107 protein-coding genes (2 of these 107 cut by a window edge) are annotated in these 111,081 nt (G+C 64.0%); 48 read left to right on the forward strand and 59 right to left on the reverse strand.

Features of this window, described 5'->3' with window-relative positions:
• Nucleotides 1-242, reverse strand: the 5' portion of a protein-coding gene (locus tag ACN9MY_RS29690) for a LysR substrate-binding domain-containing protein (RefSeq protein WP_426319517.1). Its footprint begins 658 nt before the window's first position; only the first 242 of its 900 coding nucleotides appear in the window; the start codon lies at nt 240-242; its stop codon lies beyond the left edge, outside the window.
• Between the two features lie 102 nt (nt 243-344).
• On the opposite strand from ACN9MY_RS29690, the gene ACN9MY_RS29695 reads away from it, so the two are divergent.
• Both ACN9MY_RS29695 and ACN9MY_RS29700 read left to right on the forward strand, forming a co-directional pair.
• Nucleotides 345-782 carry a carboxymuconolactone decarboxylase family protein gene (locus tag ACN9MY_RS29695; RefSeq protein ID WP_426319518.1) on the forward strand — a complete coding sequence of 146 codons (438 nt, stop codon included), beginning with the start codon at nt 345-347 and terminating at the stop codon, nt 780-782.
• Between the two features lie 116 nt (nt 783-898).
• Nucleotides 899-2,494, forward strand: coding sequence for a methyl-accepting chemotaxis protein (locus tag ACN9MY_RS29700; protein WP_426319519.1), 1,596 nt, complete (start codon nt 899-901; stop codon nt 2,492-2,494).
• An 11-nt stretch (nt 2,495-2,505) separates the two neighbouring features.
• On the opposite strand, the gene ACN9MY_RS29705 is transcribed toward ACN9MY_RS29700, so the two are convergent.
• The 4 genes from ACN9MY_RS29705 to ACN9MY_RS29720 form a co-directional block, all read right to left on the reverse strand.
• On the reverse strand, nt 2,506-3,492 hold the full coding sequence (locus tag ACN9MY_RS29705; protein ID WP_426165708.1) for a TraB/GumN family protein: 987 nt from the start codon (nt 3,490-3,492) through the stop codon (nt 2,506-2,508).
• 53 nt (nt 3,493-3,545) lie between these two features.
• Entirely contained in the window at nt 3,546-4,910 is a 1,365-nt protein-coding gene (locus ACN9MY_RS29710) for a Gfo/Idh/MocA family protein (protein ID WP_426336545.1), read from the reverse strand.
• A 31-nt stretch (nt 4,911-4,941) separates the two neighbouring features.
• Nucleotides 4,942-7,917: a TonB-dependent receptor plug domain-containing protein gene (locus ACN9MY_RS29715; RefSeq protein WP_426319520.1), complete on the reverse strand. Its 2,976-nt coding sequence runs from the start codon at nt 7,915-7,917 to the stop codon at nt 4,942-4,944.
• 74 nt (nt 7,918-7,991) lie between these two features.
• Nucleotides 7,992-11,312, reverse strand: coding sequence for a TIM-barrel domain-containing protein (locus tag ACN9MY_RS29720; RefSeq protein ID WP_426336546.1), 3,321 nt, complete (start codon nt 11,310-11,312; stop codon nt 7,992-7,994).
• A gap of 315 nt (nt 11,313-11,627) precedes the next feature.
• Between ACN9MY_RS29720 and ACN9MY_RS29725 the strand changes: the two genes are divergently transcribed.
• The 8 genes from ACN9MY_RS29725 to infA all read left to right on the forward strand — a co-directional run bounded on the left by ACN9MY_RS29725 (nt 11,628) and on the right by infA (nt 20,292).
• Entirely contained in the window at nt 11,628-12,764 is a 1,137-nt protein-coding gene (locus tag ACN9MY_RS29725; RefSeq protein WP_426319522.1) for an SIS domain-containing protein, read from the forward strand.
• Nucleotides 12,751-13,701 carry an ROK family protein gene (locus tag ACN9MY_RS29730; protein ID WP_426319523.1) on the forward strand — a complete coding sequence of 317 codons (951 nt, stop codon included), beginning with the start codon at nt 12,751-12,753 and terminating at the stop codon, nt 13,699-13,701. Before ACN9MY_RS29725 ends, ACN9MY_RS29730 begins: the two co-directional genes overlap by 14 nt.
• A 7-nt stretch (nt 13,702-13,708) precedes the next feature.
• Complete coding sequence (locus tag ACN9MY_RS29735; RefSeq protein WP_426336547.1) at nt 13,709-15,037, forward strand: D-tagatose-bisphosphate aldolase, class II, non-catalytic subunit; 1,329 nt, start codon at nt 13,709-13,711, stop codon at nt 15,035-15,037.
• 32 nt (nt 15,038-15,069) lie between these two features.
• Nucleotides 15,070-15,837, forward strand: coding sequence for a DeoR family transcriptional regulator (locus ACN9MY_RS29740; RefSeq protein ID WP_426165722.1), 768 nt, complete (start codon nt 15,070-15,072; stop codon nt 15,835-15,837).
• 2 nt (nt 15,838-15,839) lie between these two features.
• Nucleotides 15,840-16,925, forward strand: a complete 1,086-nt coding sequence (locus tag ACN9MY_RS29745) for an N-acetylglucosamine-6-phosphate deacetylase (RefSeq protein ID WP_426165724.1) — start codon at nt 15,840-15,842, stop codon at nt 16,923-16,925.
• A gap of 16 nt (nt 16,926-16,941) precedes the next feature.
• On the forward strand, nt 16,942-18,786 hold the full coding sequence (locus ACN9MY_RS29750; RefSeq protein WP_426336548.1) for an MFS transporter: 1,845 nt from the start codon (nt 16,942-16,944) through the stop codon (nt 18,784-18,786).
• Between the two features lie 129 nt (nt 18,787-18,915).
• Entirely contained in the window at nt 18,916-19,761 is an 846-nt protein-coding gene (locus ACN9MY_RS29755) for a TolB family protein (RefSeq protein ID WP_426336549.1), read from the forward strand.
• A gap of 267 nt (nt 19,762-20,028) precedes the next feature.
• A complete protein-coding gene (infA, locus tag ACN9MY_RS29760) occupies nt 20,029-20,292 on the forward strand; it encodes a translation initiation factor IF-1 (protein ID WP_426336550.1) in 264 nt (87 codons plus the stop codon).
• On the opposite strand, the gene ACN9MY_RS29765 is transcribed toward infA, so the two are convergent.
• The 10 genes from ACN9MY_RS29765 to leuS all read right to left on the reverse strand — a co-directional run bounded on the left by ACN9MY_RS29765 (nt 20,293) and on the right by leuS (nt 35,194).
• Complete coding sequence (locus ACN9MY_RS29765; protein ID WP_426319527.1) at nt 20,293-21,900, reverse strand: SEL1-like repeat protein; 1,608 nt, start codon at nt 21,898-21,900, stop codon at nt 20,293-20,295.
• 6 nt (nt 21,901-21,906) lie between these two features.
• Nucleotides 21,907-24,120 (reverse strand): putative bifunctional diguanylate cyclase/phosphodiesterase, encoded by a 2,214-nt coding sequence (locus ACN9MY_RS29770; RefSeq protein WP_426165734.1) that lies wholly within the window; start codon nt 24,118-24,120, stop codon nt 21,907-21,909.
• Between the two features lie 7 nt (nt 24,121-24,127).
• Nucleotides 24,128-26,290, reverse strand: coding sequence for an HDOD domain-containing protein (locus ACN9MY_RS29775; RefSeq protein WP_426336551.1), 2,163 nt, complete (start codon nt 26,288-26,290; stop codon nt 24,128-24,130).
• Nucleotides 26,291-26,450: 160 nt separating this feature from the next.
• A complete protein-coding gene (locus ACN9MY_RS29780) occupies nt 26,451-27,674 on the reverse strand; it encodes a multidrug effflux MFS transporter (RefSeq protein WP_426172338.1) in 1,224 nt (407 codons plus the stop codon).
• Between the two features lie 181 nt (nt 27,675-27,855).
• The gene (locus ACN9MY_RS29785; RefSeq protein ID WP_426165738.1) at nt 27,856-29,046 is read right to left on the reverse strand and encodes a THUMP domain-containing class I SAM-dependent RNA methyltransferase; all 1,191 of its coding nucleotides are present in this window, start codon (nt 29,044-29,046) and stop codon (nt 27,856-27,858) included.
• A gap of 133 nt (nt 29,047-29,179) precedes the next feature.
• Entirely contained in the window at nt 29,180-29,596 is a 417-nt protein-coding gene (locus tag ACN9MY_RS29790) for a CopD family protein (RefSeq protein ID WP_426165740.1), read from the reverse strand.
• A gap of 2 nt (nt 29,597-29,598) precedes the next feature.
• Nucleotides 29,599-30,870, reverse strand: a complete 1,272-nt coding sequence (locus ACN9MY_RS29795; RefSeq protein ID WP_426336552.1) for a glutamate-5-semialdehyde dehydrogenase — start codon at nt 30,868-30,870, stop codon at nt 29,599-29,601.
• Between the two features lie 18 nt (nt 30,871-30,888).
• A complete protein-coding gene (holA, locus tag ACN9MY_RS29800; RefSeq protein WP_426336553.1) occupies nt 30,889-31,905 on the reverse strand; it encodes a DNA polymerase III subunit delta in 1,017 nt (338 codons plus the stop codon).
• A 9-nt stretch (nt 31,906-31,914) separates the two neighbouring features.
• Entirely contained in the window at nt 31,915-32,556 is a 642-nt protein-coding gene (lptE, locus tag ACN9MY_RS29805) for an LPS assembly lipoprotein LptE (RefSeq protein ID WP_426336554.1), read from the reverse strand.
• 7 nt (nt 32,557-32,563) lie between these two features.
• Nucleotides 32,564-35,194 (reverse strand): leucine--tRNA ligase, encoded by a 2,631-nt coding sequence (gene leuS / locus ACN9MY_RS29810; protein WP_426336555.1) that lies wholly within the window; start codon nt 35,192-35,194, stop codon nt 32,564-32,566.
• Nucleotides 35,195-35,263: 69 nt separating this feature from the next.
• Between leuS and ACN9MY_RS29815 the strand changes: the two genes are divergently transcribed.
• The 4 genes from ACN9MY_RS29815 to map all read left to right on the forward strand — a co-directional run bounded on the left by ACN9MY_RS29815 (nt 35,264) and on the right by map (nt 38,009).
• Complete coding sequence (locus ACN9MY_RS29815; protein WP_426319531.1) at nt 35,264-36,091, forward strand: AraC family transcriptional regulator; 828 nt, start codon at nt 35,264-35,266, stop codon at nt 36,089-36,091.
• 196 nt (nt 36,092-36,287) lie between these two features.
• Nucleotides 36,288-36,761: a hypothetical protein gene (locus ACN9MY_RS29820; RefSeq protein WP_426319532.1), complete on the forward strand. Its 474-nt coding sequence runs from the start codon at nt 36,288-36,290 to the stop codon at nt 36,759-36,761.
• 75 nt (nt 36,762-36,836) lie between these two features.
• Entirely contained in the window at nt 36,837-37,202 is a 366-nt protein-coding gene (locus tag ACN9MY_RS29825) for a VOC family protein (protein ID WP_426319533.1), read from the forward strand.
• A 15-nt stretch (nt 37,203-37,217) separates the two neighbouring features.
• The gene (gene map, locus ACN9MY_RS29830; RefSeq protein WP_426319534.1) at nt 37,218-38,009 is read left to right on the forward strand and encodes a type I methionyl aminopeptidase; all 792 of its coding nucleotides are present in this window, start codon (nt 37,218-37,220) and stop codon (nt 38,007-38,009) included.
• A 92-nt stretch (nt 38,010-38,101) separates the two neighbouring features.
• Here map and ACN9MY_RS29835 read toward each other — a convergent pair whose 3' ends face one another.
• The 5 genes from ACN9MY_RS29835 to ACN9MY_RS29855 are packed head-to-tail and all read right to left on the reverse strand — an operon-like array spanning nt 38,102 to nt 40,863.
• A complete protein-coding gene (locus ACN9MY_RS29835; RefSeq protein ID WP_426336556.1) occupies nt 38,102-38,419 on the reverse strand; it encodes a barstar family protein in 318 nt (105 codons plus the stop codon).
• Nucleotides 38,419-38,841, reverse strand: a complete 423-nt coding sequence (locus ACN9MY_RS29840) for an ExbD/TolR family protein (protein ID WP_426165760.1) — start codon at nt 38,839-38,841, stop codon at nt 38,419-38,421. Before ACN9MY_RS29840 ends, ACN9MY_RS29835 begins: the two co-directional genes overlap by 1 nt.
• Before the next feature lie 4 nt (nt 38,842-38,845).
• Nucleotides 38,846-39,502: a MotA/TolQ/ExbB proton channel family protein gene (locus ACN9MY_RS29845; RefSeq protein WP_426165762.1), complete on the reverse strand. Its 657-nt coding sequence runs from the start codon at nt 39,500-39,502 to the stop codon at nt 38,846-38,848.
• Between the two features lie 7 nt (nt 39,503-39,509).
• Nucleotides 39,510-40,319, reverse strand: a complete 810-nt coding sequence (gene dapB, locus ACN9MY_RS29850) for a 4-hydroxy-tetrahydrodipicolinate reductase (RefSeq protein WP_426165764.1) — start codon at nt 40,317-40,319, stop codon at nt 39,510-39,512.
• A gap of 16 nt (nt 40,320-40,335) precedes the next feature.
• Nucleotides 40,336-40,863, reverse strand: a complete 528-nt coding sequence (locus ACN9MY_RS29855) for an outer membrane protein assembly factor BamE (RefSeq protein WP_426165766.1) — start codon at nt 40,861-40,863, stop codon at nt 40,336-40,338.
• A gap of 106 nt (nt 40,864-40,969) precedes the next feature.
• On the opposite strand from ACN9MY_RS29855, the gene fur reads away from it, so the two are divergent.
• Entirely contained in the window at nt 40,970-41,398 is a 429-nt protein-coding gene (gene fur, locus ACN9MY_RS29860; protein ID WP_090439976.1) for a ferric iron uptake transcriptional regulator, read from the forward strand.
• Nucleotides 41,399-41,402: 4 nt separating this feature from the next.
• Here the strand turns inward: fur and hrcA are convergent, their stop codons facing one another.
• Both hrcA and ACN9MY_RS29870 read right to left on the reverse strand, forming a co-directional pair.
• Nucleotides 41,403-42,416: a heat-inducible transcriptional repressor HrcA gene (gene hrcA, locus ACN9MY_RS29865; protein ID WP_426165769.1), complete on the reverse strand. Its 1,014-nt coding sequence runs from the start codon at nt 42,414-42,416 to the stop codon at nt 41,403-41,405.
• A gap of 4 nt (nt 42,417-42,420) precedes the next feature.
• Nucleotides 42,421-43,116, reverse strand: a complete 696-nt coding sequence (locus ACN9MY_RS29870) for an HAD family hydrolase (RefSeq protein ID WP_426165771.1) — start codon at nt 43,114-43,116, stop codon at nt 42,421-42,423.
• A gap of 136 nt (nt 43,117-43,252) precedes the next feature.
• Here ACN9MY_RS29870 and ACN9MY_RS29875 point away from each other — a divergent pair, with 136 nt between their 5' ends.
• From ACN9MY_RS29875 to ACN9MY_RS29885, 3 genes are all read left to right on the forward strand, one after another.
• A complete protein-coding gene (locus ACN9MY_RS29875) occupies nt 43,253-43,864 on the forward strand; it encodes a hypothetical protein (RefSeq protein WP_426165773.1) in 612 nt (203 codons plus the stop codon).
• A 12-nt stretch (nt 43,865-43,876) separates the two neighbouring features.
• Nucleotides 43,877-44,452: a hypothetical protein gene (locus ACN9MY_RS29880; RefSeq protein WP_426165775.1), complete on the forward strand. Its 576-nt coding sequence runs from the start codon at nt 43,877-43,879 to the stop codon at nt 44,450-44,452.
• Nucleotides 44,453-44,697: 245 nt separating this feature from the next.
• Complete coding sequence (locus tag ACN9MY_RS29885; RefSeq protein WP_426336557.1) at nt 44,698-45,789, forward strand: glycosyltransferase family 4 protein; 1,092 nt, start codon at nt 44,698-44,700, stop codon at nt 45,787-45,789.
• A gap of 85 nt (nt 45,790-45,874) precedes the next feature.
• On the opposite strand, the gene rsmA is transcribed toward ACN9MY_RS29885, so the two are convergent.
• From rsmA to ACN9MY_RS29905, 4 genes are read right to left on the reverse strand one after another with little or no spacing between them, the layout of a single operon-like run.
• Entirely contained in the window at nt 45,875-46,645 is a 771-nt protein-coding gene (rsmA, locus tag ACN9MY_RS29890; protein WP_426165779.1) for a 16S rRNA (adenine(1518)-N(6)/adenine(1519)-N(6))-dimethyltransferase RsmA, read from the reverse strand.
• Between the two features lie 15 nt (nt 46,646-46,660).
• Nucleotides 46,661-47,743: a 4-hydroxythreonine-4-phosphate dehydrogenase PdxA gene (gene pdxA / locus ACN9MY_RS29895; protein ID WP_426336558.1), complete on the reverse strand. Its 1,083-nt coding sequence runs from the start codon at nt 47,741-47,743 to the stop codon at nt 46,661-46,663.
• Nucleotides 47,744-47,759: 16 nt separating this feature from the next.
• Nucleotides 47,760-49,169, reverse strand: coding sequence for a peptidylprolyl isomerase (locus tag ACN9MY_RS29900; RefSeq protein ID WP_426319539.1), 1,410 nt, complete (start codon nt 49,167-49,169; stop codon nt 47,760-47,762).
• Between the two features lie 26 nt (nt 49,170-49,195).
• On the reverse strand, nt 49,196-51,430 hold the full coding sequence (locus tag ACN9MY_RS29905; RefSeq protein ID WP_426319540.1) for an LPS-assembly protein LptD: 2,235 nt from the start codon (nt 51,428-51,430) through the stop codon (nt 49,196-49,198).
• Nucleotides 51,431-51,528: 98 nt separating this feature from the next.
• On the opposite strand from ACN9MY_RS29905, the gene ACN9MY_RS29910 reads away from it, so the two are divergent.
• Genes ACN9MY_RS29910 through ACN9MY_RS29930 form a run of 5 tightly spaced genes read left to right on the forward strand, consistent with a single transcriptional unit; the run spans nt 51,529 to nt 56,604 of the window.
• Nucleotides 51,529-52,581: an aminoglycoside phosphotransferase family protein gene (locus ACN9MY_RS29910; RefSeq protein ID WP_426319541.1), complete on the forward strand. Its 1,053-nt coding sequence runs from the start codon at nt 51,529-51,531 to the stop codon at nt 52,579-52,581.
• Between the two features lie 10 nt (nt 52,582-52,591).
• Nucleotides 52,592-53,287, forward strand: a complete 696-nt coding sequence (gene murU / locus ACN9MY_RS29915; protein ID WP_426319542.1) for an N-acetylmuramate alpha-1-phosphate uridylyltransferase MurU — start codon at nt 52,592-52,594, stop codon at nt 53,285-53,287.
• Nucleotides 53,284-54,600, forward strand: a complete 1,317-nt coding sequence (pepP, locus tag ACN9MY_RS29920; RefSeq protein WP_426319543.1) for a Xaa-Pro aminopeptidase — start codon at nt 53,284-53,286, stop codon at nt 54,598-54,600. The genes murU and pepP overlap by 4 nt, the downstream gene beginning before the upstream one ends.
• Entirely contained in the window at nt 54,597-55,733 is a 1,137-nt protein-coding gene (locus ACN9MY_RS29925; RefSeq protein WP_426319544.1) for a UbiH/UbiF/VisC/COQ6 family ubiquinone biosynthesis hydroxylase, read from the forward strand. Before pepP ends, ACN9MY_RS29925 begins: the two co-directional genes overlap by 4 nt.
• A 10-nt stretch (nt 55,734-55,743) precedes the next feature.
• Nucleotides 55,744-56,604, forward strand: coding sequence for a TIGR02285 family protein (locus ACN9MY_RS29930; RefSeq protein WP_426319545.1), 861 nt, complete (start codon nt 55,744-55,746; stop codon nt 56,602-56,604).
• Nucleotides 56,605-56,740: 136 nt separating this feature from the next.
• Here ACN9MY_RS29930 and ACN9MY_RS29935 read toward each other — a convergent pair whose 3' ends face one another.
• Genes ACN9MY_RS29935 through ACN9MY_RS29945 form a run of 3 tightly spaced genes read right to left on the reverse strand, consistent with a single transcriptional unit; the run spans nt 56,741 to nt 59,736 of the window.
• A complete protein-coding gene (locus tag ACN9MY_RS29935; protein WP_426336559.1) occupies nt 56,741-58,273 on the reverse strand; it encodes an NAD(P)(+) transhydrogenase (Re/Si-specific) subunit beta in 1,533 nt (510 codons plus the stop codon).
• Nucleotides 58,270-58,614, reverse strand: a complete 345-nt coding sequence (locus ACN9MY_RS29940) for a proton-translocating transhydrogenase family protein (RefSeq protein ID WP_426165799.1) — start codon at nt 58,612-58,614, stop codon at nt 58,270-58,272. The genes ACN9MY_RS29935 and ACN9MY_RS29940 overlap by 4 nt, the downstream gene beginning before the upstream one ends.
• A 9-nt stretch (nt 58,615-58,623) precedes the next feature.
• Nucleotides 58,624-59,736: a Re/Si-specific NAD(P)(+) transhydrogenase subunit alpha gene (locus ACN9MY_RS29945; protein WP_426319548.1), complete on the reverse strand. Its 1,113-nt coding sequence runs from the start codon at nt 59,734-59,736 to the stop codon at nt 58,624-58,626.
• Nucleotides 59,737-59,901: 165 nt separating this feature from the next.
• Between ACN9MY_RS29945 and ACN9MY_RS29950 the strand changes: the two genes are divergently transcribed.
• Both ACN9MY_RS29950 and mnmA read left to right on the forward strand, forming a co-directional pair.
• Nucleotides 59,902-60,384 (forward strand): NUDIX hydrolase, encoded by a 483-nt coding sequence (locus tag ACN9MY_RS29950; RefSeq protein ID WP_426165803.1) that lies wholly within the window; start codon nt 59,902-59,904, stop codon nt 60,382-60,384.
• A gap of 76 nt (nt 60,385-60,460) precedes the next feature.
• Nucleotides 60,461-61,570, forward strand: coding sequence for a tRNA 2-thiouridine(34) synthase MnmA (gene mnmA, locus ACN9MY_RS29955; RefSeq protein ID WP_426165805.1), 1,110 nt, complete (start codon nt 60,461-60,463; stop codon nt 61,568-61,570).
• Here the strand turns inward: mnmA and ACN9MY_RS29960 are convergent.
• Both ACN9MY_RS29960 and ACN9MY_RS29965 read right to left on the reverse strand, forming a co-directional pair.
• The gene (locus tag ACN9MY_RS29960) at nt 61,556-61,987 is read right to left on the reverse strand and encodes a response regulator (protein ID WP_426319549.1); all 432 of its coding nucleotides are present in this window, start codon (nt 61,985-61,987) and stop codon (nt 61,556-61,558) included. The genes mnmA and ACN9MY_RS29960 overlap by 15 nt on opposite strands.
• Before the next feature lie 8 nt (nt 61,988-61,995).
• Nucleotides 61,996-62,775 carry a 5'-3' exonuclease gene (locus ACN9MY_RS29965; RefSeq protein WP_426165809.1) on the reverse strand — a complete coding sequence of 260 codons (780 nt, stop codon included), beginning with the start codon at nt 62,773-62,775 and terminating at the stop codon, nt 61,996-61,998.
• A gap of 193 nt (nt 62,776-62,968) precedes the next feature.
• Here ACN9MY_RS29965 and ACN9MY_RS29970 point away from each other — a divergent pair, with 193 nt between their 5' ends.
• From ACN9MY_RS29970 to ACN9MY_RS29980, 3 genes are read left to right on the forward strand one after another with little or no spacing between them, the layout of a single operon-like run.
• Nucleotides 62,969-63,202: a hypothetical protein gene (locus ACN9MY_RS29970; RefSeq protein WP_426336560.1), complete on the forward strand. Its 234-nt coding sequence runs from the start codon at nt 62,969-62,971 to the stop codon at nt 63,200-63,202.
• Nucleotides 63,199-63,402, forward strand: a complete 204-nt coding sequence (locus tag ACN9MY_RS29975) for a PIN domain-containing protein (RefSeq protein ID WP_426319551.1) — start codon at nt 63,199-63,201, stop codon at nt 63,400-63,402. Before ACN9MY_RS29970 ends, ACN9MY_RS29975 begins: the two co-directional genes overlap by 4 nt.
• Nucleotides 63,386-63,592, forward strand: coding sequence for a PIN domain-containing protein (locus ACN9MY_RS29980; RefSeq protein WP_426319552.1), 207 nt, complete (start codon nt 63,386-63,388; stop codon nt 63,590-63,592). The genes ACN9MY_RS29975 and ACN9MY_RS29980 overlap by 17 nt, the downstream gene beginning before the upstream one ends.
• Nucleotides 63,593-63,626: 34 nt before the next feature.
• Here the strand turns inward: ACN9MY_RS29980 and ACN9MY_RS29985 are convergent, their stop codons facing one another.
• Nucleotides 63,627-64,172, reverse strand: a complete 546-nt coding sequence (locus tag ACN9MY_RS29985; RefSeq protein ID WP_426336561.1) for an NADAR family protein — start codon at nt 64,170-64,172, stop codon at nt 63,627-63,629.
• A gap of 187 nt (nt 64,173-64,359) precedes the next feature.
• On the reverse strand, nt 64,360-65,031 hold the full coding sequence (locus ACN9MY_RS29990; protein WP_426336562.1) for a glutathione S-transferase family protein: 672 nt from the start codon (nt 65,029-65,031) through the stop codon (nt 64,360-64,362).
• Nucleotides 65,032-65,061: 30 nt separating this feature from the next.
• Between ACN9MY_RS29990 and ACN9MY_RS29995 the strand changes: the two genes are divergently transcribed.
• Entirely contained in the window at nt 65,062-65,433 is a 372-nt protein-coding gene (locus ACN9MY_RS29995; RefSeq protein WP_426336563.1) for a group III truncated hemoglobin, read from the forward strand.
• Here ACN9MY_RS29995 and ACN9MY_RS30000 read toward each other — a convergent pair.
• From ACN9MY_RS30000 to ACN9MY_RS30010, 3 genes are all read right to left on the reverse strand, one after another.
• On the reverse strand, nt 65,426-65,989 hold the full coding sequence (locus ACN9MY_RS30000) for a hypothetical protein (RefSeq protein WP_426336564.1): 564 nt from the start codon (nt 65,987-65,989) through the stop codon (nt 65,426-65,428). The genes ACN9MY_RS29995 and ACN9MY_RS30000 overlap by 8 nt on opposite strands.
• Nucleotides 65,979-68,267, reverse strand: coding sequence for a TonB-dependent receptor (locus ACN9MY_RS30005; protein WP_426336565.1), 2,289 nt, complete (start codon nt 68,265-68,267; stop codon nt 65,979-65,981). The genes ACN9MY_RS30000 and ACN9MY_RS30005 overlap by 11 nt, the downstream gene beginning before the upstream one ends.
• Nucleotides 68,268-68,362: 95 nt before the next feature.
• Nucleotides 68,363-68,701 (reverse strand): DUF2946 family protein, encoded by a 339-nt coding sequence (locus ACN9MY_RS30010; protein WP_426336566.1) that lies wholly within the window; start codon nt 68,699-68,701, stop codon nt 68,363-68,365.
• A gap of 151 nt (nt 68,702-68,852) precedes the next feature.
• Between ACN9MY_RS30010 and ACN9MY_RS30015 the strand changes: the two genes are divergently transcribed.
• Nucleotides 68,853-69,125, forward strand: a complete 273-nt coding sequence (locus tag ACN9MY_RS30015; RefSeq protein ID WP_426165827.1) for a hypothetical protein — start codon at nt 68,853-68,855, stop codon at nt 69,123-69,125.
• A 43-nt stretch (nt 69,126-69,168) separates the two neighbouring features.
• Here ACN9MY_RS30015 and ACN9MY_RS30020 read toward each other — a convergent pair whose 3' ends face one another.
• The 3 genes from ACN9MY_RS30020 to ACN9MY_RS30030 are packed head-to-tail and all read right to left on the reverse strand — an operon-like array spanning nt 69,169 to nt 71,615.
• Nucleotides 69,169-69,444: a DUF6587 family protein gene (locus ACN9MY_RS30020; protein ID WP_426165829.1), complete on the reverse strand. Its 276-nt coding sequence runs from the start codon at nt 69,442-69,444 to the stop codon at nt 69,169-69,171.
• A 3-nt stretch (nt 69,445-69,447) separates the two neighbouring features.
• Nucleotides 69,448-71,337: a ferrous iron transporter B gene (gene feoB / locus ACN9MY_RS30025; RefSeq protein ID WP_426165831.1), complete on the reverse strand. Its 1,890-nt coding sequence runs from the start codon at nt 71,335-71,337 to the stop codon at nt 69,448-69,450.
• Nucleotides 71,338-71,342: 5 nt separating this feature from the next.
• Nucleotides 71,343-71,615 carry a FeoA family protein gene (locus tag ACN9MY_RS30030; RefSeq protein ID WP_057261371.1) on the reverse strand — a complete coding sequence of 91 codons (273 nt, stop codon included), beginning with the start codon at nt 71,613-71,615 and terminating at the stop codon, nt 71,343-71,345.
• A 157-nt stretch (nt 71,616-71,772) separates the two neighbouring features.
• Here ACN9MY_RS30030 and ACN9MY_RS30035 point away from each other — a divergent pair, with 157 nt between their 5' ends.
• Together ACN9MY_RS30035 and ACN9MY_RS30040 are read left to right on the forward strand one after the other, a co-directional pair.
• The gene (locus tag ACN9MY_RS30035) at nt 71,773-71,982 is read left to right on the forward strand and encodes a (2Fe-2S)-binding protein (protein WP_057261372.1); all 210 of its coding nucleotides are present in this window, start codon (nt 71,773-71,775) and stop codon (nt 71,980-71,982) included.
• A gap of 10 nt (nt 71,983-71,992) precedes the next feature.
• On the forward strand, nt 71,993-72,673 hold the full coding sequence (locus ACN9MY_RS30040) for an energy transducer TonB (RefSeq protein ID WP_426319560.1): 681 nt from the start codon (nt 71,993-71,995) through the stop codon (nt 72,671-72,673).
• Nucleotides 72,674-72,801: 128 nt separating this feature from the next.
• On the opposite strand, the gene ACN9MY_RS30045 is transcribed toward ACN9MY_RS30040, so the two are convergent.
• Together ACN9MY_RS30045 and ACN9MY_RS30050 are read right to left on the reverse strand one after the other, a co-directional pair.
• The gene (locus ACN9MY_RS30045) at nt 72,802-73,482 is read right to left on the reverse strand and encodes a Fe2+-dependent dioxygenase (RefSeq protein ID WP_426336567.1); all 681 of its coding nucleotides are present in this window, start codon (nt 73,480-73,482) and stop codon (nt 72,802-72,804) included.
• A 2-nt stretch (nt 73,483-73,484) separates the two neighbouring features.
• Nucleotides 73,485-75,779, reverse strand: a complete 2,295-nt coding sequence (locus ACN9MY_RS30050; RefSeq protein ID WP_426319562.1) for a TonB-dependent receptor — start codon at nt 75,777-75,779, stop codon at nt 73,485-73,487.
• A gap of 156 nt (nt 75,780-75,935) precedes the next feature.
• On the opposite strand from ACN9MY_RS30050, the gene bfr reads away from it, so the two are divergent.
• The 3 genes from bfr to ACN9MY_RS30065 are packed head-to-tail and all read left to right on the forward strand — an operon-like array spanning nt 75,936 to nt 77,313.
• Entirely contained in the window at nt 75,936-76,412 is a 477-nt protein-coding gene (gene bfr / locus ACN9MY_RS30055; protein ID WP_057261376.1) for a bacterioferritin, read from the forward strand.
• Nucleotides 76,412-76,894, forward strand: coding sequence for a helix-turn-helix domain-containing protein (locus tag ACN9MY_RS30060; RefSeq protein ID WP_426336568.1), 483 nt, complete (start codon nt 76,412-76,414; stop codon nt 76,892-76,894). Before bfr ends, ACN9MY_RS30060 begins: the two co-directional genes overlap by 1 nt.
• Nucleotides 76,891-77,313, forward strand: a complete 423-nt coding sequence (locus ACN9MY_RS30065) for a VOC family protein (protein WP_426165844.1) — start codon at nt 76,891-76,893, stop codon at nt 77,311-77,313. The genes ACN9MY_RS30060 and ACN9MY_RS30065 overlap by 4 nt, the downstream gene beginning before the upstream one ends.
• Here the strand turns inward: ACN9MY_RS30065 and ACN9MY_RS30070 are convergent.
• From ACN9MY_RS30070 to ACN9MY_RS30100, 7 genes are all read right to left on the reverse strand, one after another.
• Nucleotides 77,310-78,239 carry a PfkB family carbohydrate kinase gene (locus ACN9MY_RS30070; protein ID WP_426336569.1) on the reverse strand — a complete coding sequence of 310 codons (930 nt, stop codon included), beginning with the start codon at nt 78,237-78,239 and terminating at the stop codon, nt 77,310-77,312. The two genes, ACN9MY_RS30065 and ACN9MY_RS30070, sit on opposite strands and share 4 nt — an antisense overlap.
• Nucleotides 78,240-78,269: 30 nt before the next feature.
• A complete protein-coding gene (locus tag ACN9MY_RS30075; RefSeq protein WP_426336570.1) occupies nt 78,270-79,622 on the reverse strand; it encodes an MFS transporter in 1,353 nt (450 codons plus the stop codon).
• Nucleotides 79,619-80,560: a PfkB family carbohydrate kinase gene (locus ACN9MY_RS30080; RefSeq protein WP_426336571.1), complete on the reverse strand. Its 942-nt coding sequence runs from the start codon at nt 80,558-80,560 to the stop codon at nt 79,619-79,621. The genes ACN9MY_RS30075 and ACN9MY_RS30080 overlap by 4 nt, the downstream gene beginning before the upstream one ends.
• Nucleotides 80,561-80,581: 21 nt before the next feature.
• Nucleotides 80,582-82,438 (reverse strand): alpha-amylase family protein, encoded by a 1,857-nt coding sequence (locus tag ACN9MY_RS30085; RefSeq protein WP_426336572.1) that lies wholly within the window; start codon nt 82,436-82,438, stop codon nt 80,582-80,584.
• A 13-nt stretch (nt 82,439-82,451) separates the two neighbouring features.
• Nucleotides 82,452-84,779 (reverse strand): TonB-dependent receptor, encoded by a 2,328-nt coding sequence (locus ACN9MY_RS30090; RefSeq protein ID WP_426336573.1) that lies wholly within the window; start codon nt 84,777-84,779, stop codon nt 82,452-82,454.
• Nucleotides 84,780-84,941: 162 nt separating this feature from the next.
• Entirely contained in the window at nt 84,942-85,967 is a 1,026-nt protein-coding gene (locus ACN9MY_RS30095) for a LacI family DNA-binding transcriptional regulator (RefSeq protein ID WP_426336574.1), read from the reverse strand.
• A 12-nt stretch (nt 85,968-85,979) separates the two neighbouring features.
• A complete protein-coding gene (locus ACN9MY_RS30100; protein ID WP_426165858.1) occupies nt 85,980-86,591 on the reverse strand; it encodes a glutathione S-transferase family protein in 612 nt (203 codons plus the stop codon).
• Nucleotides 86,592-86,724: 133 nt separating this feature from the next.
• On the opposite strand from ACN9MY_RS30100, the gene purB reads away from it, so the two are divergent.
• The 4 genes from purB to ACN9MY_RS30120 all read left to right on the forward strand — a co-directional run bounded on the left by purB (nt 86,725) and on the right by ACN9MY_RS30120 (nt 90,012).
• Nucleotides 86,725-88,098 (forward strand): adenylosuccinate lyase, encoded by a 1,374-nt coding sequence (gene purB, locus ACN9MY_RS30105; protein WP_426165860.1) that lies wholly within the window; start codon nt 86,725-86,727, stop codon nt 88,096-88,098.
• 246 nt (nt 88,099-88,344) lie between these two features.
• Nucleotides 88,345-88,869: a cytochrome b gene (locus ACN9MY_RS30110; protein ID WP_426319571.1), complete on the forward strand. Its 525-nt coding sequence runs from the start codon at nt 88,345-88,347 to the stop codon at nt 88,867-88,869.
• Between the two features lie 15 nt (nt 88,870-88,884).
• The gene (locus ACN9MY_RS30115; RefSeq protein WP_426165862.1) at nt 88,885-89,430 is read left to right on the forward strand and encodes a YceI family protein; all 546 of its coding nucleotides are present in this window, start codon (nt 88,885-88,887) and stop codon (nt 89,428-89,430) included.
• A 15-nt stretch (nt 89,431-89,445) separates the two neighbouring features.
• A complete protein-coding gene (locus ACN9MY_RS30120) occupies nt 89,446-90,012 on the forward strand; it encodes a YceI family protein (RefSeq protein WP_426165864.1) in 567 nt (188 codons plus the stop codon).
• 59 nt (nt 90,013-90,071) lie between these two features.
• On the opposite strand, the gene ACN9MY_RS30125 is transcribed toward ACN9MY_RS30120, so the two are convergent.
• Nucleotides 90,072-91,169, reverse strand: coding sequence for a hypothetical protein (locus ACN9MY_RS30125; protein ID WP_426165866.1), 1,098 nt, complete (start codon nt 91,167-91,169; stop codon nt 90,072-90,074).
• Between the two features lie 132 nt (nt 91,170-91,301).
• On the opposite strand from ACN9MY_RS30125, the gene ACN9MY_RS30130 reads away from it, so the two are divergent.
• The 3 genes from ACN9MY_RS30130 (at nt 91,302) to ACN9MY_RS30140 (ending at nt 94,349) form a co-directional block, all read left to right on the forward strand.
• Nucleotides 91,302-91,571, forward strand: a complete 270-nt coding sequence (locus ACN9MY_RS30130) for a GlsB/YeaQ/YmgE family stress response membrane protein (protein ID WP_130309989.1) — start codon at nt 91,302-91,304, stop codon at nt 91,569-91,571.
• A 214-nt stretch (nt 91,572-91,785) separates the two neighbouring features.
• Nucleotides 91,786-92,037: a hypothetical protein gene (locus ACN9MY_RS30135; protein WP_426165868.1), complete on the forward strand. Its 252-nt coding sequence runs from the start codon at nt 91,786-91,788 to the stop codon at nt 92,035-92,037.
• Nucleotides 92,038-92,186: 149 nt separating this feature from the next.
• Nucleotides 92,187-94,349 carry a S46 family peptidase gene (locus ACN9MY_RS30140; RefSeq protein WP_426165870.1) on the forward strand — a complete coding sequence of 721 codons (2,163 nt, stop codon included), beginning with the start codon at nt 92,187-92,189 and terminating at the stop codon, nt 94,347-94,349.
• A gap of 118 nt (nt 94,350-94,467) precedes the next feature.
• Here the strand turns inward: ACN9MY_RS30140 and ACN9MY_RS30145 are convergent, their stop codons facing one another.
• Nucleotides 94,468-94,791 (reverse strand): DMT family transporter, encoded by a 324-nt coding sequence (locus tag ACN9MY_RS30145; RefSeq protein WP_426165872.1) that lies wholly within the window; start codon nt 94,789-94,791, stop codon nt 94,468-94,470.
• A complete protein-coding gene (locus ACN9MY_RS30150; protein ID WP_426165874.1) occupies nt 94,788-95,402 on the reverse strand; it encodes a glutathione S-transferase family protein in 615 nt (204 codons plus the stop codon). The genes ACN9MY_RS30145 and ACN9MY_RS30150 overlap by 4 nt, the downstream gene beginning before the upstream one ends.
• A gap of 91 nt (nt 95,403-95,493) precedes the next feature.
• Between ACN9MY_RS30150 and ACN9MY_RS30155 the strand changes: the two genes are divergently transcribed.
• From ACN9MY_RS30155 to ACN9MY_RS30180, 6 genes are read left to right on the forward strand one after another with little or no spacing between them, the layout of a single operon-like run.
• A complete protein-coding gene (locus ACN9MY_RS30155; RefSeq protein ID WP_426336575.1) occupies nt 95,494-96,393 on the forward strand; it encodes a LysR family transcriptional regulator in 900 nt (299 codons plus the stop codon).
• A 33-nt stretch (nt 96,394-96,426) separates the two neighbouring features.
• Nucleotides 96,427-96,990: an NADPH-dependent FMN reductase gene (locus tag ACN9MY_RS30160; protein WP_426165878.1), complete on the forward strand. Its 564-nt coding sequence runs from the start codon at nt 96,427-96,429 to the stop codon at nt 96,988-96,990.
• 37 nt (nt 96,991-97,027) lie between these two features.
• Nucleotides 97,028-98,737: a M14 family zinc carboxypeptidase gene (locus ACN9MY_RS30165; RefSeq protein WP_426336576.1), complete on the forward strand. Its 1,710-nt coding sequence runs from the start codon at nt 97,028-97,030 to the stop codon at nt 98,735-98,737.
• Nucleotides 98,738-98,747: 10 nt separating this feature from the next.
• Entirely contained in the window at nt 98,748-100,904 is a 2,157-nt protein-coding gene (locus tag ACN9MY_RS30170; RefSeq protein WP_426165882.1) for an FUSC family membrane protein, read from the forward strand.
• Between the two features lie 8 nt (nt 100,905-100,912).
• Nucleotides 100,913-101,197 (forward strand): YkgJ family cysteine cluster protein, encoded by a 285-nt coding sequence (locus tag ACN9MY_RS30175; RefSeq protein ID WP_426319573.1) that lies wholly within the window; start codon nt 100,913-100,915, stop codon nt 101,195-101,197.
• Nucleotides 101,198-101,204: 7 nt separating this feature from the next.
• Complete coding sequence (locus ACN9MY_RS30180; protein ID WP_426319574.1) at nt 101,205-102,044, forward strand: isocitrate lyase/PEP mutase family protein; 840 nt, start codon at nt 101,205-101,207, stop codon at nt 102,042-102,044.
• Here ACN9MY_RS30180 and ACN9MY_RS30185 read toward each other — a convergent pair.
• The 8 genes from ACN9MY_RS30185 to ACN9MY_RS30220 form a co-directional block, all read right to left on the reverse strand.
• The gene (locus ACN9MY_RS30185; protein ID WP_426165888.1) at nt 102,030-102,338 is read right to left on the reverse strand and encodes a hypothetical protein; all 309 of its coding nucleotides are present in this window, start codon (nt 102,336-102,338) and stop codon (nt 102,030-102,032) included. The genes ACN9MY_RS30180 and ACN9MY_RS30185 overlap by 15 nt on opposite strands.
• Before the next feature lie 11 nt (nt 102,339-102,349).
• Complete coding sequence (locus tag ACN9MY_RS30190) at nt 102,350-103,168, reverse strand: hypothetical protein (protein WP_426165890.1); 819 nt, start codon at nt 103,166-103,168, stop codon at nt 102,350-102,352.
• A gap of 48 nt (nt 103,169-103,216) precedes the next feature.
• A complete protein-coding gene (locus ACN9MY_RS30195; protein ID WP_426336577.1) occupies nt 103,217-104,767 on the reverse strand; it encodes a diguanylate cyclase in 1,551 nt (516 codons plus the stop codon).
• A 7-nt stretch (nt 104,768-104,774) separates the two neighbouring features.
• Nucleotides 104,775-106,724: a prolyl oligopeptidase family serine peptidase gene (locus tag ACN9MY_RS30200; RefSeq protein WP_426336578.1), complete on the reverse strand. Its 1,950-nt coding sequence runs from the start codon at nt 106,722-106,724 to the stop codon at nt 104,775-104,777.
• 3 nt (nt 106,725-106,727) lie between these two features.
• On the reverse strand, nt 106,728-108,203 hold the full coding sequence (locus ACN9MY_RS30205) for an APC family permease (protein WP_426165896.1): 1,476 nt from the start codon (nt 108,201-108,203) through the stop codon (nt 106,728-106,730).
• 117 nt (nt 108,204-108,320) lie between these two features.
• The gene (locus ACN9MY_RS30210) at nt 108,321-109,436 is read right to left on the reverse strand and encodes an NADH:flavin oxidoreductase/NADH oxidase (protein WP_426336579.1); all 1,116 of its coding nucleotides are present in this window, start codon (nt 109,434-109,436) and stop codon (nt 108,321-108,323) included.
• Between the two features lie 215 nt (nt 109,437-109,651).
• Nucleotides 109,652-110,164, reverse strand: a complete 513-nt coding sequence (locus tag ACN9MY_RS30215; protein WP_426336580.1) for a DUF1993 domain-containing protein — start codon at nt 110,162-110,164, stop codon at nt 109,652-109,654.
• A gap of 46 nt (nt 110,165-110,210) precedes the next feature.
• Nucleotides 110,211-111,081, reverse strand: partial view of a succinylglutamate desuccinylase gene (locus tag ACN9MY_RS30220; RefSeq protein WP_426336581.1) — the 3' portion only. Its footprint extends 119 nt past the window's final position; the window shows 871 of its 990 coding nt (coding positions 120-990); its start codon lies beyond the right edge, outside the window — the gene reads right to left on this strand; the stop codon is at nt 110,211-110,213.

Genomic DNA, 111,081 nt, shown 5'->3' on the forward strand with positions numbered 1-111,081 from the left:
AGTTCATCCAGGTCGTCGAGCAGCGCGCGGGCGCCTTCGTAATAGGCCGCGCCGTCGGTGGTGGGCGACACGCGGCGGGTGGTCCGGTGCAGCAGCTTCATGCCCAGGTGCGCCTCCAGGCCCTGGATCTGGCCGGAGATGGTGGTCTTCGGCACGCCCAGTGCTTCGGCCGCGCCGACGAAACTCCCTACCTCGACGATGCGGCAGAAGGCGCGCATGGCCTCAAGACGGTCAAAAGCCATGATTGTTCGACTTTCCGTATATTCAAAACGATAAAGACCAGTTTATCCGCAATCTCGTCCGGACTAAAGTGGATTCATCGCAACCACTTGGAGGAATTCACCATGAAACGCATCAACTACACCGCCGCCGCCCCGACCGCCATGAAGGCCATGATGGGCCTCGAGCGCGCCATCGCCGAATCGCTGCTGCCGCTCTCGCTGCGCGAGCTGGTCAAGATCCGCGCCTCGCAGATCAATGGCTGCGCTTATTGCATCGACATGCACAGCAAGGACGCGCTCAAGCACGGCGAAGACGTGCGCCGCCTGCTGGCGCTGCCGGCCTGGCGCGAAACGCCGTTCTTCGACGAGCGCGAACGCGCCGCGCTGCTGTGGACCGAAACGCTGACCGAACTCTCCAAAAACGGCGCGCCGGACGAGGTGTACAGCGAGGTCGCTGCCCAGTTCAGCGAACAGGAGCTGTCGGAACTGACCTTCGTCATCGGCGCCATCAACGCCTGGAACCGCTTTGGCGTCGGCTTTGCGATGGAATTGCCAGCTTAACTGCGCGACAACTATTTTGGCGGAAAAACCACGAAATGGCCACGCTTTCGGCGCGGCCATTCGTCGATCTGCTAGTATGCTCTGCGATCTTTCCCAACTGAAACAAAGTGTCAAAAATGCGCAGCACACTCACCGCAGCCGAACACGAAACCCTGCTTGAAGACGGCAAGCCCATCGTCATCACCACCGACCTGCAGGGCCGCCTGACCTACACCAATTCGACGTTCATCGCTGTCGGCGACTACGCCGGCGAGGACCTGATCGGACGCCCGCAAAAGGCCTTCTATCACCCGGACATGCCGGCGCAAATCGACGAGGATATGCTGCGCACCACCATGTCGGGCGAACCATGGCGCGGCCTGGTCAAATACCGCTGCAGGAATGGCGGCTACTTCTGGTGCATCGCCAACGTTACCCCCGTGATCGAGAAGAACCGCACGACCGGCTTCATGTCGGTCTGCACCAAGCCGAAGCCGCAGCAGGTCAAGGATGCCGAGGCTTTGTACCGCACCGTCAAGAGCCCGAATCCGGATGGCGTGCGCATCGCGCGCGGCGCCGCTGCACCGCGCGGCCGCAGGAAGATCGCCAATGCGCTGCGCGACATCTCCCTGTCGCAGCGCATGGCGCTGTGCTTCGGCAGCATGGCGCTGCTGGCGCTGGCGATGGCGCTGCATGCCGTGCTGCCCTACTCCGACTCCGCGCTGCACGTGCAGGCGTTGCTGCTGGCGGCGCTGGCGCTGTACGGCTGGTACAACCTGCACCGCGCCATCGTGGCGCCGGTCCAGGCCTGCATCAACGCCACCCGCATCCTGGCCGGCGGCGACCTGACCACGCGCATGGCGGTCGACCGCCACGATGAACTGGGCCAACTGCAGGCCTTCGTGCGCCAGCTGAACCTGAACCTGGCGTCGATACTGGGCGACATCCGCGGCAATTTCGCACTGACCCGCAGCACCACGACGCAGGTGCGCAGCGCCAACGTCGACCTGGCAGCGCGCACCGAAGCGCAGGCGGCCAACCTGGAACAGACCACGGCGCATATTGGGCTGATTACCGGCACCGTGAGCCAGACAGCCGACAACGTGAATACCGCCAATGGCGTGGCGACCGAAGCGACTGCGCTGGCCGAACGCACCGGCGTCGCCGTGGCGCAGGTGGTGACGGCAATGGACGAGATCCGCCAGTCCTCGCACAAGATCGTCGACATCATCGGCCTGATCGACGGCATCGCTTTCCAGACCAATATCCTGGCCCTCAATGCAGCGGTGGAAGCGGCGCGCGCCGGCGAAAGCGGCCGCGGTTTCGCGGTGGTAGCAAGCGAAGTGCGCAACCTGGCGCAGCGCAGCGCGGCGGCGGCCAAGGACATCAAAGTCCTGATCGATGCCTCTGCCGGCAAGATCGAAGGCGGCGCCAACGTGGCCACCGCGGCCGGCAAGGACATGGATGCGGTGATTTCCGCGATCGGCCGCGTGGCCTCCATCATGGGCGATATCCGCGGCGCGACGCGCGAACAGAGCGACGGCGTCAACCAGGTGAAAGACGCCATCGTGCAGCTTGACGAAGTGACGCGCCAGAACAGCCAGATGGTGGAGGAAGCTTCCGCCGCCACCGGCGTGCTGGACCTGCAGGCGCAGGCCGTCGCCAAGGCGCTGGAAGTGTTCAAGCTGCCGCAGCAAGCCGGCGCCGGCGCAATGCGCGCCAGGCCTGCGTGATGCGGGGGCGCTTACTCGGGCGCCTCCACCTTGTAGCCCTTGGCCTGCAGCTCGGCCAAGGGGCCTTTCGGATCGAGCAGGCGCACCAGCGGCAGCACGGCGAAGGTCGAATCATTGGCCGCCAGTGCGCGCTCGGCGTTGGCCAGCCAGTTCTTCTGCATCGTTTCCTTCACCTGCTTCAGCTTCTCGTTCGACTTGAACGCGTCGTTGTTCAGCACTGCGTCGGTGCATGCGGCTTCGCGGTCGGCAAAGCTCAGGGAAGAGATCTTCGACATGTCGCCGACCGCCCATGCATTGGCGCGCGCGCGCATCGCATCGAGATCGGACTCGAGGCGCTCCACGGTCCTGGCAAAGCAAAGCACGTCCGTTCCCGGTGAATTCTTGAATGCGCGCAGGGCCTCGGTCGGGCTTTCGAGTTCGGTCTGGACGTTACTGGACGTGACCTTCACCTTGTACTGCTTCACCAGCTTGTCGAGCTTCGAATAGACGTCGGTGCGCATGGTCAGGCCGTTCTTTTCCAGCCCTTGCTGGTACAGCGTGTCGGCAACGAACATCGGGCGTTCCCGCTCGATGCTGTCGTTCTTGCCGATGTATTTTGTCTTGAGCGCTTGCCAGCGGTCGTAAGTATCGGCTGGCAGCACGTCGATCAGCTTGCCGCCGTCCGGGTTATTCTTGATTCCGATGGCAAATGGCAGCATCTTGATGCCGCCCCACCAGCCGACGGAAATGCCAAACGACGGCTTGGGCAGGTATTCCTGGGACTTGGCGATGATGGCTTCCACTTCGTGGGAGCGCCAGTCCATCTTGATCGGCAGCGGTGCATAATCGCCGAAAACGTACATCACGTGTTCGCCTTTACTGACCTTCCACAGGCCCGGGCCGGGGCGCTGGCCCGTGATCACAATCGTATCGCCTTCTGGCGCCGGGGCCTCTTCCTGCGCCCAGGCGCTTGCCGCCAGCAGGCTCAATGCCACAGCGGTGAGTACTTTCCTTGTCATCCTCTTACGCTTTCTAAAATGGTTAAGAGAACGGCAATATTACCTCAGCGATGTCAGTAGCGATCGTCGAAAGCGAAGATCGGCTTGCGCTTGCTCCACTGGCCTCGTGTGAAGTCAGGGAAGTCCAGCGTCTGGAAGTTCTGCGCAATCGATTGCTCGGACAGTGGCGTGATGGCGCTCCACGTCACCGCGTCGTAGATATCGATCGGCATCGGCGCACGCGCCTTCAGCGCTGCCACGAAAGCGTGGATCACGAAGTAGTCCATGCCGCCGTGCCCCGCGCCCGCTGCGTCGCCTGCGTATTTGCGCCACAACGGGTGGTCGTACTGGTCCTGGTAGGCCTGGAAGTCGTCCCACTGGTGCGGCTTGCTCTTGCCTTCGATGTGGATGGAATGGTTCACGTCCATCCACAAGCCATTGGTGCCCTGCACGCGGAAGCCCAGCGAGTAAGGACGCGGCAGCGAAGTGTCGTGCTGCAGGATGATGGTCTCGCCGTTCTCGCAGGACAGCGTGGTGGTCACCACGTCGCCCAGGCTGAACTTCACCTTGCCGCTCGGATGATCGGCGCCGCCCTGCTTGACGATGTAGTCGTGCAGGCCGCGCGCCTTGGTGGCGAAGGTGTTGATGCGGGTGAAGCGGTTGCCGCGGTTGATATTGGTGTACATCGCGCACGGCCCGATGCCATGGCTTGGATACAGCTCGCCATTGCGCTGCACGGAGTGCTCGGTGCGCCACTTCGCTTCCGACCAGCCCTTGGCGCCGAACTCGATGCCGCTGCCGTATGGCTTGGCCGGGTCGCCGTTGTTGAACTTCACGGCGCGCAGGTCGTGCTGGTAGCCGCCCTGCAGGTGCACCAGTTCGCCGAACAGGCCGGAGCGCACCATCTGCAGCACCGCCATCACGTCGCGGCGGTAGCACACGTTTTCCAGCAGCATATACGGCGTGCCGGTCTTGAGCTGGGTGTCCAGCACGTCCCAGTGATCCTTCAGCGTCACGCCTGCTACTACCTCGCAGCCGACAGGCACTCTGGCTTGCATGGCGTCGATCGCCATTTGCGCATGCCATTCCCAAGGCGTGGCAATGATGACGCCATCGAGCTGTTTCGCGTCCAGCATGCGGCGGTAGGCGTGCTTGTCGCCATCCTCGCCGAAGGTGCGCGGCTTGGCCTTGCCGGCCTTCTCGAACTGCGCCAGGGCCTTGCCCAGCATGATCGGCTCGATATCGCACAGCGCAGCGACTTCCACGTCGTCGCGGCGTATCAGTTCGCGCAGCAGCACCTGGCCGCGCATGCCGGTGCCGATCATGCCGAGCCGGAGCTTTTCGCGGCTGCCCGCCGCAAAGGCGGAAGGCAGCAGCAGGCTGCCCGCCAGCGCGGCGCCAGCGGTGAGGAAGTGTCGTCGATTGAATTGCTTGTCCATCTAGTCGTTACCTCTTTGGTTGGGTCGCAGGTTACCAGAACTTGTAGTTGGCCGAGAGCGAGAAGACGCGGCCGAACAGGTTTTGCTGGTGGTTGTATCCTTCCCATCCGTTCGGGTCGTAGTACGGCCTCTTGTTGGTGACGTTCTTGATGTTCAGGCCCAGGTCCAGGTTCTTGACCGGCTTCCAGTTGAAGCCAAGGTTGACGGTGTAGTACGAAGGCTGGCCGCCGCACAGGTCATCCGGCAATGCGACGCCGCCGGCGGTGCAATTCTCCGGTGCGTTGTCGGTGTCGTATGCGCCAAATGCCCATTTGGCCTTGCCGGTGTAGTTCACGAACAGGCTGGTGACCAGGTTCTGGTAGGTCCAGTCGGCGTTGAAGGTGGCGCGCAGGCGCGGCGAATCGTAGTAACCGACGTAGTTGCCGGAGAAGCCGCTGCCGTCTTCGTAGTTGTAGGTTTCGCGCTTGCGGATGGTGAATGCGGCGCCGGTACCCAGCTTGCCGTATTCGCCCAGCGAGAAGCGGGCACGCGCATCGATGTCTAAGCCGTCCAGCAGGGTGCGGCCGCGGTTCGAGTAGGAATTGATCAGGCCACCCAGGTTGCCCACCGAGTACTTCGGCAGCGGGCCGGTGCAGGCAGCGGCATTGGCGGGATTGGCGCACATGGCGGCCACGGCTGCCATATTGGCGCGGTCGGCATCGGAAAGCTCGTTGCGGATTGCCTTGTCGGTGCCGGCCAGGCTTGGGCCGTACTGGTCGACCAGCGCGGTGAACAGCTGGTTGAAGTCCTGGCGCACGATTTCGTTGCGGCGGTAGACGAACCAGTAGTCCAGCGAAATGCTGACGTCCTTGGCCGGCTGGAGCACCAGGCCAAGGGTCGAGATCTTGGCTTTCTCCGGCGTCAGGTTCGGGTTCGGCGGGGTCAGGCCGCCCACGGTGGTCGAGCAGTTGGAATTGAGCAGGGTCTTGCCCAGGTCGCGGTCGGTCGCGGTGACAGACATCTGCAGCAGCTTGGCGATGGCGTTGGTTTCGTCGCAGCGCACGGTGTCGCGGATGCCGCCCACCTGCGCGAACACGCCGCCGCTGCCCGATTCTGCCAGGTTGGGGGCACGGAAGCCTTCCGAGTAGGTGCCGCGCACCATGATTTCAGGACGCGCGCGCCATTGCACGCCGACCTTCGGCGCAAGGTTGGCGGAGAAGTGCGGGTATTTGTCCAGGCGCGCCGCGGCGTTGACTTCCAGCGTGTCGGTGACCGGAACCACCACTTCGCCGAACAGCGCGCTGACGGTGCGCTTGCCGTCGAACCAGGAACCGCCCTGCTGCGTGATCAGGCCATTGGCGGCATCCGGATTGCCGGGAGTATCGAAGCTTTCGCGCATCAGGTTGGTGCCGAAGGCAGCGCGCACTTCGCGTTCGCCCAGCTTGAACAGCGTGCCTTCCACCTTGGCGTCGAAGGTAATCAGCTTCGTCCAGGACTGGATGTCGAAGGTCGGATACGCTTCGCGGATCAGGGCCGCATTGGCTTCGCTGATTTCGCCGAACTTGTAGGCCGGGTTGTCAGCGATATAGGTGCGGCCGGTGACCGGGTCCTTGGTGAAGGGACCGAAGGCTTTCTCGAAGCCTTTGGTATTCACGTTGATGGTCTGGTACAGGGTGGAATGGCTGCCTGCGACACCCAGTGCGGTTTCGAAGTCCCAGCTGCCGGCCAGGTGCCCCTTCAGGCCGGCCAGCACGCGGTAGTTGTCGTCCAGGTTCTTCTGGCCGAAGTGGCCAGCCGCATCCTGCAGGACGTAGTTCAGGCCCGCCGCGCCGCCCATCTTGGCGGCCATGTCGGCATCGAGCTTGCCTTTCAGGTAGACGTTGTTGGGGCCAAGGTAAGGGTAGCTGAAGGTGTTCAAGGTGGTGCCGGTATTGCGGGAGAACCAGTTGTTGGTGGTGCCGCTGTTGAAGCTGCGCGGGCCGTTCTCGCCGCGCAGCTTGATGTGGGTAAAGGCTGCTTCGGCAAAGAATTCCAGGTCTTCGCCAAGCTTCTTGCGGCCGGACAGGAAGCCGGTTGCGCGGTCGGAAGTCGGGCCGGTATCGATGGAGTACGGCAGGTTGTTCCACACGCAGCGTGTACCGGATGCTTCGGTGATCATGGTGGAACAGCCGGTCACCGCACGCTGGGTGCGGGCATTGTTCCTGGCCGGATCGAATACGAAGAAGGTGCCCGGGTTAGGCTGGCCCGGTTCACTGCCGACGCCGACGCGGAAGTTCGAAATGAAGTTCGGGTTGTTGACGTAGTAGTAGTCCGGGCGCTTGTCGTAGGTATCGGCCAGCGCGATGCGGTCGCGCTTGTACACGTTCAGGGACGCCATGAAGTTGTAGCCGTCGCTGCCGAAGTCGCCCTTCCCGTACACCAGGCTGGCCTGGTGCTCGCCGTAGGCCGACACCTCCTGCGAATGGTCGGTGCTGACCTTCGCTTCCAGTCCCTGGTAGTTCTTCTTGGTGATGACGTTGATCACGCCGGCCACCGCGTCCGAGCCGTACACCGCAGACGCACCATCAGTCAGGATTTCCATGCGCTCGATCGCCGCAGCGGGAATCGAGTCGATATTGACGAACATGGTCTGGAAGCCGGCCGGTGCGCCGTAGAAGGACAGGCGGCGGCCGTTCAGCAGCACCAGGGTTCCTTGCGCGCCGAGGCCTCGCAGGTTCGCTTGCGAGGCGCCGTCGGAGCCGGTGAACATGGAACGGAAGTCTTGCTGGGCCGGGCGCGCGGCTGGCAGGTTGTCCAGCACCTGCATCAGGGTGCGGGCGCCCATGTTTTCGATCTGCTTGGCGTCGATGACCTGCACCGGCGATGCGGTTTCGGCGTTGATGCGCTTCAGGCTCGAGCCGGTCACTTCGACGCGGTGGATCTTCTCGCCTTTCTCGTCCTTCTTGTCATCCGCCCCGTCTGCCAAGGCCCCGCCAGCACATCCAATGGCTGCCAGCGCAGCGATCAATTTCTTCAGTTCCACTTGCATCTCCTTTTTTTAGTTTGCAAAACGCCCTCCCCGGTCCGAAGAGGGGTTCGTTCTTGGTGACGAAAAATGTGCGGTCAGCGCGTCTTGGCGGTGGCGCCTTCTGTGCCCAGCAGTACGGCATTGGCCCAGTTGCCGCAAACCTGGGCTGGCTGGGCGCCGCGCGCACCCAGGGTCCGCAGGCTGAGTTGCCGCAACCCGCGTACATCGATTTCCGGCTTGACGACGGCAGGCGCCGTCACCAGGCCGCTGTCGTACAGCAGGCGCTCGCTGCTCCAGACCTGGAATTGCAGGCCGCCGGCGCTACGGCAGCTGTCGTCCACGCCCAGGTCGGCGCGCAGGAGGTTCCAGCTGCCTTCCAGCTGCAGGTCGATGCGGCTGGCGGGGCCGACGCCCAGTCCCTTGCGGAACCACAGGCCGTTCATGCGCATGTCCTTTCCCTTGCCGGCAGGACGATCGCGTCCGACGCCTTTCGGCAATGGCAGGTCCGACAGGAAGCTTTGCTGCTCCGTGCCTTCCTTCGCACGATGTTCGAGGATGCGGAAGCTGGACAACGCGATCGGCCCCACTTCGGCCGGCTGCATGGCGTTGATTGCCTTGGCCGGCGCCTGGACGGCGGCCGTCACCATCGGGTCGGTGGAAGCCGCGCCTTCCCCTTCCGGGTTCTGCGTGCTGAGCACGCGGAAGCGCAGCAGGCGGCCAGCTGTGGCCGGGAAGTTGATGGTCTGCGTCTCCTTCTGCAGCTTCAGGCGGCCGGTGAAGTTCGGCTTGCCCCATTCGCCGTTCGTGTCGGCGATGTAGATTTCATAGTCCCGCACCTGGCCGTGCTTCCAGTGCTCGTCGTTGCGCGGCGCGATCTCGATGCCGTCAACCAGGCGGCGCTCGGTGAAACCGATGGTCCATTCGTGGGCGCCGGTGCGGATCGACTGGTTGCGGGTGGTGCGGAACCAGGTGGCGTCTTGGTCGTCGAAGGCGTTTTCAAGCGCGTGTCCTGGCTCCTCTGCGGGGCGGTTCACCACCAGCAAGGCGTCCGGCGGCAAGGCGCGGCCCAGTTCAGGAGCTTGCGGGAAGCTTCCGTCCTGTGCGGCCAGTGCTTGCGCGCCCTGGACGCTGATTTGCAGCGGCTGGCGGATGTCCTGCTTCGCGGTCTTTACGTGCAGCGTGCCGGTGCGCTCCTGCGGGTCGTAATACCAGCCTTCCGCGGCAGCGTCATAGGCAGCGCGGTCCGCGCATGCGGGCAGGGTGCGGCTTGCAGAGGCGACCGCCGCCGGGCGCTGTCGCGTCAGCATGCGCAGGACGTAGCTTCGGCGTGCCTCCTGGCCTGCGTAGCTGCCTTCCACCGGGGCGATGTCGACACTCACGGCGCCGCCGGATTCACGCATGCGCAGGACCTGCCGGCTGAATGCACCCTTCTGGTACTGGCGCGTGTTGCCGTCGTCCTCGTACAGCGTGAACGACGATTCGCCGTGCGGATACAGGTCCAGCGTCAGCACGTCCTTCGGTTTTTCGCCGTCGTACAGGACTTCCGGATACATCGGCAGGATGGCGCCGGCGCGAACGAAGATCGGCAGCTTGTCGAGGGTGACCTGCAAGTCGATGTCGCGCCCCGCGGCGCCGGCCGTTGCCTGGCGGCCGTCCCAGTACTCGAACCATGTTCCCTGCGGCAGATGGATCGCCTTGCGCCAGCCTTGCGACACCGCCTGGCTGCGATACACGGGCGCTACCAGCACCTCGCGGCCCAGCAGGAACTGGTACTTGTACGCTTCGGTGAAGGCGGCAGGGTCGGATGGGTAGTCCCACATCAAGCCGCGCACCAGCGGCGCGCCGGTCTGTTCCGCTTCGTGCGCCAGCGTGTACATGTAAGGCGTCAGGCGCAGCTTGAGTTTCAGGTAGCGGCGGTTGATGCTGCGGTAAGGCTCGTCGAACCACCATGGATGCTTGCGCGCATTGGCAGACCAGCCCGACATCCCCATCAGCACCGGCGTGAATGCCTTCCACTGCAGGTCGCGGGAATAGGTTTCGGGGCTGCCGCCAAAGATCGCATCCACGTCGCCGGTCGCATACGCCTGGCCGGACAGGCCGGAGCCCACCAGCGTCGGCACGTGCCAGCGAATGTAGTCCCAGCTTGCACTCTGGTCGCCAGTCCATGCCACCGCATAGCGCTGCGTACCGGCCCATCCCATCACGGTCCAGATGAAAGGGCGGCTGTCGGAATTGTCCAGGATGCCGTCGTAGGCCGACTTGTTGGCATCCAGCGAGAACTGGTAGCCCTTGCCGGTCCAGGCCACGTCCAGCTTCTGCACCCGGCTGCCGGCGGCGCCTACTTCCCACTTGATCTTGTCGACGCCGTTCTCGGTCCACAGGCCGGTGCGAAAGCCGTATTTCGCCAGGCCCTGCACGGTTTCCGGCAGGCTGGTGTAGCCGCAACCGTAGCCGTCGTTGGGCAGGATCCAGCCGCCCGGCATATCGTTCTCACGGTATCTCCGCGCCACCGAATCGACAACGTCCGGCGTCTTGCCGCTTGGGCCATCGCTCCAGCCTTTCGGCACAGTGCCCGGCTTCTTCACGTTGTCGCCGTCGTTGTAGCAATCGGCATCGCCGTATTCCAGCGCCCAGCGCGGCAGCATGCGCGCGCGGCCGGTCCACTCGGTGTAGCGCGCCAGCACGTCGCGCACATCCTTGCCGACGAAGTAGTAGGCATCGAAGCGCGGTTCTGCGTGCTGCAAGGCGACGACGTCCTGCTGGCGCAAATCATAGCTGCCGTCGGACCAGGTGTTGCGCAGCATGCCCCAGCCGCGCGAACTCATGAGAAATGGCGCCGGGCTTGGGCGGTCGCCCTCTTCCCATCCGCCCGAATAGGATACGGCAAGCTGGCGCCCCTTGAACTCGAAGCGGCCATTCTGCTGGCCGCCGCCAAAGAAGCGTTCCGCCTTGTCGCTGGACAGGGTCTGCACGCTGGTCCTGTCCCCCAGCTCCAGCGGCTGTACTTCGCGCCACAGCGGCTGCGTTTCACCAGCGCGGAACAGGCTGAAACGCAAGGGGTTGCGGTCGATGCGCAAGGCCAGTTTCGCAGTGCGCAGCAAAATGTGGTCGGGCTGTTCGCTTACGCTATGCTCAATATGCGCGGCCGGCTTGCCGATCACGATGGCGGCCGCCTTGTCCCCGGCATCGGTCAGTTTGCCTTTGGGGCCAGCCCAGATGCGCAGCACGTCGTCCTGCAGCAGGCTGACGCGCACGATGGCGCCGGATTCGGTCGCGAGGTCCCAGGACAGGCCTTCCGCGGCAGCGGCCGGCGCGGCAGCAATGCTGCGCAGTTTTCCGAGCGGGGCAGCCAGGGCGGCGCCAGTGGCCAGCGCCATCGCGGCAGCGGCAATTGCAGTGCGGGTGAGTCTCTTCATAAGCCTGCCTAAGGTGCAATATTTTTCGTTTTGACGGTCCTACTTTAGGAATAAAAGCAAAAAAGGTCAACAAAAAGAAAGGAAACTGCGCTATCGCACCCATTTTTCACGCAATTTACTTTCGTTTGACCAGCAAATCAGCGCAATATCTTTCGAATAGTAGCTATCACGCAACGTAGCATGCTGAATTATGAACGCTTCACCACCGTTCCGGCACACTGTTCATCCGGCCAGATCTTTCGTTTGTCTTTCGCATTTGACTTTTCGAAATATACTATTTATGCTTTCAGCCAACGAATAACTTTTCTTTTTTCGATGACTACCCTCCTCCAGCGTGACCCGCAATCCTGGCGCGATATCCGCGGCCTCGATACCGCCGAAGAGATTACGCAGCAGCCGGCTCTGTGGCGCGAACTGCGCAGCAGCCTGCAAAGCCGCGCGGCCGACGTTGCCGCTTTCGTCGGCGGCTGCCTGCACGATCCGCAGCAGCGCGTGATCCTGACTGGCGCCGGAAGCTCCTCTTATGTCGGCGAGATCGTTGCCGATGAACTGAACGCGGCCTGGCCAGCGCAGGTGCGCGCCGTGGCCACCACCAGCCTGCTGACCCACCCGGAGCTCTACCTCGACCCGGACGCGCCAACCCTGCTGGTGTCCTTCGCCCGCAGCGGCAGCAGCCCGGAAAGCCTGGCCGCGGTCGACCTGGTGCGCGAGCTGGTAGCCGACGCACGCTTCCTGAACATCACCTGCAATGCGCAAGGCCAGCTGGCACGCAAGGGCGATACCGACGCGCGCGCCTTCAACCTGCTGATGCCTGCCGCCAGCTGCGACCGTGGTTTCGCCATGACCAGCAGCTTCACCTGCATGCTGCTGGCCGCCCTGTGCGTGCTGGGCAAGGGCGAATGGCAGGAGCACCTGGCAGCGCTGGCGCAGGCCGGCGACACCGCATTGCGCGACTGGGCAGCGCCGGTGGCCACGCTGGCCGCGCAGCCGGTACAGCGCGTGGTCTACCTGGGCAGCGGTCCGCTGGAAGCACTTGCCAAGGAATCCGCGCTGAAAATACTGGAACTGACGGGCGGCCGCGTGCTGGCCATGTCGAACACCGCGCTCGGTTTCCGCCACGGCCCGAAGTCGGCGCTGAACAAGCAATCATTGGTTGTGCTGTTCCGCAGCGGCAAAGCGCTGGCGCGCCGGTATGAGGAAGACCTGCTGCAAGAGCTGCGCCGCGAAGGCGTGGCAGGTTCGGTGATCACCGTCGGCAGCGAATCCGACGTCACGGTCGCAGCGCCCGCCTTGCCGGACGCCTGGCTGGCGCCACTGTGGCTGCTGATGGCGCAGCAATACGCCCTGCACCAGTCGGCCACGCTGGGCCTGGCACCCGACAATCCCTTCGCCGACGGCACCGTCAACCGCGTGGTGCAAGGCGTCACCATCTACCGCCATGACCAGTTCTGAGCAAACCGGCTATCACGGCATCGATATCGGCGGCACCAAGATCGAACTGGTGTCGTGGATCGATGCCGGCGGCGAACTGCGGGAAGTGTTCCGCGAGCGCGTCGCGACGCCGGGCACCGACTTCAATGAATTCGTCGCCGCGATCGGCGGCCTGGCGGCGCGCGGCGACGCAGCGCTTGGCCCGCAGGCTCCGGCTGCCGCGGTCGGCATCGGCCTGCCCGGCGTGATCGACAGCGCCACCGGCCGCCAGCTCAGCTCCAACGTGCCGGCCCTGAACGGGCGCCTGGTCGCCGCCGCGCTGCAGGAAGCGCTGGCGCGTCCCGTCGTCATCGGCAACGACTGCCAATGCTTCGCCCTGTCGGAAGCGCAAGGCGGCGCTGCAGCAGGCCTGCCCACCATGTTTGGCGCCATCATCGGCACCGGCGCCGGCGGCGGCTACTGCGTCGACGGCCGCCTGCAACGCGGCTTCAACGCCATTGCCGGCGAGTGGGGCCACTGGACGATTCCCGCGCCGCTGCTGGCCCTCTACAAGCTGCCGGTGCTGGACTGCCCCTGCGGCAAGCAGGGCTGCCTCGAGCGCTACGTCTCCGGTCCCGGCCTGTCGCAGCTGCACGCCCACCTCGGCGGCGACGGCGCACAGCCGCTGGCGATCGTGGGCCGCGCCAACAACGGCGACGCCCTGGCCGCGCAAGCGCTGGCGATCCACCTCGACCTGCTGGGCCACGCCATGGCCGGCCTGGTGCTGGCCTACGACCCGCACGCCATCGTGCTGGGCGGCGGACTATCCAAGCTGTCGCACCTGTACCAGCAACTGCCGGCCGCCATGCGCCGCCACCTGTTCCGCGGCGTGCAAACTCCGCCAGTGCTGGCGCCGCGCTTCGGCGATGCCGGCGGTGCACGCGGCGCCGCCCTGCTGGCGCGCCAACAAACGAACTAAGACGACGATGAAACAGCCTGCCCAGCTTTCCCCAGTCCTGCAAATCGTCGAGGCGCACCGCGCCGGCAACGCCGTCGGCCTGTACAGCGTCTGCTGCAGCCACCCCGCCGTGCTGCGCGCCGCCATGCAGGTGGCCGCGCAATACGGCACGCTGCTGCTGGTGGAAGCCACCTCCAACCAGGTGGACCAGTTCGGCGGCTACACCGGCATGCAGCCGGCGCAATTCCGCGACTATGTGCATCGCCTGGCGCAGGAGCAGGGCTTCCCGGCCGACCGCCTGGTACTGGGCGGCGACCACCTCGGCCCCAACGCCTGGCAGTCGCAGGACGCGGCCAGCGCCATGGCGCATGCCGACGTGCTGATCGACGCCTACGTGTCGGCCGGCTTCCACAAGATCCACCTCGATTGCAGCATGCGCTGCGCCGACGACGAGCCGGTGCTGAGCGACGAAACCGTGGCCGCCCGCGCGGTCCGCCTGGCCGTCATCGCCGAGCAGTCGGCGGCCCGCGCCGGCCTGCCGCCGCCGGTGTATGTGATCGGCACTGAAGTGCCTGTGCCGGGCGGCGAGGCATCGCTGGAACAGGCGCTTGCCGTCACCGCGCCGCAGGCGGCGCAGCGCACGCTCGAGGTGCACCGCCGCGCCTTCGCCAAAGCCGGCCTGCACGCTGCATGGCAGCGCGTGATCGCCATGGTGGTGCAGCCGGGCGTCGATTTCGACCAGGCCAATGTGCAGCACTACGACGCGGTTGCGGCGGCCGGATTGTCCGCCTTCGCCGCCAGCCAGCCCGGCCTGGTGTTCGAAGCGCATTCCACCGACTACCAGCGCGAAGCGGGCCTGCACGAGATGGTGCGCGACCACTACGCCATACTCAAGGTCGGCCCGGCCGCCACCTTCGCCCTGCGCGAAGGCTTCCTGGCGCTGTGCCTGATCGAGGAAGCCTTGCTGGGCAAGGAGCAGGCCTCGCGCCTGATGGACGTGCTGGACGAGGCCATGCTGGCCAAGCCGCAGCACTGGCAAAAGCATTACCTGGGCAGCGCCGAGGAACAGCGCCTGATGCGCCGCTACGGCCTGTCCGACCGCTGCCGCTATTACTGGGGCGAGCCGACAGTGGCCGCCGCCGTCAGCCAGCTCCTGGCCAACCTGGCCGGCCGCAGCATCCCGCTGCCTTTGCTGAGCCAGTACCTACCGGAGCAAGTGCCCGCCGTGCTGCAGGGAAAACTGGCGGCCGCGCCGCAAGCCCTGCTGGAACACAAGGTCGGCCGCGTGCTGGCGCAATATGCGCGCGCCTGCAGCGCCAACGCCGCTGCCGGGCACAGCGCTGCCGCCATCTGTTAAGCTCGACGTTTTGACAGCCAGCGACAGAAGACATGCGAAATACCAGCCAACGCCGCGAAACCATCCTGCAGGCGATCGTACAACATGGTTCGGTCCAGGTCACCGACCTGGTGGACAAGCTAGGCGTCTCCGCCGTCACCATCCGCAGCGACCTCAGTGTGCTGGAATCCCAGGGCCTGGTGCAGCGCAGCCACGGCGGCGCCCTGCTGGCGCGCACGCCGCCGACCGAGCACACCATCCGCCAGAAGGATTCGCTGAACCAGGCGCAGAAAGAGCAAATCGGCCTGCTGGCCGCACGCATGGTGCAGCCGGGCGACAACGTGATCATCGACTCCGGCACCACCACCATCTCGCTGGCGCGCCAGCTGCGCGACGCCAGCGACGTGACGGTGCTGACCAACGGCCTGAACATCGCGTGGGAGCTGGCCGACGCGCCGGGCGTGGACCTGATCCTGACCGGCGGCCGCCTGCGCAAGCAATCGCTGTCGCTGCAGGGCGCCCAGGCCGAAGCCTGCCTGTCGGCCTACAACTTCGACAAGCTGTTCCTCGGCGTCGACGGCTTCGACCTGCAGTTCGGCATCACCACCCACCACGAAGCGGAAGCAAACCTGAACCACAAGATGGTGGAGCGCGCCAAGAAAGTCATCGTGCTGACCGACGCTTCCAAGTTCGGCCGCGTCTCGCTGCACCGCATCGTGCAACTGGACCGCGTGCACACCGTCGTCACCGACGCCAGCATCAGCGCCGAATACCGCGATGGGCTGGAGAAGCGCGGCATCGAAGTGATCGTCGCGGAGTAAAGATGCTGCAAGGTCGCATCCTCACTCCCGACGGCTGGATCAACGGCAGCATCGCCTTCGATCAGCGCATCACCAGCATCACCGAAGGGCCGCCCGGCGCAGGCCTGACCATCCTCCCCGGCTTTGTCGACCTGCACGTGCACGGCGCCGCCGGCGTCGACATCATGGAAGGCGGCGCAGCCGGCAGCGTGGTAGCGCGCAGCCACGCGCGGCACGGCACCACCGCGCTGCTCGGCACCACCCTGACCGCCAGGGAGGATTCGATCCGCCACGCACTGCAAGGCCTGGCCGGCGTCATCGCGCAACGCCCGCAGCACGGCGCGCGCATGCTGGGCGTGCACCTGGAAGGCCCGTTCCTGAACCGCCGCCGCCTCGGCGCCCAGCCGCCCGACGTGGTGACCGGCAGCCGCGCACTGGTGGAGAGCTACCACGCCATCGCGCCGATCCGCGTGCTGACCATGGCGCCCGAAGTGACGGGCCACCTGGAACTGATACCGCACCTGAAGAACATGGGCATCCGCGTCCAGATCGGCCACAGCGCCGGCAGCTACGACGACGGCGTGGCTGCCATGCGCGCCGGCGCCGCCGGCTTCACCCACCTGTTCAACGGCATGACCGGCATGAGCCACAAGGAGCCGGGCATGGTGGACGTGGCCATGGCGCATGCGGAATATGCCGAGATCATTCCCGACCTGCTGCACGTGCATCCGGGCGCCATGCGCGCCGCGCTGCGCGCCATTCCGCGCCTGTACGGCGTGACCGACGCCACCTCCGCCACCGGCATGCCGGACGGCGAGTACGCGCTCGGCACCCAGCGCGTGTTCAAGTGCATGGGCTGCGTGCGCCTTGCCACCGGTTCGCTGGCCGGCTCCGTGCTGACCATGGACCAGGCCTTGCGCAACTTCGTCAGCCTGGGCATGGACGTGGCGGAAGCTTCGCAGCGCCTGTCGCTCTTCCCTGCCGATTACCTGGGCGAGTCGCAGCGCGGCCGCCTGGCGCCGGGGGCCTGGGCCGACATCGTCGTGCTGGACCAGTCCCTACACCCCGTGGCCGTCTTCGTTGAAGGCGAGGCCATCCCGCTCTCATAACCATACAGGAGATCCAATGCAGGCCTTATCCATGCGCTATTTACTGTTTATCGCCGGGATGGGCGGCCTGCTTTACGGGATCGATGTCGGCATCATTGCCGGCGCCCTGCCTTACCTTGAGTCGACCGCCTCCGTCGCGTGGAAGCTGAGCGCCCAGCAACTGAGCTTCATCGTTGCTGCGGTGCTGCTCGGTTCCGTGCTGTCTTCGCTGTTTGCCGGCGCCATTGCCGACGCCATCGGACGCCGCTGGGCGATGGTGCTGGCCGGCGCCCTGTTCACCATCAGCATTCCCCTGATCGCGCTGTCGGACGGCTATACCCCACTGTTGCTGGGGCGCCTGCTGCAAGGGATCAGCGGCGGCTTGATCGGCGTAGTCGTGCCTTTGTACCTGGCCGAATGCCTGCGCGCCGAGCAGCGCGGCCGCGGCGCCGCCCTGTTCCAGCTCCTGCTCACCATCGGCCTGGTGGCGGCAGCCGTGATCGGCCTGGTGCAGGCGCAACATGTCGAAGGCGCGACGCAAGCCGCGCAAGCCTTGGCGGAAACCGCGCGTGCCGCCGCAGTTTTCGACGCCAAGGACCATGCCTGGCGCAGCATCTTCTGGATGTGCCTTGCGCCAGGCCTGGTATTCACTTTCGGCAGCGCCTTGCTGGCTGAATCGCCGCGCTGGCTGGTGCAGCGCGGCCGCAGCGAACAAGCCCGCACCGCCCTGCTGCGCACCCGTGCCGCGGCCGAAGCCGATGCCGAACTGCGCGATATGCAAGCTGCCGCCGGCCTGGCCAGGCGTGGCGCTGCCGCTGCCGGTTCCGGCGAGCCCACCGCGGGCGACATCGCCGCCGCGCGCGGCGTGGTTGCCGGCCGTGGCGGCGCCGCTGCCACGGCCGCCGACGATCCCCTGCTGAGCCGCCGCTACGCCCTGCCTTTCCTGCTGGCCTGCCTGGTGCTGGCCTGCACGCAGGCGACCGGCATCAATTCCGTGCTGGCCTATGTCGTCAACATCCTGAACCAGGCCGGCCTGCCCGGCGCCACCGCCAACATGGCCGACGTCGGCCTCAAGCTGCTGAACGCCGTCATGACCGTGGTGGCCGTGCTGCTGGTCGACCGCAAGGGCCGCAAATTCCTGCTGATGCTGGGCAGCGGCGGCATCGTGGTCGCCTTGCTGGCCGCTGGCCTGCTGTTCCGCAGTGCGGAGAACGAGCGGCGCGACGTGAGCGCCATCGTGGCAGCGCAGGCCAGGGGCGATACGCTGTCGCTGCGCCTCGACGCAAGGACACTGAAGGCGCTTGGCGCCGATGCCGCGCCGCAGTTGCTTACCGTGTCCTACTCCTACGGCCCGTTCACCAACGTGCAGACGCGGCGCAGCGACGACCCGGCACTGGCGCCAATGGTGCTGTCGCGCGACGACACCGTGCAGGCGGACAGCGTGATCGGCGCCTTCTTCCGCCGCCTGCACCTGAATCCTTTTGCCGACCCGGCTGAAGGGCGCAGCGAGCCGCTGAAAATAGAGCAGGCACAGGTCGGCGCCCTGCCTTCGGCGACGCACGGCTGGCAAGTGACGCTGGCAATCTGCCTGTTCGTGGCCAGCTTTGCCGTCGGCCCCGGCGTCTGCGTCTGGCTCGCGCTATCGGAGCTGATGCCAACCCGCATCCGCTCCAACGGCATGAGCATCGCGCTGCTGGTCAACCAGTTCGTCTCCACGACTATTGCGGCCGTGTTCCTGCCGACCGTTGGCCGGCATGGCTACGCGGCGATGTTCTTCTTCTGGGCTGGATGCACGGTGGTGTACTTCCTGGCCGCCGCCTTCCTGCTGCCGGAGACGAAAGGCAAGACGCTGGAAGAGATCGAAGCGCATTTCGCGCGTTGAAAGGCGTTGCACGCCTGGGGCAATTGCGTCACCATGGCGCTGCAATTGAGCCCCCGGCGCTGTCGCTGTCCGGGTCACGCCGCTGTTGCGGTCGCGCGGCGGCAAACTTGATATCCTGGAATCACATTGATGAATATTTCCGCCCTGCTGCTAGCGACTGCGATTGCCGCTTCGCCCAATGATGGCATGTTCGAGCCAGGCCTGGTGTCGGACAACGGCGTATTCGGCTTCACGCTGTCGCCCGATGGCCAGCACGCGCTGTGGGTGCAGTCAGGCGGCGCCCGAACCAGGCTGGTGATCGTGGAATCGCACAAGGTCGATGGCAAGTGGCAGAAGCCGGCACCGGTGCCGTTCTCCGCCACCGATGGCTCGCGCGACATCGATCCGGCCTTTGCTCCCGACGGCAAGTCGATCATCTTCCAGTCCAACCGCCCGGTGCCGGACAAGCCTGCCCGCAATGGCTTCGACATCTACTCGGTGGCGCTGCAGGATGGCCGCTGGGGGCCGCTGGTCCATCTCGGCCACGACATCAACAGCGATGAATCCGAGTCCTCAGGCTCGATTGCCGCCGACGGCACCATCTACTTCATGAAGAATGGCGCCGAAGGCAAATCGGACCTGTGGCGCTCGCGCCGCGTCGAAGGCAGGTACGTCGCGCCGGAGCGCATGCCCGAACCGGTCAATACCGGCCCATGGCGCGAATCGAATCCGTACATTGCCGCCGACCAGAGCTACCTGCTGTACTTCTCCGACGTCCCCGGCGGCGCGGGCGACATGGACCTCTACATCAGCTTCAACGGCAAGGACGGCTGGAGCACGCCGAAAAATATCGGCGCCCCATACAATACGGCGCAGGCCGAATTTACGCCCTTCGCGCACGGCAAGCGCCTGTACCTGGCGCGCCAGGCCAAGGAAGGCGAACGCTTCATCGAAAACATTTACAGCTACCCGTTCGATCCTTCCCGCTATCGCTGACCGGGCCGGCAATGAAATAATTTGTGCACCGCACAAAACCTGTGTTATACTGCGCTCCGCGGTGAAGCACTCGAGAGCTTCACCCTGTAGCACCAAACATTGGTCACAGGCCGGCACCTTGCAGATAGCATTGGCTGACCGCTTCGCACCGTGCAGATAGCACGGGCTGTAGCAGCGATTGAAATATTGGCATTACATTGAAACGAAGCCCGCAACTACGCGGGCTTTTTTTTCGCACCTCGCTCCCCAATCGCAAAGGAAAGCAGCATGGCAAAAGAAGAACTCATCGAAATGAATGGCGTGGTCACCGAGATCCTGCCGGAGCAACGCTTCCGCGTGGACCTGGACAACGGCCACAAGCTGATTGCCTACACCGGCGGCCGCATGAAGAAGAACTTCATCCGTATCATCGCTGGCGACAGGGTAACGCTGGAGTTGTCTCCATATGACCTGAACAAAGGCCGCATCGTCTTCCGTCACATCGAGCAGCGCGGCGCTTCCGGCCCGCGTCCGCCCCAGCGTCGCCGCTAATTACCCTGAAAGGGTTTGGGGAGCGGCGTGCAACGCGCTTAGCTGGTGTGGTGCGAGGCGGGCGGCGGCGCTGGCGAGGTGGCGCGCGGCGGCGGGCTGGCCGTTGCGTTCGGCCAGCGACAGCCAGCGCCAGGCTTGCTCGGCGTCGGTTGGCGTGCCCTGGCCGGCCAGGAACATCAGGCCGGCATTGAGCTGGGCGCGGCCGTGGCCCTGGCGTGCGGCAGCCAGGTACCAGGACAGCGCTTGCGTGAAGTCGCGCGGCAGGCCCTGGCCGTTGTCGTAGCGCAGGCCGAGCGTGAAGCAGGCCAGCGTGTGACCTTGCCCGGCGGCCTTGCGGTACCAGGCATTCGCCTGCGCCAGATCGGGCGCCGGGCCGTCGTCGCGGTCGTGGACCTGGCCCAGCATGAATTGCGCCGCCACGTAATCCTGTTCGGCGGCGCGGCGGAACCAGGCCAGCGCCTGGCGCGCGTCTTGCGGCACGCCCTGCCCCGTTTCATGGCGCAGGCCGAGGTCGAACTGCGCGCGCAGGTGGCCCTGGCCGGCGGCCTTGCGGTACCAGAAGATGGCTTCCTGCTGGTCGCGCGGCACGCCCTGGCCCTGCTCGTACAGCTGCGCAAGATGGTATTGCGCGGCAGGATGGCCGGCTTCGGCCGCCTTGCGGTACCAGTGCGCGGCTGCGCGGTGGTCCTGCGCCACGCCCTGGCCTTGCTCGTAGCGCTGGCCCAGGTTGTTCTGCGCGCCGGCATGCCCCAGTTCCGCGGCGCGGCGGTACCACTTCAGCGCCAGCGCTTCGTCGCGCGGCACGCCGTTGCCGTTGTCGTAGATCAGGCCCAGGTTGAACTGCGAACTGACGTGGTCCTGCTGCGCCGCCAGGGTGTACCACTTGATGGCGCGCGCGGCGTCGGCCGCCACGTCCTGTCCCTTGTCGTAGCGCAGCGCGAGGTTGAACTGGGCGGCGGCGTAGCCTTGCTCGGCGGCCTTGCGGAACCAGCCCAGCGCCTGCTTGCCGTCCTGCGCCACGCCCTGCCCGTTGTCGTAGCGCAGGCCGAGGTTGAACTGGGCGCGGGCGTAGCCCTGGTCGGCAGCCTTGCGGTACCACATGATCGCTTGCGCGAAGTCCTGCGGCACGCCGCGGCCGCTGTCGTACATCATGCCGAGGTTGTTCTGCGCGCCGGGATCGCCCTGGTCGGCGGCCTTGGCGAACCAGTAGCGCGCCTTCTCGGTGTCGTGCGGCACGCCCTGGCCCTTGGCGTACAGCCAGCCCAGGTTGTACTGCGCGGCGGCGTAGCCCTGCTCGGCGGCCAGCTGGTACCAGTGCGCTGCCTCGGCGAAATCGGCGTCCACGCCCTGCCCCTTCTGGAACATCACGCCCAGGTTGTATTGCGCGTGCTCCAGGCCTGCGTTGGCGGCCTGGCGGTACCAGGCCAGCGCCAGCTCGTGGCTTTGCGCCACGCCCTGGCCGTTGAAGTACATGAAGCCCAGGCTATGCTGGGCATTGGCCACGCCGCGTTCGGCCAGCTGGCGCACGCGCAGGAATTCGGCGACGTAATGCGCTTCGCTTGCCGCCGCGCCGGCGCCTCCTGCTTCAATCGTTGCGGGCCGCTGCATGGATGCCTAGGCCTGGCTCGCCAGGCGCAAGCCGGCCGGCAGGGCGATGGCGGGAGCGTCGGCCTGGTTCTGCGCCGCCAGCACTTCCATGAAGGCCGTCAGCGCGATCGGGCGGTAATACAGGTAGCCCTGCATGGTGGCGCAGCCGTTGGCGGCCAGGTAGCGCGCCTGCACTTCGGTCTCCACGCCTTCGGCCACCAGGTGCAGGCCCAGGCCGCGCGCGATCGAGATGATGGCCAGGATCACCGGGTAGTGCCCGTGCTCGTCGTGGATCTCCTTGACGAAGCTCTGGTCGATCTTGATGGTGTGGATCGGAAAGCGGTGCAGGTAGGACAGCGAGGAGTAGCCGGTGCCGAAATCGTCGATGGCCACCGATACGCCGAGCTGGCACAGCTTGTTCAACTGCTCGATGGCGTATTGCGGGTTGCGGATGCAGATGTTCTCGGTGATCTCCACTTCGATCTGCGAGGGCGAGATCTGGTAGCGCAGCAGCGCATTGCGCATCTTTTCGAAGAAGTCGCCGCGGTCGAGGTATTGCGGCGACAGGTTCAGCGACAGGCGGATATTGTCGGCGCCGGCCGCGTTCCACAGCAGCAGGTCGCGGCACAGGGCGCCGATCATCCAGTCCGAAATCGGCAGCATCAAGCCGTTTTCTTCGGCGAACGGCAGGAACTCGCCGGCCGACAGCAGGCCGCGCGTCGGGTGGTTCCAGCGCATCAGGCCTTCGGCGCCGATGATGCGGCCGCTGGCCATGTCGACCTGCGGCTGGTAGTACATTTCCAGCTCGTTGTTCTCGAGCGCCTTGCGCAGCGACTGCTCCAGCGCGATCTTCTGGTGCGACATGTCCTGCATCGAGGCGTGGTAGAAGCTGTGGCCGTTCTTGCCCTGCGCCTTGACTTGGTACATGGCGATGTCGGCGTGGCGCAGCAGCTCTTCGATCGAATCGCCGTCGTTCGGGTAGACCGCGATGCCGATCGAGGCCGAGATGTGCACCACGTGGCCGTCCAGGTCGAACGGCGCCTGCAGCACTTCCTGGAACTTGTCGGCAATGGCCCTGGCGTCGGCGCGGTCGCGCAGCTCGGGCAGCACGATGGTGAATTCGTCGCCGGAATGGCGCGCCAGCGTGTCGCCCTTGCGCAGGCATTCCTTCAGGCGCCGCGCGGCCTGCTGCAGCAGCTCGTCGCCTTTGACGTGGCCCAGCGTGTCGTTGACCAGCTTGAAGCGGTCAAGGTCGATGAACATCACGGCCAGCTCGGTGAGCTTGCGCTTGGCCTGGATCACGGCCAGCCCGAGGCGGTCCTTGAACAGGATGCGGTTGGGCAGGTCGGTCAGGATGTCGTGGTAGGCCTGGTAGGAGATCATCTCCTCGGCCCGCTTGCGGTCGGTGATGTCGCGCGCCACGCCGTAGGTGCCGAAGAACTCGTGCCGCGCCACTTCCTCGCCCGGCACGTGCATGCCGATCGCGTTGAGCGAAATCGTCATCAGGGTGTTGCTGAAGGTGCGGTCGCCGGCGGCGCTGTTGTTGCACTTGAGGCGCAGCTCGACGTTGCGCGAGGCGCGTTCGTCGACGCGGCGCTCGTTGAACACGTAGCGGGCGCGCTCCTGGTCTTCCTCGTGCACCAGCACCGAGTAGTGGCTGCCGATCAGCTCTTCGCGCGAGTAGCCCAGCAACTGGTAGGCGCGGTCGTTGACGAAGGTGAAGCAGCCCTCGTGGTTCAGGGTGTAGATGATGTCGGGCGAGCTGTCCACCAGGTAGCGGTACATCTTTTCCGAGTTTTCCAGGCGCTGGCCGATGCGCGTGTTCTCCACCGCCAGGCGGCGCTTTTGCAGCGCGTTCTCCACCGTCTTGAGCAGCTCGGGCGGGTTGTACGGCTTGCGCAGGTAGTCGTAGGCGCCGCGCTTCAAGGCGCCGATGGCGGCCTCGATGCCGGCCTCGCCGCTCATGACGATCACGTCGCAGTCGATCTCGCGCGCGTTCACGAAGTCCATGATGTCGTGGCCGCTCATGTCGGGCAGGCGCAGGTCCAGCAGCAGCAGGTCGAATTGCTGGCGGCTCAGGTGGGCCAGCGCTTCGGCGCCGGTGCTGGCGGTCACCAGCTGGTAGCTGTCCTGCACGCGCAGCAGCTCGTACAGGGAAGACAGCAGGCGCGGTTCGTCGTCGACCAGCAGCAGGCGTGGCTGGAATTCCGGCGGCGGGGGCGTCGGGATCATCGTGTTCATGCGGGCCTTATACGGAATCCACCGCGCCGCGCGCCTGCACCGGGGCGAGCTGGCTGGTGCTGCCGCGGGCCGGCAGCAGGAGTTCAAACGAGGTGCCGTTGGCGCCGCTGCGGCAACTGATCATGCCGTTCATCTTCTTGACCAGGTTGTGCACGATCGACAGGCCCAGGCCGTGATGCTTGCCTTCCTTGCTGCTCTTCACTGCGGTAAACAGGTTGGCCAGCACGTCCTGCGCCAGGCCCGGGCCGGCGTCGGCCACCACCAGCTCGACGTAGAGGCGGCGTTCGCGGTTGACCAGGCCGCGGTTGGCCAGCTCGATGCGGCCGCCGTTGGGCTGGGCCTCGATCGCGTTCTTGACCAGGTTGACCAGGATCTGCTTGAGCAGGTCGGCGTCGCCGTCGACTTCCTGCGGGCCGTCCTGCATGCGCGTGATCACCTGCACCGAGGCGGGCAGGAAGTCGGTGGCGCGGAACAGGCGCAGCACGTCCTCCACCACGCGCGCCACATTGGCGACGCAGCCGCCATCGGAGGGCTGCAGGTCGGCCAGGCCGTTGATCAGGTGGCCGACGCGGTCGATCTCCTCGTTCAGGATCGACATCTCGGACACCACCGGCTCGCGCCGCGCCAGCTTGGCGTCCAGCACCGACAGGTAGTTCTTGATGATCGACAGCGGGTTGTTCACCTCGTGCACCACGCGCCGCGACGCTTCGCGGTATTCCTCGGCCACGTGCGCCACCTGGCGGCGGACGTGGCCGCGTTCGGACAGGGCGGTTTCCAGCGCATTGGCCGCCTGGCTGCCGAAGGCTTGCAGGAAGCGCTCCTTCTTTTGCAGCAGCGGCAGCTGCCAGGCCGGCAGGCCGCCGACGATCATGCCCAGGCAGCGCTGGCCGGCCACCAGCGGCAGGCACACCAGCGCTTCGCTGCCGATGATGCGGAACAGCTGTTCTTCCGCGATGCCCAGGCCGGCGCCGGCGCCGCTGCCAATACGGGCGGCAAACGCCAGCTGGCGGCCGTTGGCGGCATCGGACAGCAAGCCTGGCTTGTTGAGCGGCACGGCAAACTCGGCCAGGCGCTGCTGCGCTTCGCCGCTGCCGGCGCCCTGCAGCGCGTGGCCGGTCGGGCTTTCCAGCAGCATCACCGTGGTCTCCAGGTCAAACAGGATGCGCGCCGAGCGCGTCATCGCATCCAGCATGCCGGCCTCGCCCTGCTGGCGCGCGAAGCTCTGGCCCATTTCCTGCACCAGCACCATGTTGCGCACTTCTTCCGACAGGCGCACCTGCACCGGGTCGACCGGCGCGGGCGGCGCGGCGGGCGGCGCCGGCACGTCGTCGGCGCCGGCCAGGTCGATGCCCAGCGCTTCGGCGGCGCGCGCCACTTGCCGCGCGGCCGACTTGACGAAGGCGTCCAGCTTGTCTTCCTCGATGCCGCACAGGGCGGCCGCGTCGGCGGCGCCCTGCGGCGCGTCGGCGTGGTAGCACAGCTGGTGCGCCAGGCGCACGATGCGGATCAGGGGATGCGCCGCTTCCAGGCGCAGCACCGGCTCGTGGTGGTACAGCACGGAATCGGCCAGGAAGGAGTCGAGGTTCCAGCGCTCGATCAGCCAGGCGCCGGCTTCGGCGTGGGTGATTTCCAGCGTGCGCAGTTCCACCGCGCACAAGTCCTCGTCATCGCGCGCGGTGAAGTTGTAGGCGTACTCCTTGGGCGCGGTGGCCAGCAGTGCCAGGCGGCCGACATTGTGCAGCAGGCCGGCCAGGTAGGCTTCCTCCACGTGCGGGTAGTCGAGCGCGCGCGCGATATCGCGCGCGATGACGGCCGTGGTCAGCGAGCCTTTCCAGAAGGCGCGCAAGTCGGTGCTGCCGCTGTGCGGGAAACTGTTGAAGGTCTGGAACACCGATTCGGAAATCACCAGCGTCTTGATGGTGTCGGTGCCCAGCGAGACCAGGGCCTGCTCCAGGCCCACCGTGCGCTGGTGGCGCTGGTAGGCCGAGCTGTTGGCCACGGCCAGGATCTTGCTGGCCATCCCGGCATCCTTGGCGATCAGCGCGGCCAGCTCCGGCATGCCGGCATCGTCGGCTTGCAGGAGTTCAATCAGCTTGATCAGGATCTGCGGCATGGCGGGCAGCCGCGCGATCAGCAAGCGATTGCGGATGTCTTGGTCGGGATGTTGCATGGGGGTCTTAGCGGCTGTATTCCGGCTTGCAATCCACTACGCAAATTGGCATAAATATACTATAACTTAACGGCAATACAAATTTCTGACGGCAATAAAATGCATTTGTGTAGCAAGAACTACACTATTGGTAGTAATTTACTTTGTACCAACAATATTTTCAAATAGGCACTATCTTGCGCCGTAGTGAGCGCGCCGTCAACCACAGACCGAGTGCCGTCAGCGTCAGCGCCAGCTGGCCGCCGGCCAGCCACAGGAAGGAATGCGAGGCCAGCGGCGCCAGAACGCCGGCCACCAGCGCCCCCAGCAGGGTGGTGGCGAACGATTGCACCGAGGCCACCGTGCCGCGGATGTGGGGGAACAGGTCGAGCGCCAGCAGGGTGGCGGCCGGCGCCGCCATCGACATGCCAAAGGTGTAGAAGAACAGCGGCAGCACGCTCCACGGCAGCGCCGGCCCGGCCAGCAGGTGGTAGCCGACGTTGACGGTGGCGGCCGTGATCAGGAAGCAGAAGCCCATGCCGATCTGGCGCGCGAAGCTGGTCTTGCCTGCGATACGGTTGGCCGCCAGCGCGCCGAGGAAGATGCCGGATACGGCTGGCACGAACAGCCAGGCAAACTGCTCCGGGCCCAGGTGCAGGTGGGCCGGCAGCGCCACCGGTGCGGCCGTGATGTACAGGAACAGGCCGGCGAAGTTGAACGCCACCACGCCGGTCTTCAAATGGAACAGCGGCGAAGCCAGGATGGACTTGTAGTTGCGCCACAGGTAGCGCGGGTTGAACGGCTGCCGCTTGTCGCGCGGCAGGGTGTCGGGCAGGCGCCGGTAGCAGACGATGAACAGCAGCACCGTGTAGCCGGCCAGCGCCAGGAAGATGGTGCGCCAGTCCGAATACTTGACGATGAAGCCGCCCAGCACCGGCGCCACGGCCGGCGCGATCGAGAAGATCATGGTCACCAGGGACAGCAGGCGCGCGGCGGCGGCATCGGCGTACAGGTCGCGGATGATGGCGCGGCCGACCACCACCCCGGCGCCGGCCGACACGCCCTGCAGCACGCGGAAGAACCACAGGTACTGCACCGAGTGGGCGGCGGCGCAGCCCACGGTGCCGAGCAGGAAGGCCACCAGCGACACCAGGATCACGTTGCGGCGCCCGAACGCGTCCGACAGCGCGCCATGCCACAGCACCATGCCGGCAAAGGCCAGCATGTAAGCCGTCAGCGATTGCTGGACTTCGATCGGCGTCGCATGCAGCGTGGCCTGGATGTTGGGGAAGGCGGGAAGATAGGCGTCAATCGAGAACGGGCCCAGCATCGACAGGCTGGCCAGCACCGCTGCCAGCGCGCCCGGTCCCAGCGGCTTACGCTGCGGCGCCTCCGGCTCGGGAATAAAAGACGTTTCGTCGGTCGGCGGCGTATGCAAGGGGTCAGGTCTGTCAAACGGACATATTGCGGCCCGGGGCTCGGGCCGCCAAGCCCCACACTGTACCCGCAAAATGTTCGTTTGTCAGACCTGACCCCGACTTAAGCAGCCGAGCCCGTGTCCGATTGCCAGACCTGACCCCGACTTTTTACTCGCTAGCCGGCTTGCGGTTGAAGCCGGCCACCATGTCGAAGCGGAACAGGCGGCATTCCAGCGCGCCGTTGAAGAACGGCGTCTTGCGCGATTCTTTCAGGCGCAGCATCTTCGGCAGGCCCAGGTCGGCGGTGAACAGGTAGGCGGTCCAGCCGGAGAAGCGCTGCTTGAGGGTGGTGGAAAACGCGCTGTAGAAGCTTTTCGCCAGCTCGTCTTCTTCCAGGCTGGCGTCGCCGCGCACGCCGATCCGCTCGCCGTACGGCGGGTTGGTCAAGAGGATGCCGGGCTCCTTGGTCGGTGCCTGCACCTGCTGCGCTTCGATCTGCTTGAGCGGCACGTCGAACAGGATGCCGGCGCTCTTCAGGTTGTGGCGCGCCATCGCCACCATGTCGCCGGAAATGTCGGAGCCGAAAATGGTCGGTTCGGCCGGCAGCGGGTTGGGCTTGAAGTCGGTCTTCATCTTCTGCCACGGCTCGGGGTCGAAGTCGTGGAATTTTTCGAAGGCGAAGCGGCGGCGGGCGCCGGGCGGGATCCCTTGCACCATCTGGGCGGCTTCGCACAGGATGGTGCCGGAGCCGCACATCGGGTCGAACAGCGGCACGCCCGGCTTCCAGCCGGACACGCGCAGCAGGCCGGCGGCCAGGTTTTCGCGCAGCGGGGCGTCGCCGGTCTCGGTGCGCCAGCCGCGCTTGAACAGCGCTTCGCCGGAGGTGTCGAGGTAGACCATGAACTGGCGCTGGTCGAGGAAGCCGAAGATGCGCATGTCGGGCTCGCGCGTGTTGACCGAGGGGCGCTTGCCGTACATGTCGCGGAAGCGGTCGCACACGGCGTCCTTGATCTTCAGCGTGGTGAATTCCAGCGACTTCAGGGGCGACTTGATGGCGGTGACGTCGACGCGGATGGTGTGGTGGATGCCGAACCATTCTTCCCACGGCTGGCCCAGCACCAGGTCGTAGATGTCGTTTTCGTTCTGGTAGTGGCACACGCCCATGCGCATCAGGACGCGCGAGGCGATGCGCGAGTGCAGGTTGATGCGGTAGGCGTCGTACAGGTCGCCGGAGGCGTGTACGCCGCCGGGGACCTGGTTGTGGACCTTCATGGTCGGGCTCATGGCCGCGATTTCGGTCAGTTCTTCCGCCAAGGCGGCTTCCAGGCCGCGCGGGCATGGGCAGAAATAGGATGGCATGTTGGGGGACCCTTTATCCGTTGTAAAAATCAAAACCGGTACATCGGTGTCTGACCCGCAGGGTCAGACACCGTTACGCGGCTGTCCCGGGCCTGGTGTCTGACCCTGCGGGTCAGACACCGGTTTGCCGGTTTTAGAAAGGCTTGACGACCACCAGGATGACAATCGCCAAGAGCATCAGCACCGGCACTTCATTGAACCACCGGTAAAACACATGGCCGCGCACATTGGCGCCGCGTTCAAACTTCTTCAGCAGCGCGCCGCAGGCGTGGTGGTAGCCCAGCAGCAGGAACACGAAGAACAACTTGGCGTGCAGCCAGCCCGGCATCTTCGCGCCGTACTGCAGCACCACCAGCCAGATGCCGAACACCACCGCCGGCAGCGCCAGCATGGTGGTGAAGCGGTACAGCTTGCGCGCCATCGTCAGCAGGCGTTCGGATGCCGGGCCCGGCGTTTCCATCGCCAGGTTGACGAAAATGCGCGGCAGGTAGAACAGCCCGGACATCCAGGACACGATGAAGACGATATGCAGCGCTTTGATCCAGAGCATATTTATTTTCTAGTTTCGCCGTGGCCGAACACCACGTATTTGAGGGAAGTCAGGCCTTCCAGGCCGACCGGGCCGCGCGCGTGCAGCTTGTCGTTGGAAATGCCGATCTCGGCGCCCAGGCCGTATTCGAAGCCGTCGGCAAAACGGGTCGAGGCGTTGATCATCACCGACGAGGAATCGACTTCGCGCAGGAAGCGCATCGCGGCCGAGTAGTCCTCGGTGACGATGGCTTCGGTGTGCTTGGAGGACCAGGTGTTGCAATGCTCGATGGCGGCGTCCAGCCCGTCCACCACGCGCACCGCCAGGATCGGCGCCAGGTATTCGGTGGCCCAGTCTTCTTCGCTGGCGTGCGCCAGGCGCGGGTAGCCGGCAGCGGCCAGGATGGCGTGGCTTTCCGCGTCGGCGCGCAGCTCGACCTGCTCGGTGGCGTAGCGCGCGGCCAGCTGCGGCAGCACCTCGGCGGCGATGGGGCGCGCCACCAGCAGCGTTTCCATCGTGTTGCAGGTGCCGTAGCGGTGGCATTTCGCGTTGAAGCCGATGTCGAGCGCCTTGGCCATGTCGGCCCTGGCGTCGATGTAGACGTGGCAGATGCCGTCCAGGTGCTTGATCATCGGCACCGTGGCTTCTTCCATCAGGCGCGCGATCAGGCCCTTGCCGCCGCGCGGCACGATGACGTCGACGTACTGCGGCATGGTGATCAGGGCGCCGACGGCGGCGCGGTCGGTGGTGTCGACCACCTGCACTCCGTCAGCGGGCAGGCCGGCGCCTTGCAGGCCTTCGGCGACCAGCTTGGCCAGGGCGCGGTTGCAGTGGATCGCTTCCGAGCCGCCGCGCAGGATGGTGGCGTTGCCGCTCTTGATGCACAGGCCGGCCGCGTCCACCGTCACGTTGGGACGCGCTTCGTAGATGATGCCGATCACGCCCAGCGGCACGCGCATCTGGCCCACCTGGATGCCGGACGGGCGGATTTTCACGTTCGAGATTTCGCCCACCGGGTCGGGCAGCGAGACGATCTGGCGCAGGCCTTCCACCATGGTGGCAATGGCCTTGTCGCTCAGCGCCAGGCGGTCCAGCATGGCCGGCGCCAGGCCAGCGGCGCGCGCGGCGGCCAGGTCCTGCTCGTTGGCGGCGCGCAGGGCCGGCGCCTCGCGCTCGATGGCCTCGGCGATCAGTTGCAACGCGCGGTTGCGCGTGGCGCTGTCGGCGCGCGCCATGCCGCGCGAGGCGGCGCGGGCGCGGCGCCCGATATCTTGCATGTACTGCTTGATGTCCATCGCATTCATCCTAATTCGTTATCCTCTTGCGACGCGCAAAGCCAATTGCAGCATGGCGTCCCACTGGTCGCCGGCGAACGCCTTGGCGCGCAGGCCCTTGACCATGCGGTCGACCTGGGCGGCCTGCTGCATCGCCGCCTCCAGCGTGGGCAGCGAGATGCGGCGCAGCGCCGGCTCCATCAGCCGTTCGCGCGGGCCCCAGATGCGGTATTCCTTCAGGAGCGCCGGCAGCGGACGGCCCTGGGCCATGCCTGCCTTTAATTTTAGCAGCGTGCGGATTTCTTCGGAGACGGCCCACAACACCAGCGGCAGCGCTTCGCCTTCGCCTTTCAGGCCTTCCAGCATGCGGATCAGGCGCGCGGTGTCGCCGGAGAGCATGGCTTCGGACAGCTTGAACACGTCGTAGCGCGCCACATTGAGCACGGCGTCCTGCACCTGCTCGTGGGCCAGCTTGCCCGGCTCGTGCAGCAAACCGAGTTTCTGGATTTCCTGGTGTGCCGCCAGCAGGTTGCCTTCAACGCGGTCGGCGATGAAGTCCAGGCTGGCGCGCTCCGCGCTCTGCCCTTGTGCGGCAAGGCGGTTCGCAATCCATCCCGGCAGCGCATTGCGCTCGATGTTCGGGATGTCGATGTACACGGCGGCCTGCTGCAAGGCCGCCACCCACGCCGCCTTCTGCGTCTGCCAGTCCAGCTTGGGCAGGGTGATCAGCGTGAGGTTGTCGGGCGACAGGTCTTTCGCGTAAGCCTGCAGGGCGGCGCCGCCGTCCTTGCCCGGCTTGCCGGTCGGGATGCGCAGTTCGATCAGCTTCTTGTCGCCAAACAGGCTCATGGCCTGGTTGGCGGCCAACAGCTCGCCCCACTTGAAATTGCGCTCCACGGTCAGCACGTCGCGCTCGGAATACCCTTGCGCGCGCGCGGCGCGGCGGATCTTGTCGGCCGCTTCCAGCGCCAGCAAGTGCTCGTCGCTGGTGATCACGTACAGCGGGGCCAGCGTCCTGGCGACGTGCTGGTCGAGGGCGTCGGCGCGCAACTGCATGGCGCGCCTTTAGCGGACCGGCGGCGCGGCCGGCGCGGTAGGGGCGGTGACGTCGGGCGCCGACAGCACGCCTGGCAGCACGCCGGACGGGGTGGGCGCCGGCGCCGGGCCGCCGAGCTTGATGGCGGCCATGCGTCGCATCATCTGCTGCACCAGGTCGGCCTGCATGTCCTTGTACAGCAAGGCTTCTTCCTGCTCTTTCGCCAGCAGCTGGGTTTCGCTGAAGGTGATCGGGCGGCCCAGCACGATATTGGTCGGCGCCAGCAGTTCGTTGCCGGCCTTGTCGGTTACGCGGAACAGGATGTTATAGCTGAGCAGGTATTCGCGCACACGGCCATTGCTGTTCAAGGACAGGATCGACTTGGTGCGGGTTTTTTCCGGATTGGTCAGCACTTCGATCACGCCGTCCGCGTCGGCCTTGCTCGACACCACGGTGGTGTGGCCGTTGACGCGGATATTGCGCTTGAGCTCAATCGCCAGCGGCGACGACTCCGGCAAGCCCACATACATGGCGTTGAACGGCAGCGTGTACGTGCCGCCGGCGCCGCGCAGGTGGAAGCCGCAGCCGGTGGCCACGGCAGCCATGCCCAGCGCGGCCAGCGCCAGCATGGAGCGGCGCAGGGCGCCGCGGGAGTTCAGAGTCGTCGTCATCTTTGCCTTACACCACGATATTGACCAATTTGCCCGGTACCACGATGACCTTCTTCGGCGCGCCTTCCAGGAACTTCTGCACGCTTTCCTCGGCCAGCGCGGCGGCTTCGATGGCGGCCTTGTCGGCGGCCTTCGGCACTTTCACGCTGCCGCGCAGCTTGCCGTTCACCTGGATCATCAGCTCGATTTCGGACTGCTCCAGCGCGGCCGGGTCGACCTGCGGCCATTGCGCGTCCAGGATGTCGCCATGGTTTTTACCATAGCCCATTTCCTGCCACAGCACGTGGGTGATGTGCGGCGCCACGGGATTCAGCAGGCGCAGGAAGATGGCGTAGCCTTCGGCCAGCACGGCCGGCTCGACGCCCTTGGCCGATTCCAGGGTATTCAGCATCTTCATGCAGGCCGACACCACGGTGTTGTACTGGATGCGCTTGATGTCGTAGTCGGCCTGCTGCAGCACCTTGTGCACTTCGCGGCGCAGCGCCTTGCCGTCGTCGGTGGCGGCAGCGGCAGCCAGCGGCGAACCGGCGGCGCGGATCGCGTCGCGCTGGGCGAAGCCGAAGTTCCACACGCGCTTCAGGTAGCGGTTGGCGCCTTCCACGCCGGAACCGGACCATTCCAGGGTCTGCTCAGGCGGCGAAGCGAACATGGTGAACAGGCGCGCGGTGTCGGCGCCGTACTGTTCGATCTGTACCTGCGGGTCGATGCCGTTGTTCTTGGACTTGGACATCTTCTCGATGCCGCCCAGGCTGACCGGCTGGCCGTCGGCCTTCAGCACGGCCGATACAGGACGGCCGCGGTCGTCGGTGGTCAGCGTCACGTCATCCGGGTTGAACCAGTGCTTCTTGCCGGAGGCTTCTTCGCGGTAGTAGGTCTCGTTCAGCACCATGCCTTGCGTCAGCAGGTTGGTGAACGGCTCGTCGAACTTGACCAGGCCGAAGTCGCGCATCACCTTGGTCCAGAAGCGCGCGTACAGCAGGTGCAGCACGGCGTGCTCGATGCCGCCGATGTACTGGTCCATCGGCATCCAGTAGTCGTTGCGCGCGTCGATCATGGCCTTGTCGGAACCCGGCGAGGTATAGCGCATGTAGTACCAGCACGAGTCGACGAAGGTGTCCATGGTGTCGGTCTCGCGGCGCGCAGGCTTGCCGCATTTCGGGCAGTCGCACTTGAGGAAGGCTTCATGCTTGTTCAGCGGGTTGCCGGTGCCGTCCGGCACGCAGTCTTCCGGCAGCACCACCGGCAGGTCCTTCTCAGGCACCGGCACCGAGCCGCAGGACTCGCAGTGGATCATCGGGATCGGGGTGCCCCAGTAGCGCTGGCGCGAAATGCCCCAGTCGCGCAGGCGGAAGGTGGTCTTCTTCTCGCCCAGGCCCTTGGCGGCCAGGTCGGCGGCGATGGCTTCCAGCGCTTCGCTGTAGCGCAGGCCGTCGTACTTGCCGGAGTTGGTGACCACGGAGACGGCCTTGTCGCCGTACCATTCCTGCCAGGCGTCGTCGGAATACGACTGGCCTTCAGCGGCGATCACCTGCTTGATTGGCAGATTGTATTTTTTGGCGAAGGCGAAATCGCGCTCGTCGTGCGCCGGCACGCCCATCACGGCGCCGTCGCCGTAGGTCATCAGGACGTAGTTGCCGATCCAGACTTCCACCTGCTCGCCGGTGATCGGGTGGGTCACGAACAGGCCTGTCGGCATGCCCTTCTTCTCCATCGTTGCCATGTCGGCTTCGATCACGGAGCCCATCTTGCATTCGGCGATGAAGGCTTGCAGTTCCGGCTTGTTTTGCGCGGCGTGGGCGGCCAACGGGTGCTCGGCGGCCACGGCGCAGAAGGTCACGCCCATGATGGTGTCAGGGCGGGTGGTGAACACGAACAGCTTGCCGTCGTTGATCAACTGGCCGTCGCCGCCGGCGATGTTGTGCGGGAAGGCGAAGCGCACGCCGGTCGACTTGCCGATCCAGTTCGACTGCATGGTGCGCACGCGCTCAGGCCAGCCTGGCAGCTTGTTGTCGACGTAGTCCAGCAGCTCGTCGGCATAGTCGGTGATGCGCACGTAGTACATCGGGATTTCGCGCTTTTCGATCAGCGCGCCCGAACGCCAGCCCTTGCCGTCGACCACCTGCTCGTTGGCCAGCACGGTCTGGTCGACCGGGTCCCAGTTCACGGTGCCGGTCTTCTGGTAGATGATGCCTTTTTCCAGCATCTTCAGGAACATCCACTGGTTCCACTTGTAGTACTCGGGCTTGCAGGCAGCCATCTCGCGCGACCAGTCGATCGCCAGGCCCATCGACTGCATCTGCTCTTTCATGTGGTCGATATTGGAATAGGTCCACTTGGCTGGCGGCACATTGTTGGCCATGGCCGCATTTTCGGCCGGCATGCCGAAGGCGTCCCAGCCCATCGGCATCAGCACGTTGTAGCCGTTCATCCGCAAGTAGCGGTACATCACGTCATTGATCGTATAGTTGCGCACGTGGCCCATGTGCAGCTTGCCCGATGGGTAAGGCAGCATCGAGCAAGCGTAATACTTGCCTTTTGGGAAACGCGGGTCGTTTTCGACGGCTTTGTAGGCGTCGATCGCCTTCCAGTGCGATTGGGCGGCTTTTTCGACTTCTGCTGGACTATATTTTTCTTGCATGATGGAGCGCACTAAAATTGGTGGATATGAACCCTTCATTATAACAATGCATTGGTGCGGCGCGTCAGAATGAGATATCAGGAATTTCCGCCCCCGCCGGGGCTGGCCGGGCTGGTCGACTGCCTGTGGCTGTCCGAAGCCCCTGCCGCGCCTGCCGACCCGGCGCTTTTGCCCGTCGCGCACCGCGTTTTGCCGGACAATTGCACCGATATCCTGTGGCAGGACAGCGGCAATGCCTTCTTCGTCGGCATGATGAGCACGTGGTTCGATGTGCCGGCGGCGCGCCGCGTGCGCACGGTAGCGGTGCGCTTCCGCCCGGGCGCAGCCAGCCTGTTCGTGGGGCCGGTGCCGCTGGCGAGCCTCATCGACCAGCGCGCCGGCCTGGACCAGCTTTGGGGCCGCTCGGCGGCGGACCGGTTCGGCGACAAGCTTTGGTCGGTCGCGCGCAGCGATGCGGAACGCTTGGCGCTGCTGACGGAAGCGCTTTACGCCCGCCTTTCGCTTGCCCCGGCCGGCGCGCGCGCCGCCAGCGCCCTTGCCTCGCGCGTGGCAGCTGCCGCGCCAGCCGGCCAGTCGCTCGCCCTGCATGCCGTGGCGCAGCTTGAAGCCAGCGGCGGCGCCTTGCGCGTCGAATCGCTGGCAGCGGCGCTGGGCGTTTCGCGCCAGTACCTCGCCAACCAGTTCCGCGACCATGTCGGCCTGTCGCCCAAACTCTTCGCCCGCATCTGCCGCTTCCGGGCCGCCCGCACTGCCGCCCTTGCAGCCGAGCCTGGACGGCATGGCCACGACTGGGCCACCCTGGCCCTCGACAGCGGCTATTTCGACCAATCCCACCTGATCCGCGATTTCCAGGACTTCACCGGCGCCTCGCCAGACGCCCATTTAGGTAATCCGTAGGCCTTCGCGCCCTGTCGCGAGAACCTTAGATTTTCGGGCCAAATTGGTCTGACCAAAGTGAGATTTCGGTAGATTTTTCCGGAACTTTCGGCGTTTCGCTTGTCTAAAGTTTCGCGCTCTCAAAAATCTACCAAAATCTAACTTTGGTCAGACCAATTGAGGGCAAAAATCTAAGGTTCTCGCGAAGGAGACGAACGTGTTACCGACCCTCTGTATAGCGCTTTCCGCGCCCACGCTGCGCGCCTTCCTGGAATACCAGGGCGAACACAGCGAAGTTGCCCCCGCCATCGTCGCCGATCTCGCCATTCGGGACTGGCTGGAACGCCAGCGCGAGTTGGCCAAGCCTGCCTCACAGCGAGGCTATCGCTGGAAATCACTGTTCCTGCCAGAAGGCACGCGGCTAAGGACCTCCAATTACGCTGTGACCCGCTATGCCGTCATCGTCGGTGACGACCTGGTCCACCAAGGCAGGACCATGTCACCCAACCAATTCGTACAAGTGTCGCTGGGCTCAACGCGTAGCGCATGGGATGCCATTTACATCCAGATGCCCGGCTCGCGCGAATGGACGCTGGCCCTGCGCCTGCGCTACGCACAGGAAGCCGAAGCGCGCCGCGCTGCCTATCGTGCGGCAAATGCGCAGAAAGAACAGGCCAACAAGCGCGACTAGTTTCCATTTTTCCAATCGCGGCGGCGGCCGGCATGGCAAGATGCGGCCATCAACCACCCACTGGAGGAGAACACCATGATCAAAGGCCTGCGCACCGCGATTTACCCCACCCCCGACCTGGCAGCCGGCAAAGCCTGGTACAGCAAGGTATTCCAGATGGAGCCCTACTTCGACCAGCCCTTCTACGTCGGCTTTGAAATTGGCGGCTTCGAGCTGGGCCTGCTGCCGGACGGCGAACCCGGCAAGGCCGGCAGCCAGGTCTACTGGGGCGTGGAAGACATTGCCAAAGAAGTCCAGCGCATCCTCGCACTGGGAGCAAGCACTCACTCAGAAATCCAGGAAGTGGGCGAAGGCATCAAGGTGGCCGAGCTGGCCGACCCGTTCGGCAATGTCCTCGGCCTGATTGAGAACCCGCATTTCGACAGGGCCAAGGTCGCGTGATACCATGCACCCCCTATGCGCAAACGCAATAACAAATCCATCCTGATCAAGACGCCCGACCAGGTCGAGCTGGCCCGCGTGGCCGGCCAACTGGCGGCCGACGTGCTGACCTTCATCGCACCGCACGTCAAGCCGGGCGTCTCGACCGCCCAGCTGGACCAGCTGTGCAACGACTACATCGTCAACACCCAGAAAGTCATCCCGGCCAACGTCGGCTACGGCGGCTTCACCGGCACCGTCTGCACCTCGGTCAACGAGGTGGTATGCCACGGCATCCCGACCCCGAAGAAGGTGCTGAAGGATGGCGACATCATCAACATCGACGTGGCCGTCATCAAGGACGAATGGTTCGGCGACACCAGCCGCATGTACTACGTCGGCACGCCGTCAAAAGCGGCGCAGAAGCTGTGCGAAGTGACGTATGACGCGATGTGGGCCGGCATTCGCGCGGTCAAGCCGGGCAACCGCCTGGGCGACGTCGGGCACGCGATCCAGAAGCTGGCCGAAGCGGCCGGCTACAGCGTGGTGCGCGACTATTGCGGCCACGGCATCGGCATGGTGTATCACGAAGACCCGCAGGTGCTGCATTACGGCCGCCCGGGCACCGGCCTGCTGCTGGAGCCGGGCATGGTGTTTACCATCGAGCCGATGATCAATGCAGGCAAGCACGCCACGCGCGCACTGCCGGACGGCTGGACCGTGGTCACGGCCGACAGGTCGCTGTCGGCGCAGTGGGAGCATATGGTGGCGGTGACCGAGACCGGCTTCGACGTGTTGACGCTGGCGCCCGGCGAGCAAAACCGGTAATTCGATGTCTGACCCGCAGGGTCAGACACCTGGCCTGCGGCGGCCGCGTACCGGGTGTCTGACCCTGCGGGTCAGACACCGGTTTACCGGTTCTAGCGCAAAGTCAGTTTCAACGCCGGCTTCTCGCCATAATCCTCATAGCGCTCATTGATCCCGCCGACGCAATAGCTGATCTCTTCCAGCAAATCCCCCGGCATCTTCCTCGCATCGGTAATAACAATCTCCAGCACCTCATTCGGCTTGAGCCGGAAGCGCGTCATATTGTCCTCATCGCGCAGATAAGACAGGCAATCCACCCAGGCATCAATCGTCGCGCCATACCCCGACGGGAACCCGAGTGCCGCCTGGCAGGCAGCATGAAAAGCCGCCTCATCGCCGATTACGGCCCCGTTTAACGTAGCAACAGCCATTATTTCTTTTCCTTCGGATCGGTGACGAAACCAAGACGGGTCAGGCCATGCGACTGCGCCGCCGCCATCACCTGCGCCACCACTTCATAGCGGGTATCCTTGTCCGCCCGCAGCTGCAACTCCGGCTGCTGCGGCAAGCCCGCCGCCTCGGCCAGGCGCTCCTCAAGCTCGCCCGGCTGCAAGGCATCGTTATTCCAGTAAACCGTGCCGGCGGCATCGATGGCCAGGGTCACGGTATCGGCCTCCTGCTGCAGCGCCTTGGCCTGCGCCTTGGGCAGTTCCAGCTGAACTGCATTGGTAAACATCGGCGCGCTGATGATGAAGATCACCAGCAGCACCAGCATCACGTCCACCATCGGCGTGACGTTGATGTCCGCCATGGATTCCTTCTGCCGGTGATGGTTGAAGGAGCCGAATGCCATCAGTTCAATCCCTGGCCAGGTAAGCGTGCAAGTCGTGCGCGAAGGCGTCGAGCTCGGACAGCGTGATGCGGTTGATGCGGTTAAAGCCGTTATACGCCAGCACCGCCGGAATCGCCACGGTCAGGCCGACGCCGGTCATGATCAGCGCCTCGCCCACCGGACCGGCCACCTTGTCGATCTGCACCGTGCCCTGCGCCGACACCGCCGCCAGCGCGTGGTAGATGCCCCACACGGTGCCCAGCAAGCCGACAAACGGCGCGGTCGACGCGATCGACGCCAGCAAGGTCAGGCCCGATTCCAGCCGCGTGGTCGAGACATGGATCGCATCGCGCAGCACGCGCGTGACCTGCTCCGAGCGCCCCATTTCGGCGGCGATGCTGCCGCCCTTGGCGTGCGCCAGCTGGTGCGCCCCGGCCTGCGCCACAGCCGCAAAGATTCGCTCCTGGTCGCGCGCCACCATCAGCGCCACGCCATCGGCCACCGAGGGCGCGTCCCAGAACGCCTGCACCACCGGCGCCGCGCGCCGGATGCGCCACGAGGCCCAGCCCTTCCACAGGATGAAGAACCATGATGCCAGCGACATCGCCAGCAGCAGGTAGGCCACGGCATGGCTGATCGCATCGCCGCGCTGCCAGTAGCTGGCGAAGGTAAAGTGCTCCATCAGCCGATCAGCCGTTCAGGCCCAGCACGTCGTACATATCGTACAAGCCGGTCTTCTTGTCGGCCAGCCATTGCGCCGCGCGCAGCGAGCCGTTGGCGTAGTGCTGGCGCGAAGAGGACTTGTGGCTGATTTCAATGCGCTCGCCCTCGGTGGCAAACATCACGGTATGGTCGCCGATGATGTCGCCGCCGCGCACGGTGGCAAAGCCGATCGAGGACGGATCGCGCGGGCCGGTCACGCCTTCGCGCGCGAACACGCCGCACTCCTTCAGGTCGCGCCCCAGCGCATCGGCAATCACCTCGCCCATTTTCAGCGCGGTGCCGGACGGCGCATCGACCTTGTGGCGGTGGTGCGCCTCGATGATCTCGATGTCGTAGCCCAGGTCGAACTGCTTGGCGGCGAACTCCAGCAGCTTCAGCGTCACGTTGACGCCCACGCTCATGTTCGGCGCGAACACGATCGCGGTCTTTTGCGCCGCCGCCGCGATGGCCGCCTTGCCCGCTTCATCGAAGCCGGTGGTGCCGATCACCATCTTCACGCCATGCTCGGCGCAATAGGCCAGGTGGGCCAGGGTCCCTTCCGGGCGGGTGAAGTCGATCAGCACGTCGGCGCCGGCCAGGCCGGCGGCCAGGTCGGCGGTGATGGCCACGCCGGCCGGCTGGCCGGTAAAGGCAGCGGCGTCGCTGCCCAGGGCCGGCGCGCCTTCGCGGTCCAGCGCGCCGGACAGGCGTGCCTCGGGCGCCTTCTGCACCGCCTCGATCAACATATGGCCCATGCGGCCGCTGGCGCCGGCGATGGCGATATTCAGTTGCGTCATCTCGCTGTTTCCTCGGTTATTGCTTGGTGCCCGATTCCTGGCCGCCCGGCAGCGGCGCCTTGCCCGGCGCCAGGTTGCCCTTGGCATCCTCGGACTTCTTGAATTCCTTGATCGGGCCGGCGATGCGTGCGATGTATTCCTGTTCGGTCGGCAGGTCGCCGCCCTCGAAGCTGGCCACCTTGTCATCCTGGTCGAAGAACACCACCACCGTGCTGGTGGTCAGCTCGCCATTGCCCTTGGCCAGGCGGAACGGGTAGTCCCAGCGCTTGCCGTGGAAGGCATCGGCCATCAGCGGCGTGCCGAGCAGGAACTTGACCTGGTCCTTCGTCATGCCGTTCTTGAGCTGGGCCAGCATCTCCTTCGACACGAAATTGCCCTGCTGGATATCGGGGCGGTAGGGCGAGAAGAACCACAGGAATTTCTGCGTCTTGGTGATCTGGGTGGTCTGGGCCCCCTGCGAGGCTTCCACCGGGGCCACGGTGGCTGGCTTGCTGGCGCAGGCAGCCAACAGGGCGGCAGCCAGCAGCGGAGTGCTACGTTGCAACAAAGACAGCGGGGTCAAACGCATATTATGCATACCTCAATTCCGTGAGCAGAAGTGCCTAAAACGCTATATCATAAAGCACTTCCCGCAACTGACGTTAGCAAACATGAGTAACAGCCCTACCGACCTGAAGGCCTCCGGCCTGAAGGCTACCCTGCCGCGCCTGAAGATCCTCGATATTTTCCAGAGCAGCCCCGTGCGCCACCTGACGGCGGAAGACGTGTACAAGCTGCTGCTGGCCGAAAACATGGACGTCGGCCTGGCCACGGTGTACCGCGTGCTGACCCAGTTCGAACAGGCCGGCTTGCTCAACCGCAACCATTTCGAAAGCGGCAAGGCGATTTTCGAGCTCAACGAAGGCTCGCACCACGACCACCTGGTCTGCCTCGATTGCGGCCGGGTGGAAGAATTCGTCGACGAAGAGATTGAAAAGCGCCAGCAAAGCATCGCCGCCGAGCGCGGCTTCAAGATCGCCGAACACGCGCTGGCCATCTACGGCAGCTGCACCAAGGTCAACTGCCCGCACAAGCATTGATTTTTCAGTGGTTGCTCAGCGCGTTCGACAGCAGCCGCGACGTGATATCGACAATCGGGATCACTCGCTCGTACGCCATGCGGGTCGGCCCGATCACCCCCAGCGTCCCCACGATCTTGCCGTTGGCCTCATAGGGCGCGGTGACCACGCTCATTTCATCCATCGGCACCAGCTGCGATTCGCCGCCGATGAAGATCTGCACGCCGGAGGCCTTGGACGACACGTCCAATAGCTGCATCAGCCCGGTCTTTTGCTCGAACAGGTCGAACATCGCGCGCAGCGAGCTCATGTTCGAGGACAGGTCGGCCACCGACAGCAGGTTGCGCTCGCCGGCGATCACCATGTCTTCCGATTCGGCCATGGCCTCGCTGCCCGCCTCCACCGCCGCCTGCATCAGGCGCCCCATATCGTCGCGCAACTGGCGCAGCTCATGCTGCAGGCGCCCGCGCACGTCCTCGAACGACAGCCCGGAATAGTGCTGGTTGATGAAATTGGCCGACTGCTGCAACTGGGCCGGCGTGTAATCGACGTCGGTCAGCAGGATGCGGTTTTGCACGTCGCCGCCGGGTGAAACAATCACCAGCAGCACCCGCTTTTCGCCCAGGCGCAGGAATTCGATCTGCTGGAACACCGACTCGTGGCGCGGCGCCAGCACCACGCCGGCAAACTGGGTCAGCGACGACAGCATCTGGGCCGCATTGGCAATCAGCTTTTGCGGCTGCGGCGAGGCCGCGCGCAGGCTGGCCTGCACCGCGCTTTCATCGATGTGCTGCACCGTCAGCAGGGTGTCGACAAAGATGCGGTAGCCGCGCGGGGTCGGCACCCGTCCCGCCGAAGTATGCGGGCTGGCGACATAGCCCTGCTCTTCCAGGTCGGCCATGATGTTGCGGATGGTGGCCGGCGACAGCTCCAGCCCGGAAATCTTGGACAGGGCGCGCGAGCCCACCGGCTGGCCGTCGGCGATGTAACGCTCAACCAGGGCTTTGAGCAGGGTTTGGGCACGGATATCGAGATGCATAGGCCTATTCTGCCAACTGTTGTTCCAGCCACGCAAGCAATTCATCGAGCGTGGCGCAAATCGCGTCCGGCTGCGGCGCACCGTCCGGCAGGCCGGCGCCGTGCCGGTTCATCCACACCGCGCGCAAGCCGGCCGCCTGCGCCCCCGCCACGTCCAGCGCCAGGTCGTCGCCCACGTACACCGCATCGTGCGGCGCCACGCCCAGCGCCTGGCAGGCCGCGCGGAAGATGTCCGGCGCCGGCTTGGCCGCGCCGAAACGGGCCGCCGCCAGCGATACCTCGAAATGGTGGGCCAGGCCGATCACTTCCAGGTCGGCATTGCCATTGGAAATCGTGCCCAGCTGCACATGCTGGCGCAGCTTGAGCAAGCCCGGCAGTACATCGTCATACGGCGTGACTGCATTGCGCGCGGCAAAGAAGTGCGCCATCGCGCCCTCGACATGGGCGGCATCCTCGCCGGCCGCGGCAAAGGCCGCGTGCAGGCTGGCGCGGCGCAACTGGCCCAGGTCGATCAGCAGTTCCGGCTGCGCCGCCGCCAGTTCGGCGCGGTGCGCGCGCAAGGCATCGATCGACCATTGCGCCGCCACCCTGGGCGCATGGGCCGCCAGCCAGGCGTGCAGCGTCAGCTCCGCTTCAGCGATGACAGGCGCGATCGGCCACAGGGTATCGTCCAGGTCGAACAGGATGGCTTTCGGCTTCATGGGCGCATTGTACCGCGCCGCGGTTGCAAGCTGTTACAAGGGAAAAGCTGGCCAAATCGGCTATGGATGGTGCAAATGCACTAAAATAGGCGCCGATTTGACCGCGCGACGCGCGCAACCGACTGGAGAAAGTGGAATGAAGAGTAAGTATCTGTCTGCCGCCGCCGCGCTGCTGTGCGTCGCCGGACTGGCCGCCTGCGGCGGCAAGGGCAATGGCAGCATCGCCCTGGTAGTCCAGGTCCTCGGACTGGACCGCGGCGACCTGGTGCTGCAGAACAATGGCGGCGACGACCTGACCATCACCACCGCTGGCAACGGCAGTTATTCCTTCAAGACGCTGATGGCTCCGGACTCCCAGTTCAATGTGAGCATCAAGAGCGTGCCGGCCAACGTCAGCTGCAAGCTGGCCAACAACACCGGCAAGATCAACTACTACACCTACAACCAGACAGTCGTGACCTGCACCCCCGACCCGTACCCGCTGGGCGGCACGGTCAGCGGCCTGGCCGGCAGCGGCCTGGTGCTGGCCAACGGGGCCCAGACCGTGAACGTGGCCGCCAACGGCAGCTGGCAGTTCGCCACCCCGATCGGCAACGGCAGCGTGTATGGGGTCACCGTGCTGAACCAACCGACCAACCCCAGCCAGAAATGCACGGTCGCCGGTGGCACCAACGGCAACGGTACCGGCAAAATCGAGCCAAGTAAGGATATCAATTTCAACTTGATCGTGACTGTTACCTGCAACTAAGAAAGAGTCCAGATGAAAGCAAAATTCCTTGTCGCGGCCCTGCTGGCCGTCGCCCTGGCAGCCTGCGGCGGCAAAGCCAGTTTCACCATTGGCGGCACCATTTCCGGCCTGAACAACAGTGGCCTGAAGCTGAAAACCGCTGCCGGCGACACCGTCGAAGTGCCGGCTGGCGCCACCACCTTCAGCTTCCCCAACAGCATCAGCTACGGCACCGAATACAAGGTCGAGATCGTGCAGCAGCCGGCGCACATGACCTGTGACTTCCTGGGCGGCACCAATGTCGGTTCGGCTGGCCACACCACCTCGATCAACATCCAGATCAGTTGCGTCCAGAACGCCTACGCCGTCACCGGCACCGTGGAACGCTTGACCACTGGCGACTTGACGCTGGTGAACGGTAGTTCGAGCATTGTGGTCGCCAAGGGCGCCACCACCTTCGCCCTGCCCAACCTGCTCCCGGTCGGCACCGCCTACGGCATCAGCGTCCTGACCCAGCCGCCCGGCCTGAAGTGCGAAGTCCTCAACGGTAGCGGCGTAATGGGCGACGAGCCCCGCAACAACGTGCAAGTGGTCTGCAACCCGGCGTGATATAAGCAAGTGGAATGACTGGAATTCCAAAAATAAATTGGAACAATATGCCGCGACGCAGCATAATTACACCTGTCTCCTCCACTTCTTAACAGAAATGGATTCAGCCCGCTCCCTGAGCGGGCTTTTTTTTGTTCCGGCGCCGACCACCTTGCCCTCGCCGGGTCAGCCTTGCTGGCTGCGCCGCTGGTAAGCTATAGTCGGCTACTTTTCGAGAGCGTCCCCAAGTAGAAGGCAAGCACCGCTTGAAACAAGAAAAACTACACCTGCTGTTCATTTGCCCCACCGTTGCCGGCTATATCGGCGGGACCGAAACGGTGGTCAGCCAGTTCTGCCTGCGCCTCAAGCACAAGGCGCAGATCACCCTGCTCAGCGGCGAGCCCGGCGCAGGCCGCAAGCGCCTGGTCGACCTGGAAGGCGTCAAGCTGCTTACCCTGCCGTTCATCGCCCGCGACAGCAAGCTGAACCGAGTGCTCAGCAAGCTGCTCATGACCAGTCCGTTCAAGATCGAGAGCTACAGCTTTTTCCGCTCGCTCGGGCAAAGCGGCATGGACCTGTCGCGCTACGACTACATCGTGACCTTCTACGAAGCCGATGCCTATCTCTTGTCGAAGCGCTACCCGGCGCTGCGCCAGCGTTGCCGCCATTTCCTGCCGGGCGTATCGCTGCGCGGCTTCTTCAAGCGCGTGCCGGCCAAGGACGTGTTTTACCTCGGATACCGCGCAGCGGAAAAGACCCGACGGAAATGGGGCCTGGAGATCCAGTCGCTGCCGCTGGGCGTGGACGGCGCCTTCTTCCCGCCCAGCCCACCGGCCTACCCGGCCGGCAAGCGCCTGCTGTACATCGGCCGCCTGGATGGCAGCAAGAACGTGGACTGGCTGGCGGACTTTTTCATGCAAAGCGGCCTGGCCCGGCAAGGCTACCACCTCGACATCGTCGGCGACGGCCCGCTGCTGGACAGCCTGCTGGCCAAGTACGGCAACGAGCCAAGCATGACTTTCCACGGCAGAAAGCGCCAGGAAGAAGTGATCGGCATCCTGCGCCAGGCCTTCCTGCTGCTGCACCCGACCGACCACGAAAGCTTTGGCCTGACCATCCTGGAAGCGATGGCAGCCGGGATTCCCGTCCTGACCCACGGGCTCGACAGCATCAAGGCCTGGGCCGGGGAACACCCGCGCTACGCCGCCCACCTCGATGCCGCCGCCTGGACCCGGGAAATCCAGAAATTCGAGCAGCCCGCCTACTGGCTCAGCGCCAGCGCCGGCAGCCTCGAGTACGCCAAATCGTTCACCTGGGAGCGCGTGGCAGACCAGGTGCTGGAACTGATCGCCACATGAAAGTCGGGGTCAGGTCTGGCAATCCGCCACAAATTTCGCTATGCGAAATTTGTGGCGGATTGCCAGACCTGACCCCGACTTTCAATCAGACAGGCAGGTTGGCCAGCGCGACGTAGGCTTCCACCGGCACCATTTCCGGGCGGTCTTGCGGGTTGATGCCGGCCGCTTCCAGCTGCTCCGGCGTGAACATGCCAGCCACGCAGTTGCGGATTACTTTCCGGCGCTGCGAGAAGGCTTTCTGCACCACCGCTTCCAGCCGTGCCGGGTCGCAGGCCAGCGGCTGCTCGATCGGGATCATGCGCACGATGGCCGAATCGACTTTCGGCGGCGGGTCGAAGGCGTCCGGCGGCACGATGAACAGCAGGGCCATGCGGTAGCGCCATTGCAGCATCACCGACAGCCGGCTGTAGGCCTTGGTGCCGGGTTCGGCCACCATGCGCTCCACCACTTCCTTTTGCAGCATGAAATGCTGGTCCTGCACGATGGGGGCGAATTCGGCCAGGTGGAACAGCAGCGGCGAAGAGATGTTGTACGGCAGGTTGCCCACCACGCGCAGCTTTTTCCCTTCCGGCACCGGGATGTAGCCAAAGTCGAACTTCAGCGCGTCGCCGGCGTGGATGGTCAGTTTTTCGCGTGGGTAGCGCTTTTCCAGGCGCGCCACCAGGTCGCGGTCCAGTTCCACCACGTGCATGTGCGGCAGGGACTTGAGCAGCAGGTCGGTCATGGCGGCCAGTCCGGGGCCGATTTCCACCATGGTGTCGCCGGCGGCCGGCGCAATGGAATCGATGATGTCGCCGAGGACGCGGTCGTCCTGCAGGAAGTTCTGGCCGAAGCGTTTGCGGGCAATGTGTTTCATGGTTGTTCTTTCTGCTTATTGGCTGGCCTGCGCCATCTGCAGCGCCGCCTCCAGTGCGGCCTGCATGCTGGAGCAGTCGGCGCGGCCCAGGCCTTGCGCGGCCAGGTCGAGCGCAGTGCCGTGGTCGACCGAGGTGCGGATCAGCGGCAGGCCGAGCGTGATGTTGATGCCGTGGCCGAAGGTGGCGTACTTCAGCACCGGCAAGCCCTGGTCGTGGTACATGGCCAGCACGCAGTCGGCGTCTTTCAGATACTTGGGCTGGAACAGGGTGTCGGCCGGGTACGGGCCGCGCGCATCGATGCCGCGCGCGCGCGCAGCGTCCAGCGCCGGGGTGATGGTATCGATCTCCTCGCGCCCCAGGTAGCCGTTTTCGCCGGCATGCGGGTTCAGGCCCGCCACCAGGATGCGCGGCGCGGCGATGCCGAACTTGCCGCGCAGGTCGGCCTGGATGATGTCCAGCGTTTGCGCCAGGCTCTCTTGCGTGAGCGCGGCGCTGACCTCCTTCAGCGGCAAGTGGGTGGTTGCCAGCGCCACGCGCAAGGGCGGTGCATCTTCTGCGCGGGCGGCTGCACGCGGCTGGCCGGCCAGCATCATCACCACGCGCGCGGTGCCGGTCTGCTCGGCAAAGTATTCGGTGTGGCCGGAAAAGGGCACGCCGGCGTCGTTGATGGTGGATTTCTGCACCGGGGCGGTGGCCACGGCTTCGAACCAGCCGGCGCGGATGCCTTCGATGGCGGCGTCCAGCGTGGCCAGCACGTAGCGGCCGTTTTCCTTGTCCAAGACGCCCGGCTGCACATGGGCGCCGAGCGGGATGTCCAGCGCGCACAGGCGGTCCGCGCCGAAGTGCGGCAGGCCGGCATTGCGCGCCGCCATGGTGGTGACGGCGCTGATGCGGATCTCGGGATCGATGGCCGAGGCGGTCATGGCCAGGAAGGCGGCGTCGCCCACCAGCACCGCATTGACCTGGTGCCGCATGGCCCAGGCGGCGCGGATGGCGATTTCCGGCCCGATGCCGGCCGGCTCGCCGGTGGTGATGGCAATCACCGGACGAACCCCGGGGCGCACACCTGGGCGACGTGCTTGCAGGTTGGCGCTCATGGTGTCCCCCGCCTGCTTATTTCAACGATTCGTCGCGGAACTCGACGTAGGCGCGGTCGCGCACCTGGCGCTGCCAGTCTTCCACCGCTTCCACCAGCTTGCGCTCGCGCAGGGCGTTGCGGGCCGCGGCGCGCTGCTTCTCTTTCGAGACGTCGTCGGTCTTGCGCTCCAGCACCTCGATCAGGTGGTAGCCGAAGGACGATTCGACCGGTTCGGACACCTGGCCCAGTTTCAGGCCGTTCATGGCCTGCTCGAATTCGGGCACGGTGTCGCCAGGGTACAGCCAACCGAGGTCGCCGCCCTTGCTGGCGGTGCTGTCGTTGGAGAACAGGCGCGCCAGCTCCTCGAACTTGGCCGCCTTGTTGTCCAGGCGCTCCTTCAGTTCCAGCAGCTTGCGCTTGGCGTCGGCCGCGCTCATGGTCGGCGTGACTTTCAGCAGGATGTGGCGGGCATGGGTCTGCTGCACGGTTTCCTGGGCAGCCGCTTCGGCCATGCTGCGCTTGTCGACCAGCTTCAGGATGTGGAAGCCGGCTGCGCTCTTGATGATCGGGGTGTTCTGGCCCGGCTTCAGCTTGTTCAGCGCCTCGGCGAAGATCGGCGGCAGCGCGCTGCCCGGGCGCCAGCCCACGGCGCCGCCCTGCAGCGCGTCGGACGCGTCGGAATAGGTGGCGGCCATCTTGGCGAAGTCGGCGCCGGTGCGCAGCTGGCGCAGCACTTCTTCGGCGCGCTTCTGGCGCTGGCCCAGCACTTCGGGCGAAGCATTTTCCGGGATGCGCACCATGATCTGCGAGATGTTCAGCTCGAACTGCTCGGACGCCGCCGCTTTCTCGGCAGCGATGAAGCTGTCCACTTCCGCTTCGCCGATGGTGATCTTGTTGTCGACCTCATACTCGCGCAGGCGCTGCATGATGATCTCTTCGCGGATCTCTTCGCGGAAGGAGGCGAAGGTGGTGCCCTCCTTCTCCATCTGGTTGCGCAGCTGCTGCACCGTCATCTTTTGCTGCTCGGCGATGCGGGCAATGGCGCGGTCGAGCATATTGTCGTCCACCCGCACCCCCATTTCCTTGGCCAGCTGCAGCTGGGCGCGCTCCACGATCATGCGCTCGAGCACCTGCTTGCGCAGTTCGGCCTGGTCAGGCACGGCCAGCTTCTGCTGCTGCATGCGCGCCACGATGGTGGCCGCGCGTTCGTTCAGTTCACGCTGGGTGATCACTTCATCGTTGACGATGACGGCGATGGCGTCGATCGGCGCGTTGGCCGACTGGCCCGGCGGCGTGAAGCCCTTCGATGGCGCCGCCTTGGCAGCAGCGGCTGCCGGCACTGCCGGCTTGGCAGGCTTGGCGTCCTGCGCCAGGGCCGGGACGGCAAGGGAAGCACACAGCAGGGCAACAGCTAATTTGATCGGGTGCATATCTGAAACGCTCATGTATCAGTGTGGATGAAATCGAAAACTTAACGGCCTTCATTGACGCGGCGATAGCCAGGAATGCTGTTCTTCAGCACCTCCAGCGGGTTGCCGAAACCGAGCTTGGACAAGCCGTTCAACTCCAGCTGGAAGAAGAACTGGGTCGAGGTCTTCTTGGCCGTGGTGACGAAGCGCTGCGCGCCCATGCGGAATACCCAGCAATCGCAGTTGTATTCCAGCCCCACCACGCTTTCCAGCATCTTGTGCTCGCGCAGCGAGTATGACACGCGGCCGACGCCGAACCACTTGTCCGAGATCGGCCACTGGGTCGACAGGTCGGCATTCTTGAAGCTGTCGCGCACATAGCGGTAGCCGGCGTTGAGCACCTTGTAGGTGCCCGGCTGGTACTGCAGCGACATATTCGAGGTGGTGACCTTGCTGGTGCTCGGGTTGTACTGCACCAGGCTGTCGATGCCCCAGGAATTGGAGATGCGGCCGGTGGCCGCCAGCAGCATGTCGGAACGGGTGCTGTTGACCGGCGTTGAATTGTCGATCTGCACGCGCTGGTCGGCGAAGTAGAAGCGCTGGCCGAACGCCAGGCGCAGGCGCTCGGCGCCGGACGACTCCAGGAAGCGCGACACGACTGCCGCCGTCACCTGGTTGGCGTCGCCGATGCGGTCGGAACCGACAAAGCGGTTCTCGCTGAAGATCTGCGAGAAGTTGAAGGTGGCCGGCGCGGTGTCGAAGTTCGGGTACTGGTCCTGCTTGCGGTACGGCGTGTAGACGTAGAACAGGCGCGGCTCCAGGGTCTGCGTCAGCTTCTTGCCGGCAAACTTGGTATCGCGCTCGAAGATCAGGCCCGAGTCGAGCGAGAAGGTCGGCACCGCGCGCTGCAGCGAGCGCGACGGGTCGCTGCCGAAGGCGTCAAGCTGGTAGGCGCTGGCGTTCAGCATCACTTTCGGCGTCACGAAATAGGAAGCGCCGATGATCGGGTAGCTGAGCTGCGGCACCGCCACCAGGCGGTTGCCCTTGATCATGTCCGGGTGCCAGAAGCGGGTCAGCTCGGAATCGAGCTGCCAGTCGAAGCCGCCGACGTCGTAACGGGCCGCGTGCAGGTTGATGGCCGGCAGGCGGTCGTAGGGACGCGAGACGAACAGCGATGGGTCCGCGGGATAGCCCGGATCCTGCAGCACATGGTATTTCTGCGCGCGCGCTGTCAGGCTCCAGTATTCGCCGCCGTAATCGGTGCGCAGCTCCTTGAGCAGCTGGCGCTCGGACGACGAGGCCACGGTCTTGGAAAAGTCGCTCGGGTAGTTATTGTCCGACGCGGCACGCAGGTTCCAGCCATAGGTCCAGTCCTCGGTCAGGTGCTGCGTGTGCACCGTATGCAGCTGCCAGCGGTCGCGATTGGCTTCCTTGTCGTTCGGCAGGTACTCGAGCAGGGTCCTGCCCTCGTAGTAGTTGCCGGCGTCGGTCTCGCCCATGTAGCGGGCGACGCCGCCCAGTTGCAGGCCGCGGCGCGCGATGTAGCGCGGGTACAGCGTCAGGTCGCGGTTGGGCGCGATATTGAAGTAATACGGCAGCACCAGCTCGGCCCCGCCGCGCGAGGAGTACGACGGCGTCGGCGGCAGCCAGCCGGAGCGGCGCGCGCCCGACAGCGAGAACGACATGGCCGGCGTGCCCAGGATCGGCACGTCCTTGAAGTAGATCAGGGTGGCGCCGGCCGTGCCGACGTCGCGCCCCTGGTCCAGGTTCAGCGAACGCGCCTTCACATACCAGTCCGGGTTCGGGCCCTGGCAGGTGCTGTAGGTGCCATCGACCACCTGGGCTTCGTCGTCGTTCAGGAAGTTGATGCGCTGCGCCTTGCCCTGGGCGTTATTGGCTTCCAGCTGGTAGGTCGGCTGCAGCGCATAGCCGCGCGCCGTTTCCAGGTTCAGTTTCAGTTCATCGGCCGTGTAATAGTCGCCGAAGCGCCACAGGCGCACATTGCCCTTGGCCTCAAGCTCCTGCTCCACCTGCTGGAAGCTGGCCGAGTCGGCGGTCACGCGCGTCTTGTCGTGCACGACTTCCACGTCGCGCATCAGGCGCAAGTCGCGCTCGGGGCGGCCGGCCATGTCTTCGGCGCGTATGGTGGTCGGTGCATTCTTGTCTTCCACATGCGGCGGGCGCTTGGCCGCTGGATGCGACTGCGCATGGGCGGACATCGCCGCGGTGGCGGCGGCAATGGCGGTCAAGGCGAACGCCCAGCGCTTTGGGTTGGGGGGTGCCAGGAACCGGGTCATGGGTGGGACGCGTGAAACACCATAAAGGCGATTTTTTAATGTGAATCCCTTATTATATGGGAATCTTTACCACTCACTGGATTTCGCAGGCTGCTTTAATGTCTTTATTGTCTAATTCACCATCCCCAGCCGCCGATCCACGCCTTGCCGAGCTTACCGAATGGCTGCAAGGCACCGGCCTGGTGGACGCCGCTTCGGCGCGCCCTGCCTCCGAGGATGCCAGCTTCCGCCGCTATTTCCGCGTTGACGTGCTGCCGGCGCACCGCGCCGCGCACGGCGCCACCCTGGTCGCCATGGACGCCCCGCCGCAGCGCGAAAACGTGCCGGCTTACGTGAAGGTCCAGGGATTGCTGGAAGCTGCGGGCGTGTCGGTGCCGAAAATCGCCGCCGAAAACGTCGCGCAGGGCTTCCTGCTGCTGTCCGACCTGGGCACCACCACCTACCTGCAGGCGCTGAACCACGATTCGGCCGCCACCCTGTATGCCGAAGCGCTGTCGTCGCTGGTCAAGATCCAGCAGGCGAGCCAGCCCGGCGTGCTGCCGGAATTCGACCGCGCCTTCATGCTGCGCGAGCTGAATATCTTCCCCGAGTGGTATATCGGCAAGCACCTGGCTGCCACCCTGAGCGAGAAGCAGCAGCAGGAACTGGACAAGGTGTTCGAGGCGATCCTGGCCAACTGCCTGGCCCAGCCCCAGGTCTATATGCACCGCGACTACCATTCGCGTAACCTGATGTGGATGGACGAGGGCAACCCCGGCATCCTCGACTTCCAGGACGCGGTATGGGGCCCGGTCACCTACGATGCCGCCTCGCTGCTGCGCGACGCTTACGTATCGTGGGACGAGGAACTGGTGCTGGACTGGCTGATCCGCTACTGGCAGCACGCGCGCAGCGCCGGCCTGCCGCTGAAGAAGGACTTTGACGAGTTCTACAAGGACTTCGAATACATGGCCTTGCAGCGCCACCTGAAGATCCTCGGCATCTTCTGCCGCCTGAACTACCGCGACGGCAAGCCGCACTACCTGGGCGACCTGCCGACCGTGATGGAATACGTGCGCAAGACCGCCAACCGCTACCGCGAGCTGAAGCCGCTGATCAAGCTGCTCGACTCGCTGGAAGGCACCGCGCCGCAAGTCGGCTACACCTTCTGAGGGGCGACGCATGAAAGCCATGATCCTCGCCGCCGGCCGCGGCGAACGCATGCGGCCCCTGACCGACACCTGCCCCAAGCCGCTGCTGAAAGTGCGCGGCCGGCCGCTGATCATCTGGCACATCCTGAACCTGGTGCGCGCCGGGATCACGGAGATCGTCATCAACCATGCCCACCTCGGCCACATGATCGAGCAGGCGCTGGGCGACGGCTCGCAGTTCGGCGCCCAGATCCAGTACTCGCCGGAAGCGGAAGCGCTGGAAACGGCAGGCGGCATCGCCAATGCCCTGCACCTGCTGGGCGAAGCCCCCTTCCTGGTGCTGTCGGGCGATATCTACTGCCCGCACTTCGATTTTTCCGAAGCGCTGGACGTGCTGAAGGACAAGGACCACCGCGGCGACCCGTACCCCGCCCACGTGCGCGACATCGCCTGGATCTGGCTGACGCCCAACCCGTGGCACAACCCGGAAGGCGACTTCGCCCTGAACCTGTACACCGTTTCCGGCCAGGGCTCGCCGAAGTGGAACTTCGCCAATATCGGCGTGTACCGTCCCGAGATGTTCGCCGGTATCACGCCGGGCCAGAAGGCCGGCCTGGGCAAGCTGCTGTTCGAATACGCCGACCAGGGCCGCATCGGCGGCGAGATCTACCAGGATGAATGGGTCAACGTCGGCACCGTGCGCCAACTGGAAGAACTGAACGCATGAAACCCTACTCCGACCGCCGCGCGCGCCTGCTGGCCCAGATGGAAGCGGGCAGCGTGGCGGTCATCGGCACCGCGCCCGAAGCGACGCGCAATGCCGACACCGAATACCCCTACCGCCACGACAGCTCCTTCTACTACCTGACCGGCTTCACCGAGCCGGAAGCTGTGCTGGTGCTGGTGGCGCCGCGCGGCAACGCCGCCGCGCAATCGATATTGTTCTGCCGCGAAAAGCACCTCGAATCCGAAATCTGGGACGGCTACCGCTACGGCCCCGAGGCCGCACGCGAGGCGTTCGGCTTCGACGCCGCCCACCCGGTCGGCGCGCTGGACGAGCACATGGTGCGACACCTGTCCAACGCCAGCGCCCTGTACGCCTCGCTGGCACGCGGCGGCGAAGAGCAGCAGCGACGCTGGTTCGACGGCGTGCGCAGGCTGTCGCGCAGCGGCACCACCGCGCCGCCCGCGCTGCGCGACCTGCCTTCCCTGGTCGATGAAATGCGGCTGTTCAAGGACGAACACGAGCGTGCCATCATGCTGCGCGCCGGCGAGATCTCGGCAGGCGCCCACGCCCGAGCCATGCGCTTTGCCGGCGCCCATGGCGCTGGCGCCTTCGAATACGAACTGGAAGCCGAACTGCTGCACGAGTTCCGCCGCCATGGCGCCCAGTTCCCCGCTTACACGCCGATCGTGGCCTCCGGTCCCAACGCCTGCGTCCTGCACTACAACGCCAACAACCGCCGCACCCAGGACGGCGACCTGGTGCTGATCGACGCCGGCTGCGAACTCGATGGCTACGCCTCCGACATTACCCGCACCTTTCCGGTCAACGGCCGCTTTAGCCCCGCCCAGCGCGAGCTGTACGAGCTGGTGCTGGCCGCGCAACAAGCCGCCTTCGCCGCCATTAGGCCCGGCCGCAAATACCACGACGCCCACGACGCCGCCGTGCAAGTGCTGGCGCAGGGCATGCTGGACTGCGGCCTGCTGCAAGGCACGCTGGACGAAGTGCTGGCCGAGAAAAAATACACGCAGTTCTACATGCACGGCACCGGCCACTGGATCGGCATGGACGTGCATGACGTCGGCCTGTACCGCGACGTAAGTCGCGAAGACAAGCCTTCGCGCCTGCTGCAAGCCGGCATGGCGATGACGGTGGAACCTGGCATCTACGTGCGCCCGGCCGAAGACGTGCCGGAAAAGTACTGGAACATCGGCATCCGCATCGAAGACGACGTGATCGTCACCGATGGCGGCTTCCAGCTGTTGACGGGCGGCGCGCCCAAGACAGTGGCCGAGATTGAAGCTTTGATGAAATGACTGATTACGATATCGCCATTTGCGGCGCCGGCCCGGCCGGCATGGCCCTGGCAGCAATGCTGGTAAAACGCGGCGTCGACGCCGCCCGCATCGTGCTGGTGGACGCCAAGCCGCTCGAACAAGCCATGCAGGACCCGCGCACCCTGGCCCTGTCCTACGGCAGCCGCCAGATCCTCGAGCAGGTCGGCGCCTGGCCGATCCACGCCACCGCGATTCACGAGATTCACGTTTCGCGGCGCGGCCAGTTCGGCCGCAGCATGATCACGCGCGACGAACACAGGCTGCCCGCGCTGGGCTACGTCACGCGCTATGGCGCCATCGTCGAAGCACTGGGCAACGTCTGCCAGCGCCTCGGCATCGCCGCCTTGCGCCCGGTGCGCGTCAGCGGCAGCGACGAAGCCGCCGACAGCGCCACGCTGCACCTTGAAAGCGAAGGCCAAAGCCCGCGCGTGCTGCGCGCCGCCGTGGTAGTGCAAGCCGAGGGCGGATTGTTCGGCGAGCAGGCCGACAAGGCCGAAACGCGCGACTACCGGCAGACCGCCATCATCGCCCAGGTCAACACCAGCGCCCCGCTGGCGCACCGCGCTTACGAACGCTTTACCAGCGAAGGCCCGCTAGCCCTGCTGCCCCAGGACGACGGCTACTCGCTGGTCTGGTGCGCGCGCCCCGCCAGCGCGCAAGCCATCCTCGCACTGGACGATGGCGCCTTCCTTGCCAAGCTGGGAGAGACCTTCGGCGAGCGCCTGGGCAAGTTCACGCACGCCACGCGCCGCCTGGCCTTCCCGCTCGGCCTGAACGCAGGCGTCACCGGCAGCGCGCGCAGCGTCGCCATCGGCAATGCCGCGCAGACCCTGCACCCGGTAGCCGGCCAGGGCCTCAACCTCGGCCTGCGCGACGCCACCGAACTGGCACGCGCACTGGCACGCGGCGCCACCCCACAGGCATTGGAAGAATACGCCGCCCAGCGCCGCCGCGACCGCAAACTGACTGTGCGCCTGACTGACACGATGGCCCGCGTCTTCGCCAACGAATCGCTGCTGCAGCCCCTGCTCGGCCTCGGCCTGGCCGCCATCGACCTCGCAGCCCCAGCGCGCGCCGTGCTGGCCGAATTGATGATGTACGGCCGCCGCTAAGGGAAACACCATGCGCCGCCCTGCCTTCGCGCTGCTCGCCGCCCTGCTGGTGCCAGGCGTGCAGGCACGCGACAGGATGTCCTGGCTGATGCCCGACGTGCCGCCTGCCTCGATGCCGGTGGACGGCAAGCCCACCACCGGCATCGCCGACCAGATCGCGCTATACATCAGCGCCCGCTGGCCCGAAGCCGAGCACCGCTTCATCTACGCCAATCCCAAACGCACCTGGCTGATGATCGAGCGCGGCGAGCAAGCCTGCGTGGTGGCCGCCTTGCGCAATGCCGAAAGGGACAAGCTGGCCTACTTCGTCAACACCAACCTGGTGCCGCCGCTGCAGCTGGTGGCGCAGGCCAGCACCCTGCCGCGCCTGCCGCTGAACGCCCATGGCGAAGCCGACCTGCAGAAATTATTGTCCGATCCCGTCTTGCGCGGCATCGTGGTGGAACGCCGCAGCTACGGCGCAGCAGTGGACGAATTGCTGGCCGGGCGCCCCGCCAATTCAAGGCTGGAGACCACCTCGGTCGGCGATTACGGCCGCAATGTGCTGAAGCTGGTGGTGCACGGCCGCGCCGACTACACCCTCGACTACGACTACGCGCTGCAATACGCCAGCAAAGCCGAGCCTGAGATCGGCGCGCTGAAAACGGTACCGATCGCGCAAAACAACAAACCCATGCTGGGCGGCATCGCCTGCCCGCGCAACGCCTGGGGCATGGCGGCAGCGAAACGCATCGACCAGATCGTCGGCACCCCCGAAGGCGCCGCCGCCATGATCAAAGCGCAGAACAGCTGGCACACCCCGGCCTCCCAGCAACGCTACGCCGCCCAGATCAGCGAATTCCAGCGCCAGCGCGCCAAACCCACCCACTAAAACAGAAGAGCCCGTGTCACACCTTGGGGTCACACCCCAACTGTGCCACGAGCTCATCCTTGGTAACACTTGAGCCCGTGTCACACTGGGGGTGTGACCCCAGGGTGTGACACGGACTCGGCTGTGAGTGCAGGCCTTATTCGACGGCCTTCACCATGTCTTCCAGCACTTTCTTGGCGTCGCCAAATACCATCATGGTCTTGTCCATGTAGAACAGCTCGTTGTCCAGGCCTGCATAGCCGGACGCCATCGAGCGCTTGTTGACGATGATGGTCTTGGCCTTGTAGGCCTCGAGAATGGGCATGCCGGCAATCGGGGACTTGGGATCTTTCGCCGCCGGATTCACCACGTCGTTCGCGCCCAGCACCAGTACCACGTCTGCCTGCGCGAACTCGCTGTTGATGTCTTCCATCTCGAATACCTGGTCATACGGCACTTCGGCTTCCGCCAGCAGCACGTTCATATGGCCCGGCATGCGGCCGGCGACCGGGTGGATCGCGTACTTCACCGTCACGCCGTGGTGGCCAAGTTTTTCGACCAGTTCCTTCAGTGCGTGCTGGGCGCGTGCCACCGCCAGGCCATAGCCAGGAACGATGATCACGGTTTCAGCGTTCTGCATCAGGAACACGGCATCATCCGACGAACCCGACTTCACATTGCGCTGCGCTTGCGCGCCGCCTGCCGCCCCAGCGGAGGTGTCGCCGCCGAAGCCGCCCAGGATCACGTTGAAGAACGAACGATTCATGGCTTTGCACATGATGTAGGACAGGATCGCGCCCGAGGAACCCACCAGCGAACCGGCGATGATCAGCATCGAGTTGTTGAGCGAGAAGCCAATGCCTGCCGCCGCCCAGCCCGAGTAGGAGTTCAGCATCGACACCACCACCGGCATGTCGGCGCCGCCGATCGGGATGATGATCAGCACGCCCAGCACGAAAGCAATCGCCGTCATGACCAGGAATGGGCCCCAGGCCGGCTCGCTGCCGCCGCTGAACACGAATACCAGGCCCAGGCCAATCATCACCAGCGCCAGCACCAGGTTCAGCATGTGCTGGCCGCTGAATACGACAGGTGCGCCCTGGAACAGGCGGAACTTGTACTTGCCGGCCAGCTTGCCGAAAGCGATCACCGAGCCGCTGAAGGTAATCGCCCCGACAAAGGTGCCGATGAACAGCTCGATGCGGTTACCGACCGGCAGTGCCTGGCCGCGTGCTGCGATGCCGAAGGCATGCGGCTCGGCCACGGCAGCAATGGCGATGCAGACCGCCGCCATGCCGATCAGCGAGTGCATTGCCGCCACTAGCTCGGGCATCTTGGTCATTTCGACGCGCTTGGCCAGGACCGCGCCAATGCCGCCCCCGACTAGCACGCCCAGCGCCACCAGGCCGAGGCCCAGGCTGCCCGACCCGCTACGGGCATGCACGTCCAGACCCATCGAGCGCGCCAGGGCCGCAACCGCCTCCGCGCTTTCCGCTGCCGCAGCAGCGTCGTGCTTGAGGCGCAGGATCAGCGCGATGGTGGTCACGGCGGCAATCGCCATGCCGGCCATGCCGAAGGCATTGCCCTTGCGTGCCGACGCCGGCGACGACAACCCTTTCAGCGCCTGGATGAAGCAGACAGACGCGATCAGGTACATCATCGTGACAAGGTTCATGGTGATGAAGCTCATGCCTTGGCCTCCTTCTCGGCCGCCGCTGCAGCACCGGCCGCAGGCGCCGCTTTCTTCTCCTTCTTCTTGAACATCTCCAGCATGCGCTGGGTGACCAGGAATCCGCCGAACACATTGACCGCGGCCAGCGCCACGGCGATGGTGCCCATGATTTGCCCAACCAGGCCCTCGGTCAGCGCAGCCGCCAGCATGGCGCCCACGATGATGATGGCCGATACTGCATTCGTTACCGCCATCAGCGGCGTATGCAGCGCCGGCGTGACGTTCCAGACCACGTGATAGCCCACGTACACGGCCAGCACGAAGATGATCAGGTTGATGATGGTGTGACTGACTTCCATTCGTCTCTCCTATTTCCGCAACTGCTCGCCGCCATGGCAGACCAGCGTTGCTTTGATGATTTCATCCTCGCGGTCGATGACCAGCTTGTCCTCTTTATCGAAGACCAGCTTGAGGAAGTCCAGCACATTGCGCGCATACAGGGCGGAGGCGTCCGCCGCCACGTGGCAGGCCAGGTTCGGCTCACCCACGATGTACACGCCATGCTTGACCACCGTCTTGCCCAGTTCGGACAAGGGGCAATTGCCGCCCTGCTCCACCGCCAGGTCGACGATGACGGAGCCGGGCTTCATGGCCTTCACGGTTTCTTCGGAGATCAGCACCGGCGCCGGGCGGCCCGGAATCAGTGCCGTGGTAATGACGATGTCAGCCTGCTTGGCGCGTTCATGCACCAGCTCCGCCTGGCGTTTCATCCATTCAGGCGGCATCGGGCGCGCATAGCCGCCTACGCCCTGCGCGATCTCGCGCTCTTCGTCGGTCAGGTAAGGCACGTCGATGAATTTTGCGCCGAGCGACTCCACCTGTTCTTTCACTGGCGGACGCACGTCGGACGCCTCGATCACGGCGCCCAGGCGCTTGGCGGTCGCAATCGCTTGCAGGCCGGCCACGCCGACGCCCATGATCAGCACACGGGCAGCTTTCACGGTACCCGCTGCGGTCATCAGCATGGGCATGAAACGCTGGTAGGTATTCGCGCCAACCATCACGGCCTTGTAGCCCGCGATATTGGCCTGGGAGGACAGCACGTCCATCGACTGCGCGCGCGTGATACGCGGCACAGCTTCCAATGCAAACGCGGACAGGCCGGAAGCCGCCATGGCCGCAATGTTTTCCCCGTCAAAAGGATTCAGCATGCCGACCAGCACGGCGCCCGGTTTCATCAGGCTGCGCTCCTCGGCGTTCGGGGCGCGTACCTTCAGTACCATTTCCGCACCCAGTGCCTCTGCCGCGGTGCCAATGGTGGCGCCGGCAGCGGCATATGCTTCATCCGTCACCGAGGCTGGAATGCCGGCTCCCGCCTGCACGATCACCTGGTGCTTGACTGCTAGTTTCTTGACCGTCTCGGGCGTTGCCGCCACCCTGGTCTCCCCCGGCCTTGACTCGGCCGGTACGCCAATCTTCATAATGCCTCCAAATAGTGGGAAAAACTGACTAAAATCTAACATGAAATGTTCTACGGCCAACATTACCTATGCCGAATTGTTGCAATGCACAAGCATTTCACGCCGTGGTCACAACGAAGAGGCAAGATCAGGCTACAATGTCGGGTCTTCTGAGGATGGACTAACATGCCGCGCACCTGGAAACCGAATGTCACAGTCGCCGCCGTCATCGAGCGCGACGGGAAGTTTCTCCTGATCGAGGAAGAAACCAGTGACGGCATTCGCCTGAACCAGCCCGCCGGCCACCTCGATCCCCTGGAGTCGCTGGAACAGGCTGTCATCCGCGAAACGCTGGAAGAAACCGCTTACGATTTCACCCCGACCGCCCTGGTAGGCATGTATATGTCGCGCTACCGCTCGGCGCGTACCGGCCAGCTGGTGACTTTCCTGCGCTTTGCCTTCTGCGGCGAGGTTGGCGCCTACTATCCGGATCGCCCACTCGATGAGGGCATCCTGCGCACGCATTGGATGACGCGCGATGAAATCGCGGCCTGCCGCGAACGCCACCGCAGCCCCCTGCTGCTGACTTGCGTGGACGAATACCTGGCGGGCAAGCGCGCTCCGCTGGAGATCCTGCACACCCACGTGTCGGTATTCGAAGAAGTCTGAAGGTTTCTTCTAGTTTGGATAATTTGCAACACCCTGCCTGGGGCGCGCCGCTCCCATGGCTCAATTGGACCGCATCATGAGCAAGAAAAAAGTAGTCATCGGCATGTCCGGTGGCGTTGATTCCTCCGTTTCCGCTTGGTTACTGAAAGAACAAGGCTATGAAGTTGTCGGCCTGTTCATGAAGAACTGGGAAGACGACGACGATTCCGAATACTGTTCCTCGCGCCAGGACTGGATCGACGCGGCCAGCGTGGCCGATGTGGTGGGCGTGGACATCGAAGCCGTCAACTTTGCCGCAGAATACAAAGACCGCGTGTTTGCCGAGTTCCTGCGCGAATACCAGGCCGGCCGCACCCCGAACCCGGACGTTTTGTGCAATGCGGAGATCAAGTTCAAGGCCTTCCTCGACCACGCCATGCACCTGGGCGCGGACCTGATCGCCACCGGCCACTATGCGCGCGTGCGCCACAACACCGCCACCGGCCGCCATGAACTGCTGAAAGCCGTCGACCACACCAAGGACCAGAGCTACTTCCTGCACCGCCTGAACCAGGCGCAGTTGTCGAAGACCCTGTTCCCGCTGGGCGAAATCCCGAAAACCGAAGTGCGCAAGATCGCAGAGAAGCTGCAGCTGCCGAACGCAGCCAAGAAGGATTCCACCGGCATCTGCTTCATCGGCGAGCGTCCGTTCCGCGAATTCCTGAACCGCTACCTGTCCTACAAGGCTGGTCCGATCAAGACGCCGGACGGCAAGGTGGTGGGCGAGCACGTCGGCCTGTCCTTCTACACCCTGGGCCAGCGCAAGGGCATCGGCATCGGCGGCGTGAAGACTTACCAGAACGCGGACGGTTCCTCCGACGCCTGGTATGTGGCGCGCAAGGACGTTGAAAACAATACGCTGTGGGTAGTGCAGGGCCATGACCACCCGTGGCTGCTGTCGGAAGCGCTGCATGCCGGCCAGGCAAGCTGGGTTGCCGGCGTGGCGCCGGAGGCAGGCCGCATCAGCGCCAAGACCCGCTACCGCCAGGCCGACGTGCCGTGCGACGTTGCCGCCAACGGCGACAGCGAATTCGCGCTGAAATTCATGGATGCCCAGTGGGCAGTCACCCCGGGCCAGTCGGCCGTGCTGTACGACGGCGACGTCTGCCTGGGCGGCGGCATCATCGACGGCTCAAACTTCGTCTGATCCCCCGGCCGGGTCGGCGCCCTGCGCGTCGGCCTGCGCCTTCTGCTGCCGCTTCACCGTTGCGATGATGGTGTTGCGGATGGTCTTCAATACCGTACCGCCATTGAACGGCTTCACGATATAGCCGTTGATGCCCATTGCATGGGCCTTCTGGATCGTCGCCTGGTCGAATTCCGACGACACCATGAAGATCATGGCTTTCGGCCAATCCTTGCGCATGGCCAGCATGGACGGCTCGTCGGCCTCGATGCAGTCGCGCGAGATGCAGATGATCTGGGGCTGGTGCTTGATCAGCAGCACATTGCCCGCCACGCAGGTGTGCGCCTGGCCGACCACGTCGTAGCCGCCGTCGATCAGCACCGTGTTGAGCAGGCCGCGGGCAATGGCACTGCTGTCGATAAGAACCGCTTTTAACATCAGGAGGTTTAACGGTGGTCCCAGGCCAGCATATTCCAGCTCACGCCGATCCGGACGTCCGTTTTCAGTTGTACCAATTGACGAGAAAGATACAACATCTCGCGCTCTTTTCGTAGGCTTTCGCCGACTTTGTCCTTCAGGATGCCTGCGCCGGCCATGATTGCGTCCAGAGTGCCGTAAGTTCGCAACAGTTTGGCGGCGGTCTTCACGCCCACATTGGAGACGCCGGGGATGGAGTCGGTCTCGTCGCCCATCAGCGCCAGCAGGTCGGGCAGCATGCCGGGCGTGACGCCCCACTTCTGCTCGACCCAGGTGCGGTCGTGCCATTCGGATTTGAAATGGTCCCAGATGCGGGCGCCTTCGGCGATCAGGCAATGCAGGTCCTTATCGGTGGTGGCCACCACCGCCTCGCCGCGGTTCTCGCTGAGCCAGCGCGTGACCACGGTGCCGATCACGTCGTCGGCCTCCACTTCGGGGATGGCGATCGGGCACATGCCGATCCTGGTCAGCTGCATATAGAACTCGGGCAGCGCCTCGCGCAGTACTTCCGGCATCGGCTGGCGGCCTTCCCGGTAGCCCTTGTACAGGCTATGGCGCCAGGTGGGACCGCCGTAATCGAAGGCTGGAAGGATATGGGTCGGTTCGTGGCCGTTGACCAGGCGCTGGAAAGCGTTGAACGCATGGCGCATGGCGATCTCGGCTTTGAGGTCCGAGTCCGGCTCCGGACTTGCCTCATACACACGCCGCACAATATTCAAACCGTCAATGGCCAGCAATCTTCCTGTCATAGCCGGCATTTTACCGCACAGCTACTTGCTGTTCCGTATCGCCGCGTGCAAAGTCAGCACAGCTACAGATCCCTTCAAGCAGACTGATCGACAATGGCGCAACACAGCTCTGACCCTGTTCTGCGTTCCCTCAAATTGCCTCCACCTGCATCAGGATTAAGATGATGAATCAAGATTGCGAATGGAGGCTGAGATGGAGCCAACTGTTTCAATGGAAGAGTTCGCACGTGACCCGATCAAATGGTTGGAACAGGCTCGGGCGAAGGAGGAAAATTTCCTGATTTCAGATCAGGGGGAATTGATTGCGCAGGTCACCCCGTTCCCAGTTCCCGATCCGACCGCAATTGATCGATTGCGTGAAATGACAATGAGTTACGGAGACGTGTTATCGCCCGCCTGGGAAGCTGAGCCAGAGACGAGCAAATGATATTGCTCGATACGCACACGCTAATCTGGTGGTATGAGAGAGATTCGCGTCTTTCGAACCACGCCGCGACGGCAATTGAACTTGGACAGGCGCAAAGCAGAGTGCTGGTTTCTACTATCACTAGCTGGGAAGTTGCACTCTTGCTTTGGAAAGGACGTTTAGCGCTGCATTGCGGAATCACCAATGGATTGCTGGCGTAGCACGCTTGCCAGTTTTTCGCTTTATCCCGTTGACAGCGCGATCGCCATTGACGCAGTTCATTTACCCAACTATTCTCCGCGTGACCCTGCCGATCGCATCATCATTGCAACTGCCCTACGATACGATGCCTCCATCGTGACGGCAGATCGAGAAATGCAAGGTTATCCGAACATCGCCACAATCTGGTAAGAACGCTCCCCTTTAATCAGTTTCACCAGCCGTTTCACTCGCTGAGACGCGATCGCACTTCCATCAAGGCAAACCCGAGCAGATTCATTCCCGTCCATTCGGATGGGTTCTCTGCATACGGCGAATCTGCAGCAAAGCCTGTACCCCAGACGAAATCAACGGGACTTGCTTCCACCAGGACTTGTTCGCCAGTGGCGAGCAGGAAGTCGCGCAACGGGGCGTTCTGCGCGAACTTTGCATAGTTGGCCTGGACCACGATATCCCAACGGTTCGCGGCCCAGATTTCTTCATCGAACCCTTGTACTTCGCGGCCGGCGGCTTTGGCGACTGCCGGGTTGCGAGCCTGCAGGATACGATCCAGCGCAACTGCGTCACTGAACAAGCGGGCCTTTTCCGCCATCATGAAATGTTCGGCTGTCGGGTACCGTGTGCCATCGATAACAAACTCCGCTTCGAACCATTGGCTGAAGCAAGTCTTCGTGATCGAACCATTCTTTGATGGTTGATGCCCCCAGAACAGAACCATCCTGGGTTGCCCATGATTGCGAACATGCTCGCACAGCTCGACGACATTCCTCATCTAGTTTCCTCTCCACTGAACTCCGCTTCAAAGGCGGCAACCGCTGCCCCTTCCGGTCAAGCACCGCAAAGACCACGTGCTCGACCGCATCCCTTTATTGTTATTGGTCTTTTTTGATCAAGCAGGAACATCATAATCTACTTAGTGTTCTTTTGCAACTAAGTTAGAATATTTTTTACACTAAGTGTTAGCGCAACAGCTCGTACGGGCCGCCGCGCTCCAGGGCGCGCTGGTACGCCGGGCGGGCGTGAATGCGCTGCAGGAAGGCCTGCAGGCGCGGGTAGTTGGCGCCAAGGCCGGCGCGCGAGGCGGCCGCTTCAAGGGGGAAGCTCATCTGGATATCGGCAGCGCTGAACTCGTTGCCAGCGAACCAGTCGCGGTTGGTGAGTTCGGACTCCAGGTAGGCCAGGTGGCGGTCGATATTGGGCTGCACGAAGCTCGACATCACCTTCTGCGCGATGGCGCGCTTGATCGGCTTGACGAAGAACGGCGCCGGCGAGGATTCAACCTTGTCGAACACGAGCTTCATCAGCAGCGGCGACATCAGCGAGCCTTCGGCGTAATGCATGAAGTAGCGCCAGCGCAGCTTGTCCGGCGTGCCGGCCGGCGGCACCAGCCGGTCATTGCCGTGCTTCTCCACCAGGTACTCGAGAATGGCGCCCGACTCCGCGACGATATTGCCCTCATGTTCGATGACGGGCGACTTGCCCAGCGGGTGCACCCTGGTCAGCTCCGGCGGTGCCAGCATGGTCTTCGGGTCACGCTGGTAATGCTTGATCTCATAGGCCAGCCCCAGCTCTTCCAGCAACCACAACACGCGCTGGGAACGAGAGTTATTGAGGTGGTGAACGATGATCATGGGCGCGCTCCGCAAGGTTAAAATGGAGCCATGACTTTACCACTGACCCAGGAATCCATCGCGACACTGGTCCACGAGTTCTACGACGGCGTGCGCGCCGATCCGGAACTGGGCCCGGTGTTCAATGCTGCCATCGACGACTGGGAGCCGCACCTGGCGCGCATGGTGGAGTTCTGGAGCACTACCATGCTGGGCACCAAGAGCTTCCATGGCAATGTCTACGGCAAGCACATGGCTCTGCCGGGCGTACAGCCGCAGCACTTCCAGCGCTGGCTTGCGCTGTTCCAGTCGACGGTGGACCGCCTGTTCGAGCCAGCCGTGGCGGAAGAATTCCGCATCGTCGCCAGCCGTATTGCGCAAAGCCTGCAATACGGCTTCTTCGGCCAGGTGCATTTCAGCTGAAGGCGTCGGCGGCGCTCATCACCGAGTAACTGGCTTGCCAGCGGCGCAGTGCAGCCGGCAATACCTGCATCGGCTGCGGCGCCGCAATGAAGTCGCCGGAAGCCTGCGTGCACCCTTCTTCCCGCACTTGCAGCCAGTCCAGCAGGTTGGACACCTCACAGCAGCCTGCATGACCTTCATCGCGCAGTTCGAGCCGGTGTTGCGCAATGCCTGCCTGCAGCATCAGCCCCTGGATATCGGCCGCAAGCGCGATGGCGTCCGGCGTATCCTTGCTGAATGCCAGCGGCGGCAGGCACAACACCATGTCCAGCTTGAAGCCTTCCGCCTCCCACATCCTTAACGCAGCCAGCGCATCGCACACCATGTGCAGCAGGAAGATCCGTTCCAGTCCCGAAGCCGACAACTCGCCGGCAAAATCGCAGTAGTGCAGGACGCCGCTGCCGGGGCGGCGCCAATGTACAGCCGCCAGCACGCTGCCGATGCTGCCGTCACGCGCGGCAACCTGGGGCTGGCACCAGAGTTCAAACTGGCCCAGCTCGAGTGCATTACCAATCAAATTTCACCTCCGCAGAGTAAGAGCGTTGTGGGTAAGGGTGGAAGTTCCAGTACTTGTAGTTGTTGGCGTTGTCGATGCCGAAGGCGGCGCTCCAGTGCTTGTCGATGCGGTAGCGCAGGCGCGCGTCGACCGTGAAGTATTTGCTGGCGCCCTGGTAGGCAAAGCCGTTGATGTCGGTGTTGTCCAGCGTCGAGTATTGCTTGCCGCTGTAGCGGGCTGCCAGCGTGGCGCTCAGCTTGTCGTTCACGCGGTAGGTTGCCACTGCACTGGCACGCCATTCGGGAATGCGCGGCTGCCATTTGCCGACGCTGGCCGGGAACTTCTCGTTGCGCTTGATCTTCGAATCGGTCCAGGTCAGGCTGGCCTGCATGTCGAGTCCTTCGACCAGCACGTTTTCGTTGGACCAGGCAGTCTCCAGGCCATGGGTGCGGATCAGGTCGACGTTCTGCACATTGGTCACGTTCGGCGTCACCAGCACATTGGTTTGCGAATACAGCGCGTCGCGGTTGCGCTCGAAGAAGGCCGTGATGCGCAAGGCGGAATTGCCGACCAGGCGCTCGGCGCTCAGCTCCGTAGTCCAGGAGCGCTCGGCCTTCAGGTCCGGATCGTTGTTGATCAGGGTGCCAGTGTTGTTGATGCCGCCCTGGTACAGCTCGGACACGGTCGGCATGCGGATCGCGCGTCCGGTGGAAGCTTTCAACGTCCAGTCCTCGTTGGCCTGGAAGGCCAGCGCCACCTTGGGCGAGATAAAGTTGTCGCTGCGTTTGGCATGGCGCACCACGGTGGTCGCGTTGGCGGTTTCTCCATCACGGCCCTCCCAATGCTCGAAGCGCGCACCGAGCACGGTCTTCCAGTCTGGCGACAACTTCCAGGTGTCCTGCAAGTACAGGCTGTCGATGCTGGTGCGGCCGGAGAAAGCCTGATTGCGCGCGCCCGGCTCGCCGTTCAGCCAGTCGCTGGTGGCGCGCTCGATTGTCGATAGCTTGTAGGCGGCGCGCTGGAAGCCAAAATCGAAGATGTGGCTGCCGCGCATGCCGTCCGGGCGATACACACCTTTCAGGGACAAGGTATTCCAGCCGGTGCCGCCCTGGTCGACGATGCGGCCGGCGCCGCCGCTTGCGGCAGCCGGGCGCGCCGTGGTCGGTGCGCGCAGGATGTCGCGGCTGTAGTCATACAGGCTGGCCGCCACTTCCCAGTCGAACACGCCTTTGGTATTGCTCTTTACCGTCAAGCCGTGCATCAGGTGGCGCAACTCTTCCTTCGTCGAATTGAAGTCGGAAGCAGCCAGCGTGAAGCTGCGGCCATTGATCGAGACCGGCCCGCTGAACACCGGCTTGCCTGTCGTATCCCGCAGGTAGGTATCGGGCGAGCCGCTCGAATCGTTCTGCCACCAGCCCAGGGAGTAGCTGGCGCGCACGGTCGGCGAGAAATCGTATGCCACTTTGAACTTGGCGTGATCCTGCACCGTGCTGTACTGGGTCGCGGTGCCGAGGATGTAGATGTCGCGGTTGCTGCGGTCCTTGTCCACTACGGCGCCGGTGACCTGAACACCCGTTCCAGCCGCCGTGCCGCTCGCGATCGCACGCGTGGTGTAGGTCTGCGGCTGGCCATCGCTGTCGGTGCGGTTCACGCTGACAAACCAAGACCAGGCGCCGTGGCGGTCGCCAAGCGACATGCTGGACTGGCGTGCAGTCGAAGTCATGTTCGTGTTGTACAGCTCAAACGGCTGGCGCACATAGGCGACGCGCGCATGCGCTTCGAACTGCTTCGGCATGCGCGTCACGTAATCCACCACGGCGCCGACCGAGTTGCCGCCATAGGCTGCCGAGAACGGGCCATACAGTACGTCGACACGTTCGATTTCTTCCGGCGCCACCATGCCCCAGCGCGGCGCGAAGGTGGCGCCGTTGCCCAGGTAATTCGACAGCAGCACGCCATCCGCATACACCGCCGAGCGCGCGCTGTTGCCGGTGCCGGAAGCGCGGGTGGACAGCACGGCATGGTTGTAGTCGCCGATATAGCGCTTGCGCACCAGCAGGCTTGGCAGGTATTTCAGCGCGTCTTCCGCATCGCTGGCGTTGACCTGCTCTTCAATCTGCGCACGGGTGACGCCTTCGATCGTGGTCGGAATCTGGGTCGGCAGAGAAGTCGGATGGCTGCCGGCAATGACGACGGTGCCAACCATCTTCAGCGGCGATTCCCCTTCATGATCGGCAAATGCCGGGGCCGAAAAGACGGCCAGCAGCGCGGCGGCCAGGGGAATGAGGCGGGTGTTCATGATGCTTCCTTTCTTGTTCTTGCGAGCGAAGGCCTTGCGACCGCGCCGCCAAAAGGCGCGTGCAATGCAAAGCCAGGGAGTACTGCTGCGAAGATTCAAGCGGAAGGCGGGGCGCGCGACGGCGGCGCAAGGGCGACTTGCTGCGGCAACGCGGCCGCAGCCTGCAACGCCGGTTCAATGCGCGATGCCGCCACCAGCGCCAAGGCAGGGCCGGCAGGCGGCGGCGGTACGGCGGGCAGGTCGGCCTGCACCATGCAGTAGCCGCATTTCTGGACGACGTGGTGGGCTTTGGGCTGGGCGTGGCAATGCGCGACGCTGTTATCGCCGCAGGCCTCCGCCAGAAAAGTGGACAGCGTTGGCGCGGAGACGGCCATCAGCATCGCAAACAGCGCGATCCTGACAATCCCGGCAATCTGTCTCCTGCTCCAGCCCACGATGGCTCCCACAATGCAACCTCAATAAGTCGCATTGTAGGTACACGTTTGAGGCGGCGATATGCCCTAGATCAAGTTTTCACTTGCCCGCAGCGCGAGGGAACTGCTATCGTAAATCTTTCAGTCCTGGCAACGCGCTATGGATCATCTAGTGGCTCTCGAGTTGGTAGCTCTGTTCGTCGGCCTGTCATGCCTGCCCAACTGGCTCATCGCCCAATGGTATGCCGCTCATGGCTGCCGGCCGGCACTCAAGCGCTCCGCCGCCATCAGCGCCGTGCTGGCGCTCATTGGCATCAGCATTGTCCTCGGTTCAGTTGCGCTGGAATTGCGCCACGCCAAACCCATGCTCACTTACGCATTCGGCTTGCTGGGCATTGCGGGCTTGCTGGTCTCTGCCGCGCTGCACACTTTCGACGAAGATTAAGCCGGCCCTGCGCCCCGGAACGGATCGCAGGACAGATAGTTATTCAGCGCTGGACGTGCAACTTGATCACGCGATGCACCGGCCCGCTGTCGGCAGGAGGGGCTGAAGACGCGGGCGAATCGCCACAACCGCCGCAGGAGCCGCAGCCGCTGCCGCAGCTCGATTCGGTATTGAAGAAGCGCGCCAGCTTTTCCTGCGGCAAGCCACGGCGCGACAGGGCATGGACGATCTGCTGGCGCCAGGCGGACGGCAGGTATTTCCGCGCCGCGTGCAGCGCGGCAGCTGCCACGATGATGCCGACGACGATTTCCTGCCACATGGTTCAGCCTCCCAGCGCCAGGGCGACGCGGTAAGTGATGAATGTGGCGGTGTACGCCAGCACGAACATGTAACCCGCCATCATCAGCGGATACTTCATCGAATTGGTTTCGCGGCGCACCACGGTCAGCGTGGACAGGCATTGCGGCGCAAAGACGTACCAGGCCAACAGCGCCAGCGCGGTCGGCAAGCCCCAGCTGGCCTGGATTACCGGTGCCAGGGAGTTGGCCAGTTCGTCGCCAGTCTGCGACAGGGCATACACGGTGCCCAGCGCGCCAACAGCTACTTCACGCGCCGCCATGCCCGGCACCAGCGCGATGCAGATCTGCCAGTTGAAGCCGATCGGCGCGAAGATGAATTCCAGTGCGCGGCCCAGCATGCCGGCCACGCTGTAGTAGATCGGCGGATGGGTGGCGCCTTCCGGTGCGCCCGGGAAGCTGGACAAGGCCCACAGCAGCACCATCAAGGTCAGGATGGTGGTACCGACGCGCATCAGGAAGATCTTGGCGCGCTCGTACAGGCCGATGGCCAGGTTGCGCATGTGCGGCCAGTGGTAGGCCGGCAGCTCCAGCATGAGCGGCTGGTTGCGCTTGGCTTTCATGGAGCGCTTCATGACCCAGGCCACTGCCATGGCGGAGATGATGCCGGCAAAGTAGAGGCAGAACAGCACCAGGCCTTGCAGGTTGAACATGCCCCACACTTCGCGGTCCGGGATGAAAGCGGCGATCACCAGTGCATACACCGGCAGGCGCGCCGAGCAGGTCATCAGTGGCGCAATCATGATGGTCACGATGCGGTCGCGCGGGTTCTGGATGGTACGCGCTGCCATGATGCCGGGAATGGCGCAGGCAAACGACGACAGCAGCGGGATGAAGGCGCGGCCGGAGAGACCGACGCCACCCATCAGGCGGTCCAGCAGGAAGGCGGCGCGCGGCAGGTAGCCGCAGTCTTCCAGCACCAGGATGAAGAAGAACAGGATCAGGATCTGCGGCAGGAAGACCAGCACGGCGCCAACGCCGCCCAGCACACCGTCCACCAGCAGGGAGCGCAGCACGCCGTCGGCCATATGCGCTTTGACCAGCACGCCGAGGTGCTCGACGCCGCCGCTGATCATGTCCATCGGAACTTCAGCCCAGCTGAACACGGCCTGGAATACGCAGAACATCAGGACCGCCAGGATGATCGGCCCCATGAACGGGTGCAGCACGAAGTGGTCGATCTTTTCGGAGCGGTTGCCGCGGTCGTCGGCATCCTTGACGGCGACCGACAGGATGCGGCGCACTTCGCGCTGGGTTTCCTCAACGCTCACGGCATCGATGGCGGACAGCGGGTTGGCGACGCTTTCATAGAACGGCCACAGGCCGTCCAGTGCATCGACCAGGGCTTTCTCGCCGCCGCTCTTCACGGCCACGGTTTCGACCACCGGCATGCCCAGTTCCTGCGACAGCTTGCCCGCATCGACCACGATGCCGCGTTTCTTCGCGACGTCGACCATGTTCAGGCACAGCACCATCGGCAGGCCGAGGCGCTTGATTTCGAGGACCAGGCGCAGGTTCAGGCGCAGGTTCGTGGCATCGACCACGCACACCACGACGTCGGGCGAACGCTCGCCTTCGCGCAGGCCGGCCACCACGTCGCGCGTGATCATTTCATCAGGAGTATGGGCCGACAGGCTGTAGGCGCCCGGCAGGTCGAGCAGGCGGTACTGGTTGCCGGCACTGGAAGTGAACTGGCCTTCCTTGCGCTCGATGGTCACGCCGGCATAGTTGGCGACCTTCTGGCGCGCGCCGGTCAAACGGTTGAACAGCGCGGTCTTGCCGCAATTCGGGTTGCCCAGCAGGGCGACCATTGGCTGCTGCGCGATGGCTTGCGCGGCCTTTTCTACTGCACCCATTGCATTTATTCCGGTTGGATCGAGATCAGCGCGGCTTCGAAGCGGCGCAGGGCAAACGTGGCATTGCCGACTTTGATGGCGAGGGGTTCGCCGCCTGGCAGGCCACGCTTGAGCATGCGGATGCGCTCACCGGGCACGAAGCCCAGCTCCATCAGGCGGCGCGCCAGGTCAGCGCCGTCCTCGGTATCTTCAGGATTGCCCGGAGCGATATGGATCACCGTTCCGCTCTGCCCCACCGGCAGGGAATCAAGCTTGATCAGGGTAGGAGCAAGGGTCATGGTGAACTTTCCAGGGCGAAATACAACCTCGCCATTATAAATGAGAATGGTTTTCAATTTCGCTTGCATTGTAGCCCTGTTCGGGTAGAATGGGAACCGTAATGATAATGATTCTCAATAACGGAATCGCAATCTTAGCCAGAAGGTAATCTCTGAAATGATCGTTTGTGTCTGCAACAACATCTCTGATCGAGAAATCCGTCAAGCCATAGATATGGGTATCAGCTCCATGGACGAGTTGCGCGAAGCGCTCGGCGTGGCCACCTGCTGCGGCAACTGCCTCAGCTATGCGGTGGAAGTGCTGGACGAACATCTGGGCAGCGGAATACAGGAGACTGTGCTCAAGCGCCCATCACTGACCGTGTAAGGAGCGCTTCATGCAATCGATGACTTTCCCGGCCGGCGGCGATTTCGGCGCCGGCGTTGGCGGCGCCAAGCTGACCAAGATCGCAGCGGTCGTCGCCTTGCATGCAGTCCTCGGTTATGCCTTTATTAACGGCACCATGCATCGCCTGGTGGACCGTATCCCGGAAGTGGTGAATGTCACGTTTGTGGCGCCGCCGCCACCTCCCCCGCCAGCTTCGCAGCCCAAGACCGTAGAAATCGCGCAGAAAGCGCCTTCGATCACCCCACCGCCGCTGCCGATGCTGCCGATCGTGATTGAAAATACCATCACCCCGCCGCCTTCGCAGGCGCGCGTGACCGAGCCTGCACCGGCAACGCCGGTCGTGGTGGCGCCGGTTGCTGCGGCGCCGGCGGCACCTGCCGCACCGGCTGGCCCGCGTGTGATCTCCGCTGTTGAGTATATCCGTGCGCCGCAGCCGGTGTACCCGTCGGTGTCGCGCCGCATGGGCGAACAGGGCGTGGTGACCTTGCGCGTGCTGGTCAATGAGAAGGGTTATGCCGAGCAGGCCTCGGTACAGAAATCGTCCGGCTTCAACAACCTGGACGAGGCTGGCCGCGCTGCTGTCATGCGTGCGCTGTTTAAGCCTTATGTGGAAGATGGCAAGGCGCAGCCGGTGTATGTGGTTGTGCCGATCAATTTCCAGATGTCCTGAAAACCGGTAAACCGATGTCAGACCCGCAGGGTCTGACACCTATGTGCAAACGCCGCGGCTTCTCTCGAAGTCCGCGGCGTTTGTGTTTCAGTGTCTGACCCTGCGGGTCAGACACTGGTTTACCGGTTTTAAAGGTCAGCCCACATCCGCAACAGATTGTGATAATGGCCCGCCAGGCCGACAGTGGCCTCGTCATCGCCATGCGAAGCGCGCAGCTTCTGGATATTCTGGTCCAGCTCGAACAGCATGGCGCGCTTCCAGTCGTCGCGCACCATCGACTGCGTCCACAGGAAAGACGCCACGCGCTCGCCGGCAGTCACCGGATTCACGCGATGCACGCTGCTGGCCGGATAGATGATCGCATCGCCCGCTGGCAGCTTGACCTCGTGTGCACCGTAGCTGTCCATCACAGTCAGCTCGCCGCCTTCATACTCTTCGGGATCGGACAGGAACACGGTAGTGGAAACGTCCGAACGCATCACGTCCGACGAGCCCGCCATATGCCGGATCGCGCCATCGATATGCAGGCCGTAAGTCTCACCGCCCGCATAGCTATTGAAATACGGCGGCAAAATCTTCAGCGGCAGCGCCGCCGAATAGAACAGCGGGTTTTTCGCCAGCGCCTTGATGATGATATCCCCGAGTTCCAGCGCCAGCGGCGTCCCTTCCGCGATCTGGCGGTTGCGCTTGACTTGCGCCCCCTGCGATCCCACGCTGGCGCGGCCGTCGATCCATTCGGCGGCCGCCAGGCGTTGGCGGAAGAGTTTGACTTGCTCCGGCGTCAGCACGCCGGGGATATGCAGCATCATGATCAGTAGCGGAAGTTCGCAGTCAGGATTGCGGTACGGCCCACGCCAACACCGGCATAATGGTTGGAGCCGACCTTGTCGTAATACAGCTTGTCCGTCAGGTTCTGGATGTTCAACTGCAGGCTGATGTTCTTGTTCACATCATAGCTCGCCATCGCGTCGTAGCGGGTGTAGCCCGGCACGAACTTGGTGTTGTTGACGTTGCTCCATACCTTCGACACTGCATTCACGCCGCCGCCAATGACCAGGCCTTGCATGATCGTGTACGAAGTCCACAGCGAAGCGCTCTGCTTTGGCGTTGCCGGGAAGGCGTTGCCGTTGAACGGGGATGCAGCATACACCGGCTTGGCGGTGGTGCCGACGTTAACAAAGCCGTTGTCCTCAACTTCGGAATCGAGCCAGGTGTAGCCGCCGAAGACCTGCCAGTTGCTGGTCAGTGCGCCGCTCACGCCCAACTCAAAGCCCTTGACGGATTTCTTGCCGACGTTCTGGGTGGTGCCATCCACGTTGGTCACGCGGGCGTTGTTCATCTTGCTGGAGAAGATGGCGCCGCTGACGGACAGCTTGCGTGCCAGAATTTCCCACTTGGTGCCCAGTTCGAAGTTCTTGCTGTCCTGCGGCTTCAGGTTCTGTACCGAGGTGGACAGCGCGTCCACGCCATCGCCGCCGTCGTTGCCCGGAGGAGTGGACGAGGTGCCGTACGACACGTAGATGCTGCTGTTGGCTGCTGGCTTGTACACCAGGCCCGCCTGGTAGTTGGCGAAGCTGGACTTGTTTTCCGCGTCAATCGCAGCCACAACCGGGGTGGCGGCGGTGTTGGCGTTGGTGTGCAGGCCGGTGCGGAACTCGTCCCAGCGCACACCTACGTTCAGCAACCACTGCGGGTTGAACTCGATGGTGTCGAAGCCGTAGACCGAGCGGGTGTTGGTGTGCACCTTGGTGTCGTTCGGCGCCACGCTGCGTACCTGGCCGACGGTCCATGGATCGTACGGGTTCGGGTTGGACAAGGTTGTGCAGTTGTACAAGGTTTCCGCGCCTGCGGTAGGGCAGGTGGTGGTCTTGGTCAGCGGGTTGTTGGTGCCCGGGGTGAAGTTATAGGTCGCGCGCTCGGTCACTTCGCGGCTCACTTCCACGCCGGCGGTGAAGCTGTGCTTGACGCCTGCTGCAATCAGGGAGCCGGTCAGGCTGGACGCATTGGCCAGCGACTCGGTTTCCGCATTGCGGCTGTTGTGGCGGCGCCATACGGTGCCATACAGCACCACGTTGCCCTTGGAGTCGTCCGGCAGGGTGTAGACGTATTCATTGCCGGTCTTGCCGTAACGGGTCACGTTGCGGAAGGCCAGGCCGCTGCTGAATTCGTGCTTGATGTCGATGGTGCCGATGTCGGACTTGGTGTCGCGGAAGTCGCGGTCGACCAGGCCGTAAAAGGTCTCGCTTGGCACGTTGACTGGCTTGCCGACGCCGTTCTTGGCCACGTTCGCGCCGGTGGTGAACGGATTGTCGAATGGCACGCCGGCGTCCGGCAGCTCGCTCGACTTGTAATGGTAGTAGCTCAGGTTGACTTTGGTCGGACCGGTCAGGCCGAAGGCCACGCTTGGCGCAAAGCCCCAGCGGTCGCTGTAAATCTCATCGTGATGGCCAGCAACGTGGTTTTCATGGCCCATCAGGTTCAGGCGCACGGCGGCGTTATCGCCGATCATGCGGTTCACGTCGGCGGTCACACGGCGATATTTCGCGGTACCCAGGCCAACGCTGGCGTTACTGAAGGTTTCCGCCTTGGCGGTCTTGGAAACCATATTGATGCCGCCGCCAGCGGACGAGCGGCCGCCGTATGCGGAATTCGGGCCTTTCACGACTTCGATCTGCTCCAGCGCGAAGATTTCGCGCGACTGGGAGCCGCTGTCGCGGATGCCGTCGATATAGGTGTCGGTCTGTGCGTTGTAGCCGCGGATGAACAGGTTGTCGCCCACTGGCTGGCCGCCTTCGGCAGCGCCGACGGTGATGCCCGGCACGGTGCGCAGCGCATCGGTCAGGGAGGTGGCGCCGGTCTGGGAAATCACCTCGGTCGGGATCACGGTCACCGATTTCGGGGTATCCAGCAGCGGGGCGGTGAATTTGTCGGATGCCGATTTCTTAACCTGGAAATCGCTGCCATTCTGGCCGGTAACGACCACTTCCTGCATTTTCTGCTCTGGTGCAGCGGTGTTGGTCTCGGCTTGCGCTACAGGCATCACCAGGGTGGCGGCGATGGCGGCGAGCGTAGCTGGCGCGTGCTTGCGGCTCTTAATGTAAGACATGGACAACTCTGAATTGTTGGGATAAAACGCAAATGATAATTGTTTTCATTTACATTAGCAATGTCGTTAGCAATCCTATGTTGCCCTCATGACTAGGTGGGAGCCCTGCTTCGTGGCAAAATGCCATTATTCCCAACCAAACAAGAAGGAAACCCCATGAAGGGCGACAAAGACGTTATCCGTCTGCTCAATGCGCAGCTGACCAACGAGCTGACAGCGATTAACCAGTACTTCCTGCATGCGCGCATGTACCGTCACTGGGGCTTCGACAAGCTGGGCAAGAAAGAGTACGACGAGTCGATCGGCGAGATGAAGCATGCCGACCGCCTGATCGACCGCATCCTGATGCTGGACGGCCTGCCGAACCTGCAAGCCCTGCACAAGCTGCTGATCGGCGAGAACACCGAAGAAATGCTGGCTGCCGACCTGAAGCTGGAAAAAGGTGCGCATGTGACCATCAAGGAAGGCATTGCGCAATCCGAGAAAGTCGGCGATTACGTGTCGCGCGACCTGCTGCTGGATATCCTCAAGGATACCGAGGAGCACATCGAATGGCTGGAAACCCAGATCGACCTGATCGGCAAGATCGGCATCCAGAACTATCTGCAATCGCAGATGTCGGAAGCCGAGTAATGCCCGGACAAAGTCCGGAACTCTTGCGGCGCCTGCTGCGCGCCAAAGACAAGATGGACGCCGCCTCGCAAGAGGAATGGCCGGTAAGCCGCCTGGCGGAAGTGAGCTGCGTTTCTGCAACTCACTTCGCCCGCTCCTTCAAGGAGGCGTTCGGCCTCCCTCCCCACCGCTACCTGCTGACGCGCCGCATCGAGCGCGCCGTGACGCTGCTGCGCGAAACCGACCTGCCCATCACCGAAATCGCCTACTCGACCGGCTGGAACAGCATCGGCACCTTCGGCCGCACCTTCCGCGACATCACCGGCAAGAACCCGGGCGACATCCGGGAACAGGTACGCCTCGAGGCTGAGCAGGCCGGACGGGTGCCGGCCTGCGTACTCAGCGCCGCGCACCGGCCGGACCTCACAATGGCAGTTTCGGAGAAGCGGCGCCAGGAGAGCGTCCCTACAATGGAGTCTCACTTAAAGGAGACCACCCCATGACTCAAGGTATTCAAACCGTCGGCCTGTATGTTCGCGACCAGGATGAAGCGCTGGCTTTCTATGTCGACAAGCTCGGCTTCAAGGTCCATACCGACGTGCGCAACGGCGACTACCGCTGGCTGACCGTGCAGCACCCAGACCAGCCATCGTTCCAGCTCGGCCTCTACGTGCCGGGTCCGCCCGTCCATGATGCGGCAACCGCGCAGGCGCTGAACGCACTGGTGGCCAAGGGCGCCATGCCGCCGATGGTGCTGGAAGTGGACGATTGTTTCGCCGCCTACGACAAGCTGCACCAGCAAGGCGTGGAATTCAACCAGGAGCCGGTGGAACGCTACGGCACGGTGGATGCGGGCTTCCGCGACCCGTCCGGCAACGGCTGGAAGATGATCCAGACCCGCCGCAAGGTGGCAGCGGCTTAAGCCAGGCCCCAGGCTGTGCGCCAGGGCGCGTAGAACGCCGGATCCGGCGATACCGCGCCCGCAATGCCGCACACGGCGCCGGCAAAGGCATTGGCGCGCTCCAGGATCAACGGCATCTCCCAGCCGCGCGCACGTCCGGCCAGCAACACGGCGGCAAACGCATCGCCCGCTCCCACCGAGTCAACGAACCGGGCCGGTTTGCTGGTGCGGTGGTCGACCACGCGCGAACCATCAGCACCGAAATACATGGCGCCGCGCTCGCCCAGCGTGACCAGCACCCCCTGGATGGAGAAGTTGTGCATCATGGCACGGACCTCCGCTTCGACGGCGGCGCAGTCCATGTCCACCGTGTCAGGACAGGTGTGACAGTACCAGGAGAACAATGCCTGCAATTCATCCTCATTGACCTTGACGATATCGGCCCGCTGCAGCGCGGCGAACACCACTGCTTCATCCACCCCGTCGCGCAAGTTCAGGTCAAGGAAATGTTCAGCCTCGCTGGCGCCGTCCAGCACCGCGTTGAGCGCAGCGCGCGAAGCCGGCTCGCGCTGGGCCAGGGTCCCGAAATACACGGTGTCGGGAGAGAAGGCGCGCATCACGTCTACCGCGGCTGCCGCTTCGATATGGTCATAAGCCTGTTCGGCCAGGATGTGGAAGCGGTGGCCGCCATTGCCATCGCGCTCCACGAGCACGCGGCCGGTCGGCTGCGGGCCATGCTGCAAGCCCTCCGTGCTCATGCCGAAGCCTGCAAACGCCTCGCGCACCTGGTCGCCGTAACGGTCGTTGCCGACGCGCGTTACCATCAGTGCGGGCAGGCCCAGCGCAGCCAGGTTGCGCGCCACGTTGAAGGGGGCGCCGCCGACGATCTGCTGGTCGCCAAAGTCGTCCAGCAGGGCTTCGCCAAAAACCAGTACTCGCTCTGACATCGCTGCCCTCCCCACGTTGATCGGCTCGGGCTATTTTAGCAAAACAGCCTCCTGGCGCGGAGCAGTGTCGGACCGCGGTCGTGCGGCGCGCAGCTTGACGAACAGTACGGCCACGGCTGCGCATAGCAGCAGCGCACCGGCCAGGCGCACCACGTTGGCAGGGTCGCCGTGCAGCAAGCTGCGGTAATACAGTGGCAAGGTGAAAATCTGGATGATCATCGGAATCACGATGAACATATTGAAGATGCCCATGTACACGCCGGTGCGTTCGGGCGGTATGCTGCCTGCCAGCATCACGTAGGGATTGCCCATGATGCTGGCCCAGGCCAGCCCGATGCCCAGCATGGGCCACAGCAATTGCAGCGGTTCGCGGATCAGCGGAATGCTGAGCATGCCGATGCCGGCAGCCGCCAGGCAGATGCTGTGCGTGATTTTCGGGCCGAAGCGGCGCGTGAACGGTACCAGTGCAAAGGCAGCAAGGAAGGCGACGAAGTTGTAGAAAGCGCCCACCTGCCCGTTCAGCAAGCCCGCTTCGCGGAAACCGGCCGAAGCGGGGTCGGAAGTCTTGTAGATCGAAGACGCCAGCGCCAGCATGATGTACTGCCAGTAGCAGAACATGGCGTACCACTGGAACAGCTTGACCACGGCCAGTTGCTTCATGGTGGGCGGCATGTCGCGCAGCGCCTCGGCGATTTCCTGCAGGGTGTGGCGCCAGCCGGTGGGTTTCGCACGCAGTTCCGCTTCTTCTTGCGGCGACAGCGGCAATTCCGGCGTGGTCCAGCAGCTCCACAACACCGAGGCGATCGAGAAAACAGCCCCCAGCAGGAAGGCGCCGATCACCGTGTAGGGAATGTGGTGGCTGTTGACTGCGTCGCGGCTGATGCCGAGGTAAACCAGGATCGAGGGCGTGAGGTAGGCCAGCGTCTGTCCCAGCCCCGTGAACGCGCTCTGGGTCAGGAAGCCGAGCGAATGCTGGCGCACGGCCAGGCGATCGCTGACGAAGGCACGGTACGGCTCCATCGTCACGTTGTTGGCCGCATCGAGTATCCACAGCAGGCCGGCCGCCATCCACAGCACAGGGCTGAAAGGCATGGCCAGCAGGCCCAGGCTGCAAATCAGGGCGCCGATCAGGAAGTACGGCGTGCGGCGTCCCCAGCGCGAAACGGTGCGGTCGCTCAGGGCGCCGATGACGGGCTGCACCAGCAGGCCGGTGACGGGACCGGCCAGCCACAGGTAAGGCAGGCTGGCTTCATCGGCGCCCAGGTATTTGTAGATCGGGCTCATGCTGCTCTGCTGCAGTCCAAAGCTGAACTGGATGCCGAAGAAACCGATGTTCATGTTGACGATCTGCCGGAACGACAGATGCGGTTTGTGCTGCGTCATCGCGTGGCTCCTTCCGCTGCCGCCTGCCAGCGCTGGGTCCATGGTTCGTAAAACGCCAGGTCCTGCGGTACTGCGCCGGACAGGCTGCATACGGCGCCGGCGAAGGCGTTGGCGCGCGCCATGGTCAGCGCCAGGTCCCAGCCTTGCACATGGCCGTGCAGGAAGACGGCGGAGAAAGCATCGCCGGCGCCCACCGTGTCGACCAGCTTGTACGGCTCTTCGTTGCCATGCTCGCGGATCACCCTCCCGTCTGCGCCAATATACATCGCGCCGCGCGGGCCGAGCGTGACGACCATGGCCTGCAGGCCGAATTTTTCGATCAGCAGGGAGCACGCCGGCGGCAACTCCGGATCATGCGCCTTTACCAGGCGCGGACCGTCCGGCGCATACCAGGCCAGCAGGGCCGCCAGTTCGTCTTCGTTGACTTTCAGGATGTCGGCGTGGCGCAGCGATTCGTAGACGCTGCGCTCCGTGTACTGGCCTTCGCGCAGGTTCAGGTCGAGGTAGCGGGTCGCCTGGCTGGCTTCCAGCAGTTCGATCAGCGCCGTGCGCGAAGTCAGGTGGCGCTGGGCCAGGGTGCCGAAGTACAGCACCTGCGGCCTGGCCGGCTCGAACGCGGCGCGTGCCGAGGCGGCATCGATATGGTCATAGGCCTGGCCGGGCAGGATGTGGAAGGCGTGGCCTTGCAGGCCGCGCTCCACCACGACGCGGCCGGTCGGCCAGGCGGGGTCGGTCTGCAAGCCCCATTGCGGCATGCCGTAGCGCTCGAACTCTGCGCGCACGGCGGCGCCGTTGGCGTCCTGGCCGATGCGGGTGATCATCAGGGCCGGCGTGCCCAGGGCTGCCAGGTTGCGCGCCGCGTTGAAAGGCGCGCCGCCGACTACCTGCTCGCTGCCGAAATCATCGACGAGGGCTTCGCCGAACATTGCCACACACATGGCTGTCTCCATCATGTTTTTTCAGTGATCGCGCTCGAGCCAACACATGGCCCATGGCGCCAATGTGATCTTCCCGGACAGCGTGCCGCGCTCGATGGCGTCGGTCCATTGGCCTTGCAGCGCGAACTGCTGCGGCTTGCCCGAGAAGTTGTATAGCGCGAGGAAGGCATGGCCGCGCTGCAGCGCCAGCACCGCCGACACCGACGCAAGCAGCGAGCGCGGCTCGCCTGCCGCCAGTGCTGGGATGCGCTGGCGGGCCGCGACCAGGCCGCGCAAGGCCCCGTAGACGCGGCCCGCTTGCGTGCTGATGTCGTGGCGTTGCGCCAGGCGCTCTTCGTCGAGGGCGGGACGCTGCAGCCAGCGGCTATCCATCGCCCGGTCGGGGCGCTGGCGGAAACTGTAATCGTTGGCCTGCCCCAACTCGTCGCCCATGTACAGCACCGGCAGCGCACCAAAGCTTAACGCCAGGCCGTGCAGGAGCATCAGGCGCCGCATGGCCAGCCCTTCGGCCTCCGCGCCATCTGCGCCTTCGAGACCGACCAGGCTGGCCGCCATGCCGTTGCTGCCGTGCGCGGCGTTCGGATCGCTGCTCTGGAAAGCTTCGCCCCGTGCGTAGCTGCCGCCGTCACCCGCGAAGAAGCGCGAGATCGCGGCAAGGCGCGCTTGCGGATCGCCCGTCCCCGAGGCTTCCGCACGCAGGACGTTCCAGCCGATATCGTCATGGCAGCGCACGTAACTGAGCCAGCTTGCGTGCGGCGGCAGCGGCGGCGTGTCTTCGGCCACCTTGCGCACCAGTGCCGCGTCCTGCTCCGCCAGCGAGCCCCAGGCCGCCGCCATCAGGCTGCTGTGGTAAGCGATATGGCATTCCGGTTGCGCAGCCTGGCCGAAGTAGGCCGGCAGCTCGCGCATCGGCACGATCGCCTCCGCTTTCAACAGCACACCCGGCGCGGCGATGGAGGCCAGGGCACGCAGGGCCTGCAGGATCAGGTGCGCCTCCGGCTGGTTCATGCAATTGGTGCCTTCCCGTTTCCACAGGAACGCCGTGGAATCGAGGCGGAATACTTCGATCCCCCGGTTGGCCAGGCGCAGCAGCGTCGAGGCCATCTCGGCGAATACTTCCGGGTTGGACCAGTTCAAGTCCCACTGATAGGGATAGAAGGTGGTCCATGCCCAGCCGCCCGCTGCCGGCACTTCGGTGAAATTGCCGGGCGCCGCCTGAGGGAAGACCTGGCCCAGCGTCTTTTCGTAACGGTCGGGCAGCACGCGGTCCGGGAACAGGTGGAAGTAGCCGCGCAGGCGCTGGTCCCCGGCGCGGGCTCCCAGCGCCCACGGATGGTCGTCCGCCACATGGTTCAGGATGAAATCCGAGCACAGGCTGATGCCTGCTGCGCGCAGGTTTTCCGTCAGCGCCTCGAGGTCGGCATTGTTGCCGAAGCGCGGCTCCACTTCTTCGAAACTGGCTACCGCAAAGCCGCCGTCATTCTCGCCTTTGCGCATCTTCAGGAAAGGCAGCAGGTGCAGGTAGCGCACGCCCAGTTCCTGCAGGTGCGGAATGCGCCTTGCGACGCCGCGCAGGTCGCCGCCGAGGCGGTCGACGTAGGCGCAATAGCCCAGCATCTGCTGCCCGAGGAACCAGCCCGGCTGTGCAGCGCGTTCGGCGTCAAGCGCCGCCAGCGCCGGGCTGCGTGCGGCAAGCAGCTCCGCTACGGTAGACAGCAGGCGGCCATACCACAGCTCGAAGCCCGGAGTGCGCCCATACAGCGCATGCAGGCAACTGTGCAGTGCCGGCGCATGCTCCGCATAGCGGCGCACGGCTCGCGCACGGCGCCCCTCCGGCAAGACTTCGAACAGATGGTGGGAGGATGAAGACATCGGCATGACGGTTTCCAGGTCAGAAGGAGTAGCTCAGGCCCATCTTCACGGCGCGGCCGCCGATCGAACGCGCGGCATGGCCGTCGCCCTCAACCTCGGTGTAGCCGATCTTGTTGAACAGGTTATTGACGCTCAGCGACAGGCTCAGTTGCGAGTTGAACTGGTAGCGTGCGAACAGGTTCACGGTGCGGAAGGCCGGCATGTCGATGGTGTTGGCATCGTCCGCCCACGAGCGGCCAGTACCCACCAGGCTGCCGCCCACAGTCAGCGGGCCGGCGTTGTAGCTAGGCGCAATCTGGTAGGTGATGCGCGCCTGGCGGCGCGGCGTATGTCCAATGGTGGATTCCTGGCCAGCCGCAGCGCCGACGATCTCGGCATCGGTCCAGGTCAAGCCGCCGTTGATGCGGAAGTCGCCCAAGCTCCATGCCGCTTCCAGCTCGGCGCCCTTGGCGTCGTAGCGGTTGGCGGTGCTGATCTGCGTCGTCGCTTCGAAGTTCGATTCGTCGGTCTTGGCCCGGAACAGCGTCAGGAACGCACTGGTGCTGCCGGAACGCCATTTCACCCCGCCCTCCACCTGGCGCACAGTGTTGATGCTGATCGGCGCACTGCCATCGAGCGGCGTGCCGAACAAGATGCGGTCCGCATTGAAGGCTACGCCGTCGCTGACACGGGCAAACAGCGCCAGGTCGCGATTGAGCTGGTAGTTGCCGCCCACCGAATACGAGGTGTGATGAATCTTGTAGTCGACCAGTTGTTCGTTGGCCGGTTCGTAGACCAGGCCATTGGTGGCGATATTGGCCGTGCCGTTGGCGCGCTGGCGATCCTGGCGCACGCTGGCGTCAAAGTTCAGCGGGCCCTTTTCCCATCCCACGTTCAAGTAGGGCGAGAGCAGCTTGTATTCCATGTCTACCGCGCGCATGCAGCAGCCGCCAAAGGCCGGTCCGACATAGCCGGGCGTGGCCGATGCGGTCTGCAGCAGCGCGGGGTTGTCGCCGGTAAGCTGCATCAGGTATTCGTTGAAGTTCCAGGTCAGGCCCAGTTTCTGCAGCGAGGTGTACAGGCCGCCCGTGGCGGTCAGCTTGCCGCCGTTGATGGTAAAGGTCTTGGCCAGTTTCAGGTCGTTCAGGGTATTGTCGGCGTTGTCGATCGAGGTGTTGAATACCACGGCGGAGAAGGCCATGCCGTTATAGGCCTTTCCCTTGTCCGGGCCGGTGGCGATCACGTAATTGCCGGCCACGCCGTTATTTGCCGGGAATACGCCGAGGAAGCGGCCGCTGTTGTTCGACTTGCGGAAGCTGTCGCTCAAGGTAATGCCGTTGCCAAGGTCGAAGGAAGCGGCAATGCCGAAGCTGTCGCTCTTGACGCGCAGGCCGTCGTTGACATTGCTCGATGCCTTGCCGTTTTCCTTGGTCAGCGAGATATCGCGCGTCCAGTAAGGCGAATAGAACGTGGTGTCGCGCGGATCGATGCCGGGGATTTCGCTGATGCGGCCATTGGTGACGCGCACCGGCACCGGCAGCGCGGTCGGGGCCTTGTCGTCCAGGTGCTTGAAGGATAGCCTGATCCAGCCGTTCGACAGTTCCTGCGTGATGTTGCCGCGGATCTGCCCACCCTCTTCCGTGTTCATGCCGGTATTGCGCTGGCCTTCGCCGGTGCGGTAATGGCCGCCGATGAAGAAGCGGGTCTTTTCCGCCAGGCGGCCGCCGTAGTCGAAGTCGTAGCGCGTTTCGTCGTAGCCCAGGCCGCGCTGGATGCCGATATTGCCGCCCTGCTGTTCGCCGGTCTTGCTGATGAAGTTGATGATGCCGCCCGGCGAGTTGGTGGCCAGGGTCGAGGCCGAGCCGCCGCGCACCACTTCCAGGTGGTCCAGCGAACCGTCGATCTTCACAAAGCTGTCCGGCGTGATGAAGTTGAAGTCGCCCGACTGCAGCACGGGCAGGCCGTCTTCCTGCATCTGCACATAGCGCGCACCGCCGGCAGAAATCGGCACGCCGCGCACGGTGATGTTGGCATTGCCCTCGCCGCCTGAGGACTCGGCGCGTACGCCGGGCACGGAGCGCAGCACTTCAGCGGCGCTGGTCGGGGCGGACAGGGAAATCGCTTCCGACTCCATGGTACTGACCGAGATACTGGAGCGCATCTTGGAACTGCGGCTGGCGGTGCCGGTGACCACCACGCGCTCCAGCTTCAAGCCATCGGCTGGCGCCGCGGCAGCAGACACTGGCGCTGGCGCCTGGTCGTCGGCGTGGGCTGGCTGCGGCGCAGCTTCCTGGGAATAGGCGGGGTGGGCGAATGCAGCAGCGATGGCAGCAGCCATGCAGCCACGCTGGGCTGTACGTAAAACCATTGTCTCCTCCGTTGATCGGGCTTATTCATCGGCCATCTGGCCGCGTCTGTTTATCTGCAGATGCCTCATTATTCATCAGCTTTTTGCAAATTGCAATCGATTGCAAAAATTATTTGCAGAACGCTCGTGCGCTAGTGCCGTGCGCAATGCAAACGGTTGCAATCAGCGCGAGCTGGCGCGCTGGATCAAGGAAGTGGGAAGTTCAATCGAGCGGGCCGCCTGGCCCTCGGTCTGTGCCAGCAGGGCTGCCACCATGGCGCGCCCCGCGTCGCGCACGGGCTGGCGCACCGAGGTCAGGGGAGGATGGAAGTAGGAAGAGAGCTCGATATCGTCATAGCCGACGACAGCCACATCGCCCGGCACCGAGCGGCCCTGCTCGCGCAAGGCGTTAATGGTCATCATGCCCAGCAAGTCGGAACAGGCAAACACCGCGTCGTACTGCACGCCGCGCCGCGCCAGTTCCGCCACCGCCTCGCGCCCGCCTTCCGGCAGGAAGGAAGCCCCCACGCACAGCTCGGGATCGAGCGCGATGCCGGCCGCCTGCAAGGCCGCGCAATAGCCGCGGTAGCGCTGCTCGACTTCCGGCAGGCGCGTATCGCCGAAGAAGGCAATGCGGCGCCGGCCCTCGGCCAGCAAATGCTCGGCAGCCAGGCGGCCGCCGCTCAGGTTATCGCCGCCGACGGTGCAATACAGCTGCTGCGGCATCTGCGCCCCCCACACCACCAGCGGCACATGGCGCGCCGCCATTTCGTTCAACTGGTCGTGGTGGCCCCACTGGCCGATCAGGATGATGCCGATCACGCGGCCCGTATCGAACGGCGTGGCGGCGGAGTCGAGCTGCTCCGCATCCACGCGCGACAGCAGCATGTCGAAACCCTGCTCCGTCAGCGCATCGGCCAGGGAGCCGATCATCGACAGGAAGAAGGGATCGGAAAGGCTCTGGTGCACCTTGGCATCGGATGGCACCACCACGGCCACCGAGCGGTTCTGTTTCAGGCGCAGGTTCTGTGCGCCGACGTTGATGGTGTACTTGAGCGAACGCGCCAGCTCCATGATGCGGGTGCGCGTCTCCTCGTTAACCAGCTTGCTGCCGGCCAGAGCACGCGACACGGTGGAGGTGGACACCCCCGCCAGGCGGGCGATGTCCGCCATCTGCAGGCGTTCCTGGGACGGTGGCTTGGCTGCCATGCGGGGCGGCGCTTACGCCTGCGGGACGGTGTCTTTGAAGGATTGGCGCTCGGACAGCTTGTCGTACAGGCGGCCCAGGTTAGGATGCTTGCCGCGCCAGTCGATATCCGGGAAACGGAAGCTCAGCCAGCCCAGGCAGCAGCCCACGGCAACGTCGGCCAGCGAATAATGGTTGCCGGCACACCAAGGATCGTCATCCAGGCGCTCGGACATCGACGCCAGGCCCAGTTCCACCTTTTGCATCTGGCGCGCAATCCAGGTTTCGCTCTGCTGTTCGGGCGGGCGCTGGTTGCGCTCGAGGCGCATCAGCACCGCGGCATCCAGCACCCCGTCTGCCAGCGCTTCCCAGCACTTGATGTTGGCGCGCTCGCGGCCATTCGGTGGCAGCAGCTTCGACACCGGCGACACGGAATCCAGGTACTCGACGATCACGCGCGAATCCTGCATCGCGTAGCCGTCTTCCATGATCAGGCAAGGCACTTTGCCGAGAGGATTCAGTTTCTGGATGGTGGTGTCGGGCGCCCAGACGTTTTCCAGTTCCAGTTGATAGTCGAGTTTTTTTTCCGCCAGGACGACACGAACCTTGCGTACATAAGGGCTGGCGAGAGAACCGATTAGTTTCATAGGTGCTGAAAGTGGAGAATTAGACAACAGTATAGCATCGCGCCCCGATAGCAGGCGCAGCGTAGTGGCGGGAGGACGACGACCGGCCAATGGTAAAATCCTGTTTTTTCCCGCCTCCCTTCCCTGCATTATCATGACAACTCCTTACTCCACCCTGTCGGCCCTGTCCCCGCTGGACGGCCGTTATGCTTCGAAAACCGACAAGCTGCGCCCGATCCTGTCCGAATCCGGCTTCATGCACCACCGTGTGAAGGTCGAAATCGCGTGGCTGCAAGCGCTGTCGCTGGCCGGTTTCGCCGAAATCAAGCCGTTTTCCGCGGCCGGCACCGCCCTGCTGGACAAGCTGGCTGCCGAGTTCACCGAAGCCGATGCCGCCCGCATCAAGGAAATCGAAGCCGTCACCAACCATGACGTGAAGGCGGTGGAGTACTGGCTGAAGGAAAAAGTAAAGGACGTGCCTGAGCTGGTGGCCGCCTCCGAGTTCATTCACTTTGCCTGCACCTCGGAAGACATCAACAACACCTCGCACGGCATGATGCTGAAAGCCGCCCGCGACGGCGTGATGGTGCCGGCCCTGAACGGCCTGGTGGCCCGCCTGAAGGAAATCGCCCACGCCAACGCCGAGCTGCCGATGCTGAGCCGCACCCACGGCCAGACCGCCAGCCCGACCACCCTGGGCAAGGAATTCGCCAACGTGATCGCCCGCCTGCAGCGCGCCATCGAGCGCATCGCCAAGGTGGAAATCCTGGGCAAGATGAACGGCGCCGTCGGCAACTACAACGCCCACCTGTCTGCCTACCCATCGTTCGACTGGCCGGCGTTCTCCAGGAACGTGATCGAGCAGCGCCTGGGCCTGGTGTTCAACCCGTACACCATCCAGATCGAGCCGCACGACTACATGGCCGAGCTGTTCGACGCCTTCGCCCGCGCCAACACCATCCTGCTGGACCTGAACCGTGATATCTGGACGTATGTGTCGCTGGGCTACTTCAAGCAGAAGCTGAAGGCCGGTGAAATCGGTTCCTCCACCATGCCGCACAAGGTCAACCCGATCGACTTCGAAAACTCGGAAGGCAACCTGGGCCTGGCTAACGCTGTTCTGAAGCACCTGTCTGAGAAGCTGCCGGTGTCGCGCATGCAGCGTGACCTGACCGATTCGACCGTGCTGCGTAATATCGGTGTCGGTTTCGGCTACACCCTGCTGGCTTATGACTCGTGCCTGCGCGGCCTGAACAAGCTGGAAGTGAATCCTGCCCGCCTGGAAGCCGACCTGGATGCGTCGTGGGAAGTGCTGGCGGAGCCGGTGCAGACTGTGATGCGCCGTTATGGCATCGAGAATCCGTATGAGCAGCTGAAGGAACTGACTCGCGGCAAGGGCATTACCAGGGAAGCGCTGCGTGAGTTCATTGGCGGCCTGGCGATTCCCCAGGATGCCAAGGATCATCTGCTGGCGATGACGCCGGCGAATTACACCGGTATTGCTGCTTCCTTGGCTAAGGCCATTTAAAACCGGTAAACCCGGGTCTGACCCACAGGGTCAGACCCAGAATGACCTCACGGCCAACGGGGTTGGTTCCAGGCTCTTGACCTTCTCAAAAAGTCAAAGGCCCAGAACCAATCCCGCGGCCGTTGCGCAGTCTGGGTCTGACCCTGCGGGTCAGACCCAGACTTTCCGGTTTTAAGGAAGCTGTAAGCAAGTTAAGTTACCCTCTGGTATATTAGTCCTAACACGTACTATCTACCAAGGGTCACAATGGAACGCTACACACGAACTGCTATCGCGCTGCACTGGCTGATCGCCCTGCTGATCGTAGCCGCGTTCATTCTCGGCCTGGTGATGACCGACATCCCCGGCCTGACCCCGACCAAGCTCAAATACTATTCCTGGCACAAATGGATGGGCATTACCGTGCTCGCCCTGGCTGCCGGCCGCCTGCTGTGGCGCCTGAAGCAGCAACCACCCGCCTTCCCCCGCTCCATGAGCCAGAGCCAGGTGAAGGCCGCCGAAGCCGGCCACTGGTTCCTCTACTTCCTGATGTTCGCCGTGCCGATTTCCGGCTACCTGTACACCACGGCCGCCGGTGTGCCGGTGGTCTACCTCGGCCTGTTCAAGATCCCATCGCTGTTTGAAGCCAGCCCGGCCCTCAAGGCAATCCTGAAACCGGTACATTACTGGCTGAACATGCTGCTTGCCGCCGTCGTCATCGGCCATATCGGCGCAGCGCTGAAACACCAATTCATCGACAAGGACGGCCTGCTCAAGCGCATGCTGCCATAACCTGGAGCCACACCCATGAAGAAAAGCGTATTACTGGCCGCCCTGCTGGCCGTGGCGGCTGCAGCCAGCGCCGCAGTCCTGAAAGCCGATCCTGCCAAGAGCAGCGTATCGGCCGTGTTCAAGCAAATGAACGTGCCGATCGAATCGAAGTTCAAGAAGCACAATATTGTCATCGACTACAACGCTGCCGCGCCGGACACTTCCAAGGCCACGGTCGAAATCGAAACCGCCAGCCTGGACCTGGGCGAAGCCGAGATGAACGCCGAAGTGGCCAAGAAAGACTGGTTCAACTCGGCCCAGTTCCCTAAAGCCACCTTTGTCTCGACCGCAATCAAAAGCGCCGGCCCGGGCAAGCTGAATGTCAGCGGCAAGCTGACCATCAAGGGCAAGGCCGCCGACGTCACCTTCCCGATCACTGTCAAAGCCGACGGCGGCAAGCAAGTGTTCGACGGCGCGCTGCCGATCAAGCGCCTGGCCTTCAACGTTGGTGAAGGCGAATGGAAAGACACCGGCATGGTTGCTGACGAAGTGACCATCAAGTTCCACGTAGTTGCTCAATAACCCCCTGGAGACACCATGAAACTGAAGTTCCTGACCGCCGCCCTGCTGGCCGTATCCGCTGTTGCCGCCAACGCCGCGACCTACAACATCGACCCGACCCATACCTTCCCAAGCTTTGAAGCCGACCACATGGGCCTGTCGGTATGGCGCGGCAAGTTCGACAAGACCAGCGGCACCATCCAGATGGACCTCGCCGCCAAGACCGGCAGCATGGACATCACCATTGACGCGGCCTCGATCGATTTCGGCATGGACAAGATGAACACCCACGCCAAGTCGCCTGACATGTTCAACGTCGAGAAATTCCCGACCGTGACCTACAAGGGCAAGAACTTCAAATTCGAAGGCGACCAGCTGGTAGCCGTGGAAGGCGAACTGACCATGCTGGGCGTGACCAAGCCGGTGACCCTGAAGGTCAACAAGTTCAAGTGCATCATGCACCCGCGCTACAAGCGCGAAGTCTGCGGCGCCGACGCCTCGGCTGAATTCAAGCGCACCGACTTCGGCCTGAACTACGCCACCCCAGCCTTCGCTCCCGAAGTGAAGCTGGCAATCCAGGTCGAAGCCATCAAGGCCGACTAATACTCCAGCCCGTGTCACACCCGAGAGCCTGACCCCATGGTGTGACACGAACGCGGCCGTTACGGGAGTTCCCGCTCGTAGGCCGCGCGCACCGCATCCCTGGCGTGTTCCCATGCCATGCGCGATTTGCCCTTCACCGTTTCCCAGTCACGTTCCAGCTGGTCTTTCAGCTCCTCCCACGTGCCGCGATAGCGTTGGCGTGCGGTGTAGCCGAGCATGTAGGCTGGCTCGTAATCGTCGTAGTCGAAGGTCGGGTTGAAGTAGGCTTCGTTGCGGTAGTGGTCCTGCCAGTAGACCCGTTCTTCGCTCGGGTTGAGCAGGGTGCCGATGCCCTGGCCTGCCATGCCGCCAGCCAGCGCGCCGATGGCGCCGCCCGCAGCCATGCCGACCGGCCCGGCCGCCGCACCGGCTGCAATGCCGGCTGCCGCTCCGCCGCCCGCACCGACGCCGGTGGCGAGGTTGTGGTCATCCTCATCGTCCTCCGCTTTCGGGTTGACGATTTCCGCCGTCCCCTTGCCGACAAAGGCGCCCGCTACGCCGCCGATTACGGCGCCGGCCACCATGCCCGGCAGGCCCGCAGGTGAGCCGGCAGCAGCGCCAGCCAGCGCGCCGCCGGTGGTGCCGACGCCGACGCCCACCACGTGCTCGCCTTCACTCTCTTTCCACGCGCTTTCAATATCGGCCGCGTCGACCGAATCGCGCGTATGCACGCCCATCAGGATGCCGCCGGAGCGGATGCCTTCTTCATAGTGCTTGATGCGTTCTTCAGGGATGCCGGCGCCGATCAGGGCGCCCACCAAGCCGCCGGCCACGCCGCCAGCGCCGGCGCCTGCCAGCGCGGCTGCCAGCGGACCAGCCACCACGACGCCAAGGCCGGGCAGCACCAGAGTGGTGCCCATGGCCGCCACGGCAGCGAGGGCGGCGCCGATCGCACCGCCAACGCTGGCGCCAATGCCGGCGCCTTCCCCTGCTTTCGAACCCAGCTCCGTACCCGGCTCGCCGCTGAAATAGCGCTGGCGGGTATCGTCGCTCATGACGACGTTGATGTCGTCCTTGCCGTAACCGCGGGAGGTGGCGTGCTGCCAGGCACGCTCGGCGCTGTTGCGGTCACGAAACAGGCCGGTCACCATGCGGGATTGCTTGTCTGCAGTGTTCATGGGAATTCCCCCTTTTTTGCATGAGTCCCGGACACGATAGGCCGCAGCGCCCTGCATATCTGTACGTTCGCGCACGGAATATCCGTCCGCGCATGTCCTACACTGGAATCATCAACAATAAGGGGGGCGGATATGAACTTCATTATCTGGATTGTGATTGGCGGCATCCTGGGCTGGCTGGCCAGCCTGGTCATGAAAACGGACGCGCAACAGGGCATGTTCCTCAACGTGGTGGTCGGTATCGTCGGCGCTCTCCTGGGCGGCTGGCTGTTGTCGCCGCTATTCGGAACAGGCACCATCAATACGGACGATTTCAGCGTACTGTCGCTGGCGGTCTCGTTCCTCGGGGCGGTGATCCTGCTGGCGATCGTGAACCTGGTCTTCCGCGGACGGGTCAGATAGGGCGTAAAGATTCCTCACAGGCCAGCGCTGCGGCGCTGGCTTTTTTTTCGCCTTTGCGGAACTTCCCGTGGTATCTGGCGTCCCACGCAGCACCAATAGCAAGGGAGGCTGCGATGGCACAGGGACCGACGGAGCATGACCGTATCAGCAATGTCGAAAAAGCGCTTGATGGACAGAACTTACTCGGGAGCAATTTCGAGACATCCTGAAGCGGATGGATGCTGCGCAAGTGCAGGCCGACGCGAAATACGAGCGCCAGTTAGCCCGGATGGATGCCGAGCACGCGCAGGGCGAAGCGAAATTTGAACATCAGCTAGCACGCAGCGATGCCCTGAATGCGGAAGGGCGGCGGCGCCACGATGAGCTGATTGCGCGAATGGATCGCAAATTCGACCGCCTGACGATCCTGATCCTTACCTCCTGGCTCTCGACGCTAGCCACCGAACTCTACCTCCACTTGCGCTGATACAACCAATGCCGCAGCGCAACAATTCAACATCCCGGCAAATTTTCTTCAGTTTTGGGCCGCTTTTTTGGTGTTGACGCCAGGCGCTGCCGTGCCGATACTCTAGGGCGCCTGCAACAAAGGCCGCTACAACAACCAATTCAAGATCCATGAAAAAATCACTCCTCGCGCTCGCCGTCCTGAGCACCACCTCCGCAGCTTTCGCAGACGAAGGCATGTGGATGCCGCAGCAACTACCACAAGTAGCCAAGCAACTGAAAGCCGCCGGCCTGAAGCTGGACCCAGCCTCGCTGACCAAGCTGACCGAGTTCCCGATGAACGCCATTGTCAGCCTGGGCGGCTGCTCCGCGTCCTTCGTGTCGCCGCAGGGCCTGGTCGTGACCAACCACCACTGCGTGTACAACAGCGTGGCGGTCAACTCGACCAAGGAACGCGACCTGCTGGCCAACGGCTTCGTGGCGCACAGCCTCGACCAGGAACTGCCGGCCGCGCCGGGCAGCCGCGTGTTCGTGACCAAGGAAGTGCTGAACGTCACCGACAAGATCATCACCCCGGAAGTGGCCAAGCTGCAGGGCAAGGCGCGCGTGGACGCGATCGAGAAGAACCAGAAGGCCCTGGTAGCGGAATGCGAAAAGGATGAAGGCCACCGCTGCACAGTGTCGTCCTTCTACGGCGGCCTGGAGTTCTACCAGATCAAGCAGTTGGAAATCCGCGACGTGCGCCTGGTGCACGCGCCGGCAGCCGGCGTCGGCAAATTCGGCGGCGACACCGACAACTGGATGTGGCCGCGCCACACCGGCGACTACGGCTTCTACCGCGCCTACGTGAGCAAGGACGGCAAGGCCGCCGACTACTCCAAGGACAACGTGCCTTACCAGCCCAAGTCGTTCCTGAAGCTGGCGAAGGAAGGCGTGAAGGAAGGCGACTTCGTGATGGTGCTGGGCTACCCTGGCCGCACCAACCGCCACCGCCTGCCGTCCGAAGTGTCGAACACCTTCGGCTTCGAATACCCGGCCTTCATCCAGAACTCGAACGAGACCCTGGCCATCATCGACCGCGAAACCAAGGGCGACCGCGATGCGGCCCTGAAGGTAGCCGGCCGCGTCGCCAACATCAACAACTACTACAAGAACCGCAAGGGCATGTTGAACAGCTACGAAGGCAGCGATGTCCTCGAGCGCAAGACCGCCGAACACGCAGCACTGAAGGCATGGGTAAACGCCGACGCCAAGCGCAAGGCAAGCTTCGGCGCCGACCTGGAAGCCGTGGAAAAGCTGATCGCCCAGCGCGACGCCGAGAACAAGCGCGACTTCTTCTACGACCGCTCCTCGCCAGCCATGCTGACCGTGGCGCGTGCGATGTACCGCCTGGCCAACGAAAGCACCAAGCCTAACGCCGACCGCAAAGCCGGCTACCAGGAACGCGACGTCAAGCGCATCGAGCAATCCGTCAAAGGCGTCAACAAGACGTATGTGGCCAAGGTCGACAAGGCGATCGTGCTGAACAACCTGAAGCAATACAACGCACAGCCGGCGGCGGAGCACAACGCTGTATTCGACTCCGTGCTGGGCATCAAGGCCGGCATGAGCGAAGCCGAACTGTCGGCGGCGCTGGACAAGCTGTACGCCGGCTCCAAGCTGGAAGACGGCGAGTTCCGCGCCTCCTGGCTGGGCAAGAAGCCGGAAGACTTCAAGGCCAGCGACGATGCCTTCATCAAGGCAGCCGTGGCACTGTACGACGAAGGCATGAAGCAGGAAGCCGCCAGCGAAGAACTGGCCGGCAAGATCCAGCAGTCCTACGCGAACTACATGAAAGCCAAGATCGCCTTCATGAATTCGAAAGGCCAGGCGGTATATCCTGACGCGAACAGCACCCTGCGCGTGACCTTCGGCAAGATCGCCAGCCGCGCGGAAGGCGCTGACGGCACCACCGGCTGGTCCGCCTTCACCACCGTGGCAGGCGTGAAAGCCAAGGCCACCGGCGAAGGCGAGTTCAACGCCCCGCAAGCGCAGCTCGACGCGATCAACAAGAAGCAGTTCGGCAAATACGTCGATCCCAAGCTGAAGTCGGTGCCGGTGAACTTCCTGGCCACGCTGGACATCACCGGCGGCAACTCCGGTTCCGCCGCGCTGAACTCGAAAGCCGAGCTGGTAGGCCTGGCGTTCGACGGCACGCTCGACTCGATCATCTCGGACTGGGACTTCAACAAAGCCAAGACCCGCGACATCCAGGTCGACCTGCGCTACATGCTGTGGAACATGAAGTACATCGACAAGGCCGACAACCTGCTGAAGGAAATGAACGCCGAGTAATCCACGGCCCAGCTCGTGTCACACCTTGGGGTCACACCCCAAGTGTGACACGAACACAAGCATTACACGGCTGAGCCCGTGTCACTCTCGGGGTGTGACCCCATGGTGTGACACGGGCTCAGCCGTTTGTGAGCTTGAGGCCGGCGATGCTGGCGATGATGGCGGCGATTAGCAACAGCCGCAACGGTGTGGCGCTTTCGCCGTATGCGACGATTCCTACCAGGGCGGCGCCTGCCGCTCCAATTCCCGTAAAGACCGCAAACGCTGTGCCGACCGGCAGTTGGCGCAGGGCCATCGCCAGCAGCACGATCGCGCCGTTGGCGAACGCCAGGCCGAAGAGGCTGGGCCAGAGCCGGGTCCAGCCTTCGGCGTGCTTGAGCGCTACGGCCATGGCGATGTCCACTAGCGCCGCTGCCAGCAACAGGCCCCACGCGGCAATCATGGCTTTGCTGCGGCCAGGCCGCGTTGCACGGCCGGACGCGCGCCTATGCGCTCGACCCAATCCGCCACCGCCGGGAAATCAGCCAGCGTGACGCCCAGCTCGTGGTGCGAGCGTATCCACGGGAAGCTGGCAATATCGGCAATCGTGTATTCGTCGCCCGCCAGGAAGGCCTTGTCGTGCAGGCGTTCTTCGAACACACCCAGCAAGCGCAAGGTCTCGCGGCCGTAGCGTTCCAGCGCCTGCTCGTTGCGCGGACTTCCCTTGGCAACGCCATGGCGGAAGAACCACAACTGCCCTAGCATCGGCCCGATATGTCCCACCTGCAGGAACAGCCATTGCAGCGCCACGCTGCGCTCCACGCCGGAGGCCGGCAGCAGCTTGCCGGCCTTGTCGGCCAGGTGGATCAGGATCGCGCCCGATTCGAAGACCGGCGTGGTGTCGTCCACCAGCAGCGGAATCTTGTGGTTCGGGCTCATGGCGCTGAACGGCGGCTGGTGCTGCTCGCCCGCGGACAGGTTCACATGGTGAACCTTGTGCGGCAGGCCCAGTTCTTCCAGGGCGATGGTGATCTTTTGCCCGTTGGGCGTGTCGGCGGTGTACAGGGTTAGCATGGTCGGCTCCTTTCGTGTTTTGATGGAGTCCAGTGTATGCCCCGCAAAAACGCATTAAAATTCCCTAAAACAGCAGAACGGTTAAGCAAATATGCAGAAACTTGACTGGGAGGACTTGCGCTACTTCGCTGCCGTCGCGCGCGGCGGTTCCATCTCGGCCGCAGCCCGTGAGCTGGGCGTCAACCATTCCACCGTGCTGCGCCGGATCGATAGCCTTGAGCAGGCGCTCGGCGTGCGCCTTTTCGAACGCTTGCAGTCCGGCTATGTGATGACCGGCGCCGGCGAGACCCTGCGCGGCCGCCTTGGCCCCATCGAGGAGGAAATCGGCAGCGCCCAGCGCGAAGTGGGCGGCCTGGATGAAGAACTGCGCGGCGCCATCCGCCTGACCACCACCGACACGCTGGCGCATGGCCTGCTGATGCCTTACCTGCACCGCTTCCAGGAAGCCCACCCTGCGGTGCAGCTGCAACTGGTTGTCAACAACAGCTTCCTTAACCTCACCCAGCGCGAAGCCGACATGGCGCTGCGTCCGTCGAACACGCCGCCGGCCAACCTGGTCGGACGCAAGGTGGGTGCCCTGGCGACGGCGCTGTATGCCTCCCACGCCTACCTGCGCCGCGTCGATCGCGAGGGCATCGCACGCGATGACTGGGCGGCGCACCGTTGGGTGGCGCCGGACGACAGCCTGTCCCACCTGGCGGCTGCCCAATGGCTGGCCGAGCGCGTGCCGCCGTCGCAAGTGGCGGTGCGCACCGACAGCCTGGTGACCATGGTCGATGCCGCGCGCAACGGCATGGGCGTGGCGCCCCTGCTGTGCATGCTGGCCGACCGCGAGCGCGCGCTGGAGCAACTGGCCCCGCCAGACCCGCGCTTCCACACCCAGCTCTGGGTCCTGAGCCACCGCGACTTGCGCAACGTGGCACGGATCAAGGCCCTCAGCCAGTTCCTGTACGACACCCTGCGACAGGACGCGCATGTTTTCCCCGCTTGATGTACATTGTCTGTTTTACAAGGAGCCACACCCATGACCAAGAAAATCGCCCTCATCGTCGGCAGCCTGCGCAAGGATTCGCTGAACCGCAAATTCGCCAACGCGCTGGTGGAAGTGGCGCCAGCCGAGCTGCAATTCGAGTTCGTCGACATCGGCGACCTGCCGCTGTACAACCAGGACCTGGACGACGCCAACACTCCGCCTGCCGCCTGGACTGCCTTCCGCGACAAACTGCGCAATGTGGACGGCGTGGTCTTCGCTACGCCGGAATACAACCGCGGCACGCCCGGCGCCCTGAAGAACGCCATCGACGTCGGCTCGCGTCCATGGGGCAAGAGCATCTGGGCTGCCAAGCCGGTAGGCGTGATTTCCGCCTCCATCGGAGCGGTGGGTGGTTTTGCGGCCAATATGCAGGTGCGCCAGTCCATGGTGACGCTGAACGCGCCCGTCATGGCCGGCCCGGAGGTCTACATTGGCACCGGCCAAAACCTGCTCGGCGAAGACGGCAAGGTCAATAACGACAAGACCAGGGAAGTGCTGGCCGGCTGGGCCGCCGCTTTCGCGAAATGGGTGGAGGCTAATGGCCGCAAGGGCTAAACCCGGGGCCAAATGGTAAAATCGCTGATCCCCCCACATGCAGAAACCTGAGATCCAGACCATGCAAGAAATGCTCACGCCTTACGAAAAAGGCAATAAGAACCAGACTACCCTCTGGACCGAGTGCATCGCCTTCTACGAAGAACTGGCACGCCGCTTCCCGAATATCCTGAAATTTGAACAGGCAGCCGTGTCGGACGGCGGCATCCCCCTGCATGTGGGCGTGGTCAGCGCCGACGGCGTTTTCGACCGCGAAACGATCAAGCGTGAAGGCCGTACGGTCTTCTTCAACAACAACGGCATCCATCCTGGCGAGCCGGAAGGCATCGACTCCTGCATGGCGACCGTGCGCGACCTGTGCTTCAAGCCGGAGCTGCTGGCAAGCCTGGGCAAGACCGTGCTGCTGTTCGTCCCGGTCTATAACGTGGACGGCTGCCTGAATCGCCAGAACACCTCGCGCGCCAACCAGGACGGCCCGGAGATGTTCGGCTTCCGCGGCAACAGCCGCCACCTGGACCTGAACCGCGACTTCGTCAAATGCGACACGCTGAACGCGAAGTTCTTCAACCAGCTGATCACCGCCTGGGACCCGGACGTGATGGTCGACACCCACACTTCCAACGGCGCCGACTACAGCTACACCATGACCCTGATCCACACCCAATGCGACAAGCTGGGTGGTGAACTGGGTGCCTTCCTGCGCGACACCATGCTGCCGCAGATCTATGAGGACATGGCCGCCGCCGGCTGGCCGACCTGCCCTTACGTGAACCCTGTGGTGGAAACCCCGGATGACGGCATCGCCGACTTCCTGGAAACCGCACGCTTCTCGACCGGCTTCACCGCCCTGCATAATATCATCGGCTTCATGCCGGAGACGCATATGCTGAAGCCTTACGCCGACCGCTACGAGTCGATGCGCGCCCTGGTCGACACCGTGCGCAACTTCACCGTCAAGCACGGCGAACAGATCAAGGCCTTGCGCGCGGCCACCAAGGCCGCGCAGCGCAAGCAAAAGGAATGGGCCGTCACCTGGCGCATGGACGAAGAGAATCCAGGCACCTTCCACTTCAAGGGCTACGAGGCGCAGCGCAGCCCATCCAGGCTGGGCGACTACATCCGCCTGTCCTACGACCGCAGCAAGCCATGGGCGCGCGACATCAAGTGGTTCAACCGCTTCCCCGCCGATGCAGTGATCAGGGCGCCGAAGGCCTACGTCGTGCCGCAGCAATGGCGCGAAGCGGTCGAGCGCCTGCAGTGGAACGGCGTGCAGATGACACGCATCGAAGCGCCGACCACGGTGCAGGCCCAGTACTACCACATCAACAGCGTGACATCGCGCCCGACCGCCTACGAAGGCCACATGTTCCACGACGAAGTGGAAGTCGAAAAGCGCGAGGGCACGTTCGAGCTGAGGGCCGGCGACTGGTACATCTCGCTGGACCAGGACAACGCGCGCTACGCCGTCGAGACCCTGGAACCGCAAGGCCACGATTCCTTCTTCCGCTGGGGCTTATTCAACTCCGTCCTGGAGCGCAAGGAGAACATCTCCGACTACGTGTTTGAAGACCTGGCCGCCGACATCCTGGCTGCCGAACCGGAAACCAAAGCCAAGTTCGAGAACTGGAAAGCCGCCAACCCGGCGCTGGTGAAGGACAAGGACGCAGTGCTGCACTTCATCTTCCACAACTGCCAGCGACAGCGCGAGCCGGAATGGCGCCGCTACCCTGTCCTGTCGATTGTGTAAGACGGGGACCATGCACTACGCACTAGACCCCCGCACCTTCTTCTACAGTCACTACTTCCACCTGGGCCTGCGCTTCGGCGCCGGCCTGGTGGGCGTTATTGCGCTGGCCATGTGGCTGACCGACACGCATACCGCGATGTCGATCGGCATTGGCGCGCTGTGCACTGCGTTGATGGACATGCCAAGCCCGCTGCGCCACAAATTCAACGAGATGATGGCATCGGTGCTGCTATGCACCGCCGTCACCCTGCTGATCAGCCTGTGCGGGCCTTATTACTGGCTGCTGATGCCGATGCTGGTGGCGGTGAGCTTCTTCGCCAGCATGATGGTCGTGTATGGCAAGAAGTCGATGCCGCTGCAACTGGCGACGCTGTTCATCATGACCATGTCGACCGAGCATGTGCTGACGCCGGCCCAGTCGTTCGCGCACGCCGGCCTGTTCATGCTTGGCGCACTGGCTTACCTGGCCTATGCCATGGGCATTGCCTGGGTGCTGCGCCACCGCATCAAGCAGCAGGTGCTGGCGGAGGCGCTGTTTGAGCTGGCGGCCTATATCGACATCAAGGCCGACTTCTACGACACGCGCTACAACCTCACCGAGCAGTTCAACAAGCTGGTGCGCCACCAGGCCCTGCTGGCGGACCGCCAGCAGGCCTCGCGCGACCTGATCCTGCGCGCGCACAACAACCGCAAGGATGCGGTGGTGGTGCAGATCCACGTCTGCATGCTGGACCTGTACGAGCAGGTGCTCGCCACGCACACCGATTATGCGTCGCTGCGTACCCACCTGCTCGACTCCCCCGCGCTGCGCACCCTGCACGACTTGGCGTACAAGGCGGCGCGCGATATCGAATCCGTCGCGTATGCCGTGACCCGCAAGCGCGCTTCCTACCCGGAAGTCGACTACACGCCCGAACTGGCGGCGCTCGAGCAGCAGATCGCCGGCCTGCAGGACGACCTGGATGCCGGCAAGCCGCGGCGTGAAGCGGTCACCGTGCTGCGCGCGCAGCGCAACAAGATCACCGCCATCATCCGCATGATCGGCGAGCTGCACGTGTCGAGCCAGAAGGTCTACGAAGACACGCCGTTCTGGCGCGACATGGACATGCAGCCCTTCCTGTCGCAGCAGAAGTACGAACTGCAGCTCATGCTGTCGCACTTCCGCATGGATTCGCCGATCTTCCGCTTCGCCTTGCGTGTATCGATGGCGATTGCCGCCGGGCTGGCGATCGGCGCGATGCTGCCGTACAAGGCACACAGCTACTGGATCGTGCTGACCATTGTGATCATCCTGAAGCCCAGCTTCAGCATGACCAAGCAGCGCCGCTCGGACCGCATCGTCGGCACCATCATCGGCTGCATCATCACGGCCGTGGTGCTGAAGTTCATGGACCACCCTGCGGCAATCCTGACGGTGCTGGTGCTGTCCTGCATCGCCACCCCGACCTTCATCTACCTGCGCTACCGCTACGCGGCGATTGCAGTGTCGGTGATGATCCTGCTGTGGATGTACCTGGTCGCGCCAAGCAGCAACCTGATCTCCGAGCGCCTGGTGGACACCTTCGTCGGCGCCGCGATCGCGACTGCCTTCAGCTTCGTGCTCGCGAACTGGGAATACCAATCGCTGCCGCACCTGATCAGGCAAGTGCTGTCGGTGAACCTGAGCTATATGGAAGCCAGCTTCGACCTGCTGCAAGGGAAGTACCGCAACGACTTCATTTACCGCATCCAGCGCAAGCGGCTGATGGATTCGCTGGCCGCCCTGAGCGCCGCCCTGGTGCGCATGCTGGACGAGCCGGAAAGCAAGCAGCGCGCGGCGGAGGACATCAACCTGTTCATCGTGCAGAACTACTTGTTGGTGGCGCACGTTGCCGCCCTGCGCGCGATCCTGCGCCGCCACGTGCGCGACATCCCGAGCGATGCGGTGAATGCCATGCTGGACGCCAGCCATGCCTCCGTATGCCGCACGCTGACGGTGGCACTGTCGCGCCATACCGGCGCCACGCCTCCGGCAGCACCGCTGCGCCGCGAGCCCCTAGCCGAGCCGGAAGTCGCCTGGTCCGGCTGGCCGCTGGTGCAGCGACGCATCCGCCTGCTTCAGGCAGATGCGGATAAAATCATCGTTCATAGCGAAGCGATTGTTCGCAACGTTGCAAACGGTGATTGAGGAGTGGGATGTCGCACTGCCAAAGCTGCGGCGCATGCTGCGCCAGTTTCAGGGTTTCGTTCTACTGGGGCGAAGCTGTTCCCGCACACCTGACGGTACCCATCACGCCTCACCGTGCCGCCATGCGCGGCACGGAATCCAGGCCGGTGCGCTGCATCGCGCTTGAGGGGGAGGTGGGCAAGGCGGTCGGCTGCAGCATCTACGGCGAACGCTCCTCCACCTGCCGCGACTTCGCCGAGTACACCCAGGAGTGCAACAAGGCCCGCGCCATGCACGGGCTTCCGCCGATATGAGGACATCATGAAAAGCCAGCTTGAGAAATCGAAGGAGTTCGAAGCACTGCATGGGAGCGGCGCCTGTTTTGTCATTCCCAACCCGTGGGATTGCGGCTCGGCGCGATTGCTGCAGCATCTTGGCTTCAGGGCGCTGGCCTCCACCGGCGCCGGCTACGCTTTTTCCCAAGGGCGCAGCGACCTGAGTGTCGACGCGCAGGCCATGATGCCGCACCTGGCCGAGCTGGCCGCCGCCACCGACCTTCCAGTCTCTGCGGACCTGCAGAACGGCTTCGGAGACGCACCGGAAGCGGCAGCCCAGGCCATCATCGAAGCTGCCAGGGCCGGTGTGGTCGGCGGCTCCATCGAGGACGCCAGCGGCAATGCCGGCCAGCCGCTCTACGATATCGGCCTGGCTGCCGAAAGGATTCGCGCAGCGGCACAGGCAGCCCGCTCGCTCGGCTTCAAATTCATGCTGACGGCACGCGCGGAAAACTACCTATACGGGCGCCCGGACCTCAGGGACACGATCCAGCGCCTGCAGGCCTACCAGGAAGCGGGCGCGGATGTCCTGTTCGCGCCTGGCATCCAGTCGAAAGACGATATCCGTGCCATCGTGTCCTCAGTTGACCGGCCGCTGAACGTAATCATGGGATTCCAGGGTGTCCAGCTCACTGTTGACGAACTGCGCGAGCTTGGCGTGGCCCGCGTGAGCCTGGGCGGTTCGCTGGCCCGCGCAGCTTATGGCGCCTTGCTGCGCGCGGCAACCGAAGTGCAGTCTTCCGGCACTTTCAGCTATGCAGAAGAGGCCATTCCGGCCAAAGAGATGAACCGCATCTTTTCTGCCGGCGACTTATTTGCCCGCTAGCCGTTCGCGAATCTTGCCGTCGACATACAGGGTCCGCTTCTCACCGGACACGACGTATTTGATCTCGCAGTCGCGGGGAACAGTGCCGAACGAGCGCCCGTTGACGTAGACGATACGGTCCTTCAGCTCCACCGTTTCGCCGTTCATGACTGCGATTCCGGTCTCGCCGCGGATGACCGCCACGTTGTCGCCATGCTCCTGGCGAATCGATGCCGAGTTTGCCGCCGGCTCCGCCGCATGTGACGGCAACAAGGCGAGCGCCAGGATCAACGCCGCAGGATGGACAATTTTCATTCGGTTTCCAATCAAGCCTTGTTCGGTGCGACGTACAACTTCCCGCCTTTCACATCAAACACAACGCGATGACCGCGGAAAAAGGGCGCGCCCAGGATTCCGTCAAACGGTGCGCCATCGAGGTTGGTGTGATAGACCTTCATATCCAGCATCAGCGATCCGCTGATGTCGCGCAACTCGCAAGCCTGAGCCGTGTTGCAAGCCAGGCCGCGCTTGACAAGGTTGACCTGCGCGCCGGTATCCAGCACGAACTTGAGCTGCTTGCCGCCCGCGACCAAGGTTACCACCGGACCTTCTCCGCCGTATCGCAGATCAAGCGAGCGCCACTCCGGCGTCCCGAGCAGGGCCGCCTGTTCGGCATCGAGGATCGACATGGTCCGCCTCTTGTAATCGAACAGCAGCGGGAAGTTGGCGAATGCCTCAAGGCCGATCGAACCGCCTTCACGCGCCCGTGTCAGTTCAGCTTCGGGTCCTTCCGGAGCGCCTCCCCATGTCGTGTGGACCTGGCCGGCCACCGGCGCGAGCAGGGTCGAACCAACAATGACTTTTTCAGCCAGGAGGCGCGGCACCTCATAAACGTTACCGTGAATGTCCTTGAACTTCTTCTTTTCGTCGAGGACCTTGACCGTGCCCGCCTTCTCGATGACCGCGGCAGGCAGCGATATGCCAAGCTTGCCGCCGGAATCGAACATGGCACGGGTCGATGCAGCCCCGACCGCGACGTTGATGAATGGAAGTCCGTTAATCAGTTCGACCGGAACGACATCAGGCGCTGCGAAAGCATGCTGGCTGATTGCTGCGGCGAGAACAAAGCTTGAGACGATACGCACTGGTTCGTGTCCTATGCATTGATGAAAGGGCAAGGATACCACCTGGCTTCAAGCGTGGCAGACCCGGTTGCGGCCCGATTCCTTTGCGCGGTAAAGCAGCGCATCAGCCTTTTGCAGCATGGTCTCGGCGCTGCCGGCCGCGATGTCGGCGTAGACGCCCATGCTCATGGTCACCTTCAGGTCCGGATGTACTTCATGCCATGGGAAGCCCTCAATCAGCGCACGCAGCTTGTCGCATAAGGCAACAGCTTGCGGTCCTCCGGTTTCGGGGAAGGCCATGACGAACTCCTCGCCGCCGTAGCGCGCAACCAGGTCCGACAGGCGCATATGCTTGCGCAAGATGCTGCCGACGTGGCGCAGCACAGTGTCGCCGGTGGCATGCGAATAAGTGTCGTTGATCTTCTTGAAGTGGTCGATATCGCAGATGACCAGCGCCAGCGGGCGCTTGTGCCGCACCGCCTGGTTGAACAGGGTGTTGGCCTGCTCGTCGAAGTGACGGCGGTTATAGAGTTGCGTCAGGGCGTCGCGGATACTGAGTTCGCGCAGCTGCTCCGCCTGTTCGAGGATAGTGGCGTGCGAGGTATTGAGCTCTTCGTGGCTGTGCGCCAGTTGCGCGCTCATGGCGTTGAAGGCAGTTGCCAGTGCGGCTACTTCGTCCTTGCCCTGCACCGGCACCTCCTGCCGCAGCTCGCCTTTCTGCATGCGCTTGGCGGCCCTGGTAAGGCCGCTCAGGCTGCGCGACAGGCCGCGGCTCAGCAGCACGCCGAGCAGCGTTGCCAGGCCTGCCGCGGCGGCAATGCCCCACAACAGCGAGTTGTACAGGGCATCCAGGTATTTCTGTTCCTGCGGCGTCGGTGCCAGCGTGCCCTCCGAGGACATGTAGGCGACGGTCTGGTTCTTTACCACGATGGCACGCGCCGAAGAACGCAGGTTTTCGGGCAGTGCTTCGCCATAGTGGAGCTGCCCGCCGCCAAGCAGCACACGGTAGTCAGCATCGGTCAGGATGAAGCGGAACGGAGGCGGTCCGTCGCGGCGCGGCGGCGGACCGGGAATCTCGCCCGGCGGGTGCTGCTCTCGCGCTTCCGGCATAGGACCAAAGCCATCGCGCGGCGGGCGCCGGACAGCGGGCAAGGTGGGATCTGGCGGCGCACCGCGATAATCAGGCGGCGGGAAGCCTCCATCCGGTGCGGGGGTGCCGCTGCTGCGGCGCGCGGCAGGCAAGTTCGGATCCGGCGGTGGTCCGCCGCCTTCGCGCGGCACATAGATGCCGGCCTGCGGCGGCGGCGCATATCGCGCCTGGTTGTTGATGCGCGGCGGCATGCGCTCCAGCATTTCGCTGGGCAGCTCGGCGCCGCCACGCCGCTCGCCTTCCTGGCGCCGCACGAAGCGGTCGAAGGATTCCGTTGCGATGGCGGTCTGCCAGTCGCCATACTCGGCCAGGTAGGCCGTCATGTAGGTATGGAAATGCTCTGCCGCCTGCTGCCGGCGCAGCGAGTCGACCTTGTAGTTTACGCTGACGTAGGCGACCGCGCCCACCAGGGCCACAGAACCAAGCCCTGTCGCCAGCAGGGCCGTCATCATCTTGTACCGCAATCGCATCGCTCGCTTACTCGCCCAGGTAACGTCCAAACCATTCGATGGTGCGCTTGCGCAGGTCCTGCTGGTGCTCCGGCTCGCGGATGCTGTGGCCTTCGCCCTCGTAGATCACCAGCGAGGTCGGCACGCCCATCGCCTTCAGGCCGTGCCAGAACTCCATCGACTGCACGGGCGGACATTCGACATCGCGTTCTCCGACGTACACCAGCGTTGGGGTGCGCGCCACCTTGATCGACTCGATCGGCGACAATTGGCGGTAGATCGCCGGGTCGTCGTAAGCGGAAGCTCCGAAGAATGGAATCATCCACTGGTCGATGCCGTTCTGGCCGTAGTAGGAGATCCAGTTCGCGATGCCGGCGCCGGCAACGGCGGCCTTGAAACGCTGCGAATGCGTCACTCCCCACATGGTCATGAAGCCGCCGTAGGAGTGGCCCATGAGCCCCAAGCGATTGGCATCGACCGGTGCCGCATCCGCCGCGGCGTCGATGCCGGCCAGGATGTCGCGCAGGTCGCCGCCGCCAAAGTCGCGGCGATTGGCGCGGGCGAAGTCCTGGCCCTGCCCGAAGCTGCCGCGCGGATTGGGCAGGAAGACGAAATAGCCCTTTTCCACCAGTTCGCGCAGCAGCGGGTTGCCCTGCTCGCCCGGCGATATGTAGCGCGGCGATGCCGCGGCAGCAGGACCGCCGTGCACCTGCACGATCATTGGATATTTCTTTCCCGGCACCAGGGTGCGGGGACCGATCAGCCAGCCCTGTACGTTAAAGCCTTCGCTCTTCCAACTGATATTCTGTACCGCGACTTGCGGTGCCAGGTGGGCATTGTCGTCGGTGATCGCGCGCATGGCGCCAACCGGGCCGGCCACGATGGCGGGTGCGTGCTCGAAGTCTTCCTGCAGTGCGGCGGCCTTGCTGCCGTCGTCGCTGAACGACATGCGTCCGTCGCCTGCGCCGGTCGACGCGGCGACGGAGCGCAGGATCGTGCTATGGCCCTGCGGATCCAGGGACAGCACGGTCGACTTCTCGCCCATCAGGGCATTGGCCAGCAAGTCCTTGCCGCGCCATGCGAGCGTATTGAAGGTGCCTTTGAAGCCAGGCGTCAGGTTGACCGGCTCGCCGCCCGCCAGCGGCACCGTGTAGACGTCGCCGCCCACAGAGCCGAAGTCGCTCATCAAGCCGCCAATGAAGGCCACGGTGCGGCCATCGGGCGAGACCCGCGGCATGTTCAGCTGCGTGGCAGGGCTGGCCACGATGCGCAGTGCGCCGCTGGCGGCATCAATTTGGGAAAGCTTGGCCATCCACCAGTTGTTGTCTCCATTGCCTTTGGCGCTGCTGGCAATGAAACCCTTGCCGTCCGGCGTCCAGTCGTATTCGTAGATGAAGGTATCGGCAGGCGACGCCAGCTTGAGCGTGCCGCCAGCGGCCGGAATGGTGGCGATGCGCTGCGCATCTTCCTCTGCGCCGATCTCTCCTACCAGGCGCGCGCCGGCAGCCGTCGCGCCGGTTTCCTTTTTCGCGCCGATGGTGGCCAGCAGCGATAGCGTACGTCCGTCCGGAGACCAGCGCGCGGTACTGGCGACACCTTGCACGGTGGCCAGTGCTCGCGCCTTGCCGCCGGTTGCGATGTACAGCCACGCCGAAGAAGCGCGCTTGTCGCTGGCGACAAAGGCCAGCGCCTTGCCGTCCGGCGACCAGGACGGCTTGTCATAACTGCATGTGGAGCAAGGATCGAATTCGGCGGCGATGGCGCCGGTCGCGGCATTGCGAACGACCACGGTGGGGTGCGGGCGCTTGCCATTGCCGGTGTCGATGGATTCCAGCGACACGACGCGGTCGCCGGCTGGGGAAATCGCAACCGAGCGGTAGTCGCGGATGGCGGAGCCCGGAGACCCCGCCTGGGCAACCGCCCCAGAGATTATGGCCGTAGCCAGGAATGCTGTGTGGGCGATTGCTTTGACCTGCATTGTTTATACCTTGTTAAGCCTGGAGTTCCGGATTCCGTAGATGAAGTAGGTTAGCACCGCAACGACCATCCAGATAGTGAAAATCATCTTGGTGGCGTGCGACAGGTTGATCATCAGGTAGCCGCAGGCGACGATGCTCAGGCCCGGCACGAAATACGGGCCGAAAGGAACGCGGAAACCGCCCTTCTTGTATGTGCCAGCTGCGCGCTCCTGCGAACGCAGCACCGGCACCGCAATCGATACCACGATAAAGGCAGTCAGGGTGCCCATCGATACCATGTCCCACAGGAAGGTGGAATCGACGAGGCCGGCGACAATGCCAACCACCACGCTGACGATCAGCGTATTGGCAACAGGCGAATGGGACTTTGGATTCACGCTTTGGAATGCCTTTGGCACCAGGCCATCCTTGGCGATCGCATACAGGATACGGGTCTGGCCGTAGATCGTTACCAGGGTCACGGAGAAGACCGAGATCACGGCGCCGGCCGACAGGATCAGCGCAGGCCAGGCCTTGCCGGTCACGTTCTGCAGGATCACGGACAGGCCGGCGGCCTGGCCTTCGAACATATGGGCCGGCTGCGCGCCCATGGCGGCCATGGCGACCAGCATGTAGAACACGGTCACCAGCAGCAGCGCGGCAATGATGCCGATCGGGACGTTGCGCTTCGGGTTGCGCACTTCCTCGCCGGCGGTTGCGATGGTATCCAGGCCGATAAAGGAGAAGAACACGGTTCCTGCTGCGGCGGCAATGCCGCTGGCGCCCGGCAGCCATTCGCCTGGCGTCGGCTTCAGGAATGGCGTGAAGTTATTGGTGTCGAAGCCGGTAAAGGCGACGGCACAGAAGAAGATCAGGATCGCCAGCTTGATCATCACCATGATGGCGTTGGCGGTAGCCGATTCCTTGGCGCCGCGCACCAGCAGGAAGCAGCACAGCGCCACCAGGATCACTGGCGGCAGGTTGAAGTGATCCATATGCCACACCGTTCCGTTCGGGGTCGAGACGATCATCGGCGAGCGCAGGTTTTCCGGGATCTGCCAATGGAAGGCGTTGACCAGGAAGTTGTTCAGGTAGTCGGACCAGCCAATCGCCGTTGCACTGGCGGCAAGCCCGTACTCGAGCAATAGGCAAAAGGCGACGATGAAGGCCATGAACTCGCCCAGCGTGCGGTAGGCGAATGAGTAGGCGGAACCGGCTGCAGGCACGCGGAAGGACAGCTCGGCGTAGCACAGGGCGGTCAGGCCTGCGGTCAGCGCGGCCAGCAGGAAAGACAGCACGACGGAGGGGCCAGCTTTCGGCACCGCTTCGACCATGGTGAAGAAAATACCGGTGCCGATCGTGGCGCCGACGCCAATCATCGTCAGCGAAAACAGCCCGATGGAGCGGCTAAGGCCCTCCCCGTGCAGGCTCGTGCCGGCATCCGACTCCACCGGGACCGGCTTGGTACGGGTCAGCTTCTGGACCAGCGATTGATTCACAGGCATATCCTTCAGGACAAAAAAACCCCACGATTATAAGACCTCGCAGTTGCTGTACCTAAAGGATTTTGATGCCGGAATGGCAACCGTGGCGAGCGCCCCACGGAGCCACGTGTTTTAACGCTGCCCGAGGCGCGTTTCGCCGAACAGGTTTGTCAATTCCCGGGGCTGGGAGCGCCAGTACTGCGGCGGTGCAGCAACCCGGGCGCCCAGGGCCGCCGCCGCATGCCATGGCCAGCGCGGGTTGTACAGCATGGCGCGCGCCAGGCCCACCATGTCGGCCTGGTTGTTGGCGATGATCGCTTCGGCGTGCAACGGCTCGGTGATCAGGCCCACGCCAATGGTTGGCATGCCTGTTTCCGTCTTGATGCGCTGCGCAAAATGAACCTGGTAGCCGGGACCGAGGGGGATCTGCTGCAACGGCGATACGCCGCCGCTGGAGACGTGGATAAAGTCGGCGCCGCGCCGTTTCAACTGATGCGCCAGCGCTACGCACTGTTCGATGTCCCAACCGCCTTCGACCCAGTCCGAGGCCGAAACGCGCATGCCGATCGCCACGTCGCGTGGCAGGGCGCCGCGCACGGCGTCGAACACCTCCAGCGGGAAGCGCATGCGGTTTTCCAGCGAACCGCCGTACTGGTCGCTACGCTGGTTGGCCAGCGGCGACAGGAACTGGTGCAGCAGGTAGCCGTGGGCGCCGTGCAGCTCGATCGCTTCGATGCCGAGGGCATGCACGCGCAGCGCGGAACTCACGAAATCGGCCTTGACCTTGGCCAGGCCCGCCTCATCGAGTGCCAGCGGCGCAGGATCGGCAGCCGCATGCGGCAGCGCGGAAGGTGCAACCGTCTGCCAGCCGCCGCCCTGCCCCGGCGCCAGGGCTTGCCCGCCTTCGAACGGCGGCGCACTGGAGGCCTTGCGGCCCGCATGCGCAAGCTGCACGGCCAGTTTGATCGGCGAATGGCGACGAATCGCCTGCACGATGGGCGCAAGCGTGCGCTGGTGCTCGTCCGACCAGAGCCCCAAGTCGGCCGGCGAGATGCGGCCTTCCGGCGAGATGGCTGTCGCTTCCAGGATCAGCAGGCCGGCGCCGGACAGCGCCAGGTGGCCGTAGTGGATCATGTGCCAATCGGTCGCAAGGCCGTCGTTGGCGGAGTATTGGCACATGGGCGCGATGGCGATGCGATTCGCCAGGTCCAGCGGGCCCAGGGCATAAGGGGAAAACAGATGGCTCATAAAGTTACAAGTGCTTACTATTGATACAGGCTTGCGCCTAGCTCGGCGCGGCATGCATTGATAAGCTGCGAAGCATGCAAAACCGCTACTGAGAAGGAGCCTGCCATGTACCGAAAAATCCCGACCGTTTCGACCCGCTTCAATCCGATGAAGGCGATTTCAGTGAGCGTGCTCCTGCTGACCATGGCCGCAACCTACGCCCTGCACGTCAGCATCTAACCTTCGTAAGGTCCCAGGTAATCGATCTTGCCGATCTTGACGCCCTGGTTCCGCAAGATGTCGTGCAGCGTCACGACATGGAAGTAAAAATTCGGCAGCGCGAAAGTCAGCAGATAGCTCTCGCCGGTAAAAGTTGGCTTGAAGCTGCCGAAACTTAATGCCACCTCGCGCGTTTCGCTGTTCGCGAAATGCTCCTCCCCCACGCTTTCAATGTAAGCGATCGTGTTCGCGATGCGCTGCTGCAGCTGCTCGAAGCTGGCTTCGTTGTCGGGGAATTTCGGTGCGGCGATGCCGCTCAGGCGTTCGATGGACAGTTTGCTGGTATCGCTGGCGCGCTGCACCTGGGCGGTCAGCGGCAGCATGTCGTCGGCCAGCCGGGCCGACAATAGCGTTTCCGGGACTTTGCCGGTTTCCTCCGCGTGGGCTTGCGCCTTGCGCAGCAGGCTTGCCATCACGTTCAGGCCGCGCACGAAAACGGGCGCGGAAACTTTATACATGGACAGCGACATGCGCTACTCCTTTCCGTTGAGTGTCCGGAAAGTGTAGCGCAATCCATCAATTCACGCGCGTGACCATCATTCCGGCCCGCAGGCCGATGCGGACGTCGGGGTTGGGGAATACCACCAGCTCTTCGTCGTGCTGCACGGTGTAGACGGTATCGCCGTCGCGGGCGATTTCATCGCCCTTCTTCAGCGCGGTGAAATTCTGCGTCTCTTTGCCGAAGGCCATTTTGAAGTTGTCGCTCAGCTTGATGATGTTCTGGGCCACCTTGAAGACGTGCGGTTCGCTGGCGGCTTGCAGCGGCGCCTTGCCGCGCAGCAGGCGGTCCAGGGCCAGCTTGGCGTCTTCGAACTGCGTGAGGTCGTTCTGGCCCAATGTGCCAATGCGGCCCAGCTCAATCGTGGTGCCGGCGGCAGCGTGGTGCTCGGCGCTGTAGTAGCTGTAGGTGCCTGCCGACGACGGGTTCATGATGATGGCGCCGATGGCAGCTTCGCCCAGCCAGCCGACCAGCTGCTGCTTGGCGTCGTCCGCAATCAGGTCGGGGACGATGGCGAAGGTTGGGTAGACGCTTGGGCGGATGGCCGTGTGCAGGTCGAGGTGCCAGCGCTGTTTGCCGGCGCTTTCGAAGAATTCGGTGGTGGCGGCGATCATGACGTCGGCACGTGCGGCTTCGGCAGTGCCGGCCAGGGTGCCGCGTTCGGCGCGGAACATGCGGTTCAGGTCAGCGTCGATGAAGCGCTTGGCCTGGCGGATGGCGCCGATGTTGCCGACGCAGAGCATCAGGTCGACTTGCAGCGCTTGGGGTTCTTGCGCGAGGGCGTCGAGCAGGTAGGCTACCAGTTCGATCGGGCCGGTTTCGTCGCCATGCACGCCGACCGAGACCAGGATCGCTGGACGGCCTTGCTGCTTGCTGCGGATGGTGAGG

This window comes from Pseudoduganella sp. R-31, assembly GCF_049913235.1.
Taxonomy (GTDB): domain Bacteria; phylum Pseudomonadota; class Gammaproteobacteria; order Burkholderiales; family Burkholderiaceae_D; genus Rugamonas.

Excerpts from the sequence above, each read along its gene's own strand:
- ACN9MY_RS29835 (WP_426336556.1), bottom strand. The coding sequence starts at position 38,419 with ATGGCTGTTGCTACGTTAAACGGGGCCGTAATCGGCGATGAGGCGGCT.
- ACN9MY_RS29845 (WP_426165762.1), bottom strand. The coding sequence starts at position 39,502 with ATGGAGCACTTTACCTTCGCCAGCTACTGGCAGCGCGGCGATGCGATC.
- ACN9MY_RS29875 (WP_426165773.1), top strand. The coding sequence starts at position 43,253 with ATGAAGAGTAAGTATCTGTCTGCCGCCGCCGCGCTGCTGTGCGTCGCC.
- ACN9MY_RS29970 (WP_426336560.1), top strand. The coding sequence starts at position 62,969 with ATGGAGCCAACTGTTTCAATGGAAGAGTTCGCACGTGACCCGATCAAA.
- dapB (WP_426165764.1), bottom strand. The coding sequence starts at position 40,319 with ATGACGCAACTGAATATCGCCATCGCCGGCGCCAGCGGCCGCATGGGC.
- ACN9MY_RS30035 (WP_057261372.1), top strand. The coding sequence starts at position 71,773 with ATGATCGTTTGTGTCTGCAACAACATCTCTGATCGAGAAATCCGTCAA.
- ACN9MY_RS29965 (WP_426165809.1), bottom strand. The coding sequence starts at position 62,775 with ATGACAGGAAGATTGCTGGCCATTGACGGTTTGAATATTGTGCGGCGT.
- ACN9MY_RS29985 (WP_426336561.1), bottom strand. The coding sequence starts at position 64,172 with ATGAGGAATGTCGTCGAGCTGTGCGAGCATGTTCGCAATCATGGGCAA.
- infA (WP_426336550.1), top strand. The coding sequence starts at position 20,029 with ATGGCAAAAGAAGAACTCATCGAAATGAATGGCGTGGTCACCGAGATC.
- ACN9MY_RS29775 (WP_426336551.1), bottom strand. The coding sequence starts at position 26,290 with ATGCAACATCCCGACCAAGACATCCGCAATCGCTTGCTGATCGCGCGG.
- ACN9MY_RS29925 (WP_426319544.1), top strand. The coding sequence starts at position 54,597 with ATGACTGATTACGATATCGCCATTTGCGGCGCCGGCCCGGCCGGCATG.
- ACN9MY_RS30065 (WP_426165844.1), top strand. The coding sequence starts at position 76,891 with ATGACTCAAGGTATTCAAACCGTCGGCCTGTATGTTCGCGACCAGGAT.
- ACN9MY_RS30060 (WP_426336568.1), top strand. The coding sequence starts at position 76,412 with ATGCCCGGACAAAGTCCGGAACTCTTGCGGCGCCTGCTGCGCGCCAAA.
- ACN9MY_RS30175 (WP_426319573.1), top strand. The coding sequence starts at position 100,913 with ATGTCGCACTGCCAAAGCTGCGGCGCATGCTGCGCCAGTTTCAGGGTT.
- ACN9MY_RS29725 (WP_426319522.1), top strand. The coding sequence starts at position 11,628 with ATGACTACCCTCCTCCAGCGTGACCCGCAATCCTGGCGCGATATCCGC.
- ACN9MY_RS30125 (WP_426165866.1), bottom strand. The coding sequence starts at position 91,169 with ATGAACACTGCAGACAAGCAATCCCGCATGGTGACCGGCCTGTTTCGT.
- lptE (WP_426336554.1), bottom strand. The coding sequence starts at position 32,556 with ATGACGACGACTCTGAACTCCCGCGGCGCCCTGCGCCGCTCCATGCTG.
- ACN9MY_RS30050 (WP_426319562.1), bottom strand. The coding sequence starts at position 75,779 with ATGTCTTACATTAAGAGCCGCAAGCACGCGCCAGCTACGCTCGCCGCC.
- ACN9MY_RS30070 (WP_426336569.1), bottom strand. The coding sequence starts at position 78,239 with ATGTCAGAGCGAGTACTGGTTTTTGGCGAAGCCCTGCTGGACGACTTT.
- leuS (WP_426336555.1), bottom strand. The coding sequence starts at position 35,194 with ATGCAAGAAAAATATAGTCCAGCAGAAGTCGAAAAAGCCGCCCAATCG.
- ACN9MY_RS29770 (WP_426165734.1), bottom strand. The coding sequence starts at position 24,120 with ATGAACACGATGATCCCGACGCCCCCGCCGCCGGAATTCCAGCCACGC.
- ACN9MY_RS30155 (WP_426336575.1), top strand. The coding sequence starts at position 95,494 with ATGCAGAAACTTGACTGGGAGGACTTGCGCTACTTCGCTGCCGTCGCG.
- ACN9MY_RS30145 (WP_426165872.1), bottom strand. The coding sequence starts at position 94,791 with ATGATTGCCGCGTGGGGCCTGTTGCTGGCAGCGGCGCTAGTGGACATC.
- ACN9MY_RS30090 (WP_426336573.1), bottom strand. The coding sequence starts at position 84,779 with ATGGTTTTACGTACAGCCCAGCGTGGCTGCATGGCTGCTGCCATCGCT.
- ACN9MY_RS30040 (WP_426319560.1), top strand. The coding sequence starts at position 71,993 with ATGCAATCGATGACTTTCCCGGCCGGCGGCGATTTCGGCGCCGGCGTT.
- ACN9MY_RS30180 (WP_426319574.1), top strand. The coding sequence starts at position 101,205 with ATGAAAAGCCAGCTTGAGAAATCGAAGGAGTTCGAAGCACTGCATGGG.
- mnmA (WP_426165805.1), top strand. The coding sequence starts at position 60,461 with ATGAGCAAGAAAAAAGTAGTCATCGGCATGTCCGGTGGCGTTGATTCC.
- ACN9MY_RS30170 (WP_426165882.1), top strand. The coding sequence starts at position 98,748 with ATGCACTACGCACTAGACCCCCGCACCTTCTTCTACAGTCACTACTTC.
- ACN9MY_RS29745 (WP_426165724.1), top strand. The coding sequence starts at position 15,840 with ATGCTGCAAGGTCGCATCCTCACTCCCGACGGCTGGATCAACGGCAGC.
- ACN9MY_RS29900 (WP_426319539.1), bottom strand. The coding sequence starts at position 49,169 with ATGAGCGTTTCAGATATGCACCCGATCAAATTAGCTGTTGCCCTGCTG.
- ACN9MY_RS30195 (WP_426336577.1), bottom strand. The coding sequence starts at position 104,767 with ATGCGATTGCGGTACAAGATGATGACGGCCCTGCTGGCGACAGGGCTT.
- ACN9MY_RS29870 (WP_426165771.1), bottom strand. The coding sequence starts at position 43,116 with ATGAAGCCGAAAGCCATCCTGTTCGACCTGGACGATACCCTGTGGCCG.
- ACN9MY_RS30200 (WP_426336578.1), bottom strand. The coding sequence starts at position 106,724 with ATGCAGGTCAAAGCAATCGCCCACACAGCATTCCTGGCTACGGCCATA.
- ACN9MY_RS30080 (WP_426336571.1), bottom strand. The coding sequence starts at position 80,560 with ATGTGTGTGGCAATGTTCGGCGAAGCCCTCGTCGATGATTTCGGCAGC.
- ACN9MY_RS29765 (WP_426319527.1), bottom strand. The coding sequence starts at position 21,900 with ATGCAGCGGCCCGCAACGATTGAAGCAGGAGGCGCCGGCGCGGCGGCA.
- ACN9MY_RS29720 (WP_426336546.1), bottom strand. The coding sequence starts at position 11,312 with ATGAAGAGACTCACCCGCACTGCAATTGCCGCTGCCGCGATGGCGCTG.
- ACN9MY_RS29940 (WP_426165799.1), bottom strand. The coding sequence starts at position 58,614 with ATGGAAGTCAGTCACACCATCATCAACCTGATCATCTTCGTGCTGGCC.
- ACN9MY_RS29960 (WP_426319549.1), bottom strand. The coding sequence starts at position 61,987 with ATGTTAAAAGCGGTTCTTATCGACAGCAGTGCCATTGCCCGCGGCCTG.
- ACN9MY_RS30115 (WP_426165862.1), top strand. The coding sequence starts at position 88,885 with ATGAAGAAAAGCGTATTACTGGCCGCCCTGCTGGCCGTGGCGGCTGCA.
- ACN9MY_RS29735 (WP_426336547.1), top strand. The coding sequence starts at position 13,709 with ATGAAACAGCCTGCCCAGCTTTCCCCAGTCCTGCAAATCGTCGAGGCG.
- ACN9MY_RS30120 (WP_426165864.1), top strand. The coding sequence starts at position 89,446 with ATGAAACTGAAGTTCCTGACCGCCGCCCTGCTGGCCGTATCCGCTGTT.
- ACN9MY_RS29825 (WP_426319533.1), top strand. The coding sequence starts at position 36,837 with ATGATCAAAGGCCTGCGCACCGCGATTTACCCCACCCCCGACCTGGCA.
- ACN9MY_RS29695 (WP_426319518.1), top strand. The coding sequence starts at position 345 with ATGAAACGCATCAACTACACCGCCGCCGCCCCGACCGCCATGAAGGCC.
- murU (WP_426319542.1), top strand. The coding sequence starts at position 52,592 with ATGAAAGCCATGATCCTCGCCGCCGGCCGCGGCGAACGCATGCGGCCC.
- ACN9MY_RS30085 (WP_426336572.1), bottom strand. The coding sequence starts at position 82,438 with ATGCCGATGTCTTCATCCTCCCACCATCTGTTCGAAGTCTTGCCGGAG.
- map (WP_426319534.1), top strand. The coding sequence starts at position 37,218 with ATGCGCAAACGCAATAACAAATCCATCCTGATCAAGACGCCCGACCAG.
- ACN9MY_RS29990 (WP_426336562.1), bottom strand. The coding sequence starts at position 65,031 with ATGATCATCGTTCACCACCTCAATAACTCTCGTTCCCAGCGCGTGTTG.
- ACN9MY_RS29710 (WP_426336545.1), bottom strand. The coding sequence starts at position 4,910 with ATGGACAAGCAATTCAATCGACGACACTTCCTCACCGCTGGCGCCGCG.
- purB (WP_426165860.1), top strand. The coding sequence starts at position 86,725 with ATGACAACTCCTTACTCCACCCTGTCGGCCCTGTCCCCGCTGGACGGC.
- pdxA (WP_426336558.1), bottom strand. The coding sequence starts at position 47,743 with ATGAGCGCCAACCTGCAAGCACGTCGCCCAGGTGTGCGCCCCGGGGTT.
- ACN9MY_RS29945 (WP_426319548.1), bottom strand. The coding sequence starts at position 59,736 with ATGAAGATTGGCGTACCGGCCGAGTCAAGGCCGGGGGAGACCAGGGTG.
- ACN9MY_RS30140 (WP_426165870.1), top strand. The coding sequence starts at position 92,187 with ATGAAAAAATCACTCCTCGCGCTCGCCGTCCTGAGCACCACCTCCGCA.
- ACN9MY_RS29715 (WP_426319520.1), bottom strand. The coding sequence starts at position 7,917 with ATGCAAGTGGAACTGAAGAAATTGATCGCTGCGCTGGCAGCCATTGGA.
- ACN9MY_RS29910 (WP_426319541.1), top strand. The coding sequence starts at position 51,529 with ATGTCTTTATTGTCTAATTCACCATCCCCAGCCGCCGATCCACGCCTT.
- ACN9MY_RS29975 (WP_426319551.1), top strand. The coding sequence starts at position 63,199 with ATGATATTGCTCGATACGCACACGCTAATCTGGTGGTATGAGAGAGAT.
- ACN9MY_RS29750 (WP_426336548.1), top strand. The coding sequence starts at position 16,942 with ATGCAGGCCTTATCCATGCGCTATTTACTGTTTATCGCCGGGATGGGC.
- ACN9MY_RS30045 (WP_426336567.1), bottom strand. The coding sequence starts at position 73,482 with ATGATGCTGCATATCCCCGGCGTGCTGACGCCGGAGCAAGTCAAACTC.
- ACN9MY_RS30160 (WP_426165878.1), top strand. The coding sequence starts at position 96,427 with ATGACCAAGAAAATCGCCCTCATCGTCGGCAGCCTGCGCAAGGATTCG.
- ACN9MY_RS30075 (WP_426336570.1), bottom strand. The coding sequence starts at position 79,622 with ATGACGCAGCACAAACCGCATCTGTCGTTCCGGCAGATCGTCAACATG.
- ACN9MY_RS29930 (WP_426319545.1), top strand. The coding sequence starts at position 55,744 with ATGCGCCGCCCTGCCTTCGCGCTGCTCGCCGCCCTGCTGGTGCCAGGC.
- ACN9MY_RS30150 (WP_426165874.1), bottom strand. The coding sequence starts at position 95,402 with ATGCTAACCCTGTACACCGCCGACACGCCCAACGGGCAAAAGATCACC.
- ACN9MY_RS29815 (WP_426319531.1), top strand. The coding sequence starts at position 35,264 with ATGAGATATCAGGAATTTCCGCCCCCGCCGGGGCTGGCCGGGCTGGTC.
- hrcA (WP_426165769.1), bottom strand. The coding sequence starts at position 42,416 with ATGCATCTCGATATCCGTGCCCAAACCCTGCTCAAAGCCCTGGTTGAG.
- ACN9MY_RS29700 (WP_426319519.1), top strand. The coding sequence starts at position 899 with ATGCGCAGCACACTCACCGCAGCCGAACACGAAACCCTGCTTGAAGAC.
- feoB (WP_426165831.1), bottom strand. The coding sequence starts at position 71,337 with ATGGGTGCAGTAGAAAAGGCCGCGCAAGCCATCGCGCAGCAGCCAATG.
- ACN9MY_RS30020 (WP_426165829.1), bottom strand. The coding sequence starts at position 69,444 with ATGTGGCAGGAAATCGTCGTCGGCATCATCGTGGCAGCTGCCGCGCTG.
- ACN9MY_RS30100 (WP_426165858.1), bottom strand. The coding sequence starts at position 86,591 with ATGAAACTAATCGGTTCTCTCGCCAGCCCTTATGTACGCAAGGTTCGT.
- bfr (WP_057261376.1), top strand. The coding sequence starts at position 75,936 with ATGAAGGGCGACAAAGACGTTATCCGTCTGCTCAATGCGCAGCTGACC.
- ACN9MY_RS29755 (WP_426336549.1), top strand. The coding sequence starts at position 18,916 with ATGAATATTTCCGCCCTGCTGCTAGCGACTGCGATTGCCGCTTCGCCC.
- ACN9MY_RS30215 (WP_426336580.1), bottom strand. The coding sequence starts at position 110,164 with ATGTCGCTGTCCATGTATAAAGTTTCCGCGCCCGTTTTCGTGCGCGGC.
- ACN9MY_RS29880 (WP_426165775.1), top strand. The coding sequence starts at position 43,877 with ATGAAAGCAAAATTCCTTGTCGCGGCCCTGCTGGCCGTCGCCCTGGCA.
- ACN9MY_RS30130 (WP_130309989.1), top strand. The coding sequence starts at position 91,302 with ATGAACTTCATTATCTGGATTGTGATTGGCGGCATCCTGGGCTGGCTG.
- ACN9MY_RS29730 (WP_426319523.1), top strand. The coding sequence starts at position 12,751 with ATGACCAGTTCTGAGCAAACCGGCTATCACGGCATCGATATCGGCGGC.
- ACN9MY_RS29995 (WP_426336563.1), top strand. The coding sequence starts at position 65,062 with ATGACTTTACCACTGACCCAGGAATCCATCGCGACACTGGTCCACGAG.
- ACN9MY_RS30110 (WP_426319571.1), top strand. The coding sequence starts at position 88,345 with ATGGAACGCTACACACGAACTGCTATCGCGCTGCACTGGCTGATCGCC.
- ACN9MY_RS30185 (WP_426165888.1), bottom strand. The coding sequence starts at position 102,338 with ATGAAAATTGTCCATCCTGCGGCGTTGATCCTGGCGCTCGCCTTGTTG.
- ACN9MY_RS30210 (WP_426336579.1), bottom strand. The coding sequence starts at position 109,436 with ATGAGCCATCTGTTTTCCCCTTATGCCCTGGGCCCGCTGGACCTGGCG.
- ACN9MY_RS30095 (WP_426336574.1), bottom strand. The coding sequence starts at position 85,967 with ATGGCAGCCAAGCCACCGTCCCAGGAACGCCTGCAGATGGCGGACATC.
- ACN9MY_RS29790 (WP_426165740.1), bottom strand. The coding sequence starts at position 29,596 with ATGCTCTGGATCAAAGCGCTGCATATCGTCTTCATCGTGTCCTGGATG.
- fur (WP_090439976.1), top strand. The coding sequence starts at position 40,970 with ATGAGTAACAGCCCTACCGACCTGAAGGCCTCCGGCCTGAAGGCTACC.
- ACN9MY_RS29795 (WP_426336552.1), bottom strand. The coding sequence starts at position 30,870 with ATGGACATCAAGCAGTACATGCAAGATATCGGGCGCCGCGCCCGCGCC.
- ACN9MY_RS29705 (WP_426165708.1), bottom strand. The coding sequence starts at position 3,492 with ATGACAAGGAAAGTACTCACCGCTGTGGCATTGAGCCTGCTGGCGGCA.
- pepP (WP_426319543.1), top strand. The coding sequence starts at position 53,284 with ATGAAACCCTACTCCGACCGCCGCGCGCGCCTGCTGGCCCAGATGGAA.
- ACN9MY_RS30165 (WP_426336576.1), top strand. The coding sequence starts at position 97,028 with ATGCAGAAACCTGAGATCCAGACCATGCAAGAAATGCTCACGCCTTAC.
- holA (WP_426336553.1), bottom strand. The coding sequence starts at position 31,905 with ATGCAGTTGCGCGCCGACGCCCTCGACCAGCACGTCGCCAGGACGCTG.
- ACN9MY_RS30135 (WP_426165868.1), top strand. The coding sequence starts at position 91,786 with ATGGATGCTGCGCAAGTGCAGGCCGACGCGAAATACGAGCGCCAGTTA.
- ACN9MY_RS30005 (WP_426336565.1), bottom strand. The coding sequence starts at position 68,267 with ATGAACACCCGCCTCATTCCCCTGGCCGCCGCGCTGCTGGCCGTCTTT.
- ACN9MY_RS30030 (WP_057261371.1), bottom strand. The coding sequence starts at position 71,615 with ATGACCCTTGCTCCTACCCTGATCAAGCTTGATTCCCTGCCGGTGGGG.
- rsmA (WP_426165779.1), bottom strand. The coding sequence starts at position 46,645 with ATGAAACACATTGCCCGCAAACGCTTCGGCCAGAACTTCCTGCAGGAC.
- ACN9MY_RS29840 (WP_426165760.1), bottom strand. The coding sequence starts at position 38,841 with ATGGCATTCGGCTCCTTCAACCATCACCGGCAGAAGGAATCCATGGCG.
- ACN9MY_RS29740 (WP_426165722.1), top strand. The coding sequence starts at position 15,070 with ATGCGAAATACCAGCCAACGCCGCGAAACCATCCTGCAGGCGATCGTA.
- ACN9MY_RS29950 (WP_426165803.1), top strand. The coding sequence starts at position 59,902 with ATGCCGCGCACCTGGAAACCGAATGTCACAGTCGCCGCCGTCATCGAG.
- ACN9MY_RS29935 (WP_426336559.1), bottom strand. The coding sequence starts at position 58,273 with ATGAGCTTCATCACCATGAACCTTGTCACGATGATGTACCTGATCGCG.
- ACN9MY_RS29905 (WP_426319540.1), bottom strand. The coding sequence starts at position 51,430 with ATGACCCGGTTCCTGGCACCCCCCAACCCAAAGCGCTGGGCGTTCGCC.
- ACN9MY_RS29980 (WP_426319552.1), top strand. The coding sequence starts at position 63,386 with ATGGATTGCTGGCGTAGCACGCTTGCCAGTTTTTCGCTTTATCCCGTT.
- ACN9MY_RS29785 (WP_426165738.1), bottom strand. The coding sequence starts at position 29,046 with ATGCCATCCTATTTCTGCCCATGCCCGCGCGGCCTGGAAGCCGCCTTG.